Source organism: Rhizobium sp. OAE497 (genome assembly GCF_040546565.1).
Lineage (GTDB): Bacteria > Pseudomonadota > Alphaproteobacteria > Rhizobiales > Rhizobiaceae > Rhizobium.
The window spans coordinates 785,330-895,335 of the sequence record NZ_JBEPOA010000001.1 but is presented as its reverse complement, the minus strand read 5'-3'; the positions used below and the strand labels follow the sequence as shown (position 1 = coordinate 895,335).

Genomic DNA, 110,006 nt, shown 5'->3' with positions numbered 1-110,006 from the left:
GGGGCAAGACGCGGCTGCTGCCGACGGGAGCGGTGACGCTCGTCAAGCCGGTCGCCCGCGTCTATCTCACCATGTTCACGCTGCTCGTGGTGCTGACCAGCGATATCTACATCCCCTATTTCCTGCAGGTCCTGCATGGCGTCACACCGCTGATCTCCGGCTACCTGACGGCGCTGGTGGCGCTCGGCTGGACATTTGCCGCCTTTTTCAGCGGCAATCTGCGCGGACCCGCAGCCGTCAAGGCGATCGTCGCCGGATGCGTGATCGAGGCTCTGTCGACGGCGGCACTCGCACTGCTTCTGGCGCGGGAAAACCATGCGGCCGACATCCTGATCCTCGCACCGGCAGCCTTCGCCATGCTGATGATGGGCTTCGGCGTCGGGCTCGGATGGGCGCATCTCGTCACCAAGGTACTGCAGCTGGTGCAGAATTCCGAACAGGACAAGGCCTCGGCGGCGATCTCCACCGTGCAGTCGCTCGGCAGCGCCTTCGGCGCGGCGATCGCCGGCGTCATCGCCAACAGCACCGGACTGGTGCATCCGGGCGGGGTCGAGGGAAACATCTCGGCGGCGCACTGGCTCTATGCGGCCATGGCCCTGCCAGGGATCGTCACGGTGGTTGCGGCGCTGTCATTGAGGGACAAGAGGGTTTGAAGTCCCACCGTCGACCGTTGCAGATGCTCGGGACAGGCCCGAGCATGACGGCGGCGGGTGAAGCTCAGAGCTTCAGCATGATCTTGCCGATATGGGCGCTGGTTTCCATGCGGCGGTGCGCTTCGACGACGTCTTCGAAGGCATAGACTTTGTCGATGACGGGGGAGACGGTGCCGGCCTCGAGCAGCGGCCAGACCTGCGAGAGGAGATCGTCGCGGATGGCGCGCTTTTCTTCTGCGGTGCGCGGGCGCATGGTCGAGCCGGTCACCGTCAGCCGCTTGACCATGATCGGCGTCAGATTGACCTTTTCGGCCATCGAGCCGCCGAGGAAGGCGATGATCGACAGGCAGCCATCCTTGGCGAGCGAGGCGATGTTCTTCTCGAAATAGGCGGCACCGATCATGTCGAGCACGACGTCGACGCCCTGCCCCGCGGTTTCCGCCTTGATGACCTCGGCGAAATCCTCGTTCTTGTAATTGATCGCTTTCGCCGCGCCGAGCTTGACGCAGGCGTCGCATTTGTCGGCCGAACCGGCGGTCGCGTAAACGGTAGCGCCAAAAGCCTTGGCGAGCTGGATCGCCGTCGTGCCGATGCCGCTGGAGCCGCCGTGGATCAGTACGCTTTCGCCTTCGGTCAATCCGGCCATCTGGAAGAGATTGGCCCAGACAGTGAAGAAGGTTTCCGGCAGTGCTGCAGCCTTGACGGCATCGTAGCCCTTCGGGAAGGGCAGCGCCTGACCTGATGGCAGCAGGCAATATTCGGCATAGGCGCCGCCATTGGCGAGGCCGCAGACCTTGTCACCGATCGCGTAGCCGGTAACGCCGGGGCCGATCGCGACGACTTCGCCGGAGAGTTCGAGGCCGAGAATGGGGCTGGCGTCCTTCGGCGGCGGATAGGCGCCCTGACGCTGCGCGACATCGGGCCGGTTGACGCCGACGGCTTCGGTCTTCACCAGAATCTGGCCTTCGCCCGGAACCGGCAGCGGTCCGTTTGCGATCTTCATCGCATCGGGCGCGCCGAAGCTTGGCAGATCGACGAAACGCATGGTCGACGGCAGGGGCATATCCGGTCTCCTCATTCCGAAAGCACAGGAGATAATTCAGTGCCCGATGCTTGAAAAGGCGAGAAGTAGCAAAGGCGTCAATTCGCCTCGCCCAAGAGATGGAAGACGAGACCGTCGAGGCTTTCCTTGGCCGCCGCCTTGACGTGAGCGATCTCGGTGCCGACGCGGTTGATATCGTCGATGACGAGGCCGTCCGGCAGCTCGAGAACGCCGATCGAGCAGCGCATCAGCGGGAACAGCGCCTCGGCGCCCGAGCGGTCGTGGCCGCGGATGCTGCCCTTGGCGCGGTCATGATCGGAATAGAGCGCCAGCACATCCTCGTGGAAATCGCTGATCAGGCGATCGAGGATCTCGCTGAGTTCGGCCTGCGTCCAGCGGACAACGCCGATGAAGAAATCGTCGCCGCCGACATGGCCGAGGAAATGGCGCTCGGCGAAGAAATAGCGGCGCATCAGCGCGGCAAACAGCGAGATCGCGTGGTCGCCGAGATGGAAGCCGTAGGCATCGTTGAACGGCTTGAAATTATCGAAGTCGCAGTAGCAGAAGTGGCGAACGCCATCGCCGTCGCGGCCGGACTGGCGCATGAAATCGCGGATCGCGTGATTGCCCGGCAGGCCCGTCAGCGGGTTCTGGTCCTGGGCGATCTTCAGCTGCTTTTCGTTGATGACCTTGATGAGCGCTGCGGCGGAGACGACGCCGGCATAGCGCATGTTATCCGTCAGGATCAGGCAGTTGCTGCCTTCCATATTGGCGAAGATCGACATCAACCGCTCGGCATCGCTATCGAGACTGACGATCGGGGCGATCTCGACGAATTCCGAGATCGGCCGCTCATAGATCTTGTTCTTCAGCAGATCGCGGCCGAAGGGGTGGTAGATGTATTGCTTCAGGTGATGTTCGTGGATGATGCCGCGCGGTTCGCCATTGGCATTCAGAACCGGAAAGAAGCCTTGGCGCGGATTGCGGCGGAAGAGCTCGAACACCGTATCGATGCTGTCGTTCTCGAACACCGTCGGCAGCAGCTCGATCTGCTTGCGGATCAGGATCTCGTCCAGCGACTGGGTGTTGCGCTTGTTCTGCCCGAGTTCCTGCAGATGCGGAAAGGCCGGGACGAGCTCCGAAATATGCGTGGTCGGGCGGGCGATGAACCAGCCCTGGACGAGATCGACGCCATATTCGCGGCAGGCCAGGAACTCGGCCTCGGTCTCGATGCCCTCGGCGATGACACGGGTGCCGAGAACATGGGCGATGTTGACGATGTTCTTCAGGAGATGGCGCTTGCGCGGCTTGGTGTCGATATCGGCGACGAAGTGCCGGTCGATCTTCAGATAGTCGACCGCATAGTCGCAAAGCAGCTTCATCTCGCCGTGGCCGACGCCGAAATCGTCGATCGCCAGCTTGAAGCCGGTGCGGCGCAGCTTGGAGACCAGCGCCTCGAATTCCGGCACGCTGGTATTGTCGAAGCGCTCGGAAAATTCGAAGCAGACAGAGGACGGCGGAAGGTTTGCGGCCTTCAGCTGCTGCAGCAGGTTTTCGATCAGCCGGTCGCCATGCGGGATCAGGCGGACGTCGAGATTGAGGAAGAGCGTCGAGGTCGCGTAATTGCCGAGCGTCGCGAACTTTGCCAGCGCGCGGCTGGCGACCATCTGCTCGAGCGGAAGAAGCTGATTGGAGCGATAGGCCTCGTCGAGGATTTCGACCGGGGAATCGAAGCCGATGCGCTCCTGCCCGCGCATGAGCGATTCATAGCCGAATACCGTTCCGGTTCCGGCTTCGACGATCGGCTGGAAGGCGTTTTCTACGACGAGCTTAGCAAGCGTCACGATCTGATCGCTGGCATAGCGACGAACGACGCCGGGCGCGACGGCGGCAGTCAGAGACATGCCATTCTCCACTGTGAAGTCTTCTATTTCGCAGCGAAGATGGAGGAGAAGGGTCAACGAACCCTTTCCCCAATGTGAAACTTTTGTGAAAGCTGCAGGCGCCCGAGGCGCCCGCAAAGCAATTCAGATTTTTCTTATTTTATCAAGCGCTTGACTAGGCCGAGCGGCGGCGCACGGCTTCATGATCGGCGAACATGTCGGCCACGCAGCGGCCGCTCCTGGCATGGCTTTCGCCATCGAGAATATCGTCCTTGTATTCGCCGAGCTTACGGGCGGCATCCCAGAGGCGGAGCGCCTCGCGGACCACTTCGCTGCTCGACGCATAACCGCCGCTATCGACGGCATCGCGAATGCCTGCTGCTTGTACCGGTGAGATCGAGACTGTGACCATCGGCATGAAATTCCTCCCTTCGCTTTGCCGGGCAGAACCTGCCCAACGGGGGACGCATGACCATTCTTGGCATCTTATCCGGCGGTCCATCGCCGGTGCCTTGGTATTCCTGAATTTTAGTCTCACGTCATATGCTTGTCAAAAAAAGAAATAATCCGTGATCGGGCCTGTGGATTACGGTCATAAACTGCGGCGTAGCGCGAGGCCGAAGGCAAGCATGGTGGAGCCCTGCAGCAGGAGGTCGGCGGCGAGGAAGAGACCGAGGATCCAGAGGCTGTTGACCGGCCAGCCGAGCGCAATGACGAAACCTGCGAGCGCGGTGACCACGCCGCTCGCGACGATCCATCCCCAACCCTTGGCCGGCTTCATGCGCCGGCCGACCCAGACGCGGAAGACGCCGGCGATAACCAGCGCCACGGCGAGAAACAGCGTCAGCGCCGCCGAAGCCAGGATCGGGTTCATGAAGGCGAAGAGCCCGGCCAAGACATAGAGAAGGCCGCTCAGCACCCAGAAGAGAATGTGATCCCAGCCCCGCACCTGAAAGGCATGGGCGAGATAGACGATGCCGCCCGCCAGCATCAGCATGCCGACATAGTAGACCGAAGCGACGGTGGCGACGAAGATGTTTGCGAAGGCGATGACGCCGCAGATCATCAGCAGCACACCGAGACCGGCGAACCAGATCCATTTCGAATGCAGGGACGAAGACGGCATTCCCAAGACGCTTGCCATGACACACCTCCTGTGAGCGGGAGATATGTTGCACGATCCCCATCCGGAAAGACTTGACCTTCATCAAGCCTTCGCAAGATTTTTATTGATTGTCCAGTCAATCAAAAATAAAGTGACCGCAACTTCGAGAAAAGTTGGACGTCATGCCGAAGGTCGGAATGGAGCCGGTGCGCCGCAAGGCGCTTGTGGATGCTGCGCTGCGGGTGATCGGCGATCACGGCTCGCTGACCGTCACCATGTCCGAAATTGCCCGCAAGGCCGGTGTCTCCCCCGCGCTCGCGCATCACTATTTCGGCAGCAAGGAACAGCTGCTGATCGAGACTGTACGCTCGCTTCTACGCCAGTTGCGCGACGACGCGGTGACAGCGCTGAAGGCGGCGCCTACGCCGCGCGAAAAGCTTTCGGCCGTCATCCGCGTCAGCTTCCAGGCCGACCAGTTCGCGCCCGAGACGATCGCCGCCTGGCTGGCGTTTTATGCTGAGGCGCAGAGCTCGGAAGAGACCCGCCGCTTCCTCGTCATCTACGCACGCCGCCTGCGCTCCAACCTGCTCGCCAACCTGAAAGCGCTTTGCCCCGCCGATGCCGCAGAACGCATCGCCGAGGGCGCTGCGGCGATGATCGACGGGCTCTATATCCGCCAAAGTCTGAAATCGGCGCCGATCAGTATCGAGGCTTCGATCGGGCTGACGGAGGATTATGTGAACGCGCTGCTTGCTACGGCTCCCCCTTCTCCCCAGCGGGGAGAAGATGTCCGAAGGACAGATGAGGGGGTGAGCGACGCAGGAGCGAACGGCCGCAAGGCCGAGAAGGCAGCCCCCTCATCCGGCCCTATGGGCCACCTTCTCCCCGAGGGGAGAAGGGACGAACACCACGAGCCCAAGGACAAACGACCATGAAAGCCCAGCCGAAAGCATCGCATTTCATCGACGGCGAGTATGTCGAGGATGACGCGGGCAGCGTGATCGAGAGCATCTATCCGGCAACCGGCGAAGTGATCGCCCGACTGCATGCGGCAACGCCTGCGATCGTCGAGAAGGCGATTGCGGCGGCCAAGCGCGCCCAGCCGGAATGGGCGGCGATGAGCCCGACGGCGCGCGGCCGCATCCTCAAGCGGGCGGCCGAGATCATGCGCGAGCGCAACCGCGAACTCTCCGAGCTCGAGACGCTCGATACCGGCAAGCCGATCCAGGAAACCATCGTCGCCGACCCGACCTCGGGCGCCGACAGCTTCGAGTTCTTCGGCGGCATCGCGGCGACGGCGCTGAACGGCTCCTACATCCCGCTCGGCGGCGACTTTGCCTATACCAAGCGCGTGCCGCTCGGCGTCTGCGTCGGCATCGGCGCCTGGAACTATCCGCAGCAGATCGCCTGCTGGAAGGGCGCCCCAGCACTCATCGCGGGCAATGCCATGGTTTTCAAGCCTTCGGAAAACACGCCGCTCGGCGCCCTGAAGATCGCCGAGATCCTGCATGAGGCCGGCCTGCCGAAGGGGCTCTACAACGTCATTCAGGGCGACCGCGAGACCGGGCCGCTGCTCGTCAACCATCCAGATGTCGCCAAGGTTTCACTGACGGGATCGGTGCCGACGGGCCGCCGCGTTGCGGCTGCGGCTGCCAGCCATCTGAAGCATGTGACGATGGAGCTCGGCGGCAAGTCGCCGCTGATCGTCTTCGACGACGCCGATATCGACAGCGCCATCGGCGGCGCGATGCTCGGCAATTTCTATTCGACCGGACAGGTCTGCTCCAACGGCACGCGCGTCTTCGTGCAGAAGAAGATCAAGGGCGAATTCCTGAAGCGGCTGAAGAGCCGCACCGAGGCGATGGTGATCGGCGATCCGATGGACGAGGCAACGCAGATCGGCCCGATGGTTTCCTGGGCGCAGCGCCAGAAGGTTCTCGAATACATCGAGAAGGGCAAGGCCGAGGGCGCGACGCTGCTGACCGGCGGCGGCATTCCCAACAATGTGGCGGGCGAAGGCTATTACGTGCAGCCGACCGTGTTTGCCGACGTCACCGACGAGATGACCATCGCCCGCGAGGAGATCTTCGGGCCGGTCATGTGCGTGCTCGATTTCGACGACGAGGCCGAGGTGATCGGCCGCGCCAATGCCACCGAATTCGGCCTCTCGGGCGGCGTCTTCACCGCCGACATGACCCGCGCCCACCGCGTCGTCGATCTGCTGGAAGCCGGCACATTGTGGATCAACACCTACAATCTCTGCCCGGTCGAAATCCCCTTCGGCGGCTCCAAGCAATCCGGCTTCGGCCGCGAGAACTCGGCAGCGGCGCTGGAGCACTATTCCGAACTGAAGACCGTCTATGTCGGCATGGGGCCGGTGCAGGCGCCTTATTGAGACTTTGAGATAAGAGAACCCCTCTTCCGCTTTGCCGTGCAGCCCCCTCATCCGCCCTTCGGGCACCTTCTCCCCGAGGGGAGAAGGGAACACGAGGCCGCGCGGCACATCCCTTCTCCCCTCGGGGAGAAGGTGGCGGCAGCCGGATGAGGGGGCCGCCCGGACGAACCTAGAAGAGAGACTCATGCAAGCAGATTTCGTCATCATCGGCTCCGGCTCGGCGGGCTCCGCCCTTGCCTATCGTCTCTCCGAAGACGGCAAGAATACCGTCATCGTCATCGAGGCCGGTGGATCGGATTTCGGGCCGTTCATCCAGATGCCGGCAGCGCTTGCCTGGCCGATGAGCATGAAGCGCTATAACTGGGGCTATCTCTCCGAGCCCGAGCCCAATCTCAACAACCGGCAGATCACCGCGCCGCGCGGCAAGGTGATCGGCGGTTCGTCGTCGATCAACGGCATGGTCTATGTGCGCGGCCATGCCGAAGACTATAACCGCTGGGAAGAGCTCGGCGCGCAGGGCTGGGCCTATTCCGACGTGCTCCCCTATTTCAAGCGCATGGAACACAGCCATGGCGGCGAAGAGGGCTGGCGCGGCACCGACGGGCCGCTGCATGTGCAGCGCGGCGTCTTCCGCAATCCGCTGTTCCAGGCCTTCGTGGAGGCCGGCAAGCAGGCGGGCTTCGAGACGACGGAGGATTACAACGGCTCGAAGCAGGAAGGCTTCGGGCTGATGGAGCAGACGATCTTCGGCGGCCGCCGCTGGTCTGCGGCATCGGCCTATCTGAAGCCGGCGCTGAAGCGGCCGAACGTCTCGATCGTCTATGGTCTCGCCCGCAAGGTGGTCATCGAGAACGGCCGGGCCGTCGGCGTCGAAATCGAGCGCGGCAACAGCGTCGAGGTTATCAAGGCGAACCGCGAGGTGATCGTTTCGGCCTCCTCCTTCAATTCGCCGAAGCTCCTGATGCTCTCCGGCATCGGCCCGGGCGCGCATCTGCAAGAGATGGGCATCGAGGTGAAGGCCGACCGGCCGGGCGTCGGCGCCAATCTTCAGGACCATATGGAATTCTATTTCCAGCAGGTCTCGACCAAACCGGTGTCGCTCTATTCCTGGCTGCCGTGGTTCTGGCAGGGGGTCGCCGGCGCACAGTGGATGTTCACCAAGTCGGGCCTGGGCACCTCGAACCAGTTCGAGGCCTGCGCCTTCCTGCGCTCGGCGCCTGGGATCAAGCAGCCCGATATCCAGTATCACTTCCTGCCGGTCGCCATCAGCTATGACGGCAAGGCGGCGGCCAAGAGCCATGGCTTCCAGGTGCATGTCGGCTACAATCTCTCGAAGTCGCGCGGCAATGTCACGCTGCGCTCGTCCGACCCGAAGGCCGATCCGGTCATCCGCTTCAACTATATGAGCCATCCGGAGGATTGGGAGAAGTTCCGCCACTGCGTGCGCCTCACCCGCGAGATCTTCGGCCAGCAGGCTTTCGACCAGTATCGCGGACCGGAGATCCAGCCGGGCGAGAAGGTGCAGAGCGACGACGAGATCGACACCTTCCTGCGAGAGCACTTGGAAAGCGCCTACCACCCCTGCGGCACCTGCAAGATGGGCGCCGCGAACGACCCGATCGCCGTCGTCGACCCGGAAACCCGCGTCATCGGCGTCGACAACCTGCGCGTCGCCGATAGCTCGATCTTCCCGCATGTGACCTACGGCAACCTCAACGGCCCGTCGATCATGACCGGGGAGAAGGCGGCCGACCACATCCTCGGCAAGCAGCCGCTGCCGCGGTCCAACCAGGAGCCGTGGGTGAACCCGCGCTGGGCGGTGAGCGACCGGTAGGCGGGAGCTTAGTGATAGTCGTCTTCGCGTTGATGGCGGATGGCGGCGATGGTGACGGCCTGGCTTCCATCGATGTGGAAGAGGACCACATATCCTGAGGAACCAAAGGGCACCAGCAATTCGCGCATCAGCGTATTCTCGGCACTCGCCTTGCGGCACGAGAATGGGAATTCCTCAAGCACGACCAGCGCCTTCATGATGGCATCATAGGCGCGGTCGGCGAGGTCGAGGTCGTAGGCGATAAGATAATCGTAGAGGCGGCCGAGGTCTTCCAGTGCCTCGTCGGTGAAGCGAAGCTGATAGCTCATTCCTGCCCGGCCGCGCGCTTCGCCTTGGCGGCATCAAGCTTGGCCTTCAACATGGCCATCACGTCTTCAGCACTGTGATAGACGCCAGTGCGCTCGGCCTCGGCCAGCGACGCCAGCCCCCGCGCGATAAACTCCGCCTGCGTCTTGCGATAGTGAACCTGACGCCGCAGCGAGTCTTCCATCAGCGCCGACAGGGTCTCCCCTTCCTTCAGCACACTTTCGGCGGCAGCGCGCAATTCGGGATCGACACGGAGGGACGGCAGGGTTGCGGTTTTCATGGGGCGCTCCATGCGTTGCAATTGCGATGCATGATGCCGAACTTCAAGTTCAGAATCAACTAGAGGAAACCGATCCATCGTCCCGCCAGGAGACTCGCAATCCAGGCGCAGAAGGAGATGCCGGCGGCGTATCGGATGCGGCGTGGTGCGATCTCGTTGGCAAGCGTGTGGCGCCAGCCCTTCCCTGCGTGAACGAGGATCGCGTTCAAGATGCCGAGGGCGATGAGGGAGAGTTTGGCGAGGAAGGCAGGGTTCTCCGCATATTCGGCCGGGCGGACGCTGAAGAGGAGTGCGCCGGTGAGGATGGCGAGGACGAGGCCGGTGGCAGCGGCAGTGGAGAGGAAGGGGCCGATGACGGCGAGTGGGACGGATTGGAACCAGCCCATGAGCCTGAGATCAAGCGGCAGGATGGCGCCGATCAGCAGGCAGATCGACAGGATGTGGGCGGCGTTGACGGCGATATAGAGCAGCGCCGAGCGCCGGAGGGCGACTGCCGGCGGCGCTGCGGCGATCCACTCGAAGAGGTCTGCGGTCATCCGTCAGTTCGTCTGGATGCGTTCGGGATAAATGTCGTAGCGCTTGCCTGAGACTGTGATGCGCACCGCCTTCAGGCGCTTCTCGCTGGCGTCCTGCGAACGGTTGCCGAGGGCGACGATCGCATCGCCGTTCTTCGCCGAGCCCTCGATGAAGCCGGAGCGCTGCGTCTGCCGCGGATTGCCGAGCTCTACCCGCCAGACGCCATCGGCCGCGGCAACGTCGAGCGACGGATGCGGGCCGCCCATCGAAATCTGCTGGATCGTGCCCGTCAGCTCCATCTGCTCGGCTTCGGCCCAGGACCAGCCGTGATGGGCTGCGGCGCCTGTTGCGAAGACCGCGGCGAGTGCTGCGGCGGCGATAGATTTCCTGATCATGGATATGCGCATGTCATGTCTCCCTACCCTGTTCCGGCAAGGGGCAAGTGGCGCGGTGGGCATGCTTGGGAAGGTATTTCACCAAATGTTGAAACAAGGGGTGATCTTTGCCGCCGATTGGGACTAGAAGGGGATGCCCCCATCACGTGCCAGAGTCCGACATGCCCTCCTCCCATCGCAATTCCAAGCTGCTCCGCCGTTCCCGCGTCATCTGGGGATCCTTTTCTCTTTGGCGGCCGCGGCTGGTCTTCTGGTGCGGGGCGCTGGCGATCGGGGTGATCAGCGTCGGCTTTGCCAAGCTCGCCGATCTGGCGCAGAAGGCCTTTACCGGACTGACATCCTCGGGCGAATGGGCCTTCCTGCTGCCGCTCGTCCTGACACCCTTCGTCTTCATGCTGTCGGCCTATCTGGCGGCGACGCTGTTTCCGAATTCGCAGGGCAGCGGCATTCCGCAGGCGATCGCCGCCCGGCATCTGCGCGACGAGGAGGACCGGACGCGGCTCTTGTCGCTTCGGATTGCCTTCGGCAAGATCGTGCTGACGGTGCTCGGGCTGTTTTCCGGCGCGTCGATCGGCCGTGAAGGGCCGACGGTGCAGGTCGGCGCGTCGATCATGCTGGCGGTCGCCCGGTTCGGCGGCATGGCGCAGGCGCGCGGTCTGATCCTGGCAGGGTCTGCGGCCGGCATAGCAGCGGCGTTCAATACGCCGCTCGCCGGTATCGTCTTTGCGATCGAGGAAATGAGCCGCACCTATGAGTCACGGGCGAACGGGCTGGTGCTCACCGCCGTCATCCTCTCCGGCCTTGCGGCGCTGGGGCTTGCGGGAAGCTACAACTATTTCGGCGAAGCCTCCGTAGCGCCGACGCAATTGCGCGACTGGGGCCTCGTGCTCGTCTGCGGCATCGGCGGCGGGGCGCTCGGGGCTGCCTTCAGCGGCTTTGCCCTGCATTTCGGCCAGAAGATCCGCCGCTGGGCGCAACCGCAGCCGCTGAAGCGCATGCTGGCGCTCGCCGGCATCTGCGGTCTCGCCATCGCCGTGATCGGCATCCTCTCGGGCGGCACGACCTTCGGCACCGGCTACGAGCAGGCGCGCGGCGCCGTTGAAGGTCACGCGCTGCCGCTCCTCTTCTTTGTCGAGAAACTGGCCGCCAGCTTCCTGTCGATGATTTCAGGGATTCCGGGCGGCATCTTCGCGCCGTCGCTTGCCGTCGGTGCCGGTTTCGGCAGCACGGTCGGCTCGCTGCTCGGCACCAGTGTCGCACTCGCGGCCATCCTCGGCATGGCCGGATATTTCTCTGGCGTCGTGCAAGCGCCGATGACCGCCTTCGTCATCATTCTGGAAATGACTGGAGACCACCAGGCCGTCATCCCGATCATGGCCGTCTCGATGATCGGCTACGTAACGTCGCGCATCCTGTCGCGCGAGCCGCTCTATCACGGCCTGTCGCGCGTCTTCATCGCCGCAGCCATCCGGGCGCGGCGGGCGATCGAGAAGGAAGAGGTGGCAGGCTAGGCCAGCATCCGCGTCACGACAGCGCCCTTGGCGGGGGCGACGGCGTCGGCGATCGTCGTCGAGAACAGCACCTTGCGGGTGGCGTCGGCGACCTTGGCGAAGACGTGGCGGATTTCGCAGTTCTGTTCGCCGTCGCAATCATCGCATTTGCGGTAGGCGGTGATCGACAGGCAGGGAAGCGGCGCGATGGGGCCGTCGATGATGCGCAGGATTTCGCCGAAGGTGATCATGTCGGCTGGCTTCAGCAGCAGATAGCCGCCTGCCTTGCCGCGGCGGCTGACGACGATGCCCTGATGTTTCAGGTCGAGAAGGATCTGCTCCAGGAATTTCTTCGGGATCTTCTGCTGTGCAGCAATATCCGAGATCATCACCGGTTCGTCGGCATCGGCTTCCGCCAAAACCGTGAGCGCACGGAGCGCATATTTTGCCTTCTGCGTAATCATTTTAGACCGTCACACACACCAGCGGCCCATGAGCCCCGCCGCTTTTCAAGCTTACCTGCACCCCTATTGCACAACCAGCATGAACGGAATTTGAACGCGCCGGCAAAAGCCTTGAGATACAAGCATTTTGGCCCTGTTTTTCAAGCTTGGCCAATGGGCTTAATTCTACGTCAAAATTGCGTCTTCCGCATCTTTCGGCGCATCACTTCAGATTTCGAATTGACAGGCGGCGTGTAACTCTACTAAATCACTAGACATTAGGGCTGCCCGCCGGTTTTCATTGCCGGGGCGGCTGCTTTTCTGCATTGCGGCAGCTTCGGAGAGATATTTGCTCCTGCTTATGCTGCTTTCGAAATCCCTTTTTCTGTCCGATCCCTCCTCCAGCTGCGATACTCCGGCCAACATCGAGGACAGGATTGCCATGACTGTTATCCATACAATCGAAGAGGCCGAGGCGCTGAATGCCAAGCTCGCGTCTCTAGACCTTGCCGGAAGGCTGGCCTTTGTCGCCGGTCTCGGCGGCCGCGCCGTCTTTACGACGTCGCTCGGCATCGAAGACCAGGTGATCACCGCCGAGATCGGCAATCACCGTCTGCCCATCGACGTCGTGACGCTGCAGACCGGACGGCTCTTTCCCGAGACGCTGACGCTGATCAACGAGACCGAGAGCCAGTACGACATCAAGATTGCCCGCTATGAGCCTGAACAGGCCGATATCGACGCCTATGCGGCGAAATACGGCATGAACGGTTTCTACGAAAGCGTCGAAGCCAGGCATGCCTGTTGTGGCGTGCGCAAGCTGAAGCCGCTTGCGCGCGCACTCAATGGGGCAACCATCTGGATCACCGGTCTGCGCCGCGGCCAGTCCAACAATCGCGCCGACACGCCCTTTGCCGAATATGACGCCGAGCGCCATCTGCTGAAGGTCAACCCGCTGGCCGACTGGGATATCGACGTGATCAAGGCCTATGTCGCCGACAACAGCGTGCCGGTGAACCCGCTGCATGCGCGCGGCTATCCCTCGATCGGCTGTGAGCCCTGCACCCGTGCCATCAAGCCCGGCGAGCCCGAGCGCGCCGGCCGCTGGTGGTGGGAGCAGGACGAAAAGCGCGAATGCGGCCTGCATGTTGCTGAAGAGGCGTCGGCGATCCCGGCTGCTCAGTAAGCGAGGGCAACGCCTGGAGCCCCCTCATCCGGCCCTGTCGGGCCGCACGGTGCAACGCCGGTGAGGCCACGAAGCAAATCACGCAGAGACATCTCTGCATACGAATTGAGAAGTCTGGAGTAGGAAATGCCCGATACCCGCAAGGATACGGAACTCAGCAATCCCCAGAGCAGCAAGCCGCCGCTCGATCCACACCTGAAGGCACTTGAGAACGAAGCGATCCACATCTTCCGTGAGGTCGCTGCCGAATTCGAACGCCCGGTCATGCTTTATTCGATCGGCAAGGACTCCTCCGTCCTGCTGCATCTGGCGCGCAAGGCCTTCTATCCGGGCCGCGTCCCCTTCCCGCTGCTGCACGTCAACACCGGCTGGAAGTTTGCCGAGATGATCACCTTCCGCGACAAGATCGTGAAGGAATATGATCTCGACCTGATCGAGCACATCAATCCGCGCGGTGCGGCCGAGAACATCACGCCGTTCACCTATGGCTCGGCCCGCTATACCGACATCATGAAGACCGAGGCGCTGCGCAATGCGCTCGACGCCGGCAAGTTCGACGCTGCCTTCGGCGGCGCGCGCCGCGACGAGGAAGCCAGCCGCGCCAAGGAGCGCATCTACTCGTTCCGCACGCCCGACCATCGCTGGGATCCGCGCAACCAGCGCCCCGAGCTCTGGAACATCTATAACGGCCAGATCCGCCAGGGCGAAAGCGTTCGCGCCTTCCCGCTGTCGAACTGGACCGAGGTGGATATCTGGCGCTACATCCAGGCCGAGAACATCCCGATCGTGCCGCTCTATTTCGCCGCGAAGCGCCCCTTCGTCGAGCGCGACGGCATGATGATCGATGCGACCGATCCGCGCCTGGAGCTGTTGCCCGGCGAAACGAAGCAGGAGGATTACATCCGCTTCCGCACGCTCGGCTGCTTCCCGCTGACGGGCGCCATCCGCTCGAACGCCACCAGTCTTGAAGAGATCATCGCGGAGCTGGAAATCGCCACGGTTTCCGAGCGCCAGGGCCGCGCCATCGACCGCGACCAGTCCGGTTCCATGGAAAAGAAGAAGCGTGAAGGATATTTCTGAGATGACCGCAGCAAACCTCGCCAACGCCGTTGCCCAGCCCGCAGCCGAGCCCGTTGCGGCCCTGCGCGACACGCGGCCGTTGCGCCTCATCACCTGCGGTTCCGTCGATGACGGCAAGTCGACGCTGATCGGCCGCCTGCTCTGGGATACCAAGGCAGTCAAGGAAGACCAGGCCGCGACCCTGCAGCGCGATTCCACCGGCAAGCAGAACGATCTCGGCCTGCCCGACTTCGCACTGCTGCTCGACGGCCTGCAGGCCGAGCGCGAACAGGGCATTACCATCGATGTCGCCTATCGCTATTTCTCGACCGACAAGCGCTCTTTCATCGTTGCCGATACGCCCGGGCACGAGCAGTACACGCGCAACATGGCGACCGGCGCCTCGACCGCCGATCTCGCCATTCTGCTGGTCGATGCCCGCGCCGGCATTCTCGAGCAGACGCGCCGCCATGCGACGATCGCTTCGCTGATGGGCATCAAGCAGTTCGTGCTGGCCGTCAACAAGATCGACCTGACGAACTACGATCGCGCCGGCTTCGACAAGATCACCCACGAATTCAAGGAATTCGCGCTGTCGCTCGGCGTCAAGCAGATCACCGCGATCCCGATGTCGGCGCTGAAGGGCGAAAACGTCGTCTATTCCGGCCAGGCAGCGATGCCCTGGTATAACGGCCCGACGCTGGTCGAGACGCTGGAGCTCGCCAGCGTGCGCTCGGGACAGTCGACCGGCTTCCGCCTTTCGGTCCAGCGCGTGTCACGCCCGGGCGAAAGCTTCCGCGGCTACCAGGGCACGGTTGCCGGTGGTTCGGTCAAGCCGGGTGACAGTGTCATGATCCTGCCGTCGGGCATGGTCGCCAATGTCTCCAAGATCGTCACCTTCGACCTCGTGCGTAACGCCGCAGTCACCGGCGATGCGATCACGCTCGTTCTCGACCGCCAGGTGGACGTTGCCCGCGGCGACATGATCGTCTCGATCGACGCACAGCCGCAGACCGGCATCAACTTCGACGCCCAGATCGTGGCGCTGCAGCCCGAGGGCATCGAAGCCGGCAAGCGCTACTGGCTGAAGAGCGGCAGCCGCCGCCAGCGTGTCCAGGTGCAGCCGATCGCGCAGCTGGAACTGAAGTCCGGCGCCTGGGCTCCGGCCGACCGGCTCTACATGAACGCCATCGGCAAGGTCCGCCTGGTATTCGACGAAACGGCGATCTTCGACCCTTATGAGCAGAACCGCGCATCGGGCTCCTTCATCCTGATCGATCCGGAAACCAACAACACGGTTGCCGGCGGCATGGTGAGCGGCAAGCGCAGCGACGTCAGCGGCCTGCACGGCGGCGACGCCCGCGTCATTCTCTCGCTGCCGGCCGATCTGGCCGAGCAGATCATGGCAAGCGAACTCTTCGCCAGCCGCCGTGACGAAGCGCATGTGCAGCGGATGACCGCCGCAGAAGCCGCCGATCTCTGGAAGAACGCCGCCAGCGATATCTGAGCGGCATTCCGGAACGGATAAGACCTGCGATGACCGGCCATTATTTTGGCCGGTCATCGAGAGCGCTTCTCAGACATGAGATTTCTGAAGCGCGGCCTATAGTTCGCCCGTGTCTTCCCGAACCTTCAGGATGCGGTCGATAAGACCCCATTCCAGCGCCTCCTCCGCCGTCATGAAGCGGTCGCGATCCATCGCGCGCTCGAAGTCTTCGTAGGAACGTCCGCAATGTTCGGCGTAGAGCCGTGTCATGCGGTGCTTGGTCTTCTGCATTTCCTCCGCATGGATCAGCATGTCCGACGCCTGCCCCTGGAATCCGCCCAGCGGCTGGTGAATGTGGATGCTGACATTGGGAAGCGCCGTGCGTTCGCCCGGCTGGCCGGACATCAGCAGGAACGAGCCCATCGAGCGGGCGGTGCCCATGCACAGCGTATGCACCGGCGCGCGGATGTAATGCATGGTGTCGTACATGGCGAGGCCGCTGGTCACGACGCCGCCCGGCGAATTGATGTAGAGATGGATCGGCTTTCTGGGATTTTCCGCTTCCAGAAACAACAGTTGCGCGCAGACGAGCGCCGAGACGGTATCGTTAACCTCGCCATTGAGGAAGATGATCCGCTCGCGCAACAGCCGGGAATAGATATCAAAGGATCGCTCCCCTCGGCTAGACTGTTCCACCACCATAGGGACGAGTTGCATCGCTTCGCGCATCGGCGACCTCCAGGCTTTCAGATTTTGAGGGGAAGGCTCGCCGTCAGGCGGCGAGCATGAGGAGCGGGCTGTTGCTGTTTGCCGGCGCTCTGGTCATTTCATCGAGCCTCGCGTCCGTGAGCTCGTGGACGATCCGCAGGCACGTGCCGCCATCGGCATTCGGGGTGAGCGTGAAGGTCACGATACTTTCAAGGAAAGGCGGCGTGTCGTCGCGCAGCCTGTAGCGAACCTGCTCACCGGGGGTGACCGATATCGCATCGGGATCGGCCAAGGATTCCTTCGGCAACCACCTTTCCCTAAGTTCGGGAATGGTGACGGCGCGCCAGACCTTTTGTGGCGGATCGCCGAGGTCGAACTCCAGCTCGATGCCGCTCTCCTGCTCCCTCACCTGCGCTTCGCTCATTGATCCATGTCCTTCAGCAAGACTTTGAGTGCTGCGATACGATCCGGCCAATAGGCGCGGTATTTCGCCAGCCACTGGGCGATGAGAGCCAGCCCATCGGGATCGACTTCGTAGATCACGAACCGCCCCTGCCGCTCTTCCCTGACGAGCCTTGCGCTGCGCAGAACCGCGAGGTGCTGCGACATCGCCGGCTGGCTGATCTCCATGCCCTCGCGCAAGGCGCTGGCGTTCATGCTGCCTGCCGCGAGCTTCTCAAAGATCGCGCGGCGGGTCGGGTCTGCCAAAGCCCGGAAGAAATCGTTCTCTATCATGCAAACACATAAGCACGCACTTATGCGATTCGCAAGCGATTTCGCGGCAGGTTTCTGGCGGTGTTATGGAGATAGCGTCTAGCGGGTGGAGCCGCGCTCGACGATCTTGAAGCCGAAATCGACATGGGCTTCGTACGGCTCTTCCTCGCGGACAGCCTTCAGCAGCATATCGGCGACGCGGTGGCCGATATCGTAGCGCGGGATGCTGACCGTCGTCAGCGCCGGTTCGCAATGGATCGCGTAATCGAGATCGTTGAAGCCGCAGATGCCGATATCCTCGGGGACGCGCAGGCCGCGTGTCCAGCATTCGAGCAGCGCGCCGACGGCGAGATCGTCGCTCTGGCAGAAGACCGCGTCGACATCCGGCGCGACCTCCACCAGCTTGCTGAAGAGCTCGCGTCCGGCGCCGATGCCGATTGCACCCACCTGGCTTGCGACCAGTGCCTCGTCGAAACAGCCGGCTTCGCGCATGACATCGGCATATCCATCGAAACGGCGACGCGGGCGGGTATCGCGGCGGCAGCCGACGAAAGCGATGCGGCGGTAGTTCTTCGACAGCAGCATGCGGGTGGCGGCAGCACCCGCCGCATAGTGATCGACGGCGGCGACCAGGCCCTCGGCCCTCTGGCTGGAATCGACGATATGGGCAACGGGGCAGGCAGCGGCGCTCAAAAGCGGCGCCAGCGCATCGTAATATTCCGCACCGGCAACGATGATACCGGCCGGCTTCTGCGCCAGGAAGGATTTCAGCTGGTTCATTTCCTGGTCGGGATCATAGAGCGTATTGGCATATTGGACGCGCAGGTCCGTCGCCCGCAGGCGATCCTCGATGCCGCTCATGATATCGGTAAAGGAGTGCTGATGGAGGGCCGGCGTAATGACGCCGACGACGCCGCTGTGACGGCTGGCGAGCGCGCGGGCCGCGAGGTTGGGGACATAACCCATCTCATCGACGGTGCGCAGGATGAGCTGACGCAGATCTTCGGAAACGATCTCCGGATTGCGCAGTGCCCGGGAGATGGTGATGGGACTGACGCCCACCTTCTTAGCGACATCGCTCAATCTGACATGCGCTGAGCGCTTGCTTTCCCTACCCGGCACTTCATTCCCCATTCCGGCATTACACGCTGCGAACCCCTCCCCTTCGACTCGCAGATGCCTTTGTGAAGAGAAATTAAATTAGAGTCCACTAACCCTTTTGCTTTTGCGACGAAAGGCTAAGCAAGGGGCCGCGTTTGCAGCGCTTTTAGATACGCTGGAGGCTGCCTGCTGGATCACAGCCCCAATAGAACTGTCCAGATTCCGGGAAAATAGACAATTTTGGAATGGTGCGAGCCGCGGCGCGGCCTACTCCATGGCGACGAGGAGCTCGCCGCTTTCGACCATTTCGAACATCGAGCTGTCGATCAGCCTGACGGCATCGCCTTCGGCAGTGCACCAGAAGCGGGCGCCGACATAACGGCGCGGCCCGGCGGCGGTCTGGCTGAGGATCACGTGGCGGCGCTCATAGAGCCTGACCGGCAGACCGTTGCTGTCGATACAGGCCCGCTCGCTGATCGTCTCGACCGTCTTCTCGCCGTCCATGTCCATGAGGATGCACTCGCAAAGCCATAAAAGAAAAAACCCCGCCGGAGCGGGGTTTTCGGCTGGTCGGAGTGGCAAGATTCGAACTTGCGACCCCCACGTCCCGAACGTGGTGCGCTACCAGACTGCGCTACACTCCGTGACCAGCGGCGCCTCTATAGAACGGCCCATCTTATTGCGCAAGCGCCAAATTTCAAAAAACTGACGCATTTTTTCGAGGCCCGCGAATGGCCGCTTGGGACGCCCTGAACTGCAACAAAAAGCCACACCGGCCGCAAATTTCGCAAATGCGAATGAAGGGCAATTTTCTTTTGCCGGGTTCCGCGCTAAAGCGCTTTCCGGGACAAGCGGAAACCGCTCGGACATAGCGATTCCCGCCGTCGAATGCGCGACAATTCAGGGACGATACATATGAAACTCCGCACCTTTGCCGCGGCCGGGCTCGCTATTGCGCTTGCCGGCTGCACGACCATTCCTTCTGCCGGCGATCCCGTTTCCGCACGCTGGAACGGCCAGTCGGCCGGAAAGTTCTTTGCGGCCTACGGCCCGCCGCTGAGCGACGCCGAAAACGGCTCGTCCGTCGTCTACACCTGGAAGGGCGGCTACAAGACCGTGCGCGTTCCGGCGAAATATGCCGAAGGCGACAACGGCAAGCGCGGCAAGCAGACGGCACCGGCCCGCACCATGTATCTGCGCTGCCAGGCCGAAATCACCACCAATTCCGACTACACGATCCGCAGCATCCGCACGGTCAACGACATGCCCGGCGAAAGCGGCAAGTCCTACTGCGCCGAATTCCTGGCCCCGGCCCAGCCGGCAGGCTGATCGGGATCAACGATCGGGTTTGATGCAGGCGGCCGAGAGGCCGCCTGTTTTCGTTTGTGGCATCGGATTGCGTGTACATACAAATTGTCATAACATTCTTTAGACATGTTTGAATGGGACGATGAGAAGAACCGGCTGAATATCGAAAAGCACGGTGTCAGCTTCGACACCGCCTGCCGGATTTTCGATGGCTTCATCTTTACCGTCCGGGATCGGCGCTTTGACCATGGCGAAGTCCGGGACATCAGCATCGGCAAGGTCGGCGAGCTTACCGTGCTGACGGTGGTGCATACCGACCGGAACGGCGTCACGCGCCTGATCTCCGCGCGGGCGGCAAGCCGGTCCGAAAGGAAACGATATGGCGACGAAATACAAAAAAGAACTGAGCGCTGAAGAACTGGCTGCGATGCCCGACGAGGATATCGACTTCAGCGACATTCCGGAGCTGGATGATGCCTTTTGGGAGAAGGCGGAGCTCGCCGGACCGGATCGCACGCAACCGGTGACGATCCGCGTCAAGAAATCGGTGCTCGATGCTTACAAAGCGCTCGGCAAAGGCTACCAGACGCGCATGAACGCGGTGCTGGAATCCTATGCGAAGACGCTGAAGAGATAGTGGCTGGGGCGCCAGGATACCCCGATTGGCCATCTACACGCCCTGATCCTGTTGACTTTCCTACCAAATCTATCTTAACAGGTGGGGGCAGATAGGTGGGGGCGAAGGTATGGGCGGTTCGAAAGTTTACAGCGGCGACAAGCGCTACTTGACGCGTAAGACCAGCGACGGCGTTTGGTATGTAACGGTTGATGTTCCTCGGGCGGCGCGGACTGCCGTGGGGAAGAAACGGATCATACGATCGCTGAAGACTGCCGACTTAGGAGAAGCGCAACGCCAGCGCTGGCCGATGGTCGCAGCGATGAAACAAGAGATCGAAGATGTTATTCGCGGCACCGGGCCTATGCCGACAGCCGATCTAACAGCCGCAGCCATGAGCGCCCGAAAAGAGCTAATCGAGACCCCCGCCGCGCGTGAGCAGACGATGGAAGCTATCAGCGCGGTCACTGACGACGTTGAACGGCAACACGGTCATGATGTGGCACAGGAGTTCTACAAGCTAGCGACCGGCCAAGCTGACGCGATTGACGCGAATGTAGATAGCTACCTGCTTGGCGCGAACATCGCGGAGCGTACCGCAGCCGATCTTAGGACCGCGATAGCGGAGCTGACAGCCTGGACCAAAGGCAACCGCAAGCCCTCGATCGTTCAAGCTTTCATGAGCCGCACCGCCGCCGAATTCCGCGACGGATACTTGCTGCCAGTCAAAAAGAATGTCCGCACGATCAACAAGAAAATCAGCCTACTCTCCTCCTATTGGAAGTGGATGGCGAAGAACGGGGTCTTGGACCCTGACCGGCCTAACCCTTGGACCGGGAAATCGTTGCCAAAGCCTAAGGCATGGCAGAAGACCGGGGCCGATAACACTGACATGCGGCCATTCACTGACGCGGAGGTCTCGAAGCTAATCCATGGCGATGCAGACCAGGACATGAGCGAGCTTATGCAGATAGCCGCGCTTTCAGGGCTGCGGTTGGAAGAGATTGGACAGCTTCGGGTACGTGACTGCGCCGGGGAACTGTTCGACATAACTCGCTCGAAAACCAAGGCCAGTGTCCGCAAGGTTCCAATACATTCCGCGCTAGCAGCGATTGTAAACCGGCGCACGAAAGACAAGCCGCAAGAGAGCTACATCTTCCCCGACTTCGCTGCATCCGGTTGGGATGACGCACGCACGATGGCGGTCTCGAAACAATTCGGCCGCTACCGCAAGCGGCTGAAGGTTGATGACAGGCCCGAAGGGCAAAGGCGTTCACGCATCGACTTCCATTCATTCCGCCGCTGGTTCGCTCGAAAGTGTGAGGAGGCCGGGCAGCACCAAACGCTTGTGGCCCGCGTCATGGGGCATAAGCAGGGCCTTGAGATCACGTTCGCCACCTACTCCCAAGCACAGCCTCTGGACCTCATGCGGGCATGTGTGGAAAGTGTAAAGCTCCCGCCGAAGCCGAGCGCGCCATGACGATCATTCCGGATCAAGAACCCGTTACACCTGAGATGCAATTCTTGCTTGGCTCATATGCCTACGTAAGGTCAGCTCAAGTTCTACGATTCTCGGAGGAGTGGGAGACCGAAGCCCCTGCCCTGCTGCGCCCGACGCTCAACCTTCTGTCGCATGGGTTGGAATTGTTGCTGAAGGTATCCCTTCTTCATGCGGGCTTAACGCCGGAGCAAGTGGCATCAACCTACAGGCACAACCTGAGAAGGCTTTGGGATCACGACGAAAATCGTCTACTCCGCGAACTCTTGCTCCTGCAAGCAGAAGTATGCTGGCTTCATAATGCCAAAAGTGGACGATGGCCAAAGGACAATTTCAATCAAGACCCGCGACGTGTCTTCGTTGCAGCCGTCTACAAGCTATCGAGGCTGCACAGCGGGGAGAGCAACTACGCGCTGCGTTATTTGGTCAATAGGGAGGAAAAAGCACCGCGCTCCGCTTTTTTGATCGATACGCTCTACGAGCTGCTGTTTAAGGCGGTGCGCCAGCCCGCGTTGCTGTATCCCGCGAAGAGCGTTGAGTATGCGGTTTATAACTCACCTTAGCCCCCCGACTAATTTTTGGGTCTGACATATTCGAGGCGTCCCGTCCTGATCGACGCGCGGCGTTTCCCCCGTGCGCATGGCGGGCGACGTATGCGAGCGGGCGCGGGCGCTAGGCGTGCGTGACGCGTGGGCTGCGGACGTGCGCGAGGCTCTGACCTCCCGCGAGTCGTCAAGCACCGAGCCTAGCGAATTCTATCGGTCGTCCGATAGAGTATACCCATGCGGACAAGCCGGAGTGTCCACAATGTTTGTCCGTTAGGATTGACATCTTCCTTTCGGACACATATCCATACGGACATCACTCATTCGGACACAATGGAGAGACCGCATGGCAACCTTCCTTTATGCTCGCGTATCGACCGCCGAGCAGACCCTTGAACATCAACAGGCTCAAGCCGAGGCCGCTGGCTTCATCTTCGACCACGTCATTGCGGACAAGGGGGTCTCCGGCGTGAGCGTGCCGATGATGGACCGGCCGGAAGGCAAGCGCCTCTTCGACATGCTTCGAGCTGGCGACACGCTGGTCGTTAGGTGGGTCGATCGCCTCGGCCGCAATTACTCGGACGTGACCGAGACCATCAAGACCTTCCTCTCACGCGGGGTTGTAGTTCGGACCATCATCAACGGCATGACGTTCGACGGCAGCACCAAAGACCCGATGCAGATGGCTGTCCGGGACGCCCTCATAGCCTTCATGGCAGCTACCGCCCAAGCTCAAGCCGAGGCGACCAAGGAAGCGCAGAAGGCGGGGATCGCCCATGCAAAGGCCAAAGACGATGCTTATCGCGGTCGTAAGCCGAGCTTCACGCGGGCGCAGGTCGACACGGTGCGTGACCTCCTCGCTTCAGAGACCTGCATTGCCGAGGTGGCGCGCATCAGCGGTCTTTCGCGACAGACGGTCTATCGTATCCAGGCAGACCCGGAAGGCGTCGAGAAGGCTCTAGCCCTTTGGGAGGGATGAACAGCCATCTTCAAAACGTAACGTTATTACATATCAGTATGCTCACGCGCGCTGGCATCTGTTCTGTTTGGCCTTGCGCGGCGGGTTTCTCTTTGCTCGGCATTTGTGCAGTCCCTTAGGCCCCGCCGCAAGCTTCTCCTACCGCCATGCGTGCAGCGCCAGCTCTGTCGGCCCCGGTTACCACATACCTTAGGCGCAGCCGCTACACCCTTGATAAGCCGATTTCACTTTCATATTCCGATACATAGGGCATCTTGTGCCACTGTAAATTTATTCTGCGAGTCCGGCCAAAGGCTTAGCCTCAAAACGCAACAGAACAACCTTGGACCCCTGTTGACGCTAGCCTTCAGGTTGTGATGTCTTTCGCGTGCAAGCCCCGCGTTGGGCCGGGCTTTGAGGGGAAATATCCACATGGACATTCGGATCGAAATTGCAGGGCGCGAGTTCGGCTTCAACTCCAAGACCGGGATTTGGTTTGAGGGCAAGCGCCGCTCATTCTTCTGGCAGTTCGGCCACAAGCCGATACTCAACGCCCAGGTCCAGCCGGTCTTTACAGCCGAGGCATGACGCATGACGAAAGGCTGCACTGGCATGGTCCGCGCACTCGAAGAGCTTCAAGGGCATTGGAGGTTCTTCCCGGTGCAGCACATGCTGCTATTCTTCGAGGTCGCTGCAAACGATCTTGAGGGGCGGCAGTTCGGCGTGGTTGAGATAGGCGAGCGGCTGGACATGCCGCAAGCCTCCGTCTCCCGCGCAATCACTGACCTTTCTGCCCGCACCATTCCTCCGGGCGGCTCCGAGCCTGTTGATCTGATCATGACCAAGCCGGATATGAAAGACCACCGCAAGCGCATTCCCGCACTGACCGCTAAGGGTTGGCAGGTCTATGAGCGGGTCCGGCAGCATCTCGTTAAGGCTTACGCCTGATCGATAGTTACCCCACGCCTTAGAACCAACGTTGAGAAGGGCTTCAGGCCGTGCCTCACTTCATTGAAAAGCATGGCTTCGCTGCCTTCGTCCTGATCGGCTTTCTCGGCGGGGTCTCTCGCGGCGGCTTCGAGGGTGTGACGTGCGCGCTTGTTCTGGTTGGGCTGACGGCGGTCTATGTGCGGGGAGAGTGATTTACCCCCCACCTTAGACACCGTTGCGAATTACCCTACGCCTTAGACATTTACCTTCCGCCTTAGGCTTCAGCGATTTACCACCTGCCTGAGAGGCGCAGCATTTACCCTGTCCCTTAGACGTTTCGCAATTACGACACGCCTTAGACCGCTGGCGATTTGCGACTTCCCTTAGACCTCGCGCATTTACACCTCGCCTTAGAATTCCAACAGGAAAGCTACAGGCCAAGCCCCTAGCTGCCTTCTCACGATCTTCCCTCCCGATCAATCGAGCCTCCGCCACGCTGCGCCCTCCGCGTTAGTGATGTCTCGCGGTTGCTGCCGTGCGCGTCCAGCTCTTGGGCGGGCTTGGGGAGATCATGTGAACGCACCGACTAAAACGGCCGGGCTTCTTCATCCCAACAGAAAGACATCACACAATGGCAATCTCTCGTGACGTTGGCGGTCTCCAGCCAATGCAAATCCGTGCTGCACAGCAGACGCCTGAAGCGGCTTATTCCGGTCCAGGCGACAACAGCGACGTGCGCGCAATCATCGCTGGTCTCTCTGGCATGTCTGACGGCGTTGCGCGTCTAGGCGCTACCATCGCCGCTAACGACCGCCGCAAGAAGGAAGACCCGGAGGCAAGGCGCCTATCCTACGCAAAGTCCGGTCTCGAAGTCGCCGCCGCAGGGAACGACCCTAACGCGGGCGTCAAGCTCTACAATTCGCCGGAAGCCGCAGCCAACCCGCTTTACAAGCAGGGCGCAGCGATAGCGACGGCAGGGGCTTATTTCGACAGTGTCAAAGACCAGCTCCTCCAGGACGCCGCCGCCGAGGGCGCGAACAATATCGACTGGAACAAGCGTGGCGCAGAGCTGATCGCTCAAGGCAAGGCCAAGGGCTACCTGCCTGACGACTACGCGGGGTCTGAATTCCTGTCCCGATACAATGGCCTCCTTGACCAGATGCGGACCCAAGGCACGCTTCAAGCTGGAGCTAACCAGCAGTTCGCAAAGGTCAACTCCCTCCAAGCCAAGACCGCCACGGACTTCGTGAAGGCCCTCGAAAGCGGTGGTCCGAAGAAGGCCCAAGGCGTGCTTGACAGCCTATACGGGTCTTCCGAGTTCAACAGCGTCCAGCCCGACCAGCGTCAGCAGATCGTTGAGGCGACCGTGCAGGGGATCGTTGCGTCCGGCAACACGGCGGCGTTTGCAGCGCTGGCGGGAGTAGACGGTCCTGACGGCATTCCGCTTCAGACCAAATACGCGGGCACATGGGAGGTCTGGAAGAAGCAGGTCGAAGATAACGCCCTGAAGCTGAAAGATGGCGAGATCGCAGATGCGACGATGGCGGGCCAAGGCGACTACGGCAAGAGCCTAGCGATCGCCAACGACCGGTCTCACGGCTATGTCGCGCAGACCACGGCACGCGTCCAGGCGGCACAGTCTCTCGCTATGGACACGCTCCGGGAGGTCAGTGCGGAGGTCAACGACAAGGGCGTGCAGAACGTCGACATCCAAGACTACCGCGCGAAGGCTCTCGACAAGCTCAAGGCCGATGGTCTCGCCACAGACCCGCGCGCAGTCGAGGCTTTCTCAAAGGCTTTCGACGGCTCCGTCCAGACATACCTCAACAGCCAGCAGGATAGCCTCAATAAGGACGCCCGGCTCCAGGCCGACACGCAGACTCTCAAGGCCCTGACCGCACGCTTCAGCACAACGCTTGACAGCTCCGGCGCCGAGGTCGCTGCCGCCGATCTCCAACACGCTATGACCGAAAATAAGGTCTTGCAGGGCCGGAGCTTGGTTGAGCAAGGCCAGATGATCAGCCAGATCGCACAGCAGTATGCAGCGGACGGCAACGTCAAGGCCCTGACGGCAATCGGGAAGGTGAAGGTCGATAACAAGGGGTCTCTCCTCGCCGATCAGATGGGCGTGGACTATGACCGGCTCCAGGCGATCGCCGCAGATAATGCCAGCCAAGCGAACAAGGCCCGGCTTGAACCGATCAAGCAGGACATCCGCGCGAAGGCAATCACCGGTCTCCTCAGCGAAGACGACATCAAGGGCGGTATTGCTTCAGGCGTTCCGAAGGACTGGCTAGCCGAGCAGGAAGCCAAGCGCGACGAGGTGATCAAGGCCAAGACCAACGAAGCGGCGCAGTTCCGTGAGAAGACCGCCAAAGCCGAGCAGTTGGAAAGGCAGTCGGGACAGGCCGCAAAGGCGCTCATGAACGGCCGTGGCGATCTCATCCTCGACAGCACGATCAACCCTGACCCGCGCGATCCGACGAAGACCAGCACGCTTAGCCGTGACGACATCGTGAAAGCTGGCATGGACGAAGTCGAGGCAGACCTGACCGCCCGTTATGACGCCGCGCATCCGAAAGCCGATCCTAACGCCCGCCGCACGGACATCCATCGGCAGGTAATGCAGGTCTATTCCCGCAACGGTCTGGTCGATGACAACTCGAAGCAGTTGGTCAAGGCGTTCCTCGGGAAGGCTCAAGCCGATGGCTTTGCGCTGGGGCCTGAGGATGAAGGTCAGTTGAAAGAGCTGCGGGACATCGCGACGATCTATTCCCCGGCACAGATGGACGAGCTGATCGGAGGTCAGAAGCGTCGCGAGTTCTTTGATGCGGTCATGGCTAAGGTGGACGAAGGCGCTTCGGGCGCGGCGGCGATCACCTATGCCCGCACCATCCGCGACATGCCTGAAGACCAGAAGATCGCAGCGGTTCCCAAGGCTGACCTCGACTACGCGATCGACCAAGCACTGTCCGATCTTGATGACGATGGCGCTGACCCGTTCATCCGTGGCGTTGTGGAACAGACAGTGCGCAACAAGATGAAGGTTGGCGGCACGATCGAGCACGCGCGGAAAGAAGCGGTACGCGACATCCAATCGCGGTACGTCCAGGTCAACGGGCGTCAGGCGAATTTCTCGCAGTTCGCCGGAGCGAAGACCCCCGATCAGGTCAAGGAAGTGCTTCAGGATGCGGCCGACCGCTACTCGGAAGCTCACGCCGCCGAGCTGCACGGGGAGGCAATCGTCTTCGACAACGGCCCGACGCCGGGCACTGTCATCCTCTACTACCGCGACACCGGTCTCCCGATCAGCGGCAAGCCCGTGCCTTGGGCCACGCTTCAAGCCGACTGGCAGAAGAACGTTGGCGCCAAGCGTGAGGCAGAACAGCGCGCCGACGAAAGCAAGGCCCTCAAGGACGCTGCCGAATTCGGAAAGCATTCCGACTGGCAGACCCGCGAGGCGATCGAGGCGGACAAGCGTTGGGAGCGCCAACAGCTCCATGTGGACGACCAGCAGTAAGCAGCATCTCAAGCCCCTGGCCGCAAGCCGGGGGTTTTCATTTCAACCCAGGACATCACATCACCATGAACGACGACATCAACCAGGACGATCTGGCAACCGCGCGCCAGTTTCTCTATGGCCGAACCGACAAGCCTCAATCGGCGATCGACGGCCTACGCGGGAACTTCGCGACCAAACTAGCCCGCATGATGCAGGACCCTTCAGCGCCTCCTGGCCTCGGGGTCTATTCCGCCTACCGCAGCCCCGAGCGTCAAGCCGAGCTGTGGGCCGGTGCGCTCAAGAAATACGGCTCTCCCGAAGCTGCCCGCAAGTGGGTTGCTCCTCCAGGCCACTCGCAGCACAACGAAGGCAATGCGGCAGACATGGGCTATAACGGTCAGTCGCTCAAGAACGCACCAAAGGAAGTCGTTGATTGGGTTCATGGCAACGCCGAACGCTATGGCCTCAAGTTCCCACTCGCGAATGAGAATTGGCACATCGAGGACAGCTCGACGCGTGGCGGAAAACCTTCGACGGTCGCCGAGCAAGCGCTTGCTGCCGGTGGCTTTCAGCAGTCACAAGGCGATTACCGCCCGGTTGATCGGCCGGTCGTTTCCGACTGGATCAAAGAGACCCCGCCGACCAGCACCTTTCAGGCTCCGGTAGCTGCGCCGCCATCTTGGTCAATGATCGGGGGCGCGGCATTGCGCTCGACAACCGCGATTGATTTGGCGACTTGGTCAGCCAATCGTGAGGCAGTGCCCGACGTGAAATGGCTGGATAACAACGACCTCTCGAAGTTCGGCCCGACGCTCGACGGTCTCAACCCGGATGAGCGCCAATTCGTTATTGGTTCGGCGATGTCACCCGCTCACGCTTCCATCTTGCGACAGCAGATCGACCAGCGGAAGACCGACGCCCAAACCTTCGCCGCTAGCCCCGGCCTCACGCTTTCCGCCTCGATCCTCGCCAATCTGGTTGACCCTGTATCCATGACCGTAGGAGCCGTCGCCGGACCCGCAGTCGTGAGCGGTTCGAACGCGCTTCGGGCAGCGACGACAGCCGGGGTTCTGACGCGCATGGCGGAAGCGGGGACGATCGGGCTTGTCGATGCCTCGGTCTCCTCCGGCATCCAGGCGCAGGTAGACCCGAACTTCAGTGCTGAAGACTACGCCTACAACGCGCTGACCGGCATGGCCTTGGGCGCTGGCATAGGCTCGCTTGCGCGCGGCGCTGATCTCGACGGGGTCTCTGCCGAAGCTTCAGCCGCTTTCGGACGCAAGGCGCGAGAATTTCTAGCCGACACAGCCGCACGGCGAGGCTACAAGTTCGCGACACCGGAAGCCCGTGACGCCTTCACCAGGGCGCAGCGATCGGCGGGCGCAGCGGAGAATGTCGCGACGGCAGCAGAACGCTTCCCCGATCGGCGCTCCGTTACGGACAAGCTGGCCGACAAGCTGACAAGCGTCACCTCTAACGAAGACCTGCTCATGAACCGGTCAGGTCCGGAGGTCCGCGATCTCTACCAGCAGCTTATGCCGCACATGACCGGCACGGGCGGGAAGGAGTTGCGCGCAACCGAAGACGCCTGGAACTTCATGCGCCGGACGACGGAGGTCGATCATGGGGAAATGGAAAAGCACTTCTCCAGGAACTTCGATGGCTGGCTCAAAGAGAACGGCATGGACAACGCAGGGTTCTGGAAACGAGACCAGCTCGAAGAGGATTTCTCTCGACAGGTCTACTACGCGATGTCGCATCCGGACGTAGGCCATCCGTCGCAAGCTGTAGCGGACATGGCCGACGCCTATCGGGGAGCCTTCGCGAAGAAGCTCAACGAAGCCAAAGCACTCGAAGTGGCTTGGGCCAAAGACGTTCCGGTCGATGACCACTATGTCCCGTTCAAGGTGGACAAGCGTGCATACTATGACGTGACCGCACGCATCGGCCGTGACGGTCTGATCGACGTGATCAAGCAAGCCTTCCTCCGCGCACAGCCGGAGCTGTACAAAGCGGAGCGCGTAAAGACCCCCCGCACGAAAGGCCGAAAGCTTGCCGAAGAGGTCCGCGATCGGAAGGTCTCCGGTTTGGCCGAGCGCTATCTGAAGATGATCGAAGACACGAACATCGACAACAACGGCGCCGAGCGCATGACCGGCTTGGGTGGCGATAGTGCCCGCGCGCTGCGCGACATCCTGACCGAGGAGAAGGTAGCACCTGACGAGATCGAGGAGGTCATTTCGGCTTTCGGTCTTTCCCAAAAGGAAGGTCCCTCGAACTTCCGCCGCCGTGCGGTCATGGAACGCGATGAGCTGTTCATCCCGGAGAAGTTCAAGCACCTGGACAACGCCCGAGACTATGCGGTCTCGCTGCGGCAGATCACGGACCAGGATATCCGATCGGTCTATAACTCCTACACGAAGTCAGTGAACGGGCATCTCGCTCTCGCTAAGGCTGGCTTCCGATCGGAGGCGGATGTCCGGGCACGTATCAAGGAAGCGACGAACTTCCGCAAGCACGTCGAGAGCGGGCCGGATGGAAAGCAGAACGTGTTTGAAGGCGGGATGAAGACCGCTGCCGAGGCGCTGAATTACTACGTCGACAAAATCCTCGGCCGACCAGCTTTCCCAGGCGTCAGCAAGAAGACCCGCCTTGCGCTCTCGCTTGTGAAGAACCTTGGCTTTATCCGCTTCATGCAGCAGTCCGGTATCTCACAGCTCGGAGACATGCCGAAGATCGCTCTTCGTTATGGCATTGCCGCCACCTGGAGGCAGCGCCGAATGAAGGACCTGCTTGACGTGTTCACGTACAGCGAGACCGAAGCGAACGCCCTCACGCGCGAAATACAGGCCGCAACGGGCATCGGCCTCAAGACCAAGACCGGCAAGATGAGCGCCCTTCATGAGGACATCAACATAGGAGGCGAGCTGTTCGATGAAGACCTCACGACCCGGATGCTGGCAAAGGCCAACAGCCTCGCCGAGAACGGGGCACGGCTGACCTCGACGGTCTCCCTGCTCAACCCGATGACGGACATGCTCCAGCTATGGGCGGCGCGTGCATCCTCACAGAAGCTTATCGACGTGGCCACAGGCCGCGCCACCATGAGCAAGAAGTGGATGAACGAGATCGGCATTACTGACCGAGACCTCGGGGACATGCGGAAGATCGCCGAGCATATGAAGCTGGACGCGGACGGAAAGATCGTCCGATGGAACAGCGACAAGCAGCGCGCCGTCAGCCGCGATCATGCCGACGCCTATGACCGGTTCCTTGCGGTCGTCCGTCGCGAGACGCACACGGCCATTCTTGAGACCTCGCCCAACGGGATCAAGCGGTCCATGTCAGGTCCGGTCGCCGGGTTGTTCATGCAGTTGAAGAGCTACATGCTCAACTCGCTGCTTGCCAACACGGCGAAGAACATCAAGCTCGGCCCGGCCTACATGTCGATGTCGCTTGTCGCTACGTCGATCTGGTCTGCCGCCATCTACTCGGCGCAGCAGTATTCGCAATCGATCGGCAAGCCGGAAGCCGAGCGCCGGAAGTTCCTTGAAGACCGTCTCTCTCTGAAGGGCGTGCTAGCGGCGGGCTTTCAGCGGTCGGCCGACAGCTCGATCCTGCCGATGATCATCGATACCGCAATTGCAAGCGGCGATGTCTTCACCGGCCAAGATCACCGGCTGTTCAGCAACACCCGAAACTCTGGTCTCGGGTCTAGCATCGTGGACAGCGTTCCGGCGCTACGCATGTATTCCGACGCAAAGAGCTTCGCCATCAACGCGGCGGCAGCAATGGCCCGCACGGACCAGCGCTTCGACCAGACCGAAGGCCGACAGCTTCGCGACTTCATCCCGTTGCTACGGACCTACGGAATGCTGAACGCCACGAACGCGCTGCTCTCGACACTGCCCCCTGATAGGGACGGCCCGGTCGTCAAATCGAACTGACCTAACGCAATTGCGGGAGGCGGGCTTATCGCTCGCCTTCTGCCTCCTCACTGCCTTCCCGTATCCTCTCCCGATCCTCCTCCCTCGACATTCCGCCACAGCGGCCCGCTGACGCGCTTAGACCGCGATCGGCTGCGCTTGCCCGCCTTTCTCCGGCGCGGCTGCTGGCGAGTCCGTGTGAGTCGCTGGAGGGGATATGCGAGCGCAGTTGCTCACAACCAAGAAAGACATCACATCATGAACAGCATTCTCCCCGACTTCCGGGACGTGCCGCACGAAGGGCACTTGGAAATCATCATTCACACTACCCGCCACAGCGCAGCGGTAGCGATCCGTCATAAGGGTGACCTGAAGCATCTGACAGCATGGCCCCGAGAGAGCGCTGACGAAGACGCCGCCGAGATCAGTGCCGCGTTCGACGCGCTGGTCGCGATCGGCCATATGCGCCGCGACGTGACGATCGACATCTACTCCGCAAACGAGACCCTGCGGGACCGTGCCGGAGACCCGCCGCTACGCGGTGAACTGGACAAGGTCGTCTCGTTCTTCCCTGCCGTGCGCTTCCATCACGCCGCGCTTGACGCGGTGCGGCTGCATTGAGGAGGCGATTTATGAGCAACCCAGGCATCAGTCAGTTGCGCCCGGTGCGCACGTCCAACGATGGCCTCACAGTCTTCGTCCCTATTGCTTCCGGCGAGACCGCCCTGGTCGATCGCGAGGTCTTCGAGCGGCTTGTTGCGCAGGGCGTGTCCCCGAACTGGTCGCGCACAGTGGACAGAGGTGGCCGTGTCTACGTCAACGTATGGGACAGACGCTTCAAGAACATCGTGCCAGTTGTGCGGCTGATCACAGACGCGAAGAAGCGTGCGGTGGTATCGTATCGGAACGGCGATCGGTTTGACCTGCGCCGTGCCAATCTGGTCTTAGGAAAGGGCAAGGCCAAGCGCGACACGTCGAGCGCTGCCAATGGTTAGCTTCCACGAATGGCTAGCGGCCAAGCGTGCGGAAGCGCTGGAAAGGGGCGGCAAGCCCCTGACCGGTTTGCCCGCCCAAGGCCGAGACCTCGACATTACCTTCCCGACTAGTCGCCGCGCTGGCGAGATCGTCAACCCATTGACCGGCGAGATCGTTACCGGTTGCTTGGTCATCACCAAGCTGGCAGCGGTCTTAGGGATAACCTCCGACAAGCTGACCGACCAGCTCGAATCTCTCGGCGTGGTGCAGCGCGTCCTGAAGACCAGCGAAGTTCCCATGATCACGGCCCCGCACCTAACGAAGCCGCGCTATCACCACTCGCCCGAAGCAACTTGTTACGGCGTAGCGGAAGGCTACATCATCCCGATCGGGGTCTGGTTCAAAGGGGTTCCGATCGAATGTCTGCTTATCACACCGGAAGGCCAGAAGCTTTGCCGGGAGCAGGGCAACAAGCCGCTCGCGAAGCCTCTATCGAAAGTGGAGCAGCGGCGCGCGCTGGTCGCCGACATGCTGGCAAAGGGTCTCAGGCAAGCCGAGATCGCCCGCGCGGCGTCTCTTCCTCGTCAGACCGTCTCTCGGATCGCGCATGAGCTTCAGAAGACCGGATAGCGTTGTCCCATTTTGCGGAGAATGTACCTAGTAAAGAGCATAAAGCTGAAGCTGATAGGACGGGCTTACAGACCATGATGGTCATAGGAGACCCGATATTAGAAGACCCCTGATATGATCATCAATCTACAGCAGAGCCTACAGGGCAGCGATAAGCATAGCCTAAGGCTATTCCTTAGATGACCAGAGAATCAGGTCTTACATGCTTCGGGTCTCACACTCGCGCTCAAGCGCGCGTCAAGACGGGGCAGATAGGTGGGGGCAAAGGTGGGGGCACTAGACAAACGAGACCAACACCTCAATCCGTCAACCATCTGAAAAAACTTGCGTTTCCGTCTTGCTCAGCGCACAACGAAGCGCTTGGCTGGGGCGCCAGGATTCGAACCTGGGAATGCCGGTACCAAAAACCGGTGCCTTACCGCTTGGCGACGCCCCACCAGAGCTTTTGCGGAAAACCGCTTTTGCCGAAGCGAGGCCTGATTAGCAAAGGTGGTGGCGCGTCACAATCACTAAGTTCGGCGGGCCAGCATATTTCTGTGCGCGCGGGCAGCAGGCGTGGTAGGTCTTCGGGCGATATACGAATGCCTGCCGGAGTTGCCATGAGCCAGTACCGTGCCCGCCCGCCTGCCCTTGCGACGCTGCTGCTTGACGATGCCGTGGTTCGCATCACCCGCTGGGATTTCGAGCCGGGGGCCGATACCGGGGTGCATGCGCATGGATACGGCTATGTCGTGGTGCCGATGACGGATTGCGCCTTTCTGATCGAGGAAGGGGCGGAAAGCCGCCGGGTGGATATCGCCAAGGGTGCCGCCTACCGGCGCGAGGCTGGTACCGAGCATAATGTCGTCAATGCCGGCGATCAGCCGATGTCCTTCATCGAGATCGAATACAAGTAGATCATGCCGAGCCCGCGATTCGACCTGAGTTTCGACCCGGCCTATGGCACGCCCATTGCCGTTGCGCCCGGCATCCAACGGCTGACGGCCAACAATCCGAGCCCTTTCACCTTTCATGGCACCAACAGCTATATCGTCGGCGCGGGCGATACCGTTGCCGTGGTCGATCCGGGGCCGGAGAACGATGCGCATTTCGAGGCGCTGATGGCTGCGCTCGGCCAACGGCGCGTCTCGCATATCCTGATCACCCATACGCATCGCGACCACTCGCCGCTTGCGGCGCGGCTGAAGGCGGCGACCGGCGCGCCGACCGCCGGCGAAGGGCCGCACCGGGCCTCGCGGCCGCTTCATGCGGGAGAGGTCAATCCCTTCTCGGAGAGTTCCGACATGGGTTTCATGCCGGATATTCCGCTCGCCGATGGCGACGTGATCGAAGGGGACGGCTTTGCACTCAGGGCGATCGCGACGCCCGGGCATGCGGCCAATCACCTGGCCTTTGCTCTCGAGGGTAGCGAGATCCTGTTCTCGGGCGATCATGTTATGGCCTGGGCGACCTCGATCGTCGCGCCGCCGGATGGGTCGATGGCCGATTACATGGCTTCGCTCGACACGCTGATTGCCCGGCGCGACCATCTGCTGCTGCCCGGCCACGGCGGCCCGGTGAAACACCCGCTGACCTTTCTAAGAGCGCTGAAGACGCACCGGCGTATGCGCGAGCGGGCGGTTCTGGAGCGGATCAAGACGGGAGACCGGAAGATCGCCGACATGGTGAAGGCGATCTACCGCGATACCGATCCGCGGCTCCATGGGGCGGCGGCGCTTTCGGTGCTGGCGCATATCGAGGATCTCGTCGAGCGCGGCAAGGTGGAGACCAACGGCCCGCCGTCGCTGACAGGCGATTACTGGGTGGTCAAATGAGCGGGCCGAGGGATGCCTACAGCTTTCGCAGTGATGCCGGCGTTCCCGCCTTTCCCGATGATCAGCCGCTGATCATCTTCGACGGCGAATGCATCTTCTGCTCCGGCTGGGTGAAGTTTGCGCTGAAGCACGACAAATCCCGGCGCTACCGGTTTCTGACGGCGCAATCGCCGCTCGGCGAGGCGCTTTACCGGCACTACGGGCTGGACAGCCGCGACTACGAGACCAACATCTTCATCGACAAGGGCATCGCGCATTTCAAATCCGACGGCTCGATCCGGATGATTGCCGGGCTCGGCTTTCCCTGGTCGCTCGTCACCGTCTTCCGCCTCCTGCCGCGGGCGCTTGCCGACCGGCTCTATGAATTCATCGCCCGCAACCGGCTGCGGATCGCCGGGCGCAGCAGCAGTTGTTTCGTGCCGACGGCCGAGGTGAGGAGCCGTTTCCTGGGATGACAAGCAGCGGGCTTCGCGTGCTCATTATCGGCGGTTACGGCACTTTTGGCAGCCGATTGGCGCGGCTGCTGAAAGACGATCCGCGCTTTCGCCTGATCATCGGGGGCCGGTCGCTTGAGAAGGCACGCTCATTTGCGGCGGAGCTCGGCGGTCAGGCTGAGGGCACGCAGTTCGATCGCGACGCAGACCTGATCCCGCAGTTGAAGGCGCTGATGCCGTCTGTCATCGTCGATGCATCCGGCCCGTTTCAGGCGATGGGGGAGGATCGTTACCGCGTGGCGGAAGCGGCGATCGCGCTCGGCATCTCCTATCTCGATCTGGCCGACAGCCGGGCTTTCGTTGCCGGGATCGGCGCTCTCGATGCGGCGGCGAGCGAAAGCGGCGTCTTCGTGCTCTCGGGGCTCAGTAGCTTTCCGGCGCTCTCCTTTGCGGCGGCGGAGGTGCTTGCAGACGAATTTAGCGAGGTAACCGGCGTCATTGCGGGCATTGCGCCCTCCCCGCGCGCCGGGATCGGGCTGAATGTCATCAAGGCGATTGCGAGCTATGCCGGGAAGCCGGTGCAGGTGACGAAAGATGGGCGGGCGCTGGATGGGGTCGGCCTTGTCGATTTCAGGCGGATGGTGATCGCGCCGCCCGGGGCCGTGCCGCTGAGGGCGCGGGATTTCCTCTTGGCCGATGCGCCGGATCTTGCGCTGCTGCCGATGCGCTTTCCGGGGCTGAAGACGGCGTTCACCGGCGCGGGAACGGAGCCGCGCTGGCTGCAATCGCTGCTGCGGCTGGCGGCGCGGATGGTGCGTTTCGGGCTGCTGCCGTCGCTTTCGCCGTTTGCCGGGCTCATCCATGCCGCGAGCCGCCGTCTTGCCTTTGGCGAGCATCGCGGCGGCATGTTCGTATCGGTCGAGGGCAAGGGGCTGGATGGCGGGGACTATCGGGCGGACTGGCATCTGATCGCCGAGGGCGATGACGGGCCTTTCATTCCGGCGACCGGCGCAGCGGCGCTGCTGCGGGCGCTTGCGGATGGCCTGCGACCGGCCTCCGGGGCGCGGCCGGCGATCGGTGAAGTGCCGCTATCGGCATTCGAGGCGGCATTCCGGCCGCTGGCGATCCGGACCGGGATACGGCGGCATCGCGCTGGCGATCGCGACCTGCCGCTTTATCGGCGGGTGCTGGGCGATGCCTGGGCTGCATTGCCGCCGGCAGTCGCGGCGATGCATTCCGTCAGCGGTGGCGAATACCACGTGTCCGGGCGGGCGCGGGTGGAGCGCCGCAAGGGTCTGCTTGCCTCGATGGTGGCCGCGGTGATCGGCTTTCCCAAGGCGGCGGAGGATATTCCGGTCAGCGTCACCTTCTCGGTCGAAGGCGGGCGGGAGACATGGGTGCGCGATTTCGGCGGGCGGCGGTTCTTGAGCCGACAGCTTGAGGGCACCGGGCGGCATGCGCATCTGCTGGCGGAAGAGTTCGGGCCGGTCCGGGTGTTCATCGCGCTCGTGCCGGAGGCCGGGCGGATGCGGCTGGTGATCCGCGGATGGCAGGTGTTCGGCCTGCCGCTGCCGCGCTTTCTGGCCCCGGATGGCGATACGTTCGAGGAAGAAGCCGATGGGCGCTTCCGCTTCCATGTGGAGATCGGCAGTCCGCTGACCGGGCTGATCGTGCGCTATACCGGCTGGCTGATGCCGGATTAACCGGCGATGCCGAGGAGCTCTGAATCCAGCGCTTCCAGGAACTGGTCGGCGAGAGCGGCGCTGAAGCCGAGATCGTGCGGGCCGTAGCGCGAGGCGACGCGGATATCGACGAAGGTGGTCTCGGCCTCTTCGCGCAGGCGGATGATGACATCGAAGCGCAGGCCGAGAATGAGGGTCTTGTCCTCGCCCTGCAGGGTGACGCCATTGGCGCCGCGGATCAGCTTGGCAACATCGTCGTCATAGGGGCGCGGGGTCGGCACCGGCACCTGATCGGGCGCTTCGGCCACGGCATCACCGGCGCCGGGTGCCGGCGGCTTGGCAGGCACGTCTTCGAGATCGCGGCCGGGATCGCTGGCATCGCTGGTCTTGGTGATGACGATGCCGTTCTGGCGGGCGACTTTCTTGACGGCTTCGAGAACGCGGTCGATGGCGCCTTCGTAGCGGCGGCCCGTCAGTTCGGGATAGGCTTCCAGCTGCTTTTCGCGGTCGGCGCCGGTTACTTCGGGGCTGCGCTTCATCCAGATCTGGTCGGCATGCGGCTGGGAGAGCCATTCCGGCGCCGAGACGAGATCGGTGGAGACATCGTAGATCTCAGGCAGGGTGAAGTAGCGCTCTGCGGCGAGGCCGCCGAAAGCCAATGGTGCCGCGGCAAAGATGATCGCCTTCAGCGCGTCGAGGCCGCCTTCGGCGCCTGTCAGCCACAGGCTTCTCAGGCCGACGAGCGCCAGCAGCACGGCAAGCGCCGCGCAGCCGGTGGCGACGAGAACGAGCAGCACCATGTATGGCGTGGCGAGACCGCCGAAGCGATGGGCGGCGAGCACGGCCACCCAGAGGACCAACGCAAACGCTCCGAAGCGCCGCGCGAAGCGGGCCGAACTGGAAACGGGGCGGTCGAAACGGATGGCCATCAAACTTACCGGTTATACGCGGGCACACGCCCGTCGCGGACACGCGAAGCACCCACACCTTGTTTATGGCAAGATTCGCCTAGTTTTTGAAACTGTTGTCTCTCGTCAGCGCCGCCAATCCACCGAAAGGCGGAGATGGTCTTTATGAGCGACATCTGATATGCCGTAAAATGGCCATTCTGGCGGGCTTTCATGCTGCCGGGAGGTTTGAAGCATGCTTCAGGCAAAAGCATGCGCGTTTCAGGAGAAGAGCCATGCTTTCACCGGAAATGACCGAAAGACAGCAATCGCCGGCGCTCGGTGCCGTCGATTCATCCGAACCCTTCCTGCCGATGGAGCTTCTTGAACTGGAGCTCTCGCTGGAAGGCTATAATGGCGGCGAAGCAGGTTTCTGCGAAGCCGTGCGCACCGCTGCCGGAAAGGCTGGCGGAGAGTTCCTTTTCGACCTGCCTGCAGCCGGGCTGATCGAGGACTGCCGCCGCATCGCGGTGCTGCGGGTTCCGACATCGAGCGACGACATGCGGGTGGTGCTGGCCGTGCTCGACCGTGACGGCGTCGAGATCCGGATGCAGGCGCCCGACGAGGATACCGTCCATCTGGTGCGCTTTGCCGATGCCTTCATCGAAGTGCTGGAACGAATCTGACTGCAGCCGCGTTGTCTCAGGCTGTTGAAGCGGTGTTGACGCGGGCTGGCAAATCGCCTCATGTCCGGACGACCGTTTCACGCACCGGAGACTGTACCATGCGTCTTTCCGCCCTCTCACTCACGCTCGCTGCCCTGGCGATCGGCCTTTCGGCCTGCCAGACGATGACGCCTGAAGAGCGGCGCGCGGCCGATGAGCGGCAGTGCCTGAGCTACGGTTTCAAGCCGGGCACCAACGGTTTCGCCACCTGTCTGCAGCGCATCGATCTCGACCGCCGGGCCGATGCCCGCGCCTTCCGCATCCAGGCGGACGAGAACTTCGACGACTTCATGGCCGGGCCGCGTTACTACCCGCGCTACTATTACCGCCGCTAGAATTGACCTGCCTCAGTGGCCGCCGTTGATGGCAGCCTGCGCTGCCGCCAGCCGTGCGATCGGCACGCGGAAGGGCGAGCAGGAGACGTAGTCGAGGCCGATCCTTTCGCAGAAATGGATCGAGGCGGGATCACCGCCATGTTCACCGCAAATGCCGAGCTTCATGTCGTTTCGGGTGCGCCTGCCGCGCTCTGCGGCAATGCTGATCAGCTCGCCGACGCCATCGAAGTCCAGCGAGATGAAGGGGTCATGCTCGATGATGCCCTTGCGCTGGTAGGTGGGGATGAAGGCCGAGGCGTCGTCGCGCGAGATGCCGAAGGTGGTCTGCGTCAGGTCGTTGGTGCCGAAGGAGAAGAATTCGGCAGCTTCGGCAATCGTGTGGGCGCGCAGCGCTGCGCGCGGCAGCTCGATCATCGTTCCCACGAGATAGTCGATCTTCATGTCGGCTTCGGCCATGACGGCCTTGGCGATCGTATCGATGCGCTCCTTGACGTAATCGAGTTCGGAGCGCAGGCCGACGAGCGGCACCATGATCTCGGGCACGACGGCGGCACCGGTTTCGTGGGCGGCGGCGACTGCCGCCTCGAAGATGGCGCGGGCCTGCATCTCGACGATTTCGGGATAGGAGATCGCCAGGCGGCAGCCGCGATGGCCGAGCATCGGGTTGAACTCGTGCAGCGCATCGACGCGCTGGCGCAGGGCATGAGGCTCCATGCCCATGGCCGCCGCGACATCGGCGATTTCCTCATCCGACTTCGGCAGGAACTCGTGAAGCGGCGGATCGAGCAGGCGGATGGTGACCGGCAGGCCGTGCATGACGTTGAACAGGCTGGTGAAATCCAGCCGCTGCATCGGCAGCAGCTTGTCGAGCGAGGCGCGGCGGCCCTTCTCGTCTTCCGCCAGGATCATTTCGCGCATCACATGGATGCGGTCGCCCTCGAAGAACATGTGCTCGGTGCGGCAGAGGCCGATACCTTCGGCACCGAAGGAACGGGCGGCGCGGGCATCGGCCGGCGTATCGGCATTGGTGCGAACCGTCATGCGGCGGACGCGATCGGCCCAGCCCATGATGCGGCCGAAATCGCCGGAGAGTTCCGGCTGGATCATCGGCACTTCGCCCTTCAGCACCTGGCCGGCCGAGCCATCGATGGTGATGATGTCGCCCTTCTTCAGCGTCACGCCGACGCCGATCAGGCGCTCGTTGCGCAGATCGATACGCATGGTGCCGGCGCCGACGACGCAGGGAATGCCCATGCCGCGGGCGACGACGGCGGCGTGGCTGGTCATGCCGCCGCGGGTGGTGAGAATGCCTTCAGCGGCGTGCATGCCGTGAATATCTTCCGGGCTGGTCTCGACGCGAAGCAGGATGACCTTGCGCCCCTCCTCCTCCGCCGCAACCGCCTCTTCGGCAGTGAAGACGATGGCGCCGGTCGCCGCTCCCGGAGACGCCGGCAGGCCACTGCCGATCACCTGGCGCTGGACGCGCGGATCGATGGTCGGGTGCAGAAGCTGGTCGAGCGTCGAGGGCTCGATGCGCAGCACCGCTTCCTCTTCGGTGATCAGCCGCTCATCGACCATATCGACGGCGATCCGCATGGCGGCGCGGGTGGAGCGCTTGCCGGAGCGGGTCTGCAGCATCCAGAGCTTGCCGCGCTCGATGGTGAACTCGATGTCCTGCATGTCGCGGTAATGCGCTTCGAGCTCGGAGCAGATGCGGGTGAGCTCTGCAAAGGCCTCCGGCATCAGCTTCTCGAGCGACGGGCGCTCCGAACCGGAATTCAGCCGCCCCTCCTCCGTGATGCTCTGCGGCGTACGGATGCCGGCGACGACGTCCTCGCCCTGGGCATTGACCAGGAACTCGCCATAGAAGGACTTCTCGCCGGTCGAGGGATTGCGGGTGAAGGCGACGCCGGTTGCCGAGGCATTGCCGAGATTGCCGAAGACCATGGCCTGGATGTTGATCGCCGTGCCCCAGACTTCCGGAATATTGTGGAGCATGCGGTAGGTGACGGCGCGCGCGCTCATCCAGCTGGCGAAAACGGCGCCGACGGCGCCCCAGAGCTGGACTTCCGGCTCCTGCGGGAAGGCTTCGCCGAGCTCTTCCTCGATGATGTCCTTGTAGAGCGTGACGATATGCTGCCATTCGGCGGCGGTCAGCTCGGTATCGTATTCGTGGCCGAGACGCGCCTTCTCGTCCTCGAGGATTTCCTCGAAGACCTCGTTGTCGAGGCCCATGACGACATCGGCATACATCTGGATGAAGCGGCGGTAGCTATCCCAGGCAAAACGCGCGTCGCCGGCATCGTGGCCGAGCGCCTGCACCGTCTCGTCGTTGAGGCCGAGATTGAGCACCGTATCCATCATGCCCGGCATCGAGACACGGGCGCCGGAACGGACGGAGAGGAGAAGCGGATGGGCGGTGTCGCCGAAGCGGCGGCCGGTCGCCTTCTCGATGCCTTCGAGGCCGCTGCGGATCTGCTGCTTCAGCGCATCTTCGAGCGTACGGCCATTCTTGTAATAGGTGGTGCAGGCATCGGCGACGATCGTCAGCCCAGGTGGAACGGGAAGTCCCAGCGCGCACATTTCGGCAAGATTGGCGCCCTTGCCTCCCAGAACGTCCCGGTCGCGCGCACGGCCTTCCGCCTGCCCGTTTCCGAACGTATAGACCAGCTTGGACATCTTCCCCCCGTCTCATTCTCCGGGACCACCTTAATCCCTTGGTCCGGAAATGAAAATCGACAAATACGGCAAAATGTTGCACCGCACAATGAATGCGGGACATCAAACCGTTTTAATGAGGGAAGCGCATAAAAAAAGCTTTGCGGGACTGCAACAACGGTCCCGCAAAGCCTTATTTCCGTCCAGCCAGGAAAACTGGACGGGGGGTCCACCTATGCCATCAAGCCCGGTTTTTGCCCTCGTCCCGGACCGTCTAGCAGTATCCAACATGCGCGACGGAGCTCACTTTTCAGCAATCTCTTTATTCGCTAGGACAACTTCTAATGCAAAAGCAAGCTGAAAGCATCACCCAATTGGGTTAAGGTTTCCGCCAGACCCGTACTTTTTTGGGGTTTTCTTGAAAAGCTATTGTTTTCAAGCGGTTTCGCGCAGACGTTCGGCCGTCTGAAGGTCGACGGATACAAGCTGTGAGACGCCCTGCTCGGCCATCGTCACACCAAATAGGCGATTCATGCGGGCCATGGTGATCGGATTGTGAGTGATGATCACGAATCGCGTTTCCGTCGAAGCGGCCATCTCATCCATCAGGTTGCAATAGCGCTCGACATTGTGATCGTCGAGCGGCGCGTCCACTTCGTCCAGCACGCAGATCGGCGCCGGATTGGTGAGAAATACCGCAAAGATCAGCGCCATGGCAGTCAGCGCCTGTTCGCCGCCGGAGAGCAGCGTCATGGTCTGCGGCTTCTTGCCGGGCGGTCGCGCCAAGATTTCGAGGCCGGCTTCGAGGGGATCGTCGGATTCGATCAGCTGCAACTCGGCGGTGCCGCCGCCGAAGAGATGGGTGAAGAGGCGCTGGAACTGGCCGTTGACCACGTCGAAAGCGGCGATCAGGCGCTCGCGGCCTTCGCGGTTCAGGCTCTGGATCGCGCCGCGCAGCTTGCGGATGGCGTCGATAACGTCGTCGCGCTCCTTGATCAGCGCTTCGAGCTTTTCGCTGAGTTCCTTCTGTTCTTCCTCGGCGCGCAGATTGACGGCGCCGAGGCGCTCGCGCTCCATCTTCAGGCGCTCGAGATCACGCTCGACTTCGCGCGGATCGGGGATTGCCTGCATCGGCTGAAGGCCGGTGAGGCGGAAGGCTTCGTGCGGGGCGACGTTCAGCGCCTCGCGGATACGGCCCTCGCTCTCCTGCCGCTTTTCGCGGGCGGAGACGAGACGCTCTTCGGCGCGGCCGCGGCGTTCGCGGCTTTCGGCCAGTTCGGAGAGAGCGGTGGCGGCCTTGTGGTCGGCATCGCGCTGGACGAGCTCGGCTGCGGCAAGCAGATCGGCGGCGTTGCGGCGGGCTTCGTCGGCTTTCTGCAGCTCGCTCAGCAGCGCCCGGCGCTTGTCGTCGAATTCATCCGGCGCCATTTCCAGCTCGGCGGCTTCGTCGCGGGCTTCTTCCTCGCGGTCGCGGAGCGTTGCGATATGGTCTTCGGCGCTGGCGGCGCGCTGCCGCCAGGTTTCGCGCTCCTGGCCGATCGCCACGATGCGGCGCTGGCGGGCGTCGTTTTCGCGGTTCAGGCTTTCGTGGCGGGCGCGGGCTTCGGCAGCAAGGCCACGATCGGTCGCGACTTCGACCTGCTGCAGGCGCAGCCGCTCGTCGATCGCCGTCAGATCGGGCGCGTCTTCCAGCTCGATGCGGGCGCTCTCTTCCTGAATTGAGAGGTCTTCCTGCTGCGACTGCAGCTGGCTGACGGCCTCGGCAACGACATCGCGGCGGCGCACGAGATCGCCGGAAGCGCGCTCGGCGGCGGCAAGCGCGTCACGGGCTTCGGCGAGATGACGGACCGACAGGCGGCTCATGTCGCGGGCATCGTTGAGGCGGCGCTCCTCGCCGCGAATGCCTTCGGCGGCAGCGGCAAGGTGGTCCTCGGCTTCGGCCAGAACATCGCGGGCGAGCGAGACTTCGTTTTCCAGCTCCGCAAGGCGGTTCTTCTGGGCAAGGCGGAGGGCGGCGGCGCTCGGCGCATCGGCGCCGGTGACGTGGCCATCCCAGCGATAGACGGCGCCTTCCTTGGTGACCAGGCGCTGGCCGGGCTTCAGATCGCGCACGAGGCGGCGGGCATCGGCTTCGGCAACGAGGCCGATCTGCTGCAGGCGGCGCGTCAGGGCGGCGGGAGCGCGGACATGGTTGAGGAGCGGCGTTGTGCCGGCGGGCAATGCGGGGTCAGCGGCGCCATCGCCGTTTTCGGACCAGTGGGCCGGCGCCTTCGGATCGAGCGGCGATTCCAGATCGTCGCCGAGTGCTGCACCGAGCGCCGTCTCGAAGCCGCGATCGACGCGCAGCTCTTCGGCAACCGGCGGGAACTCGCCTGCGGCGGCACCGGCAGCCAGCATGCGCTGGATGGTGCGGGCTTCGGTTTCCAGACCATTGAGCTTGGCGCGGGCCTCATCGACGGGGGCACGCGAAAGCGCTTCGGTGCGGCGAGCTTCGGCGAGCGCCTGTTCGACCGCCTGGATCGCAGCTTCGGCTTCGGCAACGGCGATCTCGCCCGCCTCGACCATCGCCCGCTTCTCCTCGGGATCGGGAAGCGCCGAGACCTTTTCCTCGATGGCGGAAAGCTCGCGGTTCGCCTCGTCCATCTGCCGCTCGAGGCGCATCTTGCGATCGGCGAGATCGCGGATGGCGCGTTCCAGCTGGTTGCGTCCGGCGGCGGCTTCGGCGCGCTCGGCGGTCAGTGACGTGAAGATGCGCTCGCTATCGGAGAGCTTGGCGGCGGCTTCCTCGAAGGCTTCGCGCAGCTCATCGGCGTGGCGGCCGGAGTCTGCGAGGATCTCGGTGATATCGGCCTCTTCGGCATCGAGACGCGCGAGGATTTCGGCATTGTCGGAGACCAGCCGCTCCTCGCGGCGGATGTCCTCGGCAAGCTGCGTCAGGCGGCGGGTCAACTCGTCGCGGCGGCGCAGGATGCGGTTGGCATCCTCTTCCAGCTGCGTCTTGGCGATCTGCAGGCGCTGCAGGGCGGCGGCGGCGCGTGCCTCGGCATCGCGCAGTTCCGGCAGCTTCAGGCTGGCGATGCCCTGAGACTTCGCCGCCTCCATCTGGATCTGCGCCTTCTCGGCGACGACGACGGTGGCCTGGTTCAGCGCGCTGTCGGCCTCGGCTTCGGCTTCCTTGGCCTGCACCCAGCGTATATGCAGCAGCATCGCCTCGCGGGCGCGGATATCGGCCGACAGCGTCTTGAAGCGGTTTGCCTGACGGGCCTGACGCTTCAGGCTCTCGATCTGGCTTTCCAGCTGCGACGTGACGTCGTCGAGGCGCTCGAGATTGCTCTCGGCGGCGCGCAGGCGAAGCTCGGCTTCGTGGCGTCGGGAATGGAGGCCGGAAATGCCGGCCGCCTCTTCCAGCAGCTGGCGGCGGGCCTGCGGCTTGGCCGAAATCAGCTCGCCGATACGCCCCTGGCCGACCATCGACGGCGAGCGGGCGCCGGTCGAGGCATCGGCAAACAGCAGCTGCACATCCTTGGCGCGGCTTTCCTTGCCGTTGATGCGGTAGATCGAGCCCTGCTCGCGCTCGATGCGGCGGGTGACCTGGATTTCGTCGCTGTCGTTGAAGGCGGCAGGCGCGGTGCGCTCGCCATTGTCGAGGTAGAGGGCAACTTCGGCAGTGTTGCGCGCCGGGCGGTTGCCGGAGCCCGAGAAGATGACGTCATCCATGCCGGATGCGCGCATGTTCTTGTAGGAATTCTCGCCCATCACCCAGCGGAGCGCCTCGACAAGATTGGACTTGCCGCAGCCATTCGGCCCGACGACGCCCGTGAGGCCGCGCTCGATGATGAATTCAGTCGGTTCTACGAAGGATTTGAAGCCGACAAGGCGGAGCTTGTTGAACTTCATGCGGCCGTCTCCAATCGACGGACCGTGTGAGGAAGCAGGAAGGACGCCTTGAAGCTTTTGCTCCGTGGCCCCCTCATCCGCCCTTCGGGCACCTTCTCCCCGTGGGGGAGAAGGGAAGGCGCAGAGTAAAAGACGGGCGCGCGGCTTTCGCCGCCGCCCGTCAGATCAAAACGGTACGGTTCAGAGCAGGCTGTCGATAAGTGCCGACATGGAGTCAACCGTCATGTCCCCAGCGTAACGCTTGCCGTTGATCAGGAAAGTCGGCGTGGCGTTGACGCCGAACTCCTTGGAGCCCCTTTCCCGGGTCGCGTTCACTTCATCCAGAAGCTTCTGGTTCGTCAAGCACTTCGTAAAGCTATCCTCACTAAATCCAGCGAGTTTGGACATCTGCAGAAGTGCGGCGCGGCGATCGTCGGCCGCAGCCCAGGTTTCCTGCTGCTTGAAGAGCATCGAAACCATCGGGAAATACTGTTCCGGCGTGCTCAGCTTCGTCGGGTCGGAGGCGTTGCAGCGCGCCAGCATGAAGGCGGCGGCAGCGGCCGGATCGAAGGGGAACTCGCGGATGATGAAACGGACCTTGCCCGTTTCGACATACTTCTTCTTGATCTCGTCGAAGGTGGTGTTGTGGAAGTGGGCGCAATGCGGGCAGGTCATCGACATGTATTCGACGATCTTGACCTTCGCATCTTCCGGGCCGAGTGCCATTTCCGGCAGCTCGCCGGGCTTCAGCACCGCTTCCATATCGACATCGCCTTCCGGCTGCGGCATTTCAACCGCTGCATGGGCCGCGGTGGAGAGCGCGAGCGTCGCGGTCGCTGCGGCGACACCGCTCATGAGCTGGCGCTTCGTCAGTTGCATTTCAGAAAGCTGCATGGGTTCCCCATAAACAAAAAGTGGCGGCTGCATGTGCGATATAACGGCCAATGGCCGCGAACAAGGCACGCTTGGCCAACTTTCTTCAAAGAATTGTGACCTTGCAAAGGCTATAGGATGAATTGTTCTTCATCTAGCGCGATTGGTCGAGAAAATCGACGTTGATATCATCACAATTAAAATGATATCATACGCATGATATGGAGGCCCAGATGTCCGCTATAGTGGTTCGTAACCTGCCCGGAGAAACGCACCGCGCATTGAAGCAGCGTGCGGCGAAGAATGGCCGAAGCACCGAGGCTGAAATCCGTAGTATTCTCGAAGAGGCAGTCAGGCCATCCGGGCGGCTGAAGATCGGTTCGGAATTGGCCGCCTTCGCCAAGGAGATCGGCGATGCGGATCTTAGCTTCGAACGCGATCAGACACCTATCGATGCCGCGGACTTCGAATGATCATTCTCGACACCAACGTGATTTCGGAGCCGATGAAGCCCGATGCCGATCCGAAGGTGCTCGCCTGGCTGGACGATCAAGCGGCGGAAACACTTTATCTCACGTCGGTCAATCTTGCCGAATTGCTGTCCGGTATCGAGGTTCTTCCCGATGGCCGCAGAAAGGCAGGGCTTCATCAGAAGCTTGTTGAGTTGATGGCGCGCTTGTTCGAGGATCGGGTACTGCCCTTCGACGAACCGGCAGCAAGGGAATTTGCGCCGCTGATCGGAAGAGCACGCGGCGCAGGCCGCGTCATCTCCATGGCCGATGGCCAGATTGCGGCAATCGCCAGAACACGCGGCTTTACCGTCGCGACGCGGGACGTGGCGCCTTTCGAGGCGGCCGGGGTGCCGATCATCAATCCGTGGGAAAGCTAAGGCTTTACCGCCGCTTCCCCAGCACCGCCGTGCCCAGCCGTTTCACCGCCTCGCGCAGCTTGTCGCCCTCGATGCCTTCCATCATGCCTTCGAGCTTGCGGGCTGCCTCACCTTTCAGCGGTGGCGGGGTGCGGGAGCGTTTGGAGGCTTGCGAGACGGGTTTCTGGACGATGCGGATCTGGTGGACGGCGGAGAAGCCGAAGAAGCTGTTGATGCGCTGGATGAGTTCGCCTTGCGCGTGGGTGAGGAACAGGGCGCGTGCGCCTTCGCAGGCGATCGTCAGAACGCCGGGCTTGTAGGTGCCGTCTTCGCTGCCGCGGGCCCAGGCGATCTTTTCCGGCCTTGTGCAATCGGCAAAGTCCTCGCCGGCGATTTCGTCCCATGAGCCGAGCAGCGCAGTATTGATACCGGCGCGCTTGGCGAGCACGGGATCGATCAGCCCGTTCGCCAGCTCGGAGATCTGCTTTTCACCTTTGCGTGGATAACTCATCGAAACCTTCTGATGCCGCCGCCATTTGGCGTTGCTGCCTTGATCGGGCGGCAATGCTTCGCCAATTATAGGCCACTCCCCGCACTCCGGTAAATGATGACTTCCACGACACGCATCGCGCCAAGCGCAAAAGCCCTGCTCGACTGGTACGACCGGCACCACCGCGACCTGCCCTGGCGCGTCTCGCCGCCGATGGCGGCGCGCGGCATCAAGGCCGATCCCTATCGCGTCTGGCTCTCCGAAGTGATGCTGCAACAGACGACGGTGCAGGCGGTAAAACCCTACTTCGCCAATTTCCTGGCGCGCTGGCCGACGGTGAAGGATCTGGCTGCGGCGCCGAGCGAGGACGTGATGGCGGCATGGGCGGGGCTTGGATACTACGCCCGCGCCCGCAACCTGAAGAAATGCGCCGAGGCTGTCGCGGCCGGTCATGCCGGCATCTTTCCCGATACCGAGGAAGGGCTGAAATCGCTGCCCGGCATCGGCGACTATACGGCGGCGGCCGTCGCGGCCATCGCCTTCAACCGGCAAGCGGCGGTGATGGACGGCAATGTCGAGCGGGTGATCTCCCGCCTCTATGCGATCGCCACCCCCCTTCCCGCCGGCAAGCCGCTGATGAAGCAGAAGGTGGCGCTGCTGACGCCTGCCGACCGACCGGGCGATTTCGCGCAGGCGATGATGGATCTCGGGGCGACGATCTGTACGCCGAAGCGGCCCGCCTGTTCGCTCTGTCCGTTCAGGGATGCTTGCGAGGCGCTGCGGCTACACGATCCCGAGAAATTTCCGGTGAAGGCGGCGAAGAAGGACAAGCCGGTGCGCGTCGGGGCAGCCTTCATCGCGGTAACCTCGGAGGGCGAGATCTTGCTGCGGCGGCGCATCGAGAGCGGCCTGCTCGGCGGCATGACGGAGGTGCCGACGACAGGATGGACGGCGCGGATCGACGGGGCGACCGGGACGGATGCCGCACCTTTCGCCGCCGACTGGCAGGCGTCGGGAACGGTCACCCATGTCTTCACGCATTTCGAGCTGCGGCTCTCCATCTACCGCGTCGCCATTGCCGATCCCATTGAAATCAATGACGGATGGTGGGAGCCAGTTACAAATCTTGAAGCCCAGGCGCTGCCGACCATCATGAAAAAAGCGATCGCAGCGGCTATTCCTCTCGCGTTCAAATCAGCCAAGGAACGATAGATGCCCATCAATCATATTGTCTTCGATATCGGCAAAGTGCTCATCCACTATGATCCCAGCCTGCCCTACCAGCGGCTGATCCCCGATGCCGGAGAACGCAAGTGGTTTTTCGACAATGTCTGCACCCATGACTGGAACATCGAGCAGGACCGCGGCCGCACCTGGGAAGAGGCCGAAGCGCTGCTGATCGAGGCGCATCCTGAGCGCGAAGAGCAGATCCGCCATTTCCGCAAATACTGGCACGAGATGGTGCCGCATGCCTATGACGATAGCGTCGCCGTGATGGAAGAGCTGATCGCGGGCGGGCATGACGTGACGATGCTGACCAACTTCGCCTCCGATACGTTCCGCGAGGCGCAGGTGCGCTATCCCTTCCTGACGAAGACGCGGGGCGTCACCGTTTCGGGCGATGTGAAGCTGATCAAGCCGGATGTGGCGATCTACGAGATGCATGCCGACAGCTTCGGCCTCGATCCGGCAACCACCGTGTTCATCGACGATACCGTCGCCAATGTCGACGGCGCCAAGCAGGCCGGATGGCAGGCGGTGCATTTCACTGGCGCCGACAAGCTGCGCGCCGATCTGACCGCACTCGGCGTGAGGGTCTGATCATGGCGTTCGATCCTGTCGAGGAAATCAAGCTGTTCCACGGCGCCATCAACGCGCTGGATTTCGAAACCATCGAGAACTACTTCGCGGAGGATGCGACCTACGTCTCCAACGGTGTCGGCAGTCTTGCCGGGCGCGACGAGATCATGGCGGCCTTCCGCAAGTATTTCGACGATTACCCGGACCAGACGGCAATCGATACGCTGGTCGAAAAAGTGTCGCCCCGCGCTGGGCGCGCAGTCTGGTCCGTCCGGGCCACGCATAGCGGCACCGGCAAGCCGCTGATCCGCGAGGGCGAGGAGACGATCACCTTCGACGAGGACGGCCATGTGACCCACGTGCAGGTCACCGACTACCAGGCCTTCTGACCGGCAGGGCGGCACCGCTGCCGCCCTTTCTGCAACAATCCCTGCAAATGTTGCAACCAACTCAAAGACTTCAGGAACATTCTCGGTTTCCCGCTGTTTTGATCCCAGCCGCACAGATTGCGGCATGCATCAATCAGCAGCCCGGCATGGCCGGCAGGAGGACTAGGATGGGTAGAGGTATATTGCTTTGGTTTCTCGGGGTTCCGATTCCGCTGATCCTGATCATCCTTCTGTTCTGGCACTAGGGGGATCACGATGTCGCAACCCCTATCGAGCGTCGTCACCGGCGCTCCGCAGGAATCCTCGTCCTCGGCCGTCAGCTGGGGACCGATCCTCGCCGGCACGCTGGCCGCCACGGCGATCACCCTGATCTTCATGCTGATCGGCTCCGGACTGGGGCTGACGATGATCTCCCCGTTTGCCGGCGGCAGCAGTTCGCTGGCGACCATCGGTGCGACGGCGGCCGTCTGGCTGATCGTCGTGCAATGGGCATCGTCGGCGCTTGGCGGCTACATTACCGGGCGGCTGAGATCCAAATGGGTGGGCGTTCACACCTATGAGGTGTTCTTCCGCGATACGGCGCATGGCTTCCTTGCCTGGGCGCTGGCGACGTTGATCGTCGTCGGCCTGCTCGGCTCTGCGATATCGTCTCTCGCCAGTGCCGGAGCCAGCGCGACGGCGACCGCAGTCGGCGCCACGGCCGCGGTAGGCGGTGCCGGAGCAGCGGCGGCAGCCTCTAACTCGGACAGCGCCGGCGGCTTCTCGACGTCGTATTTCACGGATGCCCTGCTGCGCCCGGCCGATGGCCGCAGCGCGCCGCAGAACCAGAGCAATGAAGCCGTCAGCGCCGAGATCTCCCGCGTGCTGATCAATGGTGCGGCACAAGGCGGGATTTCGGCTGACGACCGCGCCTATCTCGACCAGGTGGTCGCTACGCGGACCGGGCTTTCGGAAGCCGATGCGAAAACCCGTGTCGATGGCGTCCTCAAGCGTATCGACGACGCCAAGGCAGCGGCGCAGAAGGCGGCCGATACGGCGCGCAAGACGGCGTCGGGCGTTGCCCTCATCGGCGCGATATCGCTGCTCGTCGGCGCCTTCATCGCCAGCGTCTCGGCCGCCATCGGCGGCCGCCAGCGGGACGACGACGAGGAGCGTCAGGCGCTGCTGCAGCGGTAAGCCGAAAAAGAAGACGCCCGGGGTGTTGATCCCCGGGCGCCATGGGCCTTCTTCCGTAACTGGAGGTACAAAAACCGGAAGAAGGTAGTTTCGACCGGTAAAGGCTTACGTTACTCCGCCTTTGCCAGATCACTGCGGATGACGGACCGGAGATCGTCGATCGGGCGCAGGGTCTGCCCGTCTTCGTAATGCCAGAAGGTCCATCCGTTGCATGCATCAAGACCCTGGACCTTAGCGCCAAGGCGATGAATGGAGCCGGCGTCACCGCCGGAGGCCACGGTGCCGTCAGCGCGGACGATCGCGCTGTAGCGGCGGCGGGCGTCGTGCAGCACCTGGCCGGGCTTGATCAGGCCACTTTCGACGAGAACGTTGAAGGCGACGCGCACTTCCTGCTTCTTGCCGGTCATGACAGTCAGTTCCGCCTTGCCGAGAGGCTCGACGGCGGCGATGCGGGCGGATGCCGCATCGATATAATCCTGCTCGCGCTCGATGCCGACGAAGTGGCGGCCGAGGCGCTTGGCAACGGCACCCGTTGTGCCCGAGCCGAAGAACGGATCGAGGATCACGTCGCCCGGCTTCGAGGAGGCCATGATGACGCGGGCGAGCAGCGCTTCCGGCTTCTGGGTCGGGTGGACCTTCTTGCCGTCGTCGCCCTTCAGGCGCTCGCCGCCGCTGCAGATCGGGAACAGCCAGTCCGAGCGCATCTGCACGTCGTCATTGGCAGCCTTCATCGCATCGTAATTGAAGGTATAGCCCTTGGCCTTGGCATCCGGGCTCGCCCAGATCATCGTTTCATGGGCGTTCTGGAAACGGCGGCCCTTGAAGTTCGGCATCGGGTTGGTCTTGCGCCAGACGATGTCGTTGAGGATCCAGAAATTCAGATCCTGCAGCGTGGCGCCGACGCGGAAGATGTTGTGATAGGAGCCGATGACCCAGATCGTGCCCGTCGGCTTCAAGACGCGGCGGCAGGCGAGCAGCCAGGCGCGTGTGAAGGCATCATAGGCTTCGAAGGAGGCGAACTGATCCCACTCGTCGTCGACGGCATCGACCAGCGACTGGTCGGGACGGTGCAGCGTGCCGCCGAGCTGGAGGTTATACGGCGGGTCGGCGAAAATCACATCGACGGAATTGGTCGGCAGGGCCTCGAGGGCAGCGACACAATCACCCTTGATGATCGTGTCGATCCAGGAATCCGATTTTGCGGAGGCCTTCAGATCGGCAAGCGGAAAGACAGACGCCATTATGATACTCGCTCATACACTTACGCTTTTTACTGATCGTTATGGTTACCCAGTTTGGTTACCAAAGCCTGAAGCGGTGAACGATTTCGGGAAATTATTCAAAAGATACACGCATAAAACGAAGAAGGCGGGCCCCCGGCCCGCCTTCCCTCAATTCGTCAGCCTGAGGCCGCTCGTGGCACTCGCCGCCTTGCTGAACAAGGCCGACATCGAGGCGGCCATGTCATCGGTCGGCTTCACCTCGAAGAACAATCCCTCGGTGGCGCAGGCTTTCAGATTGGGGCCGATATTCTTGGCGAAGACGGGGTTGATCGCCTGGTTCCAGATCGGATCCGTGGGGATCGGCAGGTAGGTGGTGTAGAGCACCGCGACCTTGATGCCGCGGTCCTTCAGCGCCGAACAGAGTTTCGGGTCGATCGGCTGCAGGCAGCGGTCGGGATTGGACCACCAGGAGCCGCCGGTGCAGCTGTCCTTGCGGCTGTCGCCCATGCCGTCGGTGACGAAGAAGACGACTTCCTGGCGGTCGCCGGTGCTGGCGCCGGTGCCGCCATCGGTCTTGATCTCCTTGCCGATGCTGGTCAGCGCCGTATCGAAGCTCGTCAGCGCATCCTCGTTGAACTGGTGGTGCTGCGTCGTCATCAGGCTGATCTGGCCGATGGCGTTGCGCATCGTCGAGAGGTCGCCGGTCAGGCTGGCGATACGCGAGATGCTGTAATAGGGCGCGGTTTCGGAGGCGGCCGCACCGAAGGTGTAGGCGGCGAAGCGGTACTGGTTCGGCTGCGTTTCCTCGGCGGCATCGTCCATCAGACCCTTGACCGCATCGGTGACCACGTCGATGCGCAGCGTGATGTCGTTGGCGCGGGCGATGATGTAATCGCTGTCGGTGTTTTCGACGCCGCTGCCCCAGACCATGTGGCAGGCGAAGGCACAGTTGCGGCCGGCGGCATCCGGGGAATTGGCGGTCGCCTTCACCAGCGCGTCGATATCGGCCTGTGTCGCGCCGATACCCATCGAGGGCGTGTTGTCGAGCAGCAGATAGAAATCCGTGTAGCTGGCGCTCGACATGCCGCCGCTCGTCGCCGTGGCCGTGCCTGCGACGGTCATCGTGTCGACGCCCAGAACCTTCATGAAGGTGGTCGGCGCATCGACACTGAAATTGACGGTCGAGGTGACGACGCCGCTTGCCTTCGCGACCTTGATCGTGATGTTGAGCGGCAGGTCGGAGAGCGACTGGCTGAGGCCGCTGGAGCGCTGCGCCATGAACATGTCCCTGGCGTCCGCCTCGGCCACGGTGATCTCGCCATCGCCGGTCATGGCCTGGACGGCCTTGTACCCGGCAGCATCGGGAGCGATCGCGCCGAGGGCGGCAGCGTCTGCGGCCTCCATCAGCTCGGTGTGCATTTCGCTTTCGTTGCTATAGTCGACGGCGATGCCTGCGGCACCCAGGAGCGGCACCATGAGGATTGCTGTCATCACGCCGAAATTGCCGCGCCGGTCCTTGAGAAAGGGACGAAAAACACGCATTGAGAATATGCCTCGGATCTAAAATATAAATCCGTTATGCGGGAAATTCGATAATATACCGTAAGCATGGAAGCGCTTTCACGGCTTCGTGACAGTAAAATAATACTTTATATACTTTAGATGATAGTGATATCCAAGTTCTATTCTACCAGTAATGGAATGCCGGCAGAGCCGCCGGCACGCCCTCGTTGATATCCGCTTCAGGCGCCTGCTGCGTCATGAACCCTGCGGCTGTCCTCTGGCGCCTCGTCCCGCTCGAACATGCCGTAGTCGCGCACGATATGGCCGATGCGCAGGCGATAATCGGCGAAGACGCCGTTGCGGCCGGCGGCCTGGGCGTTGCGGTGGGCCTCGCGGTTGCGCCAGTTCTTGACCGCCTCCTCGTCGCGCCAGAAGGACAGCGACAGGATCTTGCCGCGCATGGTCAGGCTCTCGAAGCGCTCGATGGAGATGAAGCCATCCATGCTCTCGAGTTCGCCGCGCAATCCCCCGGCGAGATCGAGATACTTGTGGCGCTCGCCCATGAAGGGCACGACTTCGAAGATGACGGCGATCATGGCAGCACCAGCTCGGCATGGGGAGCGGAGACATTCTTCAGGAAGATGCGGTCTTCCTTCAGGATGAAGCGCTCGTGTTTGGCAAATTCGTAGTTCTGGCGGCCGAGAGGATCGGCGGCGAGCCGGGCACGATAGGCCTCGTAGGCGGCAAGGCTCTCGATATTGTAGACGCCGTAAGCCGTCGTCAGCGAGCCCTCGTGCGGGGCGAAATAGCCGATCAGATCGGCGCCGTTCCTCGGGATGGCCTGGCCCCAGTTGCGGGCATATTCGGCGAAGGCCTCCTTCTTGAACGGGTCGATCTCGTAGCGGATGAAGCAGGTGAGCATGTCTTTCTCCTGTTGTTGTGAGAAGAGTTTTGCCATGTTGCGGCACCGGCATGCTTCGGTTACGATCGAAGTATGAAAGAAGGACCAGACATCGCACAGATCGGCTCGCTCATCGGCGATCCCGCCCGCGCCAACATGCTGACGGCGCTGATGGGCGGCAAGGCGCTGACGGCGACGGAGCTTGCCGCAGCCGGCGGCATCACGCTGCAGACGGCGAGCACGCATCTTTCCAAGCTCGAAGCCGGTGGCCTGCTAGCGCAGCGCAAGCAGGGGCGGCATCGCTATTTCGCGCTGGCCGACGACGCGGTCGGCAAACTGCTGGAAAGCATCATGGGCTTTGCGGCCGGGCGCGGGCATCTTCGGCATCAGCCGGGACCGAAGGAACCGGCGCTACGCAAGGCGCGCATCTGCTATGATCATCTGGCCGGCGACTACGGCGTGCGGATGCTGGACAGCCTGATCGCCTCGGGCGCCATCAATGCCATCGGCGACGGCTTGGTGGTGACCGAGAAGGGCGAAGACCGCTTCAAGTGCATCGGCATCGACCTGCACGGCCTGAAATCGTCGCGGCGGCCGCTCTGCCGCTCCTGCCTCGACTGGAGCGAGCGGCGCGCGCATCTGGCTGGCAGCCTCGGCAAGGCGCTGCTTTCGAATTTCTTCGACAAGGGCTGGGCGCGGCGAACGGCGGAAAGCCGCTCGGTGATCTTCTCCCCGGAAGGCGAGCGGCAGTTCCTGCAGCTGTTTCCGGCGGACTAAACACAGCCGCCCACAGCGCGCATCGCAGCCATGCCGCCCTGCCCGTTGAGATTTTCCGTTCCATCGTGTAAACGGCGGCGTCCCCAAACAAGGCTGGAAGAATATGCAAGGCTTCGACCTTATTATCTTCGACTGCGACGGCGTTCTGGTCGATTCCGAAATCATTGCGGCGCAAGTCGAGTCCGGGCTTCTGACCGAAGCCGGTTATCCGATCAGCCCCGAGGAAATGGCCGAGCGTTTTGCCGGCATGACCTGGAAGAACATCCTGCTGCAGGTCGAGAAGGAAGCGAGCATTCCGCTTTCAGCCTCGCTGCTCGACAAGTCCGAGAAGCTGCTCGACCTGAAGCTCGAAAGCGAAGTGCAGGCGATCGCCGGTGTCGAGGCTGCGGTTTCGAAGCTGCCGCTGAAGCGCTGCATCTGCTCCAATTCCAGCTCCCACCGTCTCGACATGATGCTCGGCAAAGTCGGCCTCAAGCCGCTGTTTGCGCCACATATCTTCTCGGCCAAGGATCTTGGACCGGATCGCGTCAAGCCGAAGCCGGATATCTTCCTGCATGGCGCGGAGAAGCTCGGCGTTTCGCCGTCGCGCACCGTCGTCGTCGAGGATTCGATCCATGGCGTTCATGCGGCGCGCAGTGCGGGCATGCGAGTCATCGGCTTTACCGGCGCTTCGCACAGCTATCCCTCGCATGCCGATCATCTGACCGATGCCGGCGCCGAAACGGTGATTTCGCGGATGAGCGATCTGCCGGGCGTCGTTGCAGCACTTTCCGAATGGGAAGGCGTGCTCTGATCAGACGAGGAGGTTGACTGCCCCGGGCAGCACCTCGAAACGCGCCGGGATATGGCCCGGCGCCTCGCCATCGCTGTCGATGGATGCCGGCTCCCCCGCCGGCCAGACCTCGACGAGCCGGGCCCGGTGGGTGCTGACCAACGGGCTTTTCACGTGACGGCCGCTATAGATGCTGTTCATCAGCGTCAGCACCTTGAGCCGCGCTGCCCCCTTGATGATCACCACATCGAAGACGCCGTCGGCGACATCCGCCTCCGGCGCCACCTTCATGCCGCCGCCGAACCAGGCGCCGTTGGCGATCGCGACAGCGGTGACCGGACCATCATAGACATCCTCGCCATCGAGGCGCAGGCGGATGCTGAGCGGCTTGTAGCGCAGGATCTCCCGGAGGCTGTGATAGAAGAACACCATCCGCCCCGGCAGCTTGCGGCCGCGGCGCGCCTCGTTGACGGCGCGCACAATCTCGCCGGAGACGCCGAAGCTCGCGATATTGATGAAGTGCCGGGTGCAGGTCAGGCCGTCTTCGGTCTCGCAGGTGAGCAAACCGGCATCGACGGACCGGACCGGTGCGGTGACAAGATGCTCGGCGATCCTGGCGGGTTCACGCGGAATCTTGAAATTGCGGGCAAAATCACAGCCGGTGCCTGTCGGGATGAAGGAGAAGACGGCGCCCGGGCGATGCGAGCGCAGGATGCCGCCGGCGACCTCGCCGACCGTGCCATCGCCGCCGACGGCGAGCACCAGGTCGCAGCCGTCTTCGGCGAGCTCGCGTCCATGCCTTTCGGCATCGCCGAAACCCTTGGTCTCACGCAGGCTGATATCGGCCGAGCGTGCCTCGAGCGCACGCCGCAACGCGGACCAGAACAGCCGCCTGCCCCGCCTTCCGGACGCCGGATTGAGAACGATGCCGATTTTCACGATCTAATCTCTCCCGCCATGACAGAAGCATGACGGGAGGGCCGAAACAAGCGGCGCTTTACGAGCTCTTGGCTTTCTTCTTGGTCTTCGGGGCGTTGCCCTGATCGAAGCCGATATTGACGCGCACCAGCGCGCCCGAGCCGACCGGCAGCTTGAAGCCGTCGTGGCGGAAGAGAACCTGCGTCGAGGTCTGGCCAGGCGGGATCTGCGCGGTGAAGGGCACGGTTTCGCTGTTGATCGCACCCTGGCTATCGACGGCGCTGATGCGGATCGGCAGCGACACAGTGCCGGAACCGCCGGCCGGACCGGCGAGCACGCGAATCTGCGCGACGATGGTCATCGTCAGGTTCTGGTCGTTCAGCGTGCACTGGCGCGTGTAATCGGCGAAGGAGGCCTGATAGACGATCTGGTCGGTCGGCTGCGTATCCTGCTGGCCGGCGGCGCTGTTGACGACAGGCTTCTTGCCGCCCTTGGCATAGGTGCGGAAGATCGCGTCCTGATCACGCATGTAGATCTGTGGGCAGGCGCCCTGAACGACGCGCTGGACATTGCCGGAAGCGTTGGTGGCGGTGCCGATCGAGGGGTCGTTGGAAGACGGATTCTGCGGCGCCATCGGCATGATCTGGGCATTGCCGCTCGGCTGCGCCGGGGTCTCTGCCGGCTTGCTGTCGCCGCCCATTCCAAGGGAATTGCAGCTTGCGAGAAGAGCGGCCAACGATGCGGAAACGATGAGACGCGAGACTTTGCCGAACACGATTATTCCACCCTCTTACAAAGTTTTTTGGCAGGCCCGAAGTCGCGTTTGCAAGGCCTTTCGTCACAGTTTGCGATGGTCTATATCAGCGGCGCAAAGAAAAATCGATTGGGTAAGCACCGTTTTGATGCACATTTCAGCCCGCATCATTCCGGGGGCTTGCTTTCCTTCTCCGGATTTCCTCCGGCCATAACGTCAAGGATGAAGAACGTGGACTATATCTCGACCCGCGGCGAAGCCCCTTCCCTCGGCTTTTGCGATGCGCTTCTGACGGGTCTTGCCCGCGACGGCGGTCTCTATGTTCCGCGTGAATGGCCGCACTTCTCCAAGAAGGACATCCGGGCGCTGCGCGGCAAGAGCTATCAGGACATCGCGTTCACGATTCTCTCGCCGTTCACCAATGGCGAAATTCCCGCCGACACGTTCCGCGCCATGATCGACGAGGCCTATGGCACCTTCCGCCACCCGGCAATCGCGCCGCTGGTGCAGACCGGCCCGAACAGCTTCGTGATGGAGCTCTTCCACGGCACGACGCTCGCCTTCAAGGACGTGGCGATGCAGCTGCTCGCACGCCTGATGGACTATGCGCTGGAGAAGCGCGGCGAGCGCGCCACCATCGTCGGCGCCACCTCGGGCGACACGGGCGGTGCCGCGATCGACGCCTTCGCGGGCCGCGATCGCACCGACATCTTCATCCTCTTCCCGCATGGCAAGGTCTCGCCGGTACAGCAGCGCCAGATGACGACCTCGACCTCGCCGAACGTTCACGCGCTTGCCGTCAACGGCAATTTCGACGACTGCCAGAACCTCGTGAAGGCGATGTTCAACGACGGCGCCTTCCGCGACAAGGTGAAGCTGTCCGGCGTCAACTCGATCAACTGGGCGCGCATCATGGCCCAGATCGTCTATTACTTCACGACCGCGGTTGCTCTCGGCGGTCCGGACCGGAAGATCTCGTTCACCGTACCGACGGGGAATTTCGGGGATATCTTTGCCGGTTACGCCGCCAAGAAGATGGGTCTGCCAATCGGCAAGCTGGTCATCGCCACCAACGAGAACGACATCCTGGCTCGGACGATGAAGACCGGCCGCTACGACATGAAGGAGGTCAAGGCGACCACCTCTCCGTCGATGGATATCCAGATCTCCTCGAACTTCGAACGCCTGCTGTTCGAAGCCTATGACCGCGACGCCTCGAAGGTGCGCCATGCCATGGACAGCCTGAAGCAGTCGAACGGTTTCGAGATCTCCTCGAAGGCGCTTGCCGCCATCAAGAAGGATTTCCGTGCCGGCCGCGCCAGCGAGAAGCAGGTGGCCCAGACGATCAAGCAGACGCATGCCGAAACCGGCTATCTGCTCGATCCGCATTCGGCGATCGGCGTCTTTGTTGCGACCAAGCACGAGAAGCCGAACACGCCGATGGTGACGCTGGCGACAGCCCACCCGGCTAAGTTCCCGGCGGCCGTAAAATCCGCCTCCGGTATTGACCCGGCGCTCCCGACGTGGCTTGCTGATCTGATGCTTAAGGAGGAGCGCTTCCAAGTCATCGATCCGGAACTTAAGGCCGTTGAAAGCTTTATCGGCAAGCATGCCCGGACGTAATTCGGCAGGCGCAGAAAGATAGCCAATGACAGTTGAGTGCACCCGGCTCAAATCCGGGCTGACAGTAGTGACCCAGACCATGCCGCACCTTGAAAGTGCCGCGCTCGGGGTCTGGATCAAATCAGGTTCGCGCAACGAGACGGAAGACGAGCATGGCATCGCCCACCTGCTCGAACACATGGCTTTCAAAGGCACCGCACGCCGCTCGGCGCGCGATATCGCCGAAGAAATCGAGGATGTCGGCGGCGAAGTGAACGCCGCGACATCGACCGAAACCACCTCCTATTACGCCCGTGTCCTCAAGGATCACGTGCCGCTCGCCATCGATATCCTCGCCGACATCCTGACGGAATCGGCTTTCGAGGAAGATGAGCTGGAGCGCGAAAAGCAGGTCATCCTGCAGGAAATCAACGCCGCCAACGACACGCCCGACGACGTGGTCTTCGACAAGTTCTCGGAGACCGCCTATCGCGACCAGACGCTCGGCCGGCCGATCCTCGGCACGCCGGAGACCGTCGTCTCCTTCTCGCCGCAGCAGATCCGCACCTATCTCAGCCGCAACTACACGACGGACCGGATGTTCGTCGTCGCGGCCGGTGCCGTAAAGCACGACGAATTCGTGAAGATGGTGGAGCAGCGCTTCGCCAGCCTGCCGACCTCGCCGAGCGCCCCGCCCGTCATGGAGCCCGCCCGCTATATCGGCGGCAACGTGCGCGAGACGCGCGACCTGATGGACGCGCAGATCCTGCTCGGCTTCGAGGGCAAGGCCTATCACGCCCGCGACTTCTACTGTTCGCAGATTCTCGCCAATATCCTCGGCGGCGGCATGTCCTCCCGCCTGTTCCAGGAAGTGCGCGAAATCCGCGGCCTCTGCTACTCGATCTATGCCTTCCACTGGGGCTTTTCCGATACCGGCATCTTCGGCATCCATGCCGCGACCGGCGGCGAGAACCTGCCGGAACTGGTGCCCGTCATCATCGACGAGCTGCACAAGTCGGCATCCTCGATCGAGCAGAAGGAAATCGAGCGCGCCCGCGCCCAGATCCGCGCCCAGCTTCTCATGGGCCAGGAAAGCCCGGCCGCCCGCGCCGGTCAGATCGCCCGCCAGATGATGCTTTACGGCCGCCCGATCTCCAACCAGGAGATGATGGAACGCCTCGAAGGCATCACCGTCGAGCGCCTCACCGACCTCGCCGGCCGGCTGTTCTTCGATACCGTTCCGACGCTTTCGGCGATCGGCCCGCTGGAGCAGCTTGCCCCGATGGAAGACATCGCCGCATCGCTTTCCGCCACGGTGCCGCAGTCCAAGCAAGCAAGCCGCTAGACCGCTTTCAGCCCGCCGGGAGTGATCGATGCCCAAATCGGTTTTTCGGTTCCTGTCGCGGCAGCCGGAAGCAGTCGAGCTGGAAAACAGCCGCTATGCGCTGCGGCTGCCCCGCTATCAGGACTTCAACCAGTGGCACAGGCTGCGCTCGGACAGCCGCCGGTTCCTGGAACCCTGGGAGCCGACATGGCGGCGTGACGAACTGACGGAAGGCGCCTTCCGCGCCCGCGTCATCCGCGGCAAGCAGGAATATGCTTCCGGACAGGCGATCCCACTCTTCCTGTTTTCCAAACCCGAGATGGAACTGCTCGGCGGCATTACCATCGGCTATATCCGCCGCGGGGCGGCGCAGAGCTGCATGATCGGCTACTGGATGGGCGAGAAGCACGCCGGCCAGGGCCATATGTTCGCCGCACTTCAGTTGGTTATACCCTATATCTTCGCAGGGCTTGAGTTGCACCGTATCGAAGCAGCCTGTATTCCAGACAACGCACGGAGCATTCGCCTGCTTGAAAAAGCCGGGTTTCAGCGGGAAGGCTATCTGCGCGGATACTTGAAAATAAACGGTCAGTGGCATGACCATGTGATGTTTTCACTGCTCGCCACCGATCCGGATACAGGCAGGAAAACCGACAGCCGATGACCACGAACCGCATGCTGCACCTATCACCGTCCGGCCGATTGATCGCGGTGATCGCAGCCTTCTTCCTGTCGGTGCTTGCGCTGGCTGCAGGCACCGCGCATGCGGCTGAACCGGTCAAGATTTCGCGTGACGACACGGCGCTCGACCTGACCAAGACTACCGAAATCTATGCCAACCAGGGCGAGGCCTTCCAGGTTTCCACCGCGGCCGGTGCCGACGGTATCCGGCGCCGTATTGAGGTACGTGCCAGCTCCGACAACCACCAGGGCGACTGGGCGGTATTCGCGCTTGCCAACGTTTCGGAAGAGCAGCTGGAGCGCGTCATCGTCGCCCCGCATTTCCGCCTCGTCAATTCCAAGCTTTTCTGGCCGGATCTCGGCTCGCAGCGCATCATGGCAATCACGCCGAGCGAGGGCTTTGCGCTCGACCGGCAGCCGAGCGACGAGGCCGACGTCTTCCGCATCACGCTGAACCCGGGCGCCGTCATCACCTTCGTCGCCGAGCTCACCAGCCCCGATCTGCCGCAGATCTATCTCTGGGAGCCCGACGCCTACAAGGACACGATCAACGCCTTCACGCTCTATCGCGGCATCGTGCTCGGCATTGCCGGTCTGCTGGCGGTGTTCCTGACGATCCTGTTCGTCGTCAAGGGAACCTCGATGCTGCCGGCGACGGCCGCACTCGCCTGGGCGGTGCTCGGCTATATCTGCGTTGACTTCGGTTTCCTCGGCAAGCTGATCAGCATCGCTTCGGCGGACCAGCGAATATGGCGCGCCTGCGCGGAAGTGGCGCTGGCCTCGAGTTTCGTGATCTTCCTGTTCACCTATCTGAACCTCAACCGATGGCACACGCATCTCGGCTACGCGACGCTTGCCTGGGTGCTTGGTCTCGCCCTGCTCTTCGGCGTGGCGATCTACGATCCCTCGATTGCCGCCGGTATCGCCCGCCTCTCCTTCGCGCTGACGGCGACGATGGGTCTGGTGCTGATCGTCTATCTCGGCCTCAACCGCTATGACCGCGCCATCCTGCTGGTGCCCGCCTGGGCGCTGATCCTCGTCTGGATCTTCGGGGCGTGGCTGACGATCACCGGGCGCCTCGACAACGACATCATCCAGCCCGCGCTCGGCGGCGGCCTCGTCCTCATCGTGCTGCTGATCGGCTTCACCGTCATGCAGCACGCCTTTGCGGGCGGCGCCTTCCAGCAGGGGCTGTTCTCCGATCTGGAGCGGCAATCGCTGGCGCTGACCGGCTCCGGCGACATGGTCTGGGACTGGGACGTGGCGCGCGACCGCGTCGTCACCATCCCCGATGTGTCCGTCAAGCTCGGGCTTTCGCCGGGCACCATGCATGGCGCGGCGCGCAACTGGCTGCCGCGGCTGCATCCTGACGATCGCGACCGCTTCCGCGCCACGCTCGACGTTCTGCTCGAGCATCGCCGCGGGCGTCTGAACCACGAGTTCCGAATCCGCGCCGAGGACGGCCATTTCCATTGGCTGCTGATCCGCGCCCGGCCGGTGCTCGGCTCCAACGGCGAGATCATCCGCTGCGTCGGCACGATAGTCGATGTCACGGAACAGAAGAACTCCGTCGAGCGGCTGCTCCATGACGCGCTGCACGACAACCTGACCGGCCTGCCGAACCGCCAGCTCTTCCTCGACCGCCTGCAATCCGTTCTGGCGCTGGCGCCTTCCGGCGAGACGCTGCGGCCGACGGTGATGGTGATCGATATCGACCGCTACAAGCTGGTCAACGATGCACTCGGCGTTGCTGCCGGCGACAACATCCTGATCGCGCTGACGCGCCGCCTTCGCCGCCTCTTGAAGCAGCAGGATACGCTGGCGCGCCTTGCCGGCGACCAGTTCGGCCTGATCCTGGTCTCCGAACGCGACCCGGCGAAGATCGCCGATTTTGCCGATGCGATCAGCAAGGCGATCATGGTGCCGATCAACTTCTCGAACCGCGAGATCATCCTGACCGCTTCGATCGGCCTCGCCTCCTGGGTGGACCAGCAGGAAAACGCATCGGGCATGCTGAGCGATGCCGAGCTTGCGATGTATCGCGCAAAGCGCGCCGGCGGCAATCGCGTCGAGCCGTTCCGCCCCGCCTTCCGCGATTTCGGCGCCGACCGGCTGCAGCTGGAATCCGACCTGCGCCGCGCCATCGAGCGCAAGGAACTGTCGATGGTCTACCAGCCGATCGCCGGGCTGGAGAATGTCGAGATCGCCGGTTTCGAGGCGCTGATGCGCTGGGAGCATCCGAAGCGCGGCAATATCCCGCCATCGGAATTCATCCCGATCGCCGAAGCTTCCGACATCATCGGCCCGCTCGGTCTCTTCGCGCTCGAGCAGGCGACCAACGACCTGATGGGCTGGCAGAACCAGACCGGCGAATTGCCGATCTTCGTTTCGATCAATCTCTCCAGCGTCCAGCTGCTCAACAACGAGCTCTATGACGACGTGCGCTCGGTGCTCGCCAAGACGCATTGCGAACCCTCGCGCCTGAAGCTGGAGCTGACGGAATCGATGGTGATGGAGAACCCGGAACAGGCGCGACTGGTGCTGCAGAAGCTCAAGGAAGCCGGTCTCGGCCTGGCGCTCGACGACTTCGGCACCGGCTATTCCTCCCTCTCCTATCTCACCCGCTTCCCGTTCGACACGATAAAGCTCGACAAGGCGCTGGTGCGCGACGACAGCGACAAGAAGGCGACCATCCTGCGCTCGGTCATCAACATGGCCCGCGAACTCGACATGAAGGTGGTGGCCGAGGGGATCGAATCCAACGAGGATGCGATCGAGCTGGCGAAGATGGGCTGCAGCTACGGCCAGAGCTACCTCTTCGGCCCGCCGATGCCGTCGGAATCGGTTCTGCGGCTGCTGAAGGAACGCTTTCCGCTGACGAAGCGGGCTTGAGCCGAGAATATCTTTTCGCGGGATTTTTCCCGCGAAACACTACCTTCTGATTGCAAATTACGACAGAACGATGTGACAAAGACGTCACGTTTGAGGCGCTTTGCCACTTTTTTATACATGTGCGTTTAGCATATAATTGACGAAACCGGCTCTCAGCGAGCTTAGTGTTTCCGTTGCCAATCGGCGCGTTCCCTCTCCGGCGTCCCCCTCGCGGCACCGCACGCCTCGCGCCACATGCGAGCCAACCGCAAGGTGGGCTCTGAAACGGAGACAAGCATGAACATCAAGAGCCTTCTTCTCGGCTCCGCTGCTGCATTCGCAGCAGTATCCGGCGCCCAGGCTGCCGACGCCATCGTCGCTGCCGAGCCGGAACCCGTGGAATATGTCCGCGTCTGCGACGCGTACGGAACAGGCTACTTCTACATACCGGGCACCGAGACCTGCCTGAAGATCGGCGGCTATTTGCGCTTCGAAGTCGGCTACGGCTTCGGAGAAGGCTATGAAAACAATGGCGTCGGCGGCAGCGGCGATCAGGACTGGGAAAGCCATACCCGCGCCCATGTGAGCTTCGACGCCAAGAGCGATACCGAATATGGCCCGCTGACGAGCCGCATCGTCCTCGAATCCAACTATTACGGCGGCGGCGGACCGGCCACTCGCACGACCGAGTTTGTCGGCTGGTCGAACGCCGCGGCCTATGGCACCGATAACACGATCATCGACGAAGCCTATATGGAGCTCGCGGGCATCCGCGCCGGCCGCTTCGCAAGCTGGTGGGACAACGACTTTTCCGGTGAATCCGATCTGATGACCGGCAACGACACCAAATGGAATGCGATCCGCTACGAATATGACAGCGACAGCTTCAATGCCGGCCTGTCGCTGGATGAACTGCCTGCAGACTTCGACGGAGCCGAAAGCGGTCTCGGCATCGACGCGATGATCGGCGGCAAGGCAGGCGTCTTTACCTGGCAGGTCTATGGCGGCTACGACGCCGCCATGCAAGACGGTTCCGTGACGGCGCGCATGGGCGCGGAAATCGGCCCGGGCGTCTTCGAACTTGCCGGCATCTATTCGAGCGGCCCCAATACCTACTACCAGGCCAGCGAATGGTCGGTGATCGCGCAATATGCGCTGAAGATCAACGACAAGTTCACCATCACGCCGGAAGCGCAATATAGCGGCCGGATCCGCGAAGCCGACGACGAATATCACGGCGGCAGCATGTGGCGCGGCGGCGTGACGCTCGACTACAAGATCGTCGACGACCTCACCCTGCATACGGCGGCAACCTACGTGGCCGAGAACCACGACTTCCCGGGCACCGACGACTCGCATTACGTCGAAGGCTTCGTGCGCCTCGAACGTGATTTCTGAGACTACTTGTCTCACAGTGAAAGAAAGACCCGGCGCAAGGCCGGGTCTTTTGCTTTTGTGCATTCAGGCCTGCGGCACCCGCGCGATCACCTTGATCTCGAAATCGAAGCCCGCCAGCCAGTTGACGCCGACGGCGGTCCAGGTGGGGTAAGGCGCTTCGCCGAGAAAGGTCTCGCGGATCGCCATGAAGGTCTCGAACTGGTTTTGCGGATCGGTGTGGAAACTGGTGACGTCGATGACGTCCTCGAACGTCGCGCCGGCAGCTTTCAGCACGGCGTTGAGGTTTTCGAAGGCGAGTTTCACCTGGCGCTCATAATCCGGCTCCGGCGAACCGTCGGCGCGGCTGCCGACCTGGCCGGAGACGAACAGCAGGTCTCCTGAACGCACGGCCGCGGAATAGCGGTGCGCGGTATAGAGCGCGTGGCGGTCGGGCGGAAAGATTGCTTCGCGTTTGGTCATGTCTAACTCCTGATGACAAAGCGGACCCCGCGGGCAGACACGCGCCTGCCCGGCCTTGCACCGTGATCTGTGGTGAGGTCCGCACTTAACAAGTGGCAGCGATTTTGATATACGCTCCGTATGCGTATATGTTTGCATACGTCTCGTATGTCAATATGCATACGGGGCGTATGTTCGATTTCAGGAGAGTGCCGTGGTTGGAAAACGCCGCGCTGAAATGATGGAAGAGACCCGGGCCAAGCTTATCCAGGCGGGCCGGAAGGCTTTTGCGACAAAGGGTTATGCCGCATCCTCGATGGACGATTTCACCGCCGAGGCCGGGCTGACGCGCGGCGCGCTCTATCATAATTTCGGCGACAAAAAGGGTCTGCTGCAGGCGGTGATCGACCAGATCGATGCTGAAATGCTGGTGCGGATGTGCGCTGCGCAGAAACAGGCACCGACCCGCTGGGAGGGCTTCCTGGCCGAAGGCATCGCCTATATCGAGATGGCGCTCGAGCCGGAGATCCAGCGCATCATGCTGCTCGACGGTCCCGCCGTTCTCGGCGATCCCTCGCAATGGCCGAGCCAGAATGCCTGTCTGACGACGACGGCGGCGACGATCCAGGCGCTGATCGATGAAGGCACGGTCAAACCCGTCGATGCGGAAGCGGCCGCCCGCCCTCTATAACGGCGCGGCGCTGAATGCGGCACTGTGGATCGCCGCGGAAAAGGATTCCGCCGAGGTCTTCGCGAAGGCCGTCGAAGCGTTCAAGCAGCTGGCGAGCGGCCTCCTGAAGACGCCCGCCTGATCAGGCGGCCGCGCGCTGCCACTCCATGTTGGCGCCCTGGATCAGGGCGTGCACATAGTCGAGCTTGGCGATGACGGGCGGCGAGAGCACGAAAGGATAGGAATCCGGCTGGCCCATGCTGCGCTGGATGGCATTGATGGCGACGCTGAGCGGGATCCAGGCGCTGGCGAGCTGTTCGGCATCCTTGGCTCTGTAAGGCTGAAAATCGACTTCCGCCGCCATTTCCTCGTGACCGCGCGGATCGATGGCGATGCCGAAGGCGCGCGCCGTTTCCAGCGTGTCGACGATATGCAGGTAGTGCGCGAAGCACTCGGCGAAATCCTCCCAGGGATGAGAGGCGGCATAGGCGCTGATGAAGCTCTCCTGCCAGCCGAGCGGCGCGCCATTGGCATAGTGGTTTTGTAGGGCGGCGCCATAATCCTGGCGCTCGTCGCCGAAGGCGGCGCGGAAGGCATCGAAGCCATTGCGGTCACGCACCAGCTTGTTCCAGATGAAATGCCCGGTCTCGTGGCGGAAGTGGCCGAGCAGTGTGCGGTAGGGCTCGTCCATGGCGCTGCGCGCCAGCTCGCGCGTCACGTCGTCGGCTTCGGCGGCGCGGATGGCGATCAGCCCCTCCTCGTGGCCGGTCATGGCGGGTACGACATTGCCGTCGTTCTGCACCACGTCCTCCAGGAAGTCGAAAACCAGCCCGCCCTGCGGATCCTCCTCGCGGTCAGGATGCGGCAGATGCCAGCGCAGCAGCGAATAAAAAAGGTGGCGCTGCGCCTGGCTGATGCGGCGCCAGCGGTCGATGCCGTCCTGCGTATTGGTGTTGGGCACCAGCCGGTTATGCCGGCAGGCGATGCAGAAGGGATTGGGATCATCGGCCGAGGTCAGCCAGTTGCAGATATCGAGACCGGCATTGGCGCAGAAGCGCACCGCCCGCTGCGGCCTCGCGACCAGCTGCCAGGCCACGTCGTCGCGCGGCTCCAGCGCATGCATCGCCAGATCCTCGGGCAGGAAGCCCAGGCGGTGATTGCAGCGCACGCATTGGCGATTGTCGAAATGGACGACCTGATCACAGTTGTCGCAGGCGAAAAGTCTCATGGAAGCACCCCGGCACGAACGGACGAAAAATGCCTGCCGCGCCGCTGCGCAACAGGCATGTGTCATGGAAATGGAAGGATGCTTACATCCGGTCGACGGCGTCCTTCAGCTTGTCCTTGGCCTTGCCTGCCGCGACCTGGGCCTTGCCCTTGCCTTCCTGGACTGCGCCCTTGGCCTGCATGCTGCGGTCGCCGGTCACCTTGCCGGCAGCCTGCTTGGCCTTGCCTGCAATCTCGTTGGTCTTGCCGGAAATCTTGTCGCTGGTGCTACCCATATCAGATGCCTCCTATCGCGCCGGGGCGAGCTTGCCCTGGCTTGCGGAAGGACTAACGTCAGCTATCTGAATTCGTTCCGAAGAAAGTCAGGCGTGGCCAGCTTCGGCAGAGAGCATCGCCGCCGTGACGCCCATGCCCGCCAGAGCCCGCTCGTATTTGTCATCGAGGCTGCGATCGAAGATCAGCGCTTCGTTGGCCGCGCAGGTCAGCCAGCCATTGTTGCCGACTTCGGTTTCCAGCTGGCCGGCACCCCAGGAGGAATAGCCGAGCAGCATGGTGGCGCGCTTGGGACCGCCGCCCTTGGAGATGGCGCGGACGATATCGAGCGTCGCCGTCAGGCAGATATCGTCGCTGACGGGGATGCTGGAATCGCTCAGATAATCATCGGAATGCAGCACGAAGCCGCGGCCGCTCTCGACCGGGCCGCCGGTCTGGATCGGGAAGTCGCGGGCGTGATCGGGAAGAACGATGGAATCGCTGTCCTTGATCATTTCGAGATGCAGCAGGACGTCGGTAAAGGTCAGGCTCTGCGGGCGGTTGATGACGAAGCCCATGGCCCCGGCATCGGAATGCGCGCAAATATAGACCACCGTGCGCGCAAAATTCCTGTCTTCCATGCCGGGCATGGCAATCAGGAACTGCCCGTCGAAAAAGCCGCGTTCCCGTCTGTTCTTCAGCGTCGATAAGGACATAATTCCTCCTGCTGCCAGACCGCGTGAAAAGGCCCCGACACAGGAAACATGGGGCAATGTCACAAATCAATCAACCGAAAATGAAGAATTAGAATCACTCCTCATATGGCAGCCTGTAGCACTTTTCGATAAACCTTTGTTCCATGAAGATTATTTCTTTTACGCGCCGGATCATCCGCGGCCTCGGTCTTTCTGCCGCAGCCCTCCTCAGCCTGGCTGCCGCCGCGCAGGCGGAAATGAGCGACTGGGTCGATAACGAGGGCGGCCGGATGCGGCTGATCGCGCTGCCGCCGGAGCGCGACGGAACGATCCATGGCGGGGCTGCAGATCGAGCCGAAACCCGGTTGGATCACCTATTGGCGCGAGCCCGGCAGCAGCGGTATTCCGCCGCAGATCACCGTGGCGCCCGAAAGCGGCGTGACGCTGAAGGAGATCCGCTATCCGGTGCCGAAGCATATCAACGACGGCAAGGTCGACGACATCGGCTACGACGCCCCGGTCGTATTGCCGCTGACCTTCAAGGCGGACGGCGACGGGGCGCCCGGAGCGATCAAAGCCACCGCCTTCATCGGCATCTGCAAGGAACTCTGCGTGCCCTTCCAGGCGGCCTTCGAGCTGCCGCTTTCGGACGCAAAGCAGTCGCGCCCGGAGGAAGAGGCGCTGCTGGAACAGGCGGAGAAAGCCCTTCCCGAAGAGGCCTCGTCCGGCTTCCAGGTGGTGTCGCACAAGATGTCCGCCGACATGAAGGAGCTGTGGCTGGAGATCGCCCTTCCCGGCGGCGGCGACACGGCGCCGCAGGTGATCGTCACCGGGCCGAACGGCTATGTCTTCACCAAGCAGCTGATGAGCAAGCGCGACGGCAAGACCTTCTCGACCTCGGTCGCGATTGGCAAATTGCCGCGCAACTATGCGCTCAAGGGCAAGACCTGGCATGCGCTCGTCATCGACGGCGGCCGCGCCATGGAGACACCGCTTGCCTTTGAGTGACCGGCTCCTATAGTCCCCACCGACCCCGCGGCATCTGCCGCTTCATCATCTCAACGAGGAGAGTTTCATGAGCATCGCAATCGGCGACAAGCTTCCGGCCGCCACCTTCAAGGAAAAGACCGCCGACGGCCCGGTCGAGATCTCGACCGAGCAGCTGTTCAAGGGCAAGCGCGTCGTGCTCTTCGCCGTTCCCGGCGCCTTCACGCCCACCTGCACGCTGAACCACCTGCCGGGCTATCTCGAAAACCGCGACACCATTCTCGGCAAGGGCGTCGATGACATCGCCGTCGTCGCCGTCAACGACTGGCACGTGATGAGCGCCTGGGCACAGCAGTCCGGCGGCGCCGGCAAGATCCACTTCCTGGCCGACTGGGACGCCGGCTTCACCAAGGCGCTCGGCCTCGAAGCCGACCTCTCCGCCGGCGGCCTCGGCGTCCGCTCCAAGCGCTACTCGATGCTCGTCGAAGACGGCGTCGTGAAGTCGCTCAACGTCGAGGAAAGCCCGGGCCAGGCAACGGTTTCGGGTGCAGCTGCGATGATCGAGCAGCTTTGAGGATTGGGGCGGCGGACTGGGGTTCGCCGTCATTCACCTAAGAAGAAGTGATCGATATCGCGATGACCTTCGAGGATGTCGATCACCTCCAACACGTCACCGACATAACGAAAGAAGATGACGTAGTTGCCCAGTGTAGCGCTTCGGATATCTTTCCCAAGCTCGGGCCGAGGACGGCCCATATGACCCGGCAGATTTGCCAAGTCCCTACATCTCTGGCGCAAAGCGGAGACTAGGTTTTCAGCGCTTCGCCATCCCGCCTGCTGCTCGACGTAATCGAGGATCGAGAGTATGTCGGCCTTGGCGCTTTGCAGATAGCGGAGCCGGGCCACCTATCTTACTTGCCTCTCAATGCCACAAGGCGTGCTTCAAGCGCGGCGCCTAACTCGTCATCGCTTACGTCTCCACCTGCGGCGATAGACGCGTCCAGCATTTGCCGCAAGCTCGCCAGCTTGGCCTCGCGCTCCTCCACCAGTCTAAGTCCCTCGCGCACGACCTCGCTCGCTGAGCCATACCTTCCGTCCTCAACGACCTTCTCTACGAAGTCTTCCCAGCGTTTTCCGATCGACACATTCATGGGTGGGCTCCTTTGGCGGCATTCTAAGCGATAACAAAAAATGCGCAACAAATAGCATCCCGTAGAACGCTTGCACCCGCCCCGCTTTTGCCATAAACGTTACAACATAACAGTAATGTTATTACATTTTAGAAAGCCTGCAATGCCTCACCCCCTCCCCAATCTGCTCCGGCAATCCGCCTTTGCGCGGGCCGGTTTCGTTTTGTTGCTGATCGCGTCTCTGTGGCTGGCGATCTATTGGGCGGCGGCGTTGCCGTGAGTGTTCCCCTGATCGAGCTTGAGAATGTCACCGTTACCTATGACCGGCATCCGGCCGTGCATCATGTCTCCGGGAGCATCCGCGAGGGTAGTCTCACGGCGATTGCGGGGCCGAATGGGGCGGGGAAGTCGACGCTTTTGAAGGCGCTGGTGGGGGAGCTGAGACCGGCGGCCGGGATGATCCGGCATCGGCTGGCGCGGCTTGATTTCGGCTATCTGCCGCAGGCGGCCGATATAAACCGGCGGTTTCCGATCTCGGTTCTCGATACCGTGATGCTCGGCGCATGGCGGCAGGCGGGTGCGTTCGGGCGCGTTTCGGGGGCCGAGCGGCTGAGGGCGCTGGAGGCGCTTTCGGCAGTCGGGCTCGATGGTTTCGACAACAGGCATATCGGCTCGCTGTCGGCCGGGCAGTTCCAGCGCGTGCTGTTTGCGCGGCTGCTGCTGCAGGATGCCCGGGTGATCCTGCTCGACGAGCCCTTTACCGCAATCGATGCGCGCACCACGCGCGACCTTCTCGATATCGTCGCCCGCTGGCATGGCGATGGGCGGACGGTGATTGCCGTGCTGCACGATTTCGAACAGGTGCGGGCGCATTTTCCGGAGACGATGCTGATTGCCCGCGAGCTGATCGGCTGGGGGCCGACAGCCGAAGTGATGTCGGCGGCAAACCTGATGACGGCGCGGGCGATGGCCGAGCGCTGGGACGAGGAAGCCGCCATCTGCGAGCCTGCCGCATGACCGCCTACGACATCTTTCTGGCACCCTTCGCCGATTACGGCTTCATGCGCCGGGCGCTCGTCGCCTGCCTCTGCCTCGGGCTCGGATCCGGGCCGATCGGCGTTTTCCTGATGCTGCGGCGCATGAGCCTGATGGGCGATGCGATGAGCCATGCGGTGCTCCCCGGTGCTGCGATCGGCTATCTCGTCGCCGGCTCGCTGTCGCTGACGGCGATGGGGATCGGCGGGCTGGTGGCCGGGCTGTCGGTGGCGCTGCTTTCGGGCGTCGTCAGCCGCATGACCGTGCTGCAGGAGGATGCCAGCTTTGCGAGCTTCTATCTCGCGTCGCTGGCGCTCGGCGTCCTCATCGTTTCGCTGCGCGGCTCGAATATCGACCTGCTGCATGTGCTGTTCGGCACGATCCTGGCGATCGATACGCCGGCACTTCTGCAGATCGGCACGATCACCTCGCTGACGCTGCTGGCGCTTGCCGTCATCTACCGGCCGCTGGTCACCGAGTGCTTCGATCCCGGCTATCTGCGCGCCGTCGGCGGGCGCGGGCCGGTCTATCACTTCCTGTTCCTGCTGCTCGTCGTGCTGAACCTCGTCGCCAGCTTCCAGGCGCTCGGCACGCTGATGGCCGTCGGGCTGATGATGCTGCCGGCCGCAATCGCCCAGCTCTGGTCGCGCAGCCTGCCGCAGATGATGGTGATCTCGGTCCTCAGCGCCACGGCGTCGGGCTATCTCGGCCTGATCGCCTCCTACCATCTCGAGCTCGCCTCCGGACCGACGATCATCATGACGGCGGCGAGCCTCTACGCGCTTTCGATCCTCTTTGCGCCATCGGGCATCGCCCGGCGCCTCTTCCCCCGCCCCCATCTCAAGGGCTGAATCCAAGGAGACTGACCATGCTATCGCGTACCCTGCTTCTATCCGCCGCCCTGCCGGCGCTGCTTGCCGCCTCGGCGATCCCGGCTTCTGCCGAGACACTCAAGGTCGTCGCCTCCTTCACCGTGCTTGCCGATGTCGTCAAGCAGGTCGGCGGCGATCATGTCAGCGTCACCAGCCTCGTCGGCCCGAACGGCGACCCCCATGAATTCGAGCCCTCGCCTGCCGATGCCAAGCACCTGAAGGCGGCGCAGGTGACCTTCGTCAGCGGCGAAGGCCTGGAAGGCTGGATGGACCGGCTGATCACCGCTTCCGGCTACAAGGGCACGCCGGTCACGGCTTCCGAAGGCATCAACACGCGGACGATGGAAGAGGACGGCAAGACCGTGACCGATCCGCATGTCTGGAACAGCCCGGTCAACGTCAAAGTCTGGGTGGTGAATATCGAGAAGGCACTCTCGGCTGCCGATCCGGCCGATGCCGCCGCCTTCAAGACCAATGCCGACCGCTACACGAAGACGCTCGACGAGCTCGACGCCTATGCGCATTCGAAATTCGACAAGGTCGCCGACGATCGCCGCAAGGTGCTGACCAGCCACGACGCCTTCGGCTATTTCGGCCGCGAGTATCAGGTGAGCTTCCTGGCTCCTCTCGGCGTTTCCACCGAGAGCGAAGCCTCGGCTGCCGACGTCGCCAAGCTGATCGAGCAGATCAAGGCCGAGAACGTGAAGACTTACTTCTTCGAAAACTCGAACGACCCGCGCCTCGTCAAGCAGGTGGCAAAGGCAACCGGCGCAAAACCCGGCGGCGAGCTCTATGTGGAATCGCTCTCGGACGCCAAGGGACCGGCGCCGACCTATGAGAAGATGTTCCGCTACAATGTCGACCAGATCGCTGCGGCGATGGCAAAGTCGAGCTGAGTACGGACGGCCGCGGAGCGATCCGCGGCCTTTTCCTCAGACGTTGAGGTCGAAGACCAGGAGGCCGCCGAGGCCGCCATCGACGGATTCGACGATCTTCTCGCCGACCGCGACATGTTCAGGATGGATGAGATAGGCGTCACGCGCTTCCGGGCTCTCGAAGGTGACCACGAAGCCTTCGACGAAGCCGCCATGCAGGCCCTCGGGCGAGACGTTCGGGCCATGCTTGATATCGATGATCCCCGGAATGACCTGCTGCAGCGCAACGACCGAGGCGAACAGTGCCTGCTTCTCTTCGCCGGTCATGGCGGCCTTCAGCCGCAGAAATACGCAATGCAGGATCATATGGTTCCTCCCAGTTTCTGCGCGGCAGCATAGTGGGAATGACACCGAGGGCAAGCCCGCCAGAAATGGCGGGTCCGGTTTAAATCCCGCATTGCGGGCAAGGTGCCGCACGCTTTCCATCCCCGGATACATTTATTAGCAATAGCTTGTGGATGCGTTTGCGCAGGCGCAAAATGCCGCCCCGATGGGACGGGGGCTCCCATCGTAGGGAGGACCATCATGGATGATATGAACCTCACGACCCTGCAGAAGGGCCATAAAGTCATGCGCGCCGATGCGATCGAGGCCCTTGCGGCGGGGTTGCGCGGACGGCTGATCACCAAGGCGGATAGCGACTACGACGAAGCCCGGACGATCTGGAACGCGATGATCGACCGCAAACCGGGGATGATCGTGCGCTGCGCCGGCGCCAGCGATGTCATCAAGGCTGTCCGCTTCGCCCATGATAATCACCTGCTGCTCGCGGTGCGCGGCGGCGGCCACAACATTGCCGGCAATGCCGTCTGCGATGGCGGCGTGATGATCGATCTCTCGGCGATGCGATCCGTCTGGGTCGATCCGGCGACGCGGCGCATGCGGGTGGAGCCCGGTGCAACGCTTGCCGATGTCGATGCGGAAACGCAAGCTTTCGGCATGGTTCTGCCGACCGGCATCAACTCGACGACGGGCATTGCCGGCCTGACGCTCGGCGGCGGTTTCGGCTGGACGACGCGCAAATTCGGGCTGACGCTCGACAACCTGATCTCGATGGATGTCGTCACCGCTGACGGCAGGCTGAGGCGGGTCAGCGAGAAGGAAGATCCCGATCTCTTCTGGGCGCTGCGCGGTGGCGGCGGCAATTTCGGCGTCGTGACCTCCTTCGAATTCCGCCTGCACGATCTGCCCGGCAATGTGCTCGCGGGCCTCGTCGTTCATCCCTTTGCCGATGCCGAGATGGTGCTGAAGCAGTATCGAGCAGCACTTGAGAAGGCGCCGGACGAGCTGACCTGCTGGGCGGTGATGCGCCAGGCGCCGCCCCTGCCCTTCCTGCCCGCCGAATGGCACGGCAAGGAAGTCCTGGTGCTCGCCATGTGCTATTGCGGTGATCTCGCCGCTGGACAGGCAGCAACGGCGGAGCTTCGCGGGATCGGCAAGCCGATCGCCGATGTCGTGGGGCCGGTGCCCTTCGCCGCCTGGCAGCAGGCCTTCGATCCGCTGCTGACGCCCGGCGCCCGGAACTACTGGAAGAGCCAGGATTTCGCGGCGCTCTCCGATCAGGCGATTGCCGTGCTCCTCGATGCGGTGCGCAAGCTACCGGGGCCGGAATGCGAAATCTTCGTCGGCCATGTCGGAGGTGCCGCCGGCCGGATCGCCGGCGAGGCGACGGCCTTCCCGCAGCGCAGCTCGCATTTCGTCATGAACGTCCATGGGCGCTGGCGCGACAAAGCCATGGATCAGAAAGGCATCGCCTGGGCGCGAGGGCTGTTCGAAGCCACCAAGCCCCATGCGATCGGCACGGCCTATATCAACTTCATGCCCGAGGACGAGGCGGACCGGGTGGAGAAGGCCTATGGCAAGAACTACCGGCGGCTGGCCGAGATCAAGCGGCACTACGACCCGGAAAACCTGTTCCGCATGAACCAGAACGTCAAGCCACTGCCGGAGATGCGGGCGGCAAGCTGACGGCGCGCTGGCTCAGGCGGCTTGCCATGAACAGGCCGGCGGATGCGCTCCGCCGGCCGGCTAACGGGCTTGCGGGAACGGCCAGTCGATGACGCCACCCGAATAGAGCGCCCACCAGACAAAAACCGGTTGAAAGGCCAGCCGCGGCACATGATAGAGCCAGGCATAGGTACTGGCGTCGACCGCCGACAATCCGTCGATCGCATGCTTGATATTGGCGGGATAGACGCAGACCGCATAGGTGGCGAGCCCAATCCCTGCGGCGGCGCGAAAGGGCGACGAAAGCAGCCCGGCGGCGGCTGCCACCTCACATGCGCCGGTGATGAAGACAACAGCAGCCGGAAACGGCACCAGAGCCGGCATGATCCTGAGAAACGGACCCGGTAGCAGCATGTGAAGGATGCCGACGGTCAGGTAGATCGCCGACAACACAAGCCGCCACCAAAATCTCGATTCCAGGGATGGTTCAAACCACATCCCAATGTGCACGGCCATTCAATCCTCGCATCGCGCTTCACAGACGTTGATACGAAGGTGATCGGTTTGTGGATGTGTCCGATTGGAACGACGCTGGTGCAAACGCTCAAATCCGGCGCAGGATTTTCTTGCGCAATCTCCATTCAATTAAACCCGCTTAAAGGAAAAAGCCTTACAAATGCGGGGATTGGCGCGTCTGGGTTCATTAGTACTGCATGAATACAACCTGGCAAATACTGATCGGCAATCTTGCCATCGTTGCACTTGTGATCTCGATCTGGGCTCACATCTATTTCCGATTCCGGCTGATGACCGACCTGCAGACGAAGCTTGCCTTCGGCGCGGTGATGGGCGCCGGGACGATGGCTTCGATGATGATGTCGGTGCCGCTCAGCAATGGCGTCTTCATCGACCTGCGCTATTCGCTGGTCGCCATCTCCGCGCTGTTCGGCGGCGCGCCTTCCGCCATCCTCACGATCCCGCTGGCCGTCGCCTTCCGCCTGCAGATGGGTGGCGCCGGCGCGCTTGACGGAATGATCAGCATTGCCTGCGTCGGTGCGGTGTCGCTGACGCTGCGGGTGCTGCAGAAGCGCCGCAAGGCAAGGCTTGCCGATACGTTCATTCTCGGCGCGCTGGTTTCCGTCACGCTGCTGGCGACGATGCTGGTCCTGCCGGCGCAGATCAGCGCCATGGCGTTGCAGCTGGTGGGCGTGCCTGCTGTCGTGCTGAATTTCGGCGCGATCATCGTTGCCGGTGCGCTGCTCCTGCAGTTCGAGCATATGGCACTGGACCGCGATCTCTTGACCGCAGCGCTGACGCAGACGCCGGATTTCCAATATGTGAAGAACCGCGACAGCGTCTTCGTCGTCGTCAACCGCAATGTCGCCGAGCATCATCATTTCACCTCGCCGGAAGCGATGGTGGGCGCCACCGATTTCCACATCGCCACCCAGCGCCGCGCCGAAGTCCTGTTTGCCGAAGAGCAGGCGCTGATGCGCAGCGGCGAAGCGCTGATCAACAAGATCGAGCCGCTGCAGCAGGGCGACAAGGAGCACTGGTTCCGCACCTCGAAAGTGCCGCTGCGCGACCGCGACGGTATCGTCATCGGCCTTGCGGGCGTCACCCGCGACATTACCGAGGAACGCAGCATCGAGCGCGAGCTGCGCGCGAACCGCAACATGCTGTCGCACGCGATGTCCGGCATGTCCGATGGCTTTGCGATGTACGATCCGAAGGGTGACCTCGTTTACGCCAACCCGCAATATGCGCATCTCTTCCCGCTTTCCGGCGTGGTGCGCGTTGCCGGCTTCAACATTCGCGACATCCTGCGCAAGGCGGTCGAAACGCAGGAGCGCCGCAGCTTTCCGGCCGAGATCGACGAAGAGTGGATCGAGACCGCAGCACGCGACCTGCATCGCGACAAGGACGAGGAAATCGACCTCTATGACGGCCGCTGGCTGAGTCTCCGCACCCGCATGACCGCCGATGGCATGGCGCTGGTCGTCGTCTCCGACGTCACCGCGATGAAGCAGGCCGAGCACTCGCTGCGCGCCGTTGCCGACCGGATGAAGAGCCTTGCAGAGACCGACGGCCTGACCGGCATCGTCAACCGCCGCGCCTTCGACGAAGCCCTGGCGCTGGCGCTCGCCCGCAGTGTGCGCGAGCGCACGCCGCTCAGCCTGCTGATGATCGATGTCGACCGCTTCAAAGCCTATAACGACACTTATGGTCATCTGGCCGGCGACGAATGCCTGAAGGCTGTCACCGACTGCCTGCGCAAGGCGGCCCGGCGCGATACCGATATCGTCGCCCGCTTCGGCGGCGAAGAATTCGTCGTGCTGATGCCCGAAGCCGACGAGGCGGATGCCTGCCGTGTTGCCGAACAGTTCCGCGATGCGCTGCACGCGCTGAACCTGCCGCATACCGGCAGCGAATTCGGACGGGTGACGGCGAGTGCCGGCATTGCCGTCAAGCAGAGCCGTGCCCGCGCGACGACGCCTGCAGAATTCATGCAGCATGCCGACGAGGCGCTTTACGACGCCAAGCGCAATGGACGCGACCGGATCTCGATCTGGGAATCGCCGGCCAGTGCACGGACGGCAAACGGCTAGGCGATATCCAGGAGCAGAGCGCAGTGATCGGAAACTTCGGGCTCCCTGACGACCTCGAAGCGAGTAACGCTTACGCCCGGCGAGACCAGCATGTAATCGGCAAAGCGCCCGTCCTTCGGATAAAGCGAGGTGCGCGTTCCCGCAAAGCCGCGTGATGTGACGAGCTCGGTGAGGCCGAGCTGGCCCAGGATCTCGAAGGTGGCACTATCGGGCAGTACGTTGAAATCGCCGCAGACGACGAGCGGTTCATCCTGCTTGCGGATACGCCCGATCAATGCGACCAGCGCCTCGGCTTGCGCCAGTCTGGCCGATGTATCGCCCTTGCCGGCCATGTCGCGCAGGCCATGCAGCTGGGCAACGACGAGCGGGCGGCCTGAGGCGTAGTCGAGGAGGCGCAAAACCTGCGCGTTGCGCGGGCGCGGATGGGCGCCGTAACCATCGGGCGAGAAGGTGCCGTGGACGAAATCCATCGCCTGGCCGGAGATGGCGAGCGAGCGGTGGACGAAGGTGGCGAGGCCGAATTCGGAGGGGACGGCTGTCTCGCCATCCAGGAGTTCACCGCGCGAGGCAGGAGCGAAGATGCCGTCATGCTCCGGCAGAACGGCCTTCACCTCGTCGAAGAGATTGGCGCGCTGCGGCAGTATGTGGCTGCCGTCGCGATATTCGAGCCAGCCGCTCGTGACGCCGACGGAGCGGGTAACTTCCTGCAGGCAGAGGATATCGGCTTTGGCGCCGGCGAGATAATCGATCAGCGGCTGATGGATCTTGCCGCCCCAGGCGTTCAGAGAAATGATCCGCAGTGCCGCCTCCCCCGCTTTGCCTGCCTACTTCTTCTTGTAGGGTGCCATGCCCATGCGCGCCAGCTCGTCGGCACGTTCGTTTTCCGGATGGCCGGCATGGCCCTTGACCCAGTGCCACTTGACCTTATGGCGTTGATTGGCAGCGTCGAGTGCCTGCCAGAGCTCGCCGTTCTTCACCGGCTTCTTGTCGGCGGTCTTCCAGCCGTTCTTCTTCCAGCCGAAGATCCACTTGGAGATGCCGTCCATGACATATTTGCTGTCGGTGTGGAGATCGACCTCGCAGGGCGTGTTCAGCGCCGAGAGAGCGGAGATTGCCGCCAGCAGCTCCATGCGGTTGTTGGTGGTCTCGGCTTCGCCGCCCGACAGTTCCTTCTCGACCTCGCCGTAGCGCAGGATCGCCCCCCAGCCACCAGGGCCGGGATTGCCGGAGCAGGCACCATCGGTGAAAATCTCGACGTGCTTCATGCCGAAAGCCCGTATTCGGCCGCCGACTTGATCTGTCGGTGGAAGCGCAGCTTGCGCAGATATTCGAGCGGGTCCTTCTTGGTGACCATGGCGCCCTCAGGCGTCGTCAGCCAGTCGTAGAGGCGGGTCAGGAAGAAGCGCAGCGCCGAGCCGCGCGCCAGGATCGGAAGAGCCGTGCGTTCGGCTTCGCTCAGCGGGCGCACACTCTGGTAGGCGTCGAGGAAGGCCGTGCCCTTGGTGATGTTATAGGCGCCGTCCTTTTCGAAGCACCAGGCGTTCAGGCAGATCGAGACGTCGTAGGCGAGCAGGTCGTTGCAGGCGAAGTAGAAGTCGATCAGGCCGGAGAGCGTATCGCCGAGGAAGAAGACGTTGTCAGGGAAGAGATCGGCATGAATGACGCCTGAAGGCAGATCCTTCGGCCAATGGGCCGAGAGGAAGTCCATTTCGGCGCGAACCTCGTCCGACATGCCCTTCTCGACCTCGTCGGCGCGGGCTTCGGACTTTTCCCAAAGCGTCTTCCAGCCATCGATGGACAGCGCATTGGGACGCTTCAGCTCGAAGCCTTCACCGGCGATATGCATCTGCGCCAGCGCCTTGCCGACCTCACGGCAGTGCTTTGCCTCGGGCTTGCGCAGCCACATGCCTTCGAGGAAGGAGATCAGCGCCGCCGGACGATCGGACAGGCGCCCGAGCAGAGCGCCATCCCTGCGCGGCAGCGGCAGTGGGCAGGACAGGCCGCGGGCGGCCAGATGATGCATCAGGCCGAGGAAGAACGGCAGATCGGATTTCTCGACGCGCTTTTCATAGAGCGTCAGGATCAGCGGGTCCTTCGAGGTGTGCAGCAGGAAATTCGAGTTCTCGACGCCCTCGGCAATGCCCTTGTAGGAGAGCAGCTCGCCGGTCTCATATTCCGTCAGGAACCACTTCAGATCGTCTTCGGAGATATCGGTGTAAACGGCCAAGGTGCGGTCTCACGGTCGGTTCGATAGAGTGGAAGCCTTCAGGGCGCGGGATACCCCTCTGCCCTGCCTGATATCTCCCCGACAAGGGGGGAGATCGGCCTGCGGTGGAGCTTTCCCCAAACAAATCATCTTGGAGCGAACGGCAGAACAGAGGCAAGTGCCCCCGCAACGCCGCTCTAGCCGTTCACGAAAGCCATATCCGCCGCGGTCAGCTCGATATTGCGGAGCTCGCGGTTGACGAGGAAGTGTTCGTTTTCCTGCACCGTCTCGGCAAGCTCGACCTGGGCAGCGAAACGGGCGCGAAAGGCTTCGATGATCTCGTTGACGATGACCTCGGGGGCCGACGCGCCGGCGGAGAGGCCAAGCGTCGAGATCTGGCCGATTTCGTCCCAGTTCAGTTCGGAGGCGCGCTGCACCAGGATCGACTTCGTCGCCCCTGCCCTCAGCGCCACTTCGACGAGGCGCTTGGAATTGGACGAGTTCGGGGCGCCGACGATGATGAAGAGATCGCAGCCGGGTGCGGCCTGCTTGACGACTTCCTGGCGGTTGGTCGTGGCATAGCAGATGCTGTCTGCGGCCGGCGCCGTCAGGTTCGGGAAGCGCTGTTCGAGGCGGGCGATGACGCCGGCGGTATCGTCGACCGAGAGCGTCGTCTGCGTCACGTAGCCGAGATTGTCTGGGTCGACCGGCTGGTAGGTATCGGCGTCCTCGACGGTCTCGATCAGCGAGACCGAGCCTTCGGGCAGCTGGCCCATCGTGCCGATGACTTCGGGGTGGCCGGCATGGCCGATCAGCACGACATGGCGGCCGAGGCGGTTGTGGCGCATCGCCTGCTTGTGGACCTTGGAGACCAGCGGGCATGTGGCGTCGAGATAGAAGAGGTTGCGGCTGTTGGCATCCTCGGGAACCGACTTCGGCACGCCATGCGCCGAGAAGACGACCGGCTGGGCGCGGTGCTCTTCCGGGATCTCGTTGAGCTCCTCAACGAAGACGGCGCCCTTGGCTTCCAGACCCTCGACGACATAGCGGTTATGGACGATCTCGTGGCGGACATAGACCGGGGCGCCATAGGATTTCAGCGCCAGAACGACGATCTGAATGGCGCGGTCGACGCCGGCACAGAAGCCGCGCGGCCCGCAAAGCCTGATCGTCAGAGGAGGTTTCGCTGCGATATTCATGTTCAAGTCCGATGTCCGTCGTCCCGGGTGTCTAGCCCAATATGGGGACGAATTGAAGCAATACTATTGCGCCGGAGCGCCGCGGCGGCCGCGGAACCAGGAGACGCCGACGATGCCGACCAGAACGGCGGCCAATCCGTACCAGGTGAAGGCGTATTCCAGGTGGTTGTTGGGCAGGTCGATCTCGGTGACGCCGCCGATCGGGAAGCCCTTCGGGTTCGGGGTCGAATCCGCATCGATGAAGAAGGGCACGACCTTCGAGGCATCGAAGCCGTCGCTCGATGCCATCGCGTCGATATCCTTCCAGTAGAAGATGTTCTTGGCGATATCGTTGTCAGGCACCACCCAGGAGGGCTTGCCGGGGAGACGGTTGCGGGCGAGGCCGGTGACGCTCTGCTGGCCGGTCAGCTGGCCCTGCATGCGCATTTCCGGCTCCTTGTTCTCATAGGGAACGAAGCCGCGATTGACGAAGAGGTAGCGGCCGTCGGCAAGCTCGAGCGGCGTGTAGACGTAGAAGCCCGCCTCGCCGCGCCAGGTGGCGAGGAAGTGGCGCTCCTTGTTGTTGACGTAGCGGCCGGTGACGGTGACAGGGCGGTATTCGATATCGGTGCCGGAAGCGAGCATCTGCTCGATATCGGCAAGCTGCACCGGAGCGGCATTGCGGCGCGCGGCGATATCGGCGAGCAGGCCTTCCTTCCAATAGAGGCGCTCGACCTGCCAGGTGCCGAGGGAAATGAGAATGGCGAGCGCGATCAGCACCGCGATACCGGTGAAGACCGGCAGCTTGCGGCGCGCGGCCGGGATGTTCATGTCAGTCACTCAGGCGTCCTTCACGGGCATTGTGGCGGTATTGCATGGCGATCAGGATGCCTTTGCACCAGCGCAGCGTCAGCAGCGACAGGACGATCGTCAGCGGGCCGAAGAGCAGAATGTGCAGCCAGATCGGCGGCGCGTAATTGACCTCGAGCCACAGCACGCAGCCAATGACGACGAAGCCGACAAGCAGGATGACGAAGACGGCAGGACCATCGCCCGAATCGGCAAAGGCATAATCCAGGCCGCAGGCGGCGCAACGCGGCTTCAGCGACAGCAGACCGTCGAACAGCTTGCCGTTGCCGCAGCGCGGGCAGCAGCCCTTGAGGCCTGTCTTGAACGGATCGACCGGAGGAAAGAGAGCGGTGTCTTCTTGCATGTGGATTCCCGTGGCGTCACCTAAAGCCGCCTTAACTCTCCCATAAAGTATCCGCAGGACGAAGGGAAATACCTGCGCGATTTCGCCTCAGCGATTCGGGCCAATCAGAAAAGAAGAGACATGAGCACCGACAGCACCGCAGCCCAGATCGTCATTCTCAACGGGGCGCCGCGCAGCGGCAAGACGACGATCGCGCGCGCCATCCAGCAGCAATTCGACGGGCCGTGGCTCAATTTCGGCGTCGACAACTACAATGCGATGACGCCGTCGCAGTATCTGCCGGGCATCGGGCTGCGGCCGGGCGGCGAGCGGCCGGATCTTGAGGAGTTCGTGCCGTTCTTCTATGCCGCGCTCTACGAATCGATCGCCATCCATGCCGGGCTCGGGATCAATGTCGTGGCCGATCTCGGCCATCACGACGCCTATTCGCAGCCGCTCGGGATTTTGGCCGATTGCGCCCGCCGGCTCGATGGTTTCCCGGTGCTGTTCGTCGGCGTGCGCTGCCCGCTGGAGGTGATCATGAAGCGTCGCGAGATCGACGAGCCGGGCCGCGAGGAACTCTATGCCAGGGCAAGCGCCGAGATCGCCGTGCCGGATGCTGTCAGGCGCTGGCAGGACGAGGTCCACAAGCCCGGCATCTACGATCTCGAAGTCGATACCTCGCTCCTGACGCCCTACGAATGTGCCGAGGCGATCCGCCAGCAACTCGATATCGGCATACCCGACCCTTCCGCCTTCGAGCGGATCGCCGGGGCGCGGTGAGGACAAAGAAAAAGGCGGGCGCCGATGGCACCCGCCTTTTCTATTGTCCGTATGAACCGGATCAGCCGTGGGCGACCGGTGCACCCCATCCACCCCAGATGTAGATGGAGAAGAACAGGAACAGCCAGACGACGTCGACGAAGTGCCAGTACCAGGCAGCCGCTTCGAAGCCGAAATGCTGCTTCGGCGTGAAGTCGCCGCGGATCGCGCGCACCAGGCAGACCAGCAGGAAGATCGTGCCGATCAGAACGTGGAAGCCGTGGAAGCCGGTCGCCATGAAGAAGGTCGCGCCGTAGATCGATGCCTTGAAGGCGAACGGAGCGTGGGCGTATTCGTAGGCCTGGACGAAGGAGAACAGGATGCCGAGCAGCACGGTCAGCGTCAGGCCCTGGATGAGGCCCTTGCGGTCGTTGTGCAGCAGAGCATGGTGTGCCCAGGTAACCGTCGTGCCCGAGAGGAGCAGGATGACGGTGTTGTAGATCGGCAGGTGCCAGGGATCGAGGACTTCGATGCCCTTCGGCGGCCACTGACCACCGGTGAAGGCAAGACGCGAGGCCTGGATCGCTTCGTGCGGATAGAGGCTGGCGTCGAAATAGGCCCAGAACCAGGCAACGAAGAACATCACTTCCGAAGCGATGAACATGATCATGCCGTAGCGCAGGTGCAGCGAGACGACGCGCGTGTGGGCACCCTCATGGGCTTCCTTCACGGTATCGGCCCACCAGCCGTACATGACGTAGAGGATCAGCGCGAGGCCGATGAAGAACAGCCACGGATGAGCCCACTCGACACCGAAGAGGTGCAGCGAGCCGCCGTTCAGATAGCGCATGTAGCCGACGCCACCGAAGGTGATGATGAAGGCGCCGATCGAGGCGAGCAGCGGCCACGGGCTCGGATCGATAATATGGTAGTCGTGATTCTTTTGATGCGCGTCGGCCATCTCTAATCCCCGGATCTCTTCCTCGCTCGCCCCCGGCATAGCCGGAAACGAACCTCAATCAAAGTTTCTTTTCAACCTTCTCCGCTCCACCCTCATTCGAAGCCAGCGGCTTCGGTCCCTCTTTCGGGTAGAACGTATAGGATAGCGTGACCGTGTGAATGTCCTTCGACTCCACGGCCTTGGTAATTTCCGGATCGATGTAGAACACCACCGGCATTTCAAGCTTTTCGCCCGGCTTCAGGTCGGTCTCGTTGAAGCAGAAGCACTGGACCTTGTTGAAATAGGCCCCGGCTTCGCCCGGCGTGACGTTGAACACGGCCTGGCCGCGCTGGGTTTCGTTCGAGCGATTCTCGGCGATGAAATTCACCTGGATCGTCTCGCCGATGCGCGGATTGACTTCGCGCTGGACCGGCTTGAACTCCCAGAAGAGACCCGGAGCGACGTTGGCGTCGAAGGTGACGCGCATCTTGCGGTCGAGGATCTCGGTCGACGCCTGCTCGACGCGCTGCGTCGTGCCGTTGTAGCCGGTGATCTGGCAGAACATGCGATAGAGCGGAACGGCCGCGTAGCTCATCGCGCCCATGCCGACGACGAAGCTCAGGCACATGAAGACGACAGCGCCGTTGTTGCGGCCCGGCTTCTTCGGTGCGTTGGCGGTGTCGCTCATCGGCTCAGCCTCCATGTCCCAGGAATTTCACGATGGTGATCAGGTAGAACAGAACGCAGAGGCCGGCGAGAACGAGGCCGAGCGCCACGTTGCGGTTGCGGCGCGACTTGCGCTGCGCTTCGGTCAGCTTCACGGTTTCCATCAGATGATACCTCCTGCATGGAAGACCAGGATCGATGCCAGCCGGTCGAACATCAGCGCGGAGAAGATCGCGAAGAGATAGAAGATCGAGAAAGCGAAGAGCTTCTTGGCCGGGATCATCTTTTCATCGCCATCCGGCATGCGCCAGACGGCGATGGAACAGCTTATGAAGACGGTGCCGAGCAGCGTCGCGACAAGACCGTAGCCGAAGCTCGCAAAGCCGAGCAGCGACGGGATGACGCCGCAGATGGCGGTGAGCACCGCATAGGCGACGATCTGGTGCTTGGTGGTGCGCTCACCCGAGACGTTCGGGAGCATCGGGACGCCGACGGCTTCGTAATCGCGCATCTTGAAGAGCGCGAGAGCCCAGAAATGTGCGGGCGTCCAGAGGAAGATGATGAGGAACAGTACGGTGCTTTCGATGGTGACCGAGTTGGTCACGCAGGCCCAGCCGATCATCGGCGGGAAGGCACCGGCAGCGCCGCCAATGACGATGTTCTGCGGCGTCGAGCGCTTCAGCCACATCGTATAGACGATCGCGTAGAAGAAAATCGTGAAGGCAAGGATGCCGGCCGACAGCCAGTTGACGGCGAGGCCGAGGATCGTCACCGAGAAGCCCGAGAGCACCAGGCCGAAGGCCAGCGCTTCCTTGGGCTGAATGCGGCCCGCGGGGATCGGGCGCTGCGCCGTGCGGGTCATGACAGCGTCGATATCGGCGTCATACCACATGTTGAGCGCACCCGACGCGCCAGCGCCGACAGCAATGCAGAGGATCGAGATCAGGCCGAGAACGGGATTGATTTGACCCGGCGCCAGCACCAGGCCGGCAAAAGCCGTGAAGACCACGAGCGACATGACCCGCGGCTTCAGAAGCTCGAAATAATCGCGCGCGCCCGCTTCCGAAAGGCGGAGTTCGCCTTCCTCTGCAAGTGCCTCGTGATTGTCGATGACCGTCATTATTCCGTCCTGCTCGGCTCAAGCGCGCTGCGATCCTTCAGATCGGCTGGATGCGCTCTGGCCTCTTGTTTTTTCCGCATGCCCTACCGCGTCATGCGTTAAGGCCGGACGCCGCATCGGAATGCGGCGCCCGGAATTTGGAGCATCTTACTTGATGCGCGGGAGCTGTTCCCACTGGTGGTACGGCGGCGGCGAAGGCAGCTGCCATTCCAGGGTGGTTGCACCCTCACCCCACGGATTGTCGCCAGCGAGGCGCTTCTTGGCGAAGGCTTCGAAGACACCGTAGAGGAAGATCAGCACGGCGAATGCCGAGATGTAGGAGCCGATCGAGGAAACGTAGTTCCAGCCGGCAAATGCATCCGGATAGTCGATGTAACGGCGCGGCATGCCTGCGAGACCGAGGAAGTGCTGCGGGAAGAACACCAGGTTGACGCCGATGAACATGACCCAGAAGTGCAGCTTGCCGAGGAACTCGTTGTACATGTAGCCGCTCATCTTCGGGAACCAGTAGTACCAGGCAGCGAAGATGGCGAAGACGGCGCCGAGCGACAGAACGTAGTGGAAGTGAGCCACGACGTAGTAGGTGTCATGCAGCGAGCGGTCGAGACCGGCATTTGCCAGCTGAACGCCGGTGACGCCACCAACCGTGAACAGGAAGATGAAGCCGATCGCCCAGACCATCGGCGTGCGGAACTCGATCGAGCCGCCCCACATCGTTGCGATCCAGGAGAAGATCTTCACGCCCGTCGGAACGGCGATGACCATCGTCGCGAAGACGAAGTAGCGCTGTGCGTCGAGCGACAGGCCGACCGTGTACATGTGGTGGGCCCAGACGACGAAGCCGACGGCACCGATGGCTACCATGGCGTAGGCCATGCCGAGGTAACCGAAGATCGGCTTGCGCGAGAAGGTCGAGATGATGTGGCTGACGATGCCGAAGCCCGGCAGGATCAGGATGTACACTTCCGGGTGACCGAAGAACCAGAACAGGTGCTGGTAGAGGATCGGGTCACCGCCGCCTTCCGGCGCGAAGAAGGTCGTGCCGAAGTTGCGGTCGGTCAGCACCATGGTGATGGCGCCAGCCAGAACCGGCAGCGAGAGCAGTAGCAGGAAGGCCGTGATCAGAACAGCCCAGGCGAAGAGCGGCATCTTGTGCAGCGTCATGCCCGGTGCGCGCATGTTCAGGATCGTGGTGATGAAGTTGATCGCGCCGAGGATCGACGAGGCACCGGCGACGTGCAGCGAGAAGATCGCGAGGTCGACGGCCGGACCCGGCTGGCCCGCGGTTGCGAGCGGCGGATACATCGTCCAGCCACCGCCAGCGCCGTAAGCACCGGCCGGGCCTTCGACGAACATCGACAGCACGAGCAGCAGGAAGGCCGGAACGATCAGCCAGAAGGAGATGTTGTTCAGACGCGGGAACGCCATATCCGGGGCACCGATCATGATCGGAACCATCCAGTTGGCGAAGCCGCCGATCATCGCCGGCATGACCATGAAGAAGATCATGATGAGGGCGTGAGCGGTGGTGAAGACGTTGAACATGTGCTTGGCGCCGTCGATCGCGGCGTCGCCTTCGAAGCCGTAAACCATCGAGGCCAGACCGTGGAAGATCTGGATGCCAGGCTCCTGAAGCTCCATGCGCATGGCAACGGAGAGCGCGCCGCCGATGATGCCGGCGAAGATCGCGAAGATCAGGTAGAGCGTGCCGATGTCCTTGTGGTTCGTCGAAAAGAACCAGCGATTGACGAAGCTCGGCTTGTGCGAGTGATCGTGATGGTCGTCATGCGCATGTGCGTCATGGCCATGATGATCATGAGAATGATCGTGGGCGGAACCAGCCATTTTTCCGAGTCCCTTCTAGATTACTGAGCGTTTTCGGCGACATCGACGGTCTTTGCAGGACCATCGGTGGCAGCCATGAGAGCCTTGTAGGCCCCGGGAAGATCGGAAGCGGCAGCCGTGAGCCACTGCTTGTACTTGTCTTCGGAAACGACGCGGATCGCGATCGGCATGAACGCATGGTCCTTGCCGCAGAGCTCGGAACACTGGCCGTAGAACAGACCTTCGCGCTCGGTCTTGAACCAGGTTTCATTGAGGCGGCCCGGAACGGCGTCGATCTTGACGCCGAAGGACGGCATTGCGAAGGCGTGGATCACGTCCGTCGGGGCGGCGGTCACGAGAACGCGAACGACCTTGTTGACGGGCAGGATGATTTCGTTGTCGACGGCCAGCAGGCGCGGATAGGTCGCGAGATCCGTCTTGCCGGCAGCGGCACGATCCGGATCCTTCAGGAGGTAGGAATCGAAGGCCAGCGGATTGTCGCCGGTGCCTTCATATTCGTAGTTCCACTGCCACTGGGTGGCGGTCGCCTTCAGCGTCACATCCGGATTTTCGGGAAGCGTCAGCTGCGCGGTGAGCAGGTTGAACGACGGAACGGCGAGGAAGAGAAGAACCAGGACCGGCCCCACGGTCCAGATAACTTCGATGACGGTGTTATGGCTCGTCTTCGACGGCACCGGATTGGCGCTCGCACGGAACTTCCAGCAGACGACGATGAGCAGGACCAGAACGAAGAGCGTGATCGGTACGATGAACCACAGCGTATATTGTTCGAACCAGCGGATTTCCCGCATAATCGGCGTTGCCGCCGGCTGCAGCGTTGCCTGCCACGGCATCGGCTGATCGGCATATGTGCCGGAAGCAAAAAGCAGACAGACCAGCGCGGTCAGAGCTGCATAAGCCTTCTTAATCACCTTAGTATCTCCCTCGAGCGCTTGACCTGCCTTAAATCGAACGCAGAATCCTTGCCATCTTCAGCGCTTCAAACCACAGTTTGCAACTGACCGCAACAGGCCAGAGCGATTGTCTATGCGGCATTTTTGCCAGAAGCCGATTCACAAGCAGGCACAAAACATTACCGAATATTTGCACCATCATACGGAAAAGGCTTACGCGGGCCAATCCAAAGCTCCAACATTATTGCGGAAAGGTCCTATTTCTGCCGTAGTCCCCCGGTTTTCACGGGGCAGGTCTTTTCATTTCCGGTCACGGCCTTCAACAATACCGTCACCGATTCGAATTCCAGAGGTTTTCATGGGTTTCCGTTCCCTTGTGCGGTCGTTTGTTCTGACCACCACTCTTGCAGCAGCAGCGGCAGCCCCCGTTTTCGCCCAGCAGCCGGCAGCCCCTGCCCCGGCCCAGCCCGCTCCCTCGCAGCCGGCACCGGCCCAGCAGGCAGCGCCCGGCCAGAGCCAGCCGCGCAAGCGCCGGGCACGGTGAAGTCGAACCATGGCGCATGGTCCGTCGTCTGCGACAAGCCGGCCGGCGCTTCGGCCGAGCAATGCGCGCTGATGCAGAATGTCATCGCCGAGGACCGCCCTGAAGTCGGCCTCTCGGTCGTCGTTCTGAAGACCGCCGACCGCAAGTCGAAGATCCTGCGCGTGCTCGCCCCGCTCGGCGTGCTGCTGCCGAACGGCCTCGGCCTCAATGTCGACGGCAAGGATATCGGCCGCGCCTATTTCGTCCGCTGCTTTGCCGACGGCTGCTATGCCGAAGTCGTGCTCGAGGACGAACTCCTGAAGACCTTCCGCAGCGGCACCAGCGCCACCTTCATCGTCTTCCAGACGCCGGAAGAAGGCATCGGCATTCCCGTCGATCTGAAGGGCTTTGCCGAAGGCTACGACGCGCTTCCCTGATGTCGGCCCGATAGGGGCTTGCTCGAACTGCCCTGCGGTCCTACATCGGCTTTAAAGCATTCCTGCTTTGAAGCGGAGCATACCATCATGAATACCGATCTCCTGACGCTCTTCGATGCCGACGAAGCAACGATGCGCAAGCTCGTGGCCGAGGCGCTTTCCGGCTCCGACGACGGCGAGCTCTATATCGAGCATGCGCAGGCGGAATCGCTGATGTTCGACAATGGCCGCCTGAAGGGCGGCAGCTTCAATACCGAGCAAGGTTTTGGCCTGCGCGCCGTTGCCGGCGAAGCCGTCGGCTACGCCCATGCCGGCGACCTTTCGGTTTCGGCGCTAAAGCGCGCCGCTGATGCCGTCGGCGCCGTGACCCGCGGCTATTCCGGCAGCTATGCGGCGGCGCCCCAGGGCACCAACAAGAAGCTCTATACCGACGAGAACCCGATCGGCACGCCGACCTTCGAAGAGAAGGTGAAGATCCTCACCGATATCGACGCCTATCTGCGCAACAAGGACGACAAGGTGCGCCAGGTAACGGCCTCGGTCGCCGCAAGCTGGCAGGTGGTCGATATCCTGCGCGCCGACGGACACCGCGTCCGCGACATCCGGCCGATGACGCGCATCAACATCTCCGTCGTCGTCGGCGAAGGCGACCGGCAGGAGAGCGGCTCCTTCGGCCAGGGCGGCCGCATCGGCTTCGGCGACTTCATCACCGAGAGCAGCTGGCAGACCGGCGCCGACGAGGCGCTGCGCCAGGCGCTCGTCAATCTCGAAGCGATCGAGGCGCCGGCAGGCACGATGGATGTCGTGCTCGGCTCCGGCTGGCCGGGCGTCATGCTGCACGAGGCCGTCGGCCATGGCCTGGAAGGCGATTTCAACAGGAAAAAGACCTCGGCCTTTGCCGGCCTGCTCGGCCAGATGGTTGCCGCACCGGGCGTCACCGTCGTCGACGACGGCACGATCGACAGCCGCCGCGGCTCGATCACCATCGACGACGAAGGCACGCCTTCGGCCTATAACGTCTTGATCGAAAACGGCAAACTGGTCGGCTACATGCAGGACCGGCAGAATGCACGGCTGATGGGCATGGCGCCGACCGGCAACGGGCGCCGCCAGGGCTACTCGCATGTGCCGATGCCGCGCATGACCAACACCTACATGCTCGGCGGCGACAAGACGCCCGAGGAAATCATCGCGTCCGTCAAGAAGGGCGTCTATGCCGTCTCCTTCGGCGGCGGCCAGGTGGACATCACGTCGGGCAAGTTCGTGTTCGGCTGCACCGAGGCCTATCTGATCGAGAACGGCAAGATCGGCGCGCCGATCAAGGGCGCCATGCTGATCGGCAACGGTCCGGATGCGATGAAGCGCGTCTCGATGATCGGCAACGACATGAAGCTCGATACCGGCATCGGCAATTGCGGCAAGGGCGGCCAGTGGGTGCCCGTCGGCGTCGGCCAGCCGCATCTGCGCATGGACCAGGTAACAGTCGGCGGTACACAAGCCTGACGCGGCAGGAGGCGGCGATGAGCGACATTGAGATCAGGCCCTTTGACATCGCCGATATCGACGGCGTCTTCTCCGTCATTCTGCCGATCCAGCGCGATGAATTCGGCATCGCCATCACCGCCGACGACCAGCCCGATCTCGCCGTCATTCCGGATTTTTACCAGGCCCGCAAGGGCCAGTTCTGGGTGGCCGATCTCGACGGCACGATCGTCGGCACGCTCGGCCTGAAGGACATCGGCAACAACCAGACGGCACTGCGCAAGATGTTCGTGGCGGCCCATGTGCGCGGCCGCGAGCACAACGTCGCCGCCCGCCTGCTCGACGCGCTGTTCGCCCATGCCGAAGCCGAGGGGATCACCGACATCTTCCTCGGCACAACCGACAAATTCCTCGCCGCCCACCGCTTCTACGAAAAGAACGGCTTCAGCGAAATCAAGCGCGACGACCTACCGAGGTCTTTCCCGCTGATGGCGGTGGACAGCAAGTTCTACCGGCGGAAGGTCGGCTGATCTTGATTAAGGCCTGAACAGCCACTTGCGCTCGATCGCGGCTTCGAGATCGAGGCGGTTGTTGTGGGCGAAGAGGAGGATGTGGCCGAGGAGGTCGGCGGTTTCGTCGGCGAGGTCGCGGCTCATGTCGTCGGCGCTGCGGCCCTTGGCGCGGCCCCTGCCGGTCAGGCGGTTCCAGGCCTGGGTGAGTTCACCCATTTCTTCCTGCAGCTTCAGCAGAAACCAGTCGGGATCGCGCTCCATGCCGTTGGCTTCTGCGTAGATTTTTGAGGCGCGTTCGAACTTGTCGGCGAGGTCTTCAAGCATATTCGTTCTCCTTTCGTACGCATGCAGGAGAACCGTGATTCCTCGCTTATGTCCAGAGCAGACAGCGGCCGGGGACGGCCGCTGTCTGTGCCAGGGCTGCTGCTCAGTTGCGGAGCAGGCCGAGGCGGATCAGGCTTTCGGCGGAGGCGACGATCGCTTCCTCCTTCGGCCGCGGTGCCCAGCCAAGCAGGCGCTCGGCCTTCTCGCCTGAAGCGCTCATGTCGTAGTTCAGCAGCGGCACGACGCCCTTCAGCTGTTCGTTCGTTTCACCGGCGATGCGGACCTGTTCGTCCGGCCAGACCTGCGTCGAGACCTTTTCTGCAGCCTTGCCGAAGCGTTCACGCAGCAGTTCGGCAACTTCGATCATCCACATGCTCTTGCCGGAGGTCGCAAGGAAGCGTTCGCCCTTCGCCGCTGGATCGATCATGGCGCGCAGATGGAGATCGGCGACATCGCGAACGTCGACGCAGCAGGAATTGACGTTCAGGCAGCCCGGCTGCCCTTCCAGCATGTTGGAGATCAGGCGGATCGAGTGGGAAAAGTCAGCTCCCAGCGCCGGTCCATAGACGGCGACCGGATTGACCGATGCAAGCTCCAGCCCGTTGCCATCGCGGGCGATGAAATCCCAGGAGGCACGCTCCGAGAGGGTCTTGGATTTCTGATAGGGGGCGACGTCGCCGGTCAGGTCGCTCCAGTCGGTCTCGTCGAACGGGCGGCGGTGGCCGGGCTTGTGGCCGACGCCGATCGCGCCGAAGGCCGAGGTCAGCACGACACGCTTGACGCCGGCGTCGCGAGCGGCGCGCAGGACGCGGAGATTGCCGTCAACCGCCGGGCCGATCCAGTCTTCCTCGCGGGTCTGGTCGCCCGAAGGCGTCGGCGAGGCGCCGTGCATGACATAGGTGCAGCCGGCAGCAGCTTCCGCCCAGCCGGCATCGTCAGTCAGATTGGCAACGACGAAGGACAGCCGGTCGCCGGCCTCGACGCCGCCGGTTCTCAGATGCTCGCGCACCTCCCCTTCCCGCTCCAGCGAGCGGACGGTGGTGCGCACGCGGTATCCGGCATTCAGCAGCGCCAGCATGCAGTATTGCGCAATGAAGCCGGTGCCGCCGGTTACGAGAACGATTTCGTCTTTCATATCATACCTCAAGGAGTTTCACGGCAGCCGACATCGCCGCCGCTGATTGACATGACGTGAAAGTAGGTCGGGCATCTTGCACTGTGAATGCTTGAAAGTGCGCGTTACTTGCGCGACAGTACGAGAATGGCTGTCGATCCCTTTTCAGACGTTCTCACTCTCAGCAAGGCCGAAGCCGTCGTCACCGGCGGCTTCACAGCGGGCGGCCCGTGGTCGATCCGCTTTCCGGCGCGGGAGAAGATCAAGTTCTTCGCGGTGGTGAAGGGCAGTTGCTGGGTTCATCTCGAAGGCGCGCGGGAGCCGCTTCTGTTCGAGACCGGCGATGTCGGCCTGCTGGCAAAGCCGCGCGTCGCCGTTCTTTCCAGCGACCCCGGCCTCGAGCCCGTCGATGCGATGAGCCTGTTTTCCAATGTCGGGCGCAACGCTGTGGCCGTCGTCGGCGATGGCGGCGACTTCGGCTATATCGGCGGCCATGTGATGCTCGATCCGATCCGCGGCAAACTGCTGGCCGATATCCTGCCGCCGTGGATCCTGACGCGGGCGGCCTCCCCGCACGCGGCGGCGTTTCGATGGCTGCTGGACCGGCTGATCGAGGAGCGCACCAGCGGCCGGCCGGGATCGCAACTCGCCTCGTCGCAGCTGACGCAGCTGCTGTTCATCGAGATCCTGCGCTCGCATCTCGGCACTGCCAGGCTGATGCCGGCCGGCTGGCTGCGGGCGCTGGCCGAGCCGCGGATCGCGCCGGCTTTGCGCCTGATGCATGGAGATCCGGCCCGTTCATGGCATCTGGAGGAGCTCGCCAAGGCATGCGCGATGTCGCGGACGTCCTTCGCCTTCCATTTCAGAACCGTGGCGGGCGTTGCGCCGCTGACCTATCTCGCGACCTGGCGGATGCATCTCGCCGAACGCTCGCTTCGCGATGAACGGACGGCTGTGGCGACGGTGGCGCGCTCGCTCGGCTATACGTCCGAAAGCGCCTTCAGCAATGCCTTCAAGCGGGCGAACGGCAAGTCGCCGAGTGCCTATAGGGCATCCGTCTCAGGTCTGGACAAGACCGTGCCCGAACAAACGAATAACGCCGCCCCGGCAAGCGAGACGGCGTTCTGAGAATAGCCTTCAGGTCTGTCTGATCAGCCGTTGCCGCCAACCGTCATGCAGTCGTAGGAGCGCTTCTTCAGCGCGTCGCAGGCGGCTTCAGCAGCGTCCTTGCTGTTGAAGCCGGTGAAGCGGGCTCGGTAGACGGCGTTGGCGCCGGAGCCGACGGCCTGGGTGAAGGGCGAAGCGGATTTCAGGGCAGCGCCGCCTTCAGTCTTTGCCTGCGCAAGCAGCGCCTGGGCGGCTTCGGCGCTCGGAGCAGCCGAAATCTGGATCTGCCAGCCACCGGCGGAAGCCTGCAGGCTGCCGGCCTTGCCCATCTTCGTCAGCGGCGACGGACGATCGAGCGGAACGGCGGCTTCGTTATAACCAAGCGCAAACGGGATGGCTTCGGCATCGCCCTGGGCGCGCGGCGCATTCACCGGAACCGGAAGATCGCTGTCATCGGCAGCCGACGCCACTTCAACGGGGGCTGCCGGAACCGGGCGCTGTTTGCCGCCGATGCTGGCGACGAGGCCGCCGCCGCCAGAGGCGCGGTCGAGATATTTGTTGAGCAGCGCTTCCATCTTGGCGTCACGGGCGCGCGCCGTGCGGCCGCCGAGCACGACGCCGACGACGCGGCGGTCGCCATCGCGCACGGCGCTGACGAGGTTGAAGCCGGAGGCATTGGTATAGCCGGTCTTGATGCCGTCCATGCCTTCGTAGCGGTACATCAGATTGTTATGGCCGCGGATCTGCTTGCCGCGGAAGTTGAAGGAGGCGACCGAGAACATCCGGTACTCCCTCGGGAAATTCTTGATCAGCGCCACCCCAAGTGTCGACATGTCGCGCGCCGTCGTCACCTGGCGGCTGTCGGGCAGACCGGACGCATTGTAGAAGGTGGTGCGGCTCATGCCGAGCTGGCGGGCCTTCTGGGTCATCATCCGGGCGAAGTTGCTTTCCGAACCGCCGAGCTTTTCGCCCATGGCAGCCGCGGCATCATTGGCCGACTTGACGATCATGCCGTAGACGGCTTCGCGAACGGTGATCGTGCTGCCGGGTCTCACGCCAAGCTTGGTCGGCGGGCGGCTTGCCGCATATTTCGACATGACGATCTGGCTGTCCCAGCTGAGCTTGCCGCGATTGATCGCTTCGAAGGCCAGGTAGAGGGTCATCATCTTGGTCAGCGATGCCGGGTGGTTCAGGGTATCGGCATTTTCCGAAGCGAGAACCTTGCCGGTGCGGGCATCGAGGATGAACGACGCGCTGCCGGCCATAGCCGCGACGGGCGCCGACACGGCGAGCGTCACGCTCAACAAAGCAGCCAACAACCTCTTCATGGATTTCCCCTCTAGGTGCCACGCATGCGCGGCATTGCCAAAATATGTCCCGTTCTGTGACAGAGCCTGCACATTCGCGCGACTTTGAGGCAACGGACACTGGTTTTCTGAGTTTTTTCCACCCGTGGTGAAGGAAACGTAAAGATTTCAGTCGGAAAAGCAATCTTCAACAAGGTTTAACACCAGAATTGGTAGGATCCGCACCTTTCACGGAGCTGACATGCAGGGGTTGTGGAAAAAACGGGCCAAGAAAGCTGCGATCACCGCCGGCCTCGAGGCGGCGCATCTGATTTCGGCCGCACGGCTGATGCGCGGCGCGCGTGGCCGCGGCGCGATCTTTACCCTGCATCATGTCCGCCCTTACGAAGCGCATGACTTCGAGCCGAATGCGCATCTCGAGATCACACCCGAATTCCTGGATGCTGCGCTGACGAGACTGAAGCAGGACGGCTACGAGTTCGTGGCGCTCGCCGATGTCCCTGCCCTGCTCTCAGGCCCCGCCCGCGAAGCGCCGTTTGCCGCATTCACGCTCGACGACGGCTACCGCAACAACCTCGTGCATGCCTATCCGATCTTCGAGAAACACGAGGCTCCCTTCACGATCTTCGTCGCCAAGGGTTTGACCGAGCGGACGCATACGATCTGGTGGGAAACGCTGACACTGCTGCTGCGCCGCACCGACCGGCTGCACTTCGACTTCGGCCGTGGCGAGGAGGTTCTGGAGACCGATACGCCCGCCGAACAATACGCGGCATTCGCGAGATTTGCGGCCTTTCTCCACATGAGCGACGAGGAGAAGGCGGTGCGCTCGCTTGACGTGCTTGCGCGGCGCTACGACATCGCTCCGGGCGAGCTGGTCGAGGATCTGGTGATGAGCGAGGCCGAGCTCAATCTCATCGAGGCGAGCCCGCTCGCAGCGCTCGGCGCCCATACGATCAGCCACCGCGCACTGGCACGGCTCAGCGAGGCCGAAGCACGCGAAGAGATGTTGCGGTCGGCGGAACACGTAAAGGTGATCACCGGCAAGACGCCCGCGACGATCGCCTTTCCCTATGGCACCCGCGAAGCCGCGACACTGCGCGAAGCGGCAATCGCGGCCGAGCTCGGCTTTACGGCTGCGGTGACGACGCAGCCCGGCGTGATCCGGCCCGGCATGGCGGGCGGGACGACCTATCTTCCGCGGCTCTCGCTCAACGGCCTCTACCAGAAGCCGCGCTATGTCTCTGCGCTGGCTTCAGGCATTCCGTTGAAACTGATGGGAAAATAACAGGTTACGGGTACATCCGTACCTTGTCCCAATCGGCTTCCGGCGTCTCGCGGCGGAACTCGACGCGGTCGTGCAGGCGGAAGTTCTGATCTTTCCAGAACTCGATCGAAACAGGCTTGATGCGGAAGCCGGACCAATAGGCCGGGCGCGGAATTTCGCCGATGGCATAGCGCGCCGTGTACTCGGCGACGGACTTCTCCAGCGCGAAACGGCTCTCCAGCGGACGCGACTGCTTCGATGCCCAGGCGCCGATGCGGCTGCCGCGCGCACGCGATTGGAAATAGACGTCGGCTTCCTCGTCGGTTACCACCTCCACCGGACCACGCAGACGCACCTGGCGGCGCAGCGTCTTCCAATGGAAACACATGGCGGCCTTCTTCTGCCCCAAGATTTCGCGACCTTTCTGGCTCTCAAAATTGGTGTAGAAGACAAAGCCTGCTGTATCGAATCCCTTCAGGAGAACCATGCGGACATTGGGAAGACCAGCTTCGTCGACGGTTGCCAATGCCACGGCATTGGGGTCGTTGACCTCCGAAGCCTCGGCTTCCTTCAGCCATTCCGCGAAAAGCTTGAATGGTTCGCCGCGTTGGGTAAAGTCACCGCTTGTTAACTCATTTGCCGACATATTAGCTCAAATGCCCCGGGGTTTTAGGTTGAATGCCCAGCTGGTAGCGACTGGACAGGACACAGGGTGGAAGTCATAGCAAAGTCAACTCACCATACAAAGGGGCTCCTGCGACGCAGCAGCTCTCTGATTCTGATCGGGGTGGCGACGCTGTCGCTCTCCGGCTGCATGACGGGTGGTTTTGACTTCCTGAGCGAATCCAAGGTCGACCGGTCCGTTGCGACCGGCACCGTGCCGCAGAACCCGCCGAGCACCGATACGCTTTCCGATGAAATGACCGTGCGCAATGCCGTGACGTCTGCCGATGTCGGCCGGATCGGCGCGCAGCCGCTTGCCTGGGCAAACGCCTCCACCGGCAGCGCCGGCGTCATCGACACGATCGTCGAGAACAATGAATCCGGCCAGGTCTGCCGGCAGTTCCGCACCACCCGCCATTCCTATGACGGCATTGCCAAGTTCATGGGCAAAACCTGCCTCGTCGGCGGCGGCAACTGGCAGCTTCTGAGCTTCCAGCCCGAGAGCTGATCCGTTTTCCACACATATGCTTAATACCGGCGCCTGCGGCATTGCGATGCTTAGCAGAACGATAACCATTTGCCGCAAAAGCCGCCGAGCGCCCGGCGAAAATAACAAGTGATTAGCAACTCTCCCGCACGATCCAGCCCATAAGCGCGAGGTCCGGTTGAACCGGATGGCGCGCAAAGAGTTGATATTGGGCTTCGGCTGCCAGAAGGGACGGCAGCCGCACGGACACCGGCGGATTACTATGCGCGATCCATATAAGGTATTGGGCGTCCAGAAGGACGCAGGGGCAGACGAGATCAAGGCAGCATGGCGCCATATGGCGAAGGCCGTGCATCCCGATCACAATCAGGGCGACCCGAATGCAACGGCACGTTTTGCCGAGATCGGCCGCGCCTACGAGACCCTCAAGGACCCGAAGAAACGCAGCCTCTTCGACACCGCGGCCCGCATGGCCGAGGCGAAGATGGGCGGCGGCGAGACCATCATGCAGCAGCGCCAGGCGGCCCGCGAGGCAGCAGCCCGCGCCAAGGCAGCGCAGGAAAATGCCGAACGGGTGATGGAAGAGCTCGCCCGCGCCAACGCCCAGAAGGCGGCGAAGGCAGCGGCCGAGGAAGCCGCCAAGCAGAAGGCATCAAACACGGCAGGCGCAGAGAGCGCCGAAGAGGTTGTCGACCGCATTTTCGGCACGCAGACCAAGGCTGCGGGCGGTACCGCCGGCAATGCCGGTCAGGCGCAATCGCAGGCACAGGGACAAGCTCAGGCCCAGGCAAAGGCCAAGCCGGCAGAGGCCGAGACCGCCAAGACCGAAACGGACGCGCCGAAGACCGACGCTGACGCCATCGACCCGAATGCTGCGGCTTCGGCCGGCATCCTCCAGCCGTTCAGCATCCTGAATGCGCTGGTGCGCCGGTTCACCGGCACCGCCCCTGCCCCGGAAAAGGCGCCCGATCAGTTCGCTCAGGCGACCGTGACGATCGACGACCTGATGAAGGGCAGCCGCATCATCGTGCCGCTCGGCGAAGGACAGGAAGCAAGCTTTACGCTTTCGCCGGGAACGACCGAGGGCCAGCAGATCCGCCTCAAGGGCCAGGGCCTGAAGCTGCCGAACATGCAGCGCGGCGATGCCGTGATCGGCATCCATATCGCGGCCGATCATCGCTTCACCGTGCACGGCTTCGACCTGCACACGGTTCTGCCCGTGACGATCGAGAATGCCGTGCTCGGCACCGAGGCCGAGATCGAAGGACCGGGCGGCCGGCTGAAGGTCACCGTTCCGGCCTGGTCCGGTTCCGACAAGACCATCCGGATCGAAGGTCAGGGACTGCCCGACGTCAACAGCGGGCGGGGCGATCTGGTGGTCGAACTGCGCATCATGCTGTGGGAAAAACCCGACGATAAGGTCACGGATTTGATGCGCAGCATGCGCGAAGGTCTTTTCCTGTGAAATTTTCGTGACATGCGCACCCTTTGTTACGCTCCCTAACAGTTGATGATTGCTCCCAATCTTGAACCGATTAACGGCCTATGCCATAGGCAATTTCCAATTGGTTCATTAGGGGGCAAAATATGGCTCAAGCAACAGGCCTCATGTCAGGCAAGCGCGGCGTCATCATGGGCGTCGCGAACAATCGCTCGATCGCGTGGGGCATTGCGAAGGCCATTCATGCACAGGGCGGCGAAATTGCCTTTACATATCAGGGCGAGGCGCTGAAAAAGCGCGTCGAGCCGCTGGCTGCCGAACTCGGCGGCGTTCTGGCCGGCCACTGTGACGTCTCCGACGAAGCAACGATCGACGAAGTTTTCGCCAATGTCGAAAAGATGTGGGGCAAGATCGATTTCGTCGTTCACGCCATCGGCTTCTCCGACAAGGACGAGCTGACCGGCCGCTACGTCGACACCTCGGCCGACAACTTCGCCAAGACGATGAACATCTCCGTCTTCTCGTTCACCTCGGTCGCTCGCCGCGCCGAGAAGCTGATGACGGACGGCGGCTCGCTTCTCACGCTAACCTATTACGGCGCCGAGAAGGTCATGCCGAACTACAACGTCATGGGCGTTGCCAAGGCTGCTCTCGAAGCCAGTGTCAAGTATCTGGCCGTCGATCTCGGACCGAAGAACATTCGCGTCAATGCGATCTCTGCAGGCCCGATCAAGACGCTTGCAGCATCCGGCATCGGCGACTTCCGCTACATCCTTAAGTGGAACGAGTACAACGCTCCGCTGCGCCGTACCGTGACCATCGAAGAGGTCGGCGACGTCGGTCTCTACATGCTGTCCGACCTGTCGCGTTCGGTTACCGGCGAAGTCCATCACGCCGACAGCGGCTACCATGTCATCGGCATGAAGGCTGTGGACGCGCCGGATATTTCCGTTATCAAGGACTGAGCGAACTCCAAGAAGCGGAATATGCCGTGCTTATCTATGTGGTCCGACACGGCCAGACCGACTGGAATGCCGAACGCCGCCTTCAGGGCCAGAAAGACATTCCGCTGAACGCCATCGGCCGCGAACAGGCGCGGCTGAACGGCATCGATCTCGCTGAGATCCTAAAGGTCGAAGGCATTGCCTTCGACTTTGTCGCCAGCCCCCTGACCCGCACCCGCCAGACGATGGAAATCGTGCGCACTGCCATGGGGATCGACCCCAGGGGCTACCGTACCGACGAGCGTCTCGTCGAGGTTTCCTTCGGCGATTGGGAAGGCTTCACGCTCAAGGAACTGAAGGTGACGCAGCGCGACCGGGTCAGCGAGCGCAACCTCAACAAATGGGATTTCATCCCGCCGGGCGACGACGCGGAGAGCTACGAGATCATGTCGTGGCGCAGCGCATCCTGGCTGAATTCCGTTGACAAACCAACGGTTTGCGTGACGCACGGCGGCGTCATCCGCAGTCTCTTCAAGATGATTGGCGATGTTCCCAAGCACGAGGCCGCTGAGGGAGAAATCTGGCAGGACCGGATCTTGAAGATCGATACTGCCGAGCGGCTGATCGGCTGGATCTGAACCGGCTTACTGAACGATATCGAGATCGTTGATGACGCGCTTGCCGTCGACTTCGGTATAGAAGATCACGACCTTCACGCCGGCCTTCAAGCCATCGAAATTGAACTCTTCAGGCGCCTGGTAGGTCTTGCCGTCATCGAGCGTCAGGCTGAGATTGGCGGTATCGACCTTCTTGATCGTCGCCTCGACATCCGCGCTCTCAGCAAAACCGCTGATCGGCGACAGGAAACTTGCGGTGGCCAACAGCGTGGCAACAAAAAAACGCATCGCGGCAACCCTCTTCACACTCGACGCTAAAATCTTATCAAACACAGATAATCCCCTGAATATGGCAAAAATTGCCCGGAAGAATGGCTTTCACCGCCCAATTGATGAATAGCATTTTAACAATAATCAAGAGGCGCCGTTAACCATCCACTCTGTCTTGTTTCGGCACCCGAAATATAGAAGGCCGGGCAATCGTAAATTAACAAGTTCCCCCTACAGTTGCTTTTAAACAAAGGGGAACTTGTTTTGCTTATCGGGCTGGGCGGCCACAGGCAATTGCGGCGAATTTTCAAGAATACCTGGCTTTCGCTGCTGGTCTCCGGCTTCGTCGCCTTCATGGTCGTCGCTGTCGGCATCACTCTTGATCGCGCCAATACTGCCGCCCATCTGCGCGAACTGCAGATCCGCACCGAAAACGAGACTAACCTGATCCGTGCCCGCATGGCAGCGCAGATCAACATGGACATTACTATCGTCCGTGACCTCTCCAACATGATTTCACTGAGCGCGCGCACCAATGACGAGGAAATGGAGCGGCAGATCAACTGGCTGCTGATCCAGAATCCGCATTTCCTCAATGTCGCCGTCGCCCCCAATTTCATCGTCAGCAACGTCTATCCGCCACAATCCGACAAGGACAGGATCGGCAAGGATGTGCGCGAGGCGCTGTCGACCATGCAGTCGGTCGGGCGCAATACCGGCGACCAGCAGGCGCGGTTCTACGGCCCGATCAAGACCGCCGAGGGCAAGGATGCCTTTGCGATCTTCTTCCCGATCTTCGTCAAGGAAAACGGCCAGCGGAAGATCTGGGGCGCCGTCGAGGTCACCATCGACCGCGACATGTTCTACGAGAACACCGGCCTGAAGCCGGCGCGCAACAGCGAGAACCAGGAGCGCTACCCGCATCTCGATCACCTGTCGATCGCGGTGCGCGATCTCGGCACGGCTGCTGCCGATACCGCCCTGCCCTTCTTCGGCAATACCGATGTCTTTGACAAACAGCCGCTGCGCCGCAAGATCGCCTTTGCCGGCGGCCGCTGGGAACTCTCGGCTGTGCCGACCACCGGCTGGAACGAGGCGCCGGCGAACCAGTCGCAGCTGCGCGTCATCATCATCACCGCGGGATGCGTCATCATCATCCCGATCTTCTTCGCCACGCTGCTGCTCGGCGAGCGCAACCGCAACATCTCGCAGCTCGAACGCCGCGAAGCAAAGCTTCTGGAGCTCTCGCAGCGCCTGAACCTGGCGCTCGATTCGTCCAACATCGGCATCTGGGAGCTCGAAGAAGGGGGCCACAGCCTCTATTGGGACGGGCGCGCCTCCGCGCTACACGGCGAAGCGGCAGGCGAAGGCAGCCATCCGCTGGAAAACTGGTTCTCGCGGATCGCTCCCGACGACCGCCACATTGCCGAGATGCACTTCTTCAACTGCAGCGTTGCCGGGGCTTCCTGCACCGCGCAGTACCGCATCCTTCTCGATGACGGCACGGTCCGCTACCTGCGCTCCGTCGGCTCCTTCTATACCGATGCTGGTGGCGTCGGCCGCACGATCGGCATCGTCGCCGACGTGACAACGGATGCGGAAGCGGCCGAAACGCTGCGCCACGCCAAAGATGTCAGCGACATCAAGAATGCCGAGCTGGAGCTGGCACTGGACGAAATCTCGCGGCGCGAGGCACAGCTGACCGAAATCTCCGGCAAGCTCGATCTGGCGCTCGACGCCTATCAGTGCGGCATCTGGGACGCGACCTGCGGTGAGCAGGGCTCGCTCTGGGACGAGCGCATGCACGAGCTCTACGGCCTGCCGGCGCAGTACGGCTTCGTTCCCGAAGAACTCTGGCTTTCGCGCGTGCATCCTGACGACCGGGCGGCAGCCGTCGAGAGCGCGCGCTACTTCAAGCAGCCGGGCGACACCCATACGCTGATCTGCCGGGTTCCCTGCGACGATGGCAGCGTCCGCTACGTGCGCTCGACCGGCAAGGTGCACCAGACGCCGTCTGGCACCACGAAAATCATCGGCGTCGCCTTCGACGTGACGGAAGATTCGCTGCTGACCGCGGAACTGAAGGCAGCCAAAGACGAGGCGGTCGCCAAGAATATCGAGCTCGAACTCGCCAAGAACCGCATCGAGCACAATTCGCTGCATGATCCGCTGACCGGCCTCGCCAACCGCCGCAAGATCGACATCGCGCTCGAGAGCCTTACGGTCGATGCCCGCTCGCAGCGCCAGAAATTTGCGATCCTGCATATCGACCTCGACCGCTTCAAGGAAATCAACGACACGCTCGGCCATGCGGCGGGTGATGCGATGCTGGTCCATGCATCGAAGGTTCTGTCGAAGAACGTGCGCGGCAGCGACCTCGTGGCGCGTATCGGCGGCGACGAGTTCGTGATCCTGGCGCATGACGTCAGCGACGTCGATATGGCGGAGCTTGCCGGACGCGTCATCGAGGAGATGCGCCAGCCGATCGATTTTCAGGGCTTCTCCTGCCGCTGCGGCGTCTCGATCGGCATTGCACTGGCGAACGGCATCCATGTCGATGCGCGCAAGGTGCTGATCAATGCCGATATCGCGCTCTATCGCGCCAAGAGCATGGGCCGGAACCGCTACGAGTTCTTCAACCAGAACCTCCAGGCCGATATCATCAACAACAAGCGCACCGCCGACGAGATACTCGCCGGTATCGAGAACAACGAGTTTACCGCCTGGTACCAGCCGCAGTTCTGCGCCCGCACGATGAAGCTCGCCGGTGTGGAAGCGCTGGTGCGCTGGCACCACCCGACCCGCGGCGTGCTGACGCCCGACAAGTTCCTGCGCATCGCCGACGAGATCAACGTGGTCCAGACGCTCGACAGCATCGTTCTGGAAACGGCGCTGAAGGACAAGATGCGCTGGACGGCCCATGGCCTCATCGTGCCGCAGGTCTCGGTCAACGTCTCGGCGCGGCGCCTGCATGACGGCAGCCTGTTCGAGTCGCTCAGCCACCTGCATATCCGCCCGGGCGAACTCTCCTTCGAACTGGTGGAATCGATCTTCCTCGACGAAAGCGAAGACGTCGCCGCCCAGAACCTCGACCGCATCAAGGCGCTCGGCATCGATATCGAGATCGACGATTTCGGCACCGGCCACACTTCGATCGTCTCGCTCCTGAAGCTGAAACCGAAGCGGCTGAAGATCGACCGGCAGCTGGTGCAGCCGATCCTGCATTCCTCGCAGGAGCGCACGCTGGTGCGCTCGATCATCGACATTGCCCGCTCGCTCGGCGTCGAGACCGTGGCCGAAGGCGTCGAGAGCCTCGACCATGCCGACATGCTGCGCGATCTCGGCTGCGACATGCTGCAGGGCTATGCCTTCTCGCGCCCCCTCTCCTTCGACGACTTCACGCAGGCAGCGCTCGGCACCGCGTGGCGTCTCGCCTCCTGAGCCCATCGTTTCCAAATTGCGGAAACATCATTCTCAGATCCGGCCGCATTTCGGCAAAGAAAGGCGTTTGCCCCTTGGGCTTTTTGGCCTATGAGTGACCCCGAATTCTAAAGGTTGGCGCTGCCGGCAACGGTCCGTGCGGCGCGCATTGGTCGGTACCACATGTCGCATAATACATTCGGTCATCTTTTCCGCGTCACGACCTGGGGCGAAAGCCATGGGCCGGCTCTCGGCTGCGTCGTCGACGGCACGCCGCCCGGCCTGCGCTTCAAGCTCGAGGACATCCAGGTCTGGCTCGACAAGCGCAAGCCCGGCCAGTCGCGTTTCGTCACCCAGCGCCGCGAGGCCGATCTGGTGAAGGTGCTCTCCGGCGTGATGCTGGACGAGGACGGCGAGACGATGATCTCCACGGGCACGCCGATCTCGATGCTGATCGAGAATACCGACCAGCGCTCCAAGGACTACGGCGAGATCGCGCGCCAGTATCGGCCGGGCCATGCCGACTATACCTATGACGTGAAATACGGCATCCGCGACTATCGCGGCGGCGGGCGCTCTTCGGCGCGCGAGACCGCGGCCCGCGTTGCCGCCGGCGGCATCGCCCGTCTCGTCGTCCCTGACATGAAAGTGCGCGCCGCGCTGATCCAGATCGGCAAGCACAAGATCAACCGCCAGAACTGGGATTGGGATCAGGTCGATCAGAACCCGTTCTTTGCGCCTGATGCGGCGATCGTGCCTGTCTGGGAAGAATATCTCGACGGCATCCGCAAGAACGGCTCCTCCGTCGGCGCCGTCGTCGAAGTGGTTGCCGAGAATGTACCGGCAGGCTTGGGTGCGCCGATCTACGCCAAGCTCGACCAGGATATCGCCTCGCTGCTGATGTCGATCAACGCCGTCAAGGGTGTCGAGATCGGCAACGGCTTCGGTGCGGCGGAAATCACCGGCGAAGAGAATGCCGACGAGATGCGGATGGGCAATGACGGCAAGCCGCTGTTCCTGTCGAACCATGCCGGCGGTATCCTGGGCGGCATTTCCACCGGCCAGCCGGTCATCGCCCGCTTCGCCATCAAGCCGACCTCGTCGATCCTGACCGAGCGCCAGTCGATCGATGCCGACGGCAAGAATGTCGATGTGCGCACCAAGGGCCGTCACGACCCCTGCGTCGGCATCCGCGCCGTGCCGATCGGCGAGGCGATGGTTGCATGCGCCATTGCCGATCACTATCTCCGCGACCGCGGCCAGACCGGCCGGTTGAAATAGGAATTACCCCATGCCTTACGATCAGAAGCGTGTCGTCGATGCCATCCGTGCCTTCGAGGCCGGCGAGATCGTCGTCGTCATGGACGACGACGACCGCGAGAACGAAGGCGACCTGATCGTCGCTGCCGTGCATTGCACGCCGGAGAAGATGGCCTTCATCGTCCGCCACACCTCCGGCATCGTCTGCACGCCGATGCCGAAGGAAGAGGCCAAGCGCCTGAACCTGAACGCCATGGTGGCCGAAAACGACTCGGCGCATACGACGGCCTTCACCGTTTCGGTCGACTTCAAGCATGGCACGACGACGGGCATTTCCGCCGACGACCGCACGCTGACGGTGCGCAACCTCGCCAACCCGAATGTGGGTGCGGCCGATTTCGTCCGCCCGGGCCACATCTTCCCGCTGATCGCCCGCGAAGGCGGCGTGCTGATGCGCTCCGGCCATACGGAAGCCGCAGTCGACCTCTGCAAGCTCGCCGGTCTGCCGTTGATCGGCGTCATCAGCGAGCTCGTCAATGACAACGGCACCGTGATGCGCGGCCCGCAGGTGAGCAGCTTTGCTGACGAACACGGCCTCAAGCAGGTGTCGGTCGCCGATCTGATCGCCTACCGCCAGCGCAAGGAAACGCTGATCGAGCTCGGCCAGAGCTTCGACATCGAGACCCCCTTCGGCAAGGCCAAGGCGCATACCTACTCGCTGCCCTGGGATCCGATGCAGCACCTCGCCGTCGTCTTCGGCGACATCCGCGACGGCATCGACATTCCGGTGCGCCTGCATCCGGAGAACGTCGCCGAGGACCTGTTCGGCAAGAAGAGCCCCGTCGATCACTACATGCAGAAGATCGCCGAGGAAGGCCGCGGCATCATCGTGTATCTGCGCGAAGGCTCCGTCGGCGTCGGCCATATCGACAACGGCCGCAAGGCCCGCAGCCAGGGCCGCGAGTCGCACGCCGAGGCAGCAACGCGCGAGAGCGAATGGCTGGAAATCGGTCTCGGCGCACAGATCCTGAAGGATCTCGGCGTGACCTCGATCAAGCTCTTGACCACCCGCGAGCGGCACTATGTCGGGCTCGAGGGTTTTGGGATCAAGATCACCAAGACTGAACTCGGCTGATCACAGCAGATGTGCTTAAACGCCCGCGCTCAGGCAGCGATACGCTTGAAGCGGGGGCGGACGTTGCGCATGTAATATTTGCCCGGCGACTGCGAGGTGACCATGGCAATGACATGCGCCTCGTTGACGCCCTCGAAGGTCCTGTCCTCGCCGTTGCTAAGGCAGACGCGAAGACGGCCATCCTGCTGGCTGAAATAGACCGCGTCGATCAGCGCCGACTTTACCGCGACCGGCTTCATCGGCTCTCGCTGTTCGCCCATTGAGGCAGTTGAGGCCGCCGCGGCACGGGCGTCGCGGCGGTTGCGGATCAGAGCCCTGACCCTGCGGCCCAGGTCGTTCCAGGCCAACCATGCGGCGTATCTGATGGGGTGCGTTTTCATGCGCCAACCGTAGGGGAACGGTGTTTAACAAGTTCGGCACGGGCATGGTAAACCGGCGTCAAGATTAACGTCGAGTAATTTCGAAAAAAATTCTTAAAATTCAATCAATTGGCATTGGCTACCCGAGCCAGCCGTCAGCAAGGATCACGCGCTCCACGCCGGCAAAGCGGGCGACGCGGTCGAGCTCGGCAGCAAGCCTGTCGAGACGTCCGGCGGAGGCCCGCACACCCGGCTCAAGCCACAGACGCTTCACATCCAGCGTGCCCTTCTTCCTGTCAGCCTTCATGTCGATGCGGCCGATGAGCTTGTCGCCCTCCAGCAGCGGGAAGACGTAGTAGCCGTATTCGCGTTTCGGCTCGGGCACGAAGATCTCGATGCGGTAGAAGAAGCCGAACAGGCGTTCGGTGCGGTTGCGGTCGCGGATCATCGGGTCGAAGGGGCTGAGCACGCGGATGCGGGCGGGCGGCTCGGGGAAATCGGCGATCTCCGCCGGAAATTCCGCGAGCGCCCAGGAGGGACGCGGCTTGCCGCCGAGTGCGGGTTCGATGATGATTTCGGTGAGTTCGTCGCGATGGGCGGTGACCCAGGCCTTCGCTTCCTCCGGCGAGATCAGCCGCCAGAAGGCCGCTATCTCGCCTGATGTGGCGAAGCCCAGGCGCGTCAGCGCGCTGCGGCAGGCCCAGTCGACGAATTCCTCGCGGCTGACTTCCTGCTCGCGGAACTCATCGGGGATGACGCGCTCGACGAGGTCGTAGATCTTCTGGAAATTCGAGCGCCCGGCGATGGCGAACTTGCCGGTGTGCCAGAAATATTCGAGTGCGGTCTTGTTCGGATGCCAGTTCCACCAGCCGCCGGAGACATGATCGTCGGCCTTGATGTCGCGCGCCAGGATCGCGCCGTTCTGGACGACGCGGTCATAGGTTTCCTCGAAAGCGTGTTCGAAGCCCTCCCCCTGCCACTTGCGCCAGCGCTCGACTAGGACCTCCTCCTGCTGGACGAACTTGTGCTTCCAGTATTTGAAAAAGCTGCTCGGCAAGATCGAGGCGTCATGCGTCCAGTGTTCGAAGAGCGCGCCATCCTTTTCCAGCAGCGAGGTCAGGTGTTCGCGGCGGTAGGTCTGGTTGCGGGAGAACAGGATCTGGTGGTGGGCGCGCTCCACCGTCTGGATGCTATCGACCTGGACGAAGCCGAGATCGTGGATGAGCTGCAGGAGCCCGTCCTTGGTCAAGGCGCGGTTGGGCGGAGTACTCAGGCCCTGCTTGGCGATGAAGACGCGGCGGGCATCGGCATTCGAGAGCAGATTCGTCATGACGTCATCATATGCCGGAAAATCTTCCTAGCCACCCGCTTTTGCACTTTTGCCGCCGCCGCTATAGAAGCGAGCGCCAGAAGGATGAGGGACTGCATTTGGACATCCGTTTCGAAGGGGCTTCGGTCAGCTATGGCGCGCGCCAGGCGCTGGCACCGCTGACCTTGCAGCTGAGCGAAAACCGCATCGGCAT

114 protein-coding genes, 2 tRNA genes and 3 pseudogenes (2 of these 119 running past the window's edge) are annotated in these 110,006 nt (G+C 62.5%); 63 read left to right on the top strand and 56 right to left on the bottom strand.

The window, feature by feature from the left end; genetic code table 11:
* On the top strand, window positions 1–653 hold the 3' portion of the coding sequence (locus ABIE40_RS04550; protein WP_199626397.1) for an MFS transporter. The gene continues 769 nt to the left of window position 1, outside the view; only the last 653 of its 1,422 coding nucleotides appear in the window; its start codon lies beyond the left edge, outside the window; its stop codon occupies window positions 651–653.
* Window positions 654–717: 64 nt separating this feature from the next.
* Here ABIE40_RS04550 and ABIE40_RS04545 read toward each other — a convergent pair whose 3' ends face one another.
* The 4 genes from ABIE40_RS04545 to ABIE40_RS04530 all read right to left on the bottom strand — a co-directional run bounded on the left by ABIE40_RS04545 (window position 718) and on the right by ABIE40_RS04530 (window position 4,722).
* The gene (locus ABIE40_RS04545; protein WP_199626396.1) at window positions 718–1,716 is read right to left on the bottom strand and encodes an NAD(P)H-quinone oxidoreductase; all 999 of its coding nucleotides are present in this window, start codon (window positions 1,714–1,716) and stop codon (window positions 718–720) included.
* A gap of 77 nt (window positions 1,717–1,793) precedes the next feature.
* A complete protein-coding gene (locus ABIE40_RS04540; protein WP_199626395.1) occupies window positions 1,794–3,599 on the bottom strand; it encodes a GGDEF domain-containing protein in 1,806 nt (601 codons plus the stop codon).
* Between the two features lie 154 nt (window positions 3,600–3,753).
* Window positions 3,754–3,996: a ribbon-helix-helix domain-containing protein gene (locus ABIE40_RS04535; RefSeq protein ID WP_112719257.1), complete on the bottom strand. Its 243-nt coding sequence runs from the start codon at window positions 3,994–3,996 to the stop codon at window positions 3,754–3,756.
* Between the two features lie 174 nt (window positions 3,997–4,170).
* Window positions 4,171–4,722: an HdeD family acid-resistance protein gene (locus ABIE40_RS04530; protein ID WP_199626394.1), complete on the bottom strand. Its 552-nt coding sequence runs from the start codon at window positions 4,720–4,722 to the stop codon at window positions 4,171–4,173.
* A 143-nt stretch (window positions 4,723–4,865) separates the two neighbouring features.
* Between ABIE40_RS04530 and betI the strand changes: the two genes are divergently transcribed.
* The 3 genes from betI (at window position 4,866) to betA (ending at window position 8,912) form a co-directional block, all read left to right on the top strand.
* Window positions 4,866–5,618, top strand: a complete 753-nt coding sequence (gene betI, locus ABIE40_RS04525) for a transcriptional regulator BetI (RefSeq protein ID WP_199626393.1) — start codon at window positions 4,866–4,868, stop codon at window positions 5,616–5,618.
* Window positions 5,615–7,078: a betaine-aldehyde dehydrogenase gene (gene betB / locus ABIE40_RS04520; RefSeq protein WP_199626392.1), complete on the top strand. Its 1,464-nt coding sequence runs from the start codon at window positions 5,615–5,617 to the stop codon at window positions 7,076–7,078. The genes betI and betB overlap by 4 nt, the downstream gene beginning before the upstream one ends.
* Window positions 7,079–7,262: 184 nt before the next feature.
* On the top strand, window positions 7,263–8,912 hold the full coding sequence (betA, locus tag ABIE40_RS04515; RefSeq protein ID WP_199626391.1) for a choline dehydrogenase: 1,650 nt from the start codon (window positions 7,263–7,265) through the stop codon (window positions 8,910–8,912).
* Window positions 8,913–8,920: 8 nt separating this feature from the next.
* Here betA and ABIE40_RS04510 read toward each other — a convergent pair whose 3' ends face one another.
* The 4 genes from ABIE40_RS04510 to ABIE40_RS04495 are packed head-to-tail and all read right to left on the bottom strand — an operon-like array spanning window position 8,921 to window position 10,421.
* Window positions 8,921–9,220, bottom strand: coding sequence for a type II toxin-antitoxin system RelE/ParE family toxin (locus ABIE40_RS04510; protein ID WP_199626390.1), 300 nt, complete (start codon window positions 9,218–9,220; stop codon window positions 8,921–8,923).
* The gene (locus ABIE40_RS04505; RefSeq protein ID WP_130278833.1) at window positions 9,217–9,498 is read right to left on the bottom strand and encodes a YlcI/YnfO family protein; all 282 of its coding nucleotides are present in this window, start codon (window positions 9,496–9,498) and stop codon (window positions 9,217–9,219) included. Before ABIE40_RS04505 ends, ABIE40_RS04510 begins: the two co-directional genes overlap by 4 nt.
* A 59-nt stretch (window positions 9,499–9,557) precedes the next feature.
* Window positions 9,558–10,034, bottom strand: coding sequence for a DUF6644 family protein (locus ABIE40_RS04500; protein WP_199626389.1), 477 nt, complete (start codon window positions 10,032–10,034; stop codon window positions 9,558–9,560).
* Between the two features lie 3 nt (window positions 10,035–10,037).
* The gene (locus ABIE40_RS04495) at window positions 10,038–10,421 is read right to left on the bottom strand and encodes a DUF6152 family protein (RefSeq protein WP_199626388.1); all 384 of its coding nucleotides are present in this window, start codon (window positions 10,419–10,421) and stop codon (window positions 10,038–10,040) included.
* A 149-nt stretch (window positions 10,422–10,570) separates the two neighbouring features.
* On the opposite strand from ABIE40_RS04495, the gene ABIE40_RS04490 reads away from it, so the two are divergent.
* Window positions 10,571–11,920, top strand: a complete 1,350-nt coding sequence (locus tag ABIE40_RS04490) for a chloride channel protein (protein ID WP_199626387.1) — start codon at window positions 10,571–10,573, stop codon at window positions 11,918–11,920.
* Here ABIE40_RS04490 and ABIE40_RS04485 read toward each other — a convergent pair.
* Both ABIE40_RS04485 and ABIE40_RS04480 read right to left on the bottom strand, forming a co-directional pair.
* Window positions 11,917–12,363, bottom strand: coding sequence for an RrF2 family transcriptional regulator (locus tag ABIE40_RS04485; protein WP_112712759.1), 447 nt, complete (start codon window positions 12,361–12,363; stop codon window positions 11,917–11,919). The genes ABIE40_RS04490 and ABIE40_RS04485 overlap by 4 nt on opposite strands.
* 207 nt (window positions 12,364–12,570) lie before the next feature.
* A complete protein-coding gene (locus tag ABIE40_RS04480) occupies window positions 12,571–12,786 on the bottom strand; it encodes a hypothetical protein (RefSeq protein WP_199626386.1) in 216 nt (71 codons plus the stop codon).
* On the opposite strand from ABIE40_RS04480, the gene ABIE40_RS04475 reads away from it, so the two are divergent.
* The 3 genes from ABIE40_RS04475 (at window position 12,785) to cysN (ending at window position 16,094) form a co-directional block, all read left to right on the top strand.
* The gene (locus ABIE40_RS04475) at window positions 12,785–13,528 is read left to right on the top strand and encodes a phosphoadenylyl-sulfate reductase (protein ID WP_199626385.1); all 744 of its coding nucleotides are present in this window, start codon (window positions 12,785–12,787) and stop codon (window positions 13,526–13,528) included. The two genes, ABIE40_RS04480 and ABIE40_RS04475, sit on opposite strands and share 2 nt — an antisense overlap.
* Window positions 13,529–13,654: 126 nt before the next feature.
* On the top strand, window positions 13,655–14,608 hold the full coding sequence (gene cysD, locus ABIE40_RS04470) for a sulfate adenylyltransferase subunit CysD (RefSeq protein ID WP_112712761.1): 954 nt from the start codon (window positions 13,655–13,657) through the stop codon (window positions 14,606–14,608).
* Between the two features lies 1 nt (window position 14,609).
* Entirely contained in the window at window positions 14,610–16,094 is a 1,485-nt protein-coding gene (cysN, locus tag ABIE40_RS04465; RefSeq protein ID WP_112712763.1) for a sulfate adenylyltransferase subunit CysN, read from the top strand.
* 96 nt (window positions 16,095–16,190) lie between these two features.
* Here cysN and ABIE40_RS04460 read toward each other — a convergent pair whose 3' ends face one another.
* The 6 genes from ABIE40_RS04460 to ABIE40_RS04435 form a co-directional block, all read right to left on the bottom strand.
* On the bottom strand, window positions 16,191–16,802 hold the full coding sequence (locus tag ABIE40_RS04460; RefSeq protein ID WP_199626384.1) for an ATP-dependent Clp protease proteolytic subunit: 612 nt from the start codon (window positions 16,800–16,802) through the stop codon (window positions 16,191–16,193).
* 43 nt (window positions 16,803–16,845) lie between these two features.
* Window positions 16,846–17,205, bottom strand: coding sequence for an SRPBCC family protein (locus ABIE40_RS04455; protein ID WP_199626383.1), 360 nt, complete (start codon window positions 17,203–17,205; stop codon window positions 16,846–16,848).
* Window positions 17,202–17,516, bottom strand: a complete 315-nt coding sequence (locus ABIE40_RS04450; RefSeq protein WP_130278842.1) for an ArsR/SmtB family transcription factor — start codon at window positions 17,514–17,516, stop codon at window positions 17,202–17,204. Before ABIE40_RS04450 ends, ABIE40_RS04455 begins: the two co-directional genes overlap by 4 nt.
* A gap of 78 nt (window positions 17,517–17,594) precedes the next feature.
* Window positions 17,595–18,629: a LacI family DNA-binding transcriptional regulator gene (locus ABIE40_RS04445; RefSeq protein ID WP_199626382.1), complete on the bottom strand. Its 1,035-nt coding sequence runs from the start codon at window positions 18,627–18,629 to the stop codon at window positions 17,595–17,597.
* A gap of 234 nt (window positions 18,630–18,863) precedes the next feature.
* Window positions 18,864–19,106 carry a hypothetical protein gene (locus ABIE40_RS04440; protein WP_199626381.1) on the bottom strand — a complete coding sequence of 81 codons (243 nt, stop codon included), beginning with the start codon at window positions 19,104–19,106 and terminating at the stop codon, window positions 18,864–18,866.
* A gap of 57 nt (window positions 19,107–19,163) precedes the next feature.
* Window positions 19,164–19,240 (bottom strand) — tRNA-Pro (locus tag ABIE40_RS04435).
* A 271-nt stretch (window positions 19,241–19,511) separates the two neighbouring features.
* Here ABIE40_RS04435 and ABIE40_RS04430 point away from each other — a divergent pair.
* The 14 genes from ABIE40_RS04430 (at window position 19,512) to ABIE40_RS04365 (ending at window position 33,484) form a co-directional block, all read left to right on the top strand.
* On the top strand, window positions 19,512–19,925 hold the full coding sequence (locus ABIE40_RS04430; protein WP_130278879.1) for a hypothetical protein: 414 nt from the start codon (window positions 19,512–19,514) through the stop codon (window positions 19,923–19,925).
* Between the two features lie 105 nt (window positions 19,926–20,030).
* Window positions 20,031–20,318, top strand: a complete 288-nt coding sequence (locus ABIE40_RS04425) for a BrnT family toxin (protein WP_199626380.1) — start codon at window positions 20,031–20,033, stop codon at window positions 20,316–20,318.
* Window positions 20,284–20,541: a BrnA antitoxin family protein gene (locus tag ABIE40_RS04420; protein ID WP_199626379.1), complete on the top strand. Its 258-nt coding sequence runs from the start codon at window positions 20,284–20,286 to the stop codon at window positions 20,539–20,541. The genes ABIE40_RS04425 and ABIE40_RS04420 overlap by 35 nt, the downstream gene beginning before the upstream one ends.
* Window positions 20,542–20,650: 109 nt before the next feature.
* The gene (locus ABIE40_RS04415) at window positions 20,651–22,000 is read left to right on the top strand and encodes a DUF6538 domain-containing protein (RefSeq protein WP_199626378.1); all 1,350 of its coding nucleotides are present in this window, start codon (window positions 20,651–20,653) and stop codon (window positions 21,998–22,000) included.
* Complete coding sequence (locus ABIE40_RS04410; RefSeq protein ID WP_199626377.1) at window positions 21,997–22,581, top strand: hypothetical protein; 585 nt, start codon at window positions 21,997–21,999, stop codon at window positions 22,579–22,581. The genes ABIE40_RS04415 and ABIE40_RS04410 overlap by 4 nt, the downstream gene beginning before the upstream one ends.
* 328 nt (window positions 22,582–22,909) lie before the next feature.
* Window positions 22,910–23,542: a recombinase family protein gene (locus ABIE40_RS04405; RefSeq protein WP_199626376.1), complete on the top strand. Its 633-nt coding sequence runs from the start codon at window positions 22,910–22,912 to the stop codon at window positions 23,540–23,542.
* Between the two features lie 411 nt (window positions 23,543–23,953).
* Window positions 23,954–24,109 (top strand): hypothetical protein, encoded by a 156-nt coding sequence (locus ABIE40_RS04400; RefSeq protein WP_199626375.1) that lies wholly within the window; start codon window positions 23,954–23,956, stop codon window positions 24,107–24,109.
* Window positions 24,110–24,112: 3 nt separating this feature from the next.
* Complete coding sequence (locus ABIE40_RS04395) at window positions 24,113–24,469, top strand: winged helix DNA-binding protein (protein WP_199626374.1); 357 nt, start codon at window positions 24,113–24,115, stop codon at window positions 24,467–24,469.
* Window positions 24,470–24,519: 50 nt separating this feature from the next.
* Window positions 24,520–24,663, top strand: a complete 144-nt coding sequence (locus ABIE40_RS04390; protein ID WP_199626373.1) for a hypothetical protein — start codon at window positions 24,520–24,522, stop codon at window positions 24,661–24,663.
* Between the two features lie 419 nt (window positions 24,664–25,082).
* Complete coding sequence (locus tag ABIE40_RS04385; RefSeq protein ID WP_199626372.1) at window positions 25,083–27,971, top strand: hypothetical protein; 2,889 nt, start codon at window positions 25,083–25,085, stop codon at window positions 27,969–27,971.
* A gap of 65 nt (window positions 27,972–28,036) precedes the next feature.
* Window positions 28,037–31,900, top strand: coding sequence for a D-alanyl-D-alanine carboxypeptidase family protein (locus ABIE40_RS04380; RefSeq protein ID WP_199626371.1), 3,864 nt, complete (start codon window positions 28,037–28,039; stop codon window positions 31,898–31,900).
* 237 nt (window positions 31,901–32,137) lie between these two features.
* Complete coding sequence (locus ABIE40_RS04375) at window positions 32,138–32,500, top strand: hypothetical protein (protein WP_199626370.1); 363 nt, start codon at window positions 32,138–32,140, stop codon at window positions 32,498–32,500.
* A gap of 11 nt (window positions 32,501–32,511) precedes the next feature.
* The gene (locus ABIE40_RS04370; RefSeq protein WP_199626369.1) at window positions 32,512–32,874 is read left to right on the top strand and encodes a hypothetical protein; all 363 of its coding nucleotides are present in this window, start codon (window positions 32,512–32,514) and stop codon (window positions 32,872–32,874) included.
* Window positions 32,867–33,484, top strand: a complete 618-nt coding sequence (locus ABIE40_RS04365; protein ID WP_199626368.1) for a helix-turn-helix domain-containing protein — start codon at window positions 32,867–32,869, stop codon at window positions 33,482–33,484. Before ABIE40_RS04370 ends, ABIE40_RS04365 begins: the two co-directional genes overlap by 8 nt.
* Before the next feature lie 361 nt (window positions 33,485–33,845).
* Here ABIE40_RS04365 and ABIE40_RS04360 read toward each other — a convergent pair.
* Window positions 33,846–33,920: transfer RNA gene (locus tag ABIE40_RS04360), tRNA-Gln, on the bottom strand.
* Window positions 33,921–34,083: 163 nt separating this feature from the next.
* Between ABIE40_RS04360 and ABIE40_RS04355 the strand changes: the two genes are divergently transcribed.
* The 4 genes from ABIE40_RS04355 to ABIE40_RS04340 are packed head-to-tail and all read left to right on the top strand — an operon-like array spanning window position 34,084 to window position 37,435.
* Complete coding sequence (locus ABIE40_RS04355; RefSeq protein ID WP_199626367.1) at window positions 34,084–34,380, top strand: cupin domain-containing protein; 297 nt, start codon at window positions 34,084–34,086, stop codon at window positions 34,378–34,380.
* A 3-nt stretch (window positions 34,381–34,383) separates the two neighbouring features.
* Entirely contained in the window at window positions 34,384–35,298 is a 915-nt protein-coding gene (locus ABIE40_RS04350; RefSeq protein WP_199626366.1) for an MBL fold metallo-hydrolase, read from the top strand.
* A complete protein-coding gene (locus ABIE40_RS04345) occupies window positions 35,295–35,753 on the top strand; it encodes a thiol-disulfide oxidoreductase DCC family protein (protein WP_199626365.1) in 459 nt (152 codons plus the stop codon). Before ABIE40_RS04350 ends, ABIE40_RS04345 begins: the two co-directional genes overlap by 4 nt.
* Entirely contained in the window at window positions 35,750–37,435 is a 1,686-nt protein-coding gene (locus tag ABIE40_RS04340; RefSeq protein ID WP_199626364.1) for a saccharopine dehydrogenase family protein, read from the top strand. Before ABIE40_RS04345 ends, ABIE40_RS04340 begins: the two co-directional genes overlap by 4 nt.
* On the opposite strand, the gene ABIE40_RS04335 is transcribed toward ABIE40_RS04340, so the two are convergent.
* On the bottom strand, window positions 37,432–38,343 hold the full coding sequence (locus tag ABIE40_RS04335; RefSeq protein ID WP_112712785.1) for a DUF1499 domain-containing protein: 912 nt from the start codon (window positions 38,341–38,343) through the stop codon (window positions 37,432–37,434). The genes ABIE40_RS04340 and ABIE40_RS04335 overlap by 4 nt on opposite strands.
* Before the next feature lie 254 nt (window positions 38,344–38,597).
* Here ABIE40_RS04335 and ABIE40_RS04330 point away from each other — a divergent pair, with 254 nt between their 5' ends.
* Entirely contained in the window at window positions 38,598–38,987 is a 390-nt protein-coding gene (locus ABIE40_RS04330) for a hypothetical protein (protein ID WP_112712787.1), read from the top strand.
* Window positions 38,988–39,085: 98 nt separating this feature from the next.
* Complete coding sequence (locus tag ABIE40_RS04325) at window positions 39,086–39,361, top strand: hypothetical protein (RefSeq protein ID WP_112712789.1); 276 nt, start codon at window positions 39,086–39,088, stop codon at window positions 39,359–39,361.
* 12 nt (window positions 39,362–39,373) lie between these two features.
* Here the strand turns inward: ABIE40_RS04325 and ppdK are convergent, their stop codons facing one another.
* The 3 genes from ppdK to ABIE40_RS04310 form a co-directional block, all read right to left on the bottom strand.
* Complete coding sequence (gene ppdK / locus ABIE40_RS04320; RefSeq protein WP_112712791.1) at window positions 39,374–42,040, bottom strand: pyruvate, phosphate dikinase; 2,667 nt, start codon at window positions 42,038–42,040, stop codon at window positions 39,374–39,376.
* A 414-nt stretch (window positions 42,041–42,454) separates the two neighbouring features.
* Window positions 42,455–45,916, bottom strand: coding sequence for a chromosome segregation protein SMC (gene smc / locus ABIE40_RS04315; RefSeq protein ID WP_199626363.1), 3,462 nt, complete (start codon window positions 45,914–45,916; stop codon window positions 42,455–42,457).
* 180 nt (window positions 45,917–46,096) lie between these two features.
* The gene (locus tag ABIE40_RS04310; protein WP_199626362.1) at window positions 46,097–46,789 is read right to left on the bottom strand and encodes a DsbA family protein; all 693 of its coding nucleotides are present in this window, start codon (window positions 46,787–46,789) and stop codon (window positions 46,097–46,099) included.
* Between the two features lie 212 nt (window positions 46,790–47,001).
* On the opposite strand from ABIE40_RS04310, the gene ABIE40_RS04305 reads away from it, so the two are divergent.
* Both ABIE40_RS04305 and ABIE40_RS04300 read left to right on the top strand, forming a co-directional pair.
* Window positions 47,002–47,241 carry a FitA-like ribbon-helix-helix domain-containing protein gene (locus ABIE40_RS04305; RefSeq protein ID WP_199626361.1) on the top strand — a complete coding sequence of 80 codons (240 nt, stop codon included), beginning with the start codon at window positions 47,002–47,004 and terminating at the stop codon, window positions 47,239–47,241.
* Window positions 47,238–47,657, top strand: coding sequence for a type II toxin-antitoxin system VapC family toxin (locus ABIE40_RS04300; protein ID WP_199626360.1), 420 nt, complete (start codon window positions 47,238–47,240; stop codon window positions 47,655–47,657). Before ABIE40_RS04305 ends, ABIE40_RS04300 begins: the two co-directional genes overlap by 4 nt.
* Window positions 47,658–47,661: 4 nt before the next feature.
* Here the strand turns inward: ABIE40_RS04300 and ABIE40_RS04295 are convergent, their stop codons facing one another.
* Window positions 47,662–48,147 (bottom strand): DUF721 domain-containing protein, encoded by a 486-nt coding sequence (locus ABIE40_RS04295; RefSeq protein WP_112714324.1) that lies wholly within the window; start codon window positions 48,145–48,147, stop codon window positions 47,662–47,664.
* Window positions 48,148–48,243: 96 nt separating this feature from the next.
* Between ABIE40_RS04295 and mutY the strand changes: the two genes are divergently transcribed.
* The 4 genes from mutY to ABIE40_RS04275 all read left to right on the top strand — a co-directional run bounded on the left by mutY (window position 48,244) and on the right by ABIE40_RS04275 (window position 51,491).
* Window positions 48,244–49,338 (top strand): A/G-specific adenine glycosylase, encoded by a 1,095-nt coding sequence (mutY, locus tag ABIE40_RS04290; RefSeq protein WP_199626804.1) that lies wholly within the window; start codon window positions 48,244–48,246, stop codon window positions 49,336–49,338.
* Window positions 49,339–49,947, top strand: coding sequence for an HAD family hydrolase (locus ABIE40_RS04285; protein ID WP_199626359.1), 609 nt, complete (start codon window positions 49,339–49,341; stop codon window positions 49,945–49,947). It begins immediately after the preceding gene.
* Between the two features lie 2 nt (window positions 49,948–49,949).
* On the top strand, window positions 49,950–50,315 hold the full coding sequence (locus ABIE40_RS04280; protein WP_112712799.1) for a nuclear transport factor 2 family protein: 366 nt from the start codon (window positions 49,950–49,952) through the stop codon (window positions 50,313–50,315).
* Window positions 50,316–50,570: 255 nt separating this feature from the next.
* Window positions 50,571–51,491 (top strand): hypothetical protein, encoded by a 921-nt coding sequence (locus ABIE40_RS04275; protein WP_199626358.1) that lies wholly within the window; start codon window positions 50,571–50,573, stop codon window positions 51,489–51,491.
* 110 nt (window positions 51,492–51,601) lie between these two features.
* Here ABIE40_RS04275 and ABIE40_RS04270 read toward each other — a convergent pair whose 3' ends face one another.
* The 4 genes from ABIE40_RS04270 to ABIE40_RS04255 form a co-directional block, all read right to left on the bottom strand.
* Window positions 51,602–52,732, bottom strand: coding sequence for a site-specific DNA-methyltransferase (locus ABIE40_RS04270; RefSeq protein WP_112712803.1), 1,131 nt, complete (start codon window positions 52,730–52,732; stop codon window positions 51,602–51,604).
* Window positions 52,733–52,882: 150 nt separating this feature from the next.
* On the bottom strand, window positions 52,883–54,256 hold the full coding sequence (locus tag ABIE40_RS04265) for a pilus assembly protein TadG-related protein (protein ID WP_199626357.1): 1,374 nt from the start codon (window positions 54,254–54,256) through the stop codon (window positions 52,883–52,885).
* A 200-nt stretch (window positions 54,257–54,456) separates the two neighbouring features.
* On the bottom strand, window positions 54,457–54,813 hold the full coding sequence (locus ABIE40_RS04260) for an antibiotic biosynthesis monooxygenase family protein (protein ID WP_199626356.1): 357 nt from the start codon (window positions 54,811–54,813) through the stop codon (window positions 54,457–54,459).
* A complete protein-coding gene (locus ABIE40_RS04255) occupies window positions 54,810–55,139 on the bottom strand; it encodes an NIPSNAP family protein (protein ID WP_199626355.1) in 330 nt (109 codons plus the stop codon). Before ABIE40_RS04255 ends, ABIE40_RS04260 begins: the two co-directional genes overlap by 4 nt.
* 72 nt (window positions 55,140–55,211) lie before the next feature.
* On the opposite strand from ABIE40_RS04255, the gene ABIE40_RS04250 reads away from it, so the two are divergent.
* Together ABIE40_RS04250 and ABIE40_RS04245 are read left to right on the top strand one after the other, a co-directional pair.
* Window positions 55,212–55,895: an ArsR/SmtB family transcription factor gene (locus ABIE40_RS04250; protein ID WP_199626354.1), complete on the top strand. Its 684-nt coding sequence runs from the start codon at window positions 55,212–55,214 to the stop codon at window positions 55,893–55,895.
* Between the two features lie 103 nt (window positions 55,896–55,998).
* Window positions 55,999–56,688: an HAD family hydrolase gene (locus tag ABIE40_RS04245; protein WP_112712813.1), complete on the top strand. Its 690-nt coding sequence runs from the start codon at window positions 55,999–56,001 to the stop codon at window positions 56,686–56,688.
* On the opposite strand, the gene ABIE40_RS04240 is transcribed toward ABIE40_RS04245, so the two are convergent.
* Window positions 56,689–57,606, bottom strand: a complete 918-nt coding sequence (locus tag ABIE40_RS04240) for a diacylglycerol/lipid kinase family protein (protein WP_112712815.1) — start codon at window positions 57,604–57,606, stop codon at window positions 56,689–56,691.
* A 58-nt stretch (window positions 57,607–57,664) separates the two neighbouring features.
* Complete coding sequence (locus ABIE40_RS04235) at window positions 57,665–58,363, bottom strand: hypothetical protein (protein ID WP_199626802.1); 699 nt, start codon at window positions 58,361–58,363, stop codon at window positions 57,665–57,667.
* Window positions 58,364–58,570: 207 nt separating this feature from the next.
* On the opposite strand from ABIE40_RS04235, the gene thrC reads away from it, so the two are divergent.
* The 5 genes from thrC (at window position 58,571) to ABIE40_RS04210 (ending at window position 66,215) form a co-directional block, all read left to right on the top strand.
* Entirely contained in the window at window positions 58,571–59,962 is a 1,392-nt protein-coding gene (gene thrC, locus ABIE40_RS04230) for a threonine synthase (RefSeq protein ID WP_502944774.1), read from the top strand.
* A 25-nt stretch (window positions 59,963–59,987) separates the two neighbouring features.
* The gene (locus ABIE40_RS04225) at window positions 59,988–61,286 is read left to right on the top strand and encodes a M16 family metallopeptidase (RefSeq protein ID WP_112712821.1); all 1,299 of its coding nucleotides are present in this window, start codon (window positions 59,988–59,990) and stop codon (window positions 61,284–61,286) included.
* 28 nt (window positions 61,287–61,314) lie between these two features.
* Window positions 61,315–61,929 (top strand): GNAT family N-acetyltransferase, encoded by a 615-nt coding sequence (locus ABIE40_RS04220; RefSeq protein WP_112712823.1) that lies wholly within the window; start codon window positions 61,315–61,317, stop codon window positions 61,927–61,929.
* On the top strand, window positions 61,926–64,838 hold the full coding sequence (locus ABIE40_RS04215) for an EAL domain-containing protein (protein WP_199626352.1): 2,913 nt from the start codon (window positions 61,926–61,928) through the stop codon (window positions 64,836–64,838). The genes ABIE40_RS04220 and ABIE40_RS04215 overlap by 4 nt, the downstream gene beginning before the upstream one ends.
* A 276-nt stretch (window positions 64,839–65,114) precedes the next feature.
* Window positions 65,115–66,215, top strand: a complete 1,101-nt coding sequence (locus ABIE40_RS04210) for a porin (protein WP_199626351.1) — start codon at window positions 65,115–65,117, stop codon at window positions 66,213–66,215.
* A gap of 63 nt (window positions 66,216–66,278) precedes the next feature.
* On the opposite strand, the gene ABIE40_RS04205 is transcribed toward ABIE40_RS04210, so the two are convergent.
* Window positions 66,279–66,674 (bottom strand): RidA family protein, encoded by a 396-nt coding sequence (locus ABIE40_RS04205; protein ID WP_199626350.1) that lies wholly within the window; start codon window positions 66,672–66,674, stop codon window positions 66,279–66,281.
* Between the two features lie 217 nt (window positions 66,675–66,891).
* Here ABIE40_RS04205 and ABIE40_RS04200 point away from each other — a divergent pair.
* Window positions 66,892–67,465, top strand: a pseudogene (locus tag ABIE40_RS04200) (TetR/AcrR family transcriptional regulator).
* Here the strand turns inward: ABIE40_RS04200 and ABIE40_RS04195 are convergent.
* From ABIE40_RS04195 to ABIE40_RS04180, 4 genes are all read right to left on the bottom strand, one after another.
* Window positions 67,466–68,551, bottom strand: a complete 1,086-nt coding sequence (locus ABIE40_RS04195) for a zinc-binding metallopeptidase family protein (RefSeq protein WP_199626349.1) — start codon at window positions 68,549–68,551, stop codon at window positions 67,466–67,468. It lies immediately after the preceding pseudogene.
* A gap of 82 nt (window positions 68,552–68,633) precedes the next feature.
* Complete coding sequence (locus tag ABIE40_RS04190; RefSeq protein ID WP_112712835.1) at window positions 68,634–68,825, bottom strand: CsbD family protein; 192 nt, start codon at window positions 68,823–68,825, stop codon at window positions 68,634–68,636.
* An 87-nt stretch (window positions 68,826–68,912) separates the two neighbouring features.
* A complete protein-coding gene (locus tag ABIE40_RS04185; protein ID WP_112712837.1) occupies window positions 68,913–69,518 on the bottom strand; it encodes a YqgE/AlgH family protein in 606 nt (201 codons plus the stop codon).
* Between the two features lie 101 nt (window positions 69,519–69,619).
* Complete coding sequence (locus tag ABIE40_RS04180; protein WP_354541085.1) at window positions 69,620–69,832, bottom strand: hypothetical protein; 213 nt, start codon at window positions 69,830–69,832, stop codon at window positions 69,620–69,622.
* On the opposite strand from ABIE40_RS04180, the pseudogene ABIE40_RS04175 reads away from it, so the two are divergent.
* Window positions 69,755–70,505: pseudogene (locus ABIE40_RS04175) on the top strand (protein-disulfide reductase DsbD domain-containing protein). The gene ABIE40_RS04180 and the pseudogene ABIE40_RS04175 sit on opposite strands and share 78 nt — an antisense overlap.
* Before the next feature lie 67 nt (window positions 70,506–70,572).
* Window positions 70,573–71,058 carry a peroxiredoxin gene (locus tag ABIE40_RS04170; RefSeq protein WP_112712841.1) on the top strand — a complete coding sequence of 162 codons (486 nt, stop codon included), beginning with the start codon at window positions 70,573–70,575 and terminating at the stop codon, window positions 71,056–71,058.
* A gap of 29 nt (window positions 71,059–71,087) precedes the next feature.
* Here ABIE40_RS04170 and ABIE40_RS04165 read toward each other — a convergent pair whose 3' ends face one another.
* Window positions 71,088–71,390, bottom strand: a complete 303-nt coding sequence (locus ABIE40_RS04165) for a type II toxin-antitoxin system RelE/ParE family toxin (protein WP_112712843.1) — start codon at window positions 71,388–71,390, stop codon at window positions 71,088–71,090.
* Between the two features lie 5 nt (window positions 71,391–71,395).
* Window positions 71,396–71,635, bottom strand: a complete 240-nt coding sequence (locus ABIE40_RS04160; protein WP_199626347.1) for a type II toxin-antitoxin system ParD family antitoxin — start codon at window positions 71,633–71,635, stop codon at window positions 71,396–71,398.
* 255 nt (window positions 71,636–71,890) lie between these two features.
* On the opposite strand from ABIE40_RS04160, the gene ABIE40_RS04155 reads away from it, so the two are divergent.
* The 3 genes from ABIE40_RS04155 to ABIE40_RS04145 are packed head-to-tail and all read left to right on the top strand — an operon-like array spanning window position 71,891 to window position 74,417.
* On the top strand, window positions 71,891–72,631 hold the full coding sequence (locus tag ABIE40_RS04155; protein WP_199626346.1) for a metal ABC transporter ATP-binding protein: 741 nt from the start codon (window positions 71,891–71,893) through the stop codon (window positions 72,629–72,631).
* The gene (locus ABIE40_RS04150; RefSeq protein ID WP_112712847.1) at window positions 72,628–73,500 is read left to right on the top strand and encodes a metal ABC transporter permease; all 873 of its coding nucleotides are present in this window, start codon (window positions 72,628–72,630) and stop codon (window positions 73,498–73,500) included. The genes ABIE40_RS04155 and ABIE40_RS04150 overlap by 4 nt, the downstream gene beginning before the upstream one ends.
* A 17-nt stretch (window positions 73,501–73,517) precedes the next feature.
* A complete protein-coding gene (locus tag ABIE40_RS04145; RefSeq protein ID WP_199626345.1) occupies window positions 73,518–74,417 on the top strand; it encodes a metal ABC transporter solute-binding protein, Zn/Mn family in 900 nt (299 codons plus the stop codon).
* A 36-nt stretch (window positions 74,418–74,453) separates the two neighbouring features.
* Here ABIE40_RS04145 and ABIE40_RS04140 read toward each other — a convergent pair whose 3' ends face one another.
* Window positions 74,454–74,762, bottom strand: coding sequence for a Dabb family protein (locus tag ABIE40_RS04140; RefSeq protein ID WP_112712851.1), 309 nt, complete (start codon window positions 74,760–74,762; stop codon window positions 74,454–74,456).
* A 219-nt stretch (window positions 74,763–74,981) separates the two neighbouring features.
* Here ABIE40_RS04140 and ABIE40_RS04135 point away from each other — a divergent pair, with 219 nt between their 5' ends.
* The gene (locus ABIE40_RS04135) at window positions 74,982–76,424 is read left to right on the top strand and encodes an FAD-binding oxidoreductase (RefSeq protein ID WP_199626342.1); all 1,443 of its coding nucleotides are present in this window, start codon (window positions 74,982–74,984) and stop codon (window positions 76,422–76,424) included.
* A 60-nt stretch (window positions 76,425–76,484) separates the two neighbouring features.
* Here the strand turns inward: ABIE40_RS04135 and ABIE40_RS04130 are convergent, their stop codons facing one another.
* Window positions 76,485–76,856, bottom strand: coding sequence for a DoxX family protein (locus ABIE40_RS04130; protein WP_354540964.1), 372 nt, complete (start codon window positions 76,854–76,856; stop codon window positions 76,485–76,487).
* Between the two features lie 260 nt (window positions 76,857–77,116).
* Between ABIE40_RS04130 and ABIE40_RS04125 the strand changes: the two genes are divergently transcribed.
* A complete protein-coding gene (locus ABIE40_RS04125; RefSeq protein WP_199626340.1) occupies window positions 77,117–79,012 on the top strand; it encodes a diguanylate cyclase in 1,896 nt (631 codons plus the stop codon).
* Here the strand turns inward: ABIE40_RS04125 and ABIE40_RS04120 are convergent.
* The 6 genes from ABIE40_RS04120 to ABIE40_RS04095 all read right to left on the bottom strand — a co-directional run bounded on the left by ABIE40_RS04120 (window position 79,009) and on the right by ABIE40_RS04095 (window position 83,609).
* The gene (locus ABIE40_RS04120) at window positions 79,009–79,812 is read right to left on the bottom strand and encodes an endonuclease/exonuclease/phosphatase family protein (protein WP_199626798.1); all 804 of its coding nucleotides are present in this window, start codon (window positions 79,810–79,812) and stop codon (window positions 79,009–79,011) included. The genes ABIE40_RS04125 and ABIE40_RS04120 overlap by 4 nt on opposite strands.
* A gap of 24 nt (window positions 79,813–79,836) precedes the next feature.
* The gene (gene rnhA, locus ABIE40_RS04115; RefSeq protein WP_112712859.1) at window positions 79,837–80,277 is read right to left on the bottom strand and encodes a ribonuclease HI; all 441 of its coding nucleotides are present in this window, start codon (window positions 80,275–80,277) and stop codon (window positions 79,837–79,839) included.
* Window positions 80,274–81,239 carry a homoserine kinase gene (locus ABIE40_RS04110; RefSeq protein WP_130278909.1) on the bottom strand — a complete coding sequence of 322 codons (966 nt, stop codon included), beginning with the start codon at window positions 81,237–81,239 and terminating at the stop codon, window positions 80,274–80,276. Before ABIE40_RS04110 ends, rnhA begins: the two co-directional genes overlap by 4 nt.
* Before the next feature lie 176 nt (window positions 81,240–81,415).
* A complete protein-coding gene (ispH, locus tag ABIE40_RS04105; protein ID WP_199626332.1) occupies window positions 81,416–82,417 on the bottom strand; it encodes a 4-hydroxy-3-methylbut-2-enyl diphosphate reductase in 1,002 nt (333 codons plus the stop codon).
* A gap of 63 nt (window positions 82,418–82,480) precedes the next feature.
* Entirely contained in the window at window positions 82,481–83,236 is a 756-nt protein-coding gene (locus ABIE40_RS04100) for an SURF1 family protein (RefSeq protein WP_199626327.1), read from the bottom strand.
* The gene (locus tag ABIE40_RS04095; RefSeq protein WP_199626325.1) at window positions 83,229–83,609 is read right to left on the bottom strand and encodes a DUF983 domain-containing protein; all 381 of its coding nucleotides are present in this window, start codon (window positions 83,607–83,609) and stop codon (window positions 83,229–83,231) included. Before ABIE40_RS04095 ends, ABIE40_RS04100 begins: the two co-directional genes overlap by 8 nt.
* Before the next feature lie 120 nt (window positions 83,610–83,729).
* On the opposite strand from ABIE40_RS04095, the gene ABIE40_RS04090 reads away from it, so the two are divergent.
* On the top strand, window positions 83,730–84,371 hold the full coding sequence (locus tag ABIE40_RS04090) for a chloramphenicol phosphotransferase CPT family protein (protein WP_112712871.1): 642 nt from the start codon (window positions 83,730–83,732) through the stop codon (window positions 84,369–84,371).
* Between the two features lie 61 nt (window positions 84,372–84,432).
* Here the strand turns inward: ABIE40_RS04090 and ABIE40_RS04085 are convergent, their stop codons facing one another.
* From ABIE40_RS04085 to coxB, 6 genes are all read right to left on the bottom strand, one after another.
* On the bottom strand, window positions 84,433–85,311 hold the full coding sequence (locus ABIE40_RS04085) for a cytochrome c oxidase subunit 3 (RefSeq protein ID WP_112712873.1): 879 nt from the start codon (window positions 85,309–85,311) through the stop codon (window positions 84,433–84,435).
* Between the two features lie 58 nt (window positions 85,312–85,369).
* Window positions 85,370–85,978, bottom strand: a complete 609-nt coding sequence (locus ABIE40_RS04080) for a cytochrome c oxidase assembly protein (RefSeq protein WP_112714332.1) — start codon at window positions 85,976–85,978, stop codon at window positions 85,370–85,372.
* 4 nt (window positions 85,979–85,982) lie between these two features.
* On the bottom strand, window positions 85,983–86,120 hold the full coding sequence (locus tag ABIE40_RS04075) for a cytochrome c oxidase system small membrane protein (protein WP_165402624.1): 138 nt from the start codon (window positions 86,118–86,120) through the stop codon (window positions 85,983–85,985).
* Entirely contained in the window at window positions 86,120–87,076 is a 957-nt protein-coding gene (locus tag ABIE40_RS04070) for a heme o synthase (protein ID WP_112712875.1), read from the bottom strand. Before ABIE40_RS04070 ends, ABIE40_RS04075 begins: the two co-directional genes overlap by 1 nt.
* A 147-nt stretch (window positions 87,077–87,223) precedes the next feature.
* The gene (gene ctaD, locus ABIE40_RS04065) at window positions 87,224–88,921 is read right to left on the bottom strand and encodes a cytochrome c oxidase subunit I (protein ID WP_112712877.1); all 1,698 of its coding nucleotides are present in this window, start codon (window positions 88,919–88,921) and stop codon (window positions 87,224–87,226) included.
* Window positions 88,922–88,941: 20 nt separating this feature from the next.
* A complete protein-coding gene (gene coxB / locus ABIE40_RS04060) occupies window positions 88,942–89,832 on the bottom strand; it encodes a cytochrome c oxidase subunit II (RefSeq protein ID WP_112712879.1) in 891 nt (296 codons plus the stop codon).
* 340 nt (window positions 89,833–90,172) lie between these two features.
* On the opposite strand from coxB, the pseudogene ABIE40_RS04055 reads away from it, so the two are divergent.
* The 3 genes and pseudogenes from ABIE40_RS04055 to ABIE40_RS04045 all read left to right on the top strand — a co-directional run bounded on the left by ABIE40_RS04055 (window position 90,173) and on the right by ABIE40_RS04045 (window position 92,786).
* Window positions 90,173–90,774 (top strand): annotated as a pseudogene (locus ABIE40_RS04055) (invasion associated locus B family protein).
* Between the two features lie 87 nt (window positions 90,775–90,861).
* Window positions 90,862–92,277 (top strand): metalloprotease TldD, encoded by a 1,416-nt coding sequence (gene tldD, locus ABIE40_RS04050; RefSeq protein WP_199626324.1) that lies wholly within the window; start codon window positions 90,862–90,864, stop codon window positions 92,275–92,277.
* Window positions 92,278–92,294: 17 nt separating this feature from the next.
* Window positions 92,295–92,786, top strand: coding sequence for a GNAT family N-acetyltransferase (locus tag ABIE40_RS04045; RefSeq protein WP_130278917.1), 492 nt, complete (start codon window positions 92,295–92,297; stop codon window positions 92,784–92,786).
* A gap of 6 nt (window positions 92,787–92,792) precedes the next feature.
* Here the strand turns inward: ABIE40_RS04045 and ABIE40_RS04040 are convergent, their stop codons facing one another.
* Together ABIE40_RS04040 and ABIE40_RS04035 are read right to left on the bottom strand one after the other, a co-directional pair.
* Window positions 92,793–93,092 (bottom strand): nucleoside triphosphate pyrophosphohydrolase family protein, encoded by a 300-nt coding sequence (locus ABIE40_RS04040; RefSeq protein ID WP_199626318.1) that lies wholly within the window; start codon window positions 93,090–93,092, stop codon window positions 92,793–92,795.
* Window positions 93,093–93,195: 103 nt separating this feature from the next.
* A complete protein-coding gene (locus ABIE40_RS04035) occupies window positions 93,196–94,227 on the bottom strand; it encodes an SDR family oxidoreductase (protein WP_112712919.1) in 1,032 nt (343 codons plus the stop codon).
* Window positions 94,228–94,353: 126 nt separating this feature from the next.
* Between ABIE40_RS04035 and ABIE40_RS04030 the strand changes: the two genes are divergently transcribed.
* Window positions 94,354–95,334, top strand: coding sequence for an AraC family transcriptional regulator (locus ABIE40_RS04030; RefSeq protein WP_199626316.1), 981 nt, complete (start codon window positions 94,354–94,356; stop codon window positions 95,332–95,334).
* 23 nt (window positions 95,335–95,357) lie between these two features.
* On the opposite strand, the gene ABIE40_RS04025 is transcribed toward ABIE40_RS04030, so the two are convergent.
* Entirely contained in the window at window positions 95,358–96,641 is a 1,284-nt protein-coding gene (locus ABIE40_RS04025; protein WP_199626315.1) for a serine hydrolase, read from the bottom strand.
* 220 nt (window positions 96,642–96,861) lie between these two features.
* Between ABIE40_RS04025 and ABIE40_RS04020 the strand changes: the two genes are divergently transcribed.
* Window positions 96,862–97,908: a polysaccharide deacetylase family protein gene (locus ABIE40_RS04020; RefSeq protein WP_199626313.1), complete on the top strand. Its 1,047-nt coding sequence runs from the start codon at window positions 96,862–96,864 to the stop codon at window positions 97,906–97,908.
* A gap of 4 nt (window positions 97,909–97,912) precedes the next feature.
* On the opposite strand, the gene pdxH is transcribed toward ABIE40_RS04020, so the two are convergent.
* Window positions 97,913–98,533, bottom strand: a complete 621-nt coding sequence (gene pdxH, locus ABIE40_RS04015) for a pyridoxamine 5'-phosphate oxidase (RefSeq protein ID WP_112712927.1) — start codon at window positions 98,531–98,533, stop codon at window positions 97,913–97,915.
* A 66-nt stretch (window positions 98,534–98,599) separates the two neighbouring features.
* Here pdxH and ABIE40_RS04010 point away from each other — a divergent pair, with 66 nt between their 5' ends.
* The 4 genes from ABIE40_RS04010 (at window position 98,600) to ABIE40_RS03995 (ending at window position 102,060) form a co-directional block, all read left to right on the top strand.
* The gene (locus ABIE40_RS04010) at window positions 98,600–99,058 is read left to right on the top strand and encodes an RT0821/Lpp0805 family surface protein (RefSeq protein ID WP_130278922.1); all 459 of its coding nucleotides are present in this window, start codon (window positions 98,600–98,602) and stop codon (window positions 99,056–99,058) included.
* Window positions 99,059–99,299: 241 nt separating this feature from the next.
* Complete coding sequence (locus tag ABIE40_RS04005; protein WP_199626307.1) at window positions 99,300–100,502, top strand: J domain-containing protein; 1,203 nt, start codon at window positions 99,300–99,302, stop codon at window positions 100,500–100,502.
* Between the two features lie 122 nt (window positions 100,503–100,624).
* Complete coding sequence (fabI, locus tag ABIE40_RS04000) at window positions 100,625–101,443, top strand: enoyl-ACP reductase FabI (protein ID WP_130278924.1); 819 nt, start codon at window positions 100,625–100,627, stop codon at window positions 101,441–101,443.
* A gap of 26 nt (window positions 101,444–101,469) precedes the next feature.
* Complete coding sequence (locus ABIE40_RS03995; protein WP_199626305.1) at window positions 101,470–102,060, top strand: histidine phosphatase family protein; 591 nt, start codon at window positions 101,470–101,472, stop codon at window positions 102,058–102,060.
* Between the two features lie 6 nt (window positions 102,061–102,066).
* On the opposite strand, the gene ABIE40_RS03990 is transcribed toward ABIE40_RS03995, so the two are convergent.
* Window positions 102,067–102,327, bottom strand: coding sequence for a DUF1344 domain-containing protein (locus tag ABIE40_RS03990; RefSeq protein ID WP_112386465.1), 261 nt, complete (start codon window positions 102,325–102,327; stop codon window positions 102,067–102,069).
* A gap of 276 nt (window positions 102,328–102,603) precedes the next feature.
* Here ABIE40_RS03990 and ABIE40_RS03985 point away from each other — a divergent pair, with 276 nt between their 5' ends.
* The 3 genes from ABIE40_RS03985 (at window position 102,604) to ribB (ending at window position 108,124) form a co-directional block, all read left to right on the top strand.
* The gene (locus ABIE40_RS03985; RefSeq protein WP_502944799.1) at window positions 102,604–105,750 is read left to right on the top strand and encodes a bifunctional diguanylate cyclase/phosphodiesterase; all 3,147 of its coding nucleotides are present in this window, start codon (window positions 102,604–102,606) and stop codon (window positions 105,748–105,750) included.
* 162 nt (window positions 105,751–105,912) lie between these two features.
* Entirely contained in the window at window positions 105,913–107,010 is a 1,098-nt protein-coding gene (gene aroC, locus ABIE40_RS03980; protein ID WP_199626303.1) for a chorismate synthase, read from the top strand.
* Window positions 107,011–107,020: 10 nt separating this feature from the next.
* Window positions 107,021–108,124 carry a 3,4-dihydroxy-2-butanone-4-phosphate synthase gene (ribB, locus tag ABIE40_RS03975; RefSeq protein WP_199626296.1) on the top strand — a complete coding sequence of 368 codons (1,104 nt, stop codon included), beginning with the start codon at window positions 107,021–107,023 and terminating at the stop codon, window positions 108,122–108,124.
* A gap of 29 nt (window positions 108,125–108,153) precedes the next feature.
* Here the strand turns inward: ribB and ABIE40_RS03970 are convergent, their stop codons facing one another.
* The gene (locus ABIE40_RS03970) at window positions 108,154–108,363 is read right to left on the bottom strand and encodes a KTSC domain-containing protein (RefSeq protein ID WP_199626294.1); all 210 of its coding nucleotides are present in this window, start codon (window positions 108,361–108,363) and stop codon (window positions 108,154–108,156) included.
* Between the two features lie 259 nt (window positions 108,364–108,622).
* A complete protein-coding gene (locus ABIE40_RS03965) occupies window positions 108,623–109,813 on the bottom strand; it encodes a winged helix-turn-helix domain-containing protein (RefSeq protein ID WP_199626292.1) in 1,191 nt (396 codons plus the stop codon).
* 98 nt (window positions 109,814–109,911) lie between these two features.
* Between ABIE40_RS03965 and ABIE40_RS03960 the strand changes: the two genes are divergently transcribed.
* On the top strand, window positions 109,912–110,006 hold the start of the coding sequence (locus tag ABIE40_RS03960) for an energy-coupling factor ABC transporter ATP-binding protein (RefSeq protein ID WP_199626290.1). The gene runs 580 nt beyond the window's last position; only the first 95 of its 675 coding nucleotides appear in the window; it begins with the start codon at window positions 109,912–109,914; its stop codon lies off the right edge, out of view.

Bases quoted from the DNA above. Each gene is read 5' to 3' on its own strand.
- cysD (WP_112712761.1), top strand. From the start codon at position 13,655: ATGCCCGATACCCGCAAGGATACGGAACTCAGCAATCCCCAGAGCAGC.
- ABIE40_RS04455 (WP_199626383.1), bottom strand. From the start codon at position 17,205: ATGAGCGAAGCGCAGGTGAGGGAGCAGGAGAGCGGCATCGAGCTGGAG.
- ABIE40_RS04085 (WP_112712873.1), bottom strand. From the start codon at position 85,311: ATGGCCGACGCGCATCAAAAGAATCACGACTACCATATTATCGATCCG.
- ABIE40_RS04350 (WP_199626366.1), top strand. From the start codon at position 34,384: ATGCCGAGCCCGCGATTCGACCTGAGTTTCGACCCGGCCTATGGCACG.
- ABIE40_RS04330 (WP_112712787.1), top strand. From the start codon at position 38,598: ATGCTTTCACCGGAAATGACCGAAAGACAGCAATCGCCGGCGCTCGGT.
- fabI (WP_130278924.1), top strand. From the start codon at position 100,625: ATGGCTCAAGCAACAGGCCTCATGTCAGGCAAGCGCGGCGTCATCATG.
- betB (WP_199626392.1), top strand. From the start codon at position 5,615: ATGAAAGCCCAGCCGAAAGCATCGCATTTCATCGACGGCGAGTATGTC.
- ABIE40_RS04225 (WP_112712821.1), top strand. From the start codon at position 59,988: ATGACAGTTGAGTGCACCCGGCTCAAATCCGGGCTGACAGTAGTGACC.
- ABIE40_RS04080 (WP_112714332.1), bottom strand. From the start codon at position 85,978: ATGAGCGACACCGCCAACGCACCGAAGAAGCCGGGCCGCAACAACGGC.
- ctaD (WP_112712877.1), bottom strand. From the start codon at position 88,921: ATGGCTGGTTCCGCCCACGATCATTCTCATGATCATCATGGCCATGAC.
- ABIE40_RS04090 (WP_112712871.1), top strand. From the start codon at position 83,730: ATGAGCACCGACAGCACCGCAGCCCAGATCGTCATTCTCAACGGGGCG.
- ABIE40_RS04335 (WP_112712785.1), bottom strand. From the start codon at position 38,343: ATGGCCATCCGTTTCGACCGCCCCGTTTCCAGTTCGGCCCGCTTCGCG.
- ABIE40_RS04220 (WP_112712823.1), top strand. From the start codon at position 61,315: ATGCCCAAATCGGTTTTTCGGTTCCTGTCGCGGCAGCCGGAAGCAGTC.
- ABIE40_RS04195 (WP_199626349.1), bottom strand. From the start codon at position 68,551: ATGAGACTTTTCGCCTGCGACAACTGTGATCAGGTCGTCCATTTCGAC.
- ABIE40_RS04340 (WP_199626364.1), top strand. From the start codon at position 35,750: ATGACAAGCAGCGGGCTTCGCGTGCTCATTATCGGCGGTTACGGCACT.
- ABIE40_RS04205 (WP_199626350.1), bottom strand. From the start codon at position 66,674: ATGACCAAACGCGAAGCAATCTTTCCGCCCGACCGCCACGCGCTCTAT.
- ABIE40_RS04505 (WP_130278833.1), bottom strand. From the start codon at position 9,498: ATGAAAACCGCAACCCTGCCGTCCCTCCGTGTCGATCCCGAATTGCGC.
- ppdK (WP_112712791.1), bottom strand. From the start codon at position 42,040: ATGTCCAAGCTGGTCTATACGTTCGGAAACGGGCAGGCGGAAGGCCGT.
- ABIE40_RS04415 (WP_199626378.1), top strand. From the start codon at position 20,651: ATGGGCGGTTCGAAAGTTTACAGCGGCGACAAGCGCTACTTGACGCGT.
- ABIE40_RS04305 (WP_199626361.1), top strand. From the start codon at position 47,002: ATGTCCGCTATAGTGGTTCGTAACCTGCCCGGAGAAACGCACCGCGCA.
- ABIE40_RS04490 (WP_199626387.1), top strand. From the start codon at position 10,571: ATGCCCTCCTCCCATCGCAATTCCAAGCTGCTCCGCCGTTCCCGCGTC.
- ABIE40_RS04210 (WP_199626351.1), top strand. From the start codon at position 65,115: ATGAACATCAAGAGCCTTCTTCTCGGCTCCGCTGCTGCATTCGCAGCA.
- ABIE40_RS04445 (WP_199626382.1), bottom strand. From the start codon at position 18,629: ATGGGGAATGAAGTGCCGGGTAGGGAAAGCAAGCGCTCAGCGCATGTC.
- ABIE40_RS04425 (WP_199626380.1), top strand. From the start codon at position 20,031: ATGTTTGAATGGGACGATGAGAAGAACCGGCTGAATATCGAAAAGCAC.
- rnhA (WP_112712859.1), bottom strand. From the start codon at position 80,277: ATGAAGCACGTCGAGATTTTCACCGATGGTGCCTGCTCCGGCAATCCC.
- ABIE40_RS04150 (WP_112712847.1), top strand. From the start codon at position 72,628: ATGACCGCCTACGACATCTTTCTGGCACCCTTCGCCGATTACGGCTTC.
- ABIE40_RS04380 (WP_199626371.1), top strand. From the start codon at position 28,037: ATGAACGACGACATCAACCAGGACGATCTGGCAACCGCGCGCCAGTTT.
- ABIE40_RS04260 (WP_199626356.1), bottom strand. From the start codon at position 54,813: ATGATCGCCGTCATCTTCGAAGTCGTGCCCTTCATGGGCGAGCGCCAC.
- ABIE40_RS04375 (WP_199626370.1), top strand. From the start codon at position 32,138: ATGAACAGCATTCTCCCCGACTTCCGGGACGTGCCGCACGAAGGGCAC.
- ABIE40_RS04125 (WP_199626340.1), top strand. From the start codon at position 77,117: ATGAATACAACCTGGCAAATACTGATCGGCAATCTTGCCATCGTTGCA.
- ABIE40_RS04280 (WP_112712799.1), top strand. From the start codon at position 49,950: ATGGCGTTCGATCCTGTCGAGGAAATCAAGCTGTTCCACGGCGCCATC.
- ABIE40_RS04440 (WP_199626381.1), bottom strand. From the start codon at position 19,106: ATGGACATGGACGGCGAGAAGACGGTCGAGACGATCAGCGAGCGGGCC.
- aroC (WP_199626303.1), top strand. From the start codon at position 105,913: ATGTCGCATAATACATTCGGTCATCTTTTCCGCGTCACGACCTGGGGC.
- ABIE40_RS04255 (WP_199626355.1), bottom strand. From the start codon at position 55,139: ATGCTCACCTGCTTCATCCGCTACGAGATCGACCCGTTCAAGAAGGAG.
- ABIE40_RS04395 (WP_199626374.1), top strand. From the start codon at position 24,113: ATGACGAAAGGCTGCACTGGCATGGTCCGCGCACTCGAAGAGCTTCAA.
- ABIE40_RS04370 (WP_199626369.1), top strand. From the start codon at position 32,512: ATGAGCAACCCAGGCATCAGTCAGTTGCGCCCGGTGCGCACGTCCAAC.
- betA (WP_199626391.1), top strand. From the start codon at position 7,263: ATGCAAGCAGATTTCGTCATCATCGGCTCCGGCTCGGCGGGCTCCGCC.
- ABIE40_RS04140 (WP_112712851.1), bottom strand. From the start codon at position 74,762: ATGATCCTGCATTGCGTATTTCTGCGGCTGAAGGCCGCCATGACCGGC.
- ABIE40_RS04485 (WP_112712759.1), bottom strand. From the start codon at position 12,363: ATGATTACGCAGAAGGCAAAATATGCGCTCCGTGCGCTCACGGTTTTG.
- ABIE40_RS04215 (WP_199626352.1), top strand. From the start codon at position 61,926: ATGACCACGAACCGCATGCTGCACCTATCACCGTCCGGCCGATTGATC.
- ABIE40_RS04025 (WP_199626315.1), bottom strand. From the start codon at position 96,641: ATGAAGAGGTTGTTGGCTGCTTTGTTGAGCGTGACGCTCGCCGTGTCG.
- betI (WP_199626393.1), top strand. From the start codon at position 4,866: ATGCCGAAGGTCGGAATGGAGCCGGTGCGCCGCAAGGCGCTTGTGGAT.
- tldD (WP_199626324.1), top strand. From the start codon at position 90,862: ATGAATACCGATCTCCTGACGCTCTTCGATGCCGACGAAGCAACGATG.
- ABIE40_RS04135 (WP_199626342.1), top strand. From the start codon at position 74,982: ATGGATGATATGAACCTCACGACCCTGCAGAAGGGCCATAAAGTCATG.
- smc (WP_199626363.1), bottom strand. From the start codon at position 45,916: ATGAAGTTCAACAAGCTCCGCCTTGTCGGCTTCAAATCCTTCGTAGAA.
- ABIE40_RS04170 (WP_112712841.1), top strand. From the start codon at position 70,573: ATGAGCATCGCAATCGGCGACAAGCTTCCGGCCGCCACCTTCAAGGAA.
- ispH (WP_199626332.1), bottom strand. From the start codon at position 82,417: ATGAATATCGCAGCGAAACCTCCTCTGACGATCAGGCTTTGCGGGCCG.
- ABIE40_RS04180 (WP_354541085.1), bottom strand. From the start codon at position 69,832: ATGGATCGTTCCGTCGCGCTCCGGCGGCAGCGCGATCAGCCGCATCCG.
- ABIE40_RS04295 (WP_112714324.1), bottom strand. From the start codon at position 48,147: ATGAGTTATCCACGCAAAGGTGAAAAGCAGATCTCCGAGCTGGCGAAC.
- ABIE40_RS04410 (WP_199626377.1), top strand. From the start codon at position 21,997: ATGACGATCATTCCGGATCAAGAACCCGTTACACCTGAGATGCAATTC.
- ABIE40_RS04385 (WP_199626372.1), top strand. From the start codon at position 25,083: ATGGCAATCTCTCGTGACGTTGGCGGTCTCCAGCCAATGCAAATCCGT.
- ABIE40_RS04145 (WP_199626345.1), top strand. From the start codon at position 73,518: ATGCTATCGCGTACCCTGCTTCTATCCGCCGCCCTGCCGGCGCTGCTT.
- ABIE40_RS04250 (WP_199626354.1), top strand. From the start codon at position 55,212: ATGAAAGAAGGACCAGACATCGCACAGATCGGCTCGCTCATCGGCGAT.
- ABIE40_RS04510 (WP_199626390.1), bottom strand. From the start codon at position 9,220: ATGAGCTATCAGCTTCGCTTCACCGACGAGGCACTGGAAGACCTCGGC.
- ABIE40_RS04075 (WP_165402624.1), bottom strand. From the start codon at position 86,120: ATGGAAACCGTGAAGCTGACCGAAGCGCAGCGCAAGTCGCGCCGCAAC.
- ABIE40_RS04545 (WP_199626396.1), bottom strand. From the start codon at position 1,716: ATGCCCCTGCCGTCGACCATGCGTTTCGTCGATCTGCCAAGCTTCGGC.
- ABIE40_RS04265 (WP_199626357.1), bottom strand. From the start codon at position 54,256: ATGCGTGTTTTTCGTCCCTTTCTCAAGGACCGGCGCGGCAATTTCGGC.
- cysN (WP_112712763.1), top strand. From the start codon at position 14,610: ATGACCGCAGCAAACCTCGCCAACGCCGTTGCCCAGCCCGCAGCCGAG.
- ABIE40_RS04450 (WP_130278842.1), bottom strand. From the start codon at position 17,516: ATGATAGAGAACGATTTCTTCCGGGCTTTGGCAGACCCGACCCGCCGC.
- ABIE40_RS04275 (WP_199626358.1), top strand. From the start codon at position 50,571: ATGTCGCAACCCCTATCGAGCGTCGTCACCGGCGCTCCGCAGGAATCC.
- ABIE40_RS03990 (WP_112386465.1), bottom strand. From the start codon at position 102,327: ATGCGTTTTTTTGTTGCCACGCTGTTGGCCACCGCAAGTTTCCTGTCG.
- ABIE40_RS04405 (WP_199626376.1), top strand. From the start codon at position 22,910: ATGGCAACCTTCCTTTATGCTCGCGTATCGACCGCCGAGCAGACCCTT.
- ABIE40_RS04500 (WP_199626389.1), bottom strand. From the start codon at position 10,034: ATGACCGCAGACCTCTTCGAGTGGATCGCCGCAGCGCCGCCGGCAGTC.
- ABIE40_RS04345 (WP_199626365.1), top strand. From the start codon at position 35,295: ATGAGCGGGCCGAGGGATGCCTACAGCTTTCGCAGTGATGCCGGCGTT.
- ABIE40_RS04420 (WP_199626379.1), top strand. From the start codon at position 20,284: ATGGCGACGAAATACAAAAAAGAACTGAGCGCTGAAGAACTGGCTGCG.
- ABIE40_RS04535 (WP_112719257.1), bottom strand. From the start codon at position 3,996: ATGCCGATGGTCACAGTCTCGATCTCACCGGTACAAGCAGCAGGCATT.
- ABIE40_RS04495 (WP_199626388.1), bottom strand. From the start codon at position 10,421: ATGCGCATATCCATGATCAGGAAATCTATCGCCGCCGCAGCACTCGCC.
- ABIE40_RS04190 (WP_112712835.1), bottom strand. From the start codon at position 68,825: ATGGGTAGCACCAGCGACAAGATTTCCGGCAAGACCAACGAGATTGCA.
- ABIE40_RS03965 (WP_199626292.1), bottom strand. From the start codon at position 109,813: ATGACGAATCTGCTCTCGAATGCCGATGCCCGCCGCGTCTTCATCGCC.
- mutY (WP_199626804.1), top strand. From the start codon at position 48,244: ATGACTTCCACGACACGCATCGCGCCAAGCGCAAAAGCCCTGCTCGAC.
- ABIE40_RS04160 (WP_199626347.1), bottom strand. From the start codon at position 71,635: ATGAATGTGTCGATCGGAAAACGCTGGGAAGACTTCGTAGAGAAGGTC.
- ABIE40_RS04070 (WP_112712875.1), bottom strand. From the start codon at position 87,076: ATGACGGTCATCGACAATCACGAGGCACTTGCAGAGGAAGGCGAACTC.
- ABIE40_RS04285 (WP_199626359.1), top strand. From the start codon at position 49,339: ATGCCCATCAATCATATTGTCTTCGATATCGGCAAAGTGCTCATCCAC.
- ABIE40_RS04030 (WP_199626316.1), top strand. From the start codon at position 94,354: ATGGCTGTCGATCCCTTTTCAGACGTTCTCACTCTCAGCAAGGCCGAA.
- ABIE40_RS04020 (WP_199626313.1), top strand. From the start codon at position 96,862: ATGCAGGGGTTGTGGAAAAAACGGGCCAAGAAAGCTGCGATCACCGCC.
- ABIE40_RS03970 (WP_199626294.1), bottom strand. From the start codon at position 108,363: ATGAAGCCGGTCGCGGTAAAGTCGGCGCTGATCGACGCGGTCTATTTC.
- ABIE40_RS04400 (WP_199626375.1), top strand. From the start codon at position 23,954: ATGGACATTCGGATCGAAATTGCAGGGCGCGAGTTCGGCTTCAACTCC.
- ABIE40_RS04035 (WP_112712919.1), bottom strand. From the start codon at position 94,227: ATGAAAGACGAAATCGTTCTCGTAACCGGCGGCACCGGCTTCATTGCG.
- ABIE40_RS04310 (WP_199626362.1), bottom strand. From the start codon at position 46,789: ATGCAGCTTTCTGAAATGCAACTGACGAAGCGCCAGCTCATGAGCGGT.
- ABIE40_RS04355 (WP_199626367.1), top strand. From the start codon at position 34,084: ATGAGCCAGTACCGTGCCCGCCCGCCTGCCCTTGCGACGCTGCTGCTT.
- ABIE40_RS04475 (WP_199626385.1), top strand. From the start codon at position 12,785: ATGACTGTTATCCATACAATCGAAGAGGCCGAGGCGCTGAATGCCAAG.
- pdxH (WP_112712927.1), bottom strand. From the start codon at position 98,533: ATGTCGGCAAATGAGTTAACAAGCGGTGACTTTACCCAACGCGGCGAA.
- ABIE40_RS04325 (WP_112712789.1), top strand. From the start codon at position 39,086: ATGCGTCTTTCCGCCCTCTCACTCACGCTCGCTGCCCTGGCGATCGGC.
- ABIE40_RS04540 (WP_199626395.1), bottom strand. From the start codon at position 3,599: ATGTCTCTGACTGCCGCCGTCGCGCCCGGCGTCGTTCGTCGCTATGCC.
- ABIE40_RS04095 (WP_199626325.1), bottom strand. From the start codon at position 83,609: ATGCAAGAAGACACCGCTCTCTTTCCTCCGGTCGATCCGTTCAAGACA.
- ABIE40_RS04005 (WP_199626307.1), top strand. From the start codon at position 99,300: ATGCGCGATCCATATAAGGTATTGGGCGTCCAGAAGGACGCAGGGGCA.
- ABIE40_RS04270 (WP_112712803.1), bottom strand. From the start codon at position 52,732: ATGGCGTCTGTCTTTCCGCTTGCCGATCTGAAGGCCTCCGCAAAATCG.
- ABIE40_RS04430 (WP_130278879.1), top strand. From the start codon at position 19,512: ATGAAACTCCGCACCTTTGCCGCGGCCGGGCTCGCTATTGCGCTTGCC.
- ABIE40_RS04480 (WP_199626386.1), bottom strand. From the start codon at position 12,786: ATGGCAATCCTGTCCTCGATGTTGGCCGGAGTATCGCAGCTGGAGGAG.
- ABIE40_RS04040 (WP_199626318.1), bottom strand. From the start codon at position 93,092: ATGCTTGAAGACCTCGCCGACAAGTTCGAACGCGCCTCAAAAATCTAC.
- ABIE40_RS04365 (WP_199626368.1), top strand. From the start codon at position 32,867: ATGGTTAGCTTCCACGAATGGCTAGCGGCCAAGCGTGCGGAAGCGCTG.
- ABIE40_RS04245 (WP_112712813.1), top strand. From the start codon at position 55,999: ATGCAAGGCTTCGACCTTATTATCTTCGACTGCGACGGCGTTCTGGTC.
- ABIE40_RS04460 (WP_199626384.1), bottom strand. From the start codon at position 16,802: ATGCGCGAAGCGATGCAACTCGTCCCTATGGTGGTGGAACAGTCTAGC.
- ribB (WP_199626296.1), top strand. From the start codon at position 107,021: ATGCCTTACGATCAGAAGCGTGTCGTCGATGCCATCCGTGCCTTCGAG.
- ABIE40_RS04300 (WP_199626360.1), top strand. From the start codon at position 47,238: ATGATCATTCTCGACACCAACGTGATTTCGGAGCCGATGAAGCCCGAT.
- ABIE40_RS04045 (WP_130278917.1), top strand. From the start codon at position 92,295: ATGAGCGACATTGAGATCAGGCCCTTTGACATCGCCGATATCGACGGC.
- ABIE40_RS04185 (WP_112712837.1), bottom strand. From the start codon at position 69,518: ATGTCCTTATCGACGCTGAAGAACAGACGGGAACGCGGCTTTTTCGAC.
- ABIE40_RS04530 (WP_199626394.1), bottom strand. From the start codon at position 4,722: ATGGCAAGCGTCTTGGGAATGCCGTCTTCGTCCCTGCATTCGAAATGG.